This window comes from Pseudomonas sp. GV071, assembly GCF_003050835.1.
Taxonomy (GTDB): domain Bacteria; phylum Pseudomonadota; class Gammaproteobacteria; order Pseudomonadales; family Pseudomonadaceae; genus Aquipseudomonas.
Genome location: NZ_QAOJ01000005.1, coordinates 1 through 113,802, shown reverse-complemented (window position 1 = coordinate 113,802; position 113,802 = coordinate 1). Strand labels below are relative to the sequence as shown.

The 113,802-nt window shown below is 61.9% G+C and carries 104 protein-coding genes and 1 pseudogene (1 of these 105 only partly in view); 48 read left to right on the top strand and 57 right to left on the bottom strand.

The window, feature by feature from the left end; translation table 11 throughout:
- Positions 1-399 carry the 5' portion of a methyl-accepting chemotaxis protein gene (locus C8K61_RS27215; RefSeq protein WP_371919989.1) on the bottom strand. Its footprint begins 300 nt before the window's first position, so 399 of the gene's 699 nt are visible here — the first part of the coding sequence; it begins with the start codon at positions 397-399; its stop codon lies beyond the left edge, outside the window.
- 1,788 nt (positions 400-2,187) lie between these two features.
- Here C8K61_RS27215 and hemN point away from each other — a divergent pair.
- On the top strand, positions 2,188-3,570 hold the full coding sequence (gene hemN / locus C8K61_RS11045; protein ID WP_108096312.1) for an oxygen-independent coproporphyrinogen III oxidase: 1,383 nt from the start codon (positions 2,188-2,190) through the stop codon (positions 3,568-3,570).
- A gap of 48 nt (positions 3,571-3,618) precedes the next feature.
- Here hemN and dxs read toward each other — a convergent pair whose 3' ends face one another.
- The 5 genes from dxs to C8K61_RS11020 form a co-directional block, all read right to left on the bottom strand.
- On the bottom strand, positions 3,619-5,541 hold the full coding sequence (dxs, locus tag C8K61_RS11040; protein WP_108096311.1) for a 1-deoxy-D-xylulose-5-phosphate synthase: 1,923 nt from the start codon (positions 5,539-5,541) through the stop codon (positions 3,619-3,621).
- Positions 5,542-5,952: 411 nt separating this feature from the next.
- Positions 5,953-6,909: an alpha/beta fold hydrolase gene (locus tag C8K61_RS11035; protein WP_108096310.1), complete on the bottom strand. Its 957-nt coding sequence runs from the start codon at positions 6,907-6,909 to the stop codon at positions 5,953-5,955.
- A gap of 5 nt (positions 6,910-6,914) precedes the next feature.
- Positions 6,915-10,202, bottom strand: a complete 3,288-nt coding sequence (locus C8K61_RS11030) for a carboxyl transferase domain-containing protein (RefSeq protein ID WP_108096309.1) — start codon at positions 10,200-10,202, stop codon at positions 6,915-6,917.
- A gap of 198 nt (positions 10,203-10,400) precedes the next feature.
- Entirely contained in the window at positions 10,401-11,288 is an 888-nt protein-coding gene (gene ispA / locus C8K61_RS11025) for a (2E,6E)-farnesyl diphosphate synthase (RefSeq protein ID WP_108096308.1), read from the bottom strand.
- Positions 11,285-11,527 carry an exodeoxyribonuclease VII small subunit gene (locus tag C8K61_RS11020; protein WP_108096552.1) on the bottom strand — a complete coding sequence of 81 codons (243 nt, stop codon included), beginning with the start codon at positions 11,525-11,527 and terminating at the stop codon, positions 11,285-11,287. The genes ispA and C8K61_RS11020 overlap by 4 nt, the downstream gene beginning before the upstream one ends.
- 140 nt (positions 11,528-11,667) lie before the next feature.
- Between C8K61_RS11020 and pcaQ the strand changes: the two genes are divergently transcribed.
- From pcaQ to C8K61_RS10990, 6 genes are all read left to right on the top strand, one after another.
- Positions 11,668-12,597, top strand: coding sequence for a pca operon transcription factor PcaQ (pcaQ, locus tag C8K61_RS11015; RefSeq protein WP_108096307.1), 930 nt, complete (start codon positions 11,668-11,670; stop codon positions 12,595-12,597).
- A 141-nt stretch (positions 12,598-12,738) separates the two neighbouring features.
- Positions 12,739-13,458, top strand: a complete 720-nt coding sequence (pcaH, locus tag C8K61_RS11010) for a protocatechuate 3,4-dioxygenase subunit beta (RefSeq protein WP_108096306.1) — start codon at positions 12,739-12,741, stop codon at positions 13,456-13,458.
- 13 nt (positions 13,459-13,471) lie between these two features.
- Positions 13,472-14,077 (top strand): protocatechuate 3,4-dioxygenase subunit alpha, encoded by a 606-nt coding sequence (pcaG, locus tag C8K61_RS11005; RefSeq protein ID WP_108096305.1) that lies wholly within the window; start codon positions 13,472-13,474, stop codon positions 14,075-14,077.
- Positions 14,067-15,158, top strand: coding sequence for a cell division protein ZapE (zapE, locus tag C8K61_RS11000; protein ID WP_108096304.1), 1,092 nt, complete (start codon positions 14,067-14,069; stop codon positions 15,156-15,158). The genes pcaG and zapE overlap by 11 nt, the downstream gene beginning before the upstream one ends.
- 253 nt (positions 15,159-15,411) lie before the next feature.
- Positions 15,412-16,254, top strand: coding sequence for an IclR family transcriptional regulator C-terminal domain-containing protein (locus C8K61_RS10995; RefSeq protein ID WP_108096303.1), 843 nt, complete (start codon positions 15,412-15,414; stop codon positions 16,252-16,254).
- A 348-nt stretch (positions 16,255-16,602) separates the two neighbouring features.
- On the top strand, positions 16,603-17,952 hold the full coding sequence (locus C8K61_RS10990; protein WP_108096302.1) for an MFS transporter: 1,350 nt from the start codon (positions 16,603-16,605) through the stop codon (positions 17,950-17,952).
- A 71-nt stretch (positions 17,953-18,023) separates the two neighbouring features.
- Here C8K61_RS10990 and C8K61_RS10985 read toward each other — a convergent pair whose 3' ends face one another.
- Both C8K61_RS10985 and C8K61_RS10980 read right to left on the bottom strand, forming a co-directional pair.
- Positions 18,024-18,386, bottom strand: coding sequence for a hypothetical protein (locus tag C8K61_RS10985; RefSeq protein ID WP_146174276.1), 363 nt, complete (start codon positions 18,384-18,386; stop codon positions 18,024-18,026).
- A 117-nt stretch (positions 18,387-18,503) separates the two neighbouring features.
- A complete protein-coding gene (locus C8K61_RS10980) occupies positions 18,504-19,415 on the bottom strand; it encodes a LysR substrate-binding domain-containing protein (protein WP_108096300.1) in 912 nt (303 codons plus the stop codon).
- A gap of 102 nt (positions 19,416-19,517) precedes the next feature.
- On the opposite strand from C8K61_RS10980, the gene C8K61_RS10975 reads away from it, so the two are divergent.
- From C8K61_RS10975 to hutG, 4 genes are all read left to right on the top strand, one after another.
- Complete coding sequence (locus tag C8K61_RS10975; RefSeq protein ID WP_108096299.1) at positions 19,518-20,129, top strand: glutathione S-transferase family protein; 612 nt, start codon at positions 19,518-19,520, stop codon at positions 20,127-20,129.
- Positions 20,130-20,313: 184 nt separating this feature from the next.
- Positions 20,314-21,990, top strand: coding sequence for a urocanate hydratase (gene hutU, locus C8K61_RS10970; protein ID WP_108096298.1), 1,677 nt, complete (start codon positions 20,314-20,316; stop codon positions 21,988-21,990).
- 250 nt (positions 21,991-22,240) lie between these two features.
- On the top strand, positions 22,241-23,449 hold the full coding sequence (gene hutI / locus C8K61_RS10965; RefSeq protein WP_108096297.1) for an imidazolonepropionase: 1,209 nt from the start codon (positions 22,241-22,243) through the stop codon (positions 23,447-23,449).
- A complete protein-coding gene (gene hutG, locus C8K61_RS10960; RefSeq protein ID WP_371919987.1) occupies positions 23,442-24,257 on the top strand; it encodes an N-formylglutamate deformylase in 816 nt (271 codons plus the stop codon). The genes hutI and hutG overlap by 8 nt, the downstream gene beginning before the upstream one ends.
- A 25-nt stretch (positions 24,258-24,282) precedes the next feature.
- On the opposite strand, the gene C8K61_RS10955 is transcribed toward hutG, so the two are convergent.
- Positions 24,283-24,726 (bottom strand): hypothetical protein, encoded by a 444-nt coding sequence (locus tag C8K61_RS10955; RefSeq protein ID WP_108096296.1) that lies wholly within the window; start codon positions 24,724-24,726, stop codon positions 24,283-24,285.
- A 117-nt stretch (positions 24,727-24,843) separates the two neighbouring features.
- Here C8K61_RS10955 and pip point away from each other — a divergent pair, with 117 nt between their 5' ends.
- Complete coding sequence (gene pip, locus C8K61_RS10950; protein WP_108096295.1) at positions 24,844-25,815, top strand: prolyl aminopeptidase; 972 nt, start codon at positions 24,844-24,846, stop codon at positions 25,813-25,815.
- Positions 25,812-26,249, top strand: coding sequence for a D-aminoacyl-tRNA deacylase (gene dtd / locus C8K61_RS10945; RefSeq protein ID WP_108096294.1), 438 nt, complete (start codon positions 25,812-25,814; stop codon positions 26,247-26,249). The genes pip and dtd overlap by 4 nt, the downstream gene beginning before the upstream one ends.
- 7 nt (positions 26,250-26,256) lie before the next feature.
- Here the strand turns inward: dtd and C8K61_RS10940 are convergent, their stop codons facing one another.
- The 3 genes from C8K61_RS10940 to C8K61_RS10930 all read right to left on the bottom strand — a co-directional run bounded on the left by C8K61_RS10940 (position 26,257) and on the right by C8K61_RS10930 (position 28,744).
- On the bottom strand, positions 26,257-27,387 hold the full coding sequence (locus tag C8K61_RS10940) for a diguanylate cyclase domain-containing protein (RefSeq protein ID WP_108096293.1): 1,131 nt from the start codon (positions 27,385-27,387) through the stop codon (positions 26,257-26,259).
- 121 nt (positions 27,388-27,508) lie between these two features.
- Complete coding sequence (locus tag C8K61_RS10935; RefSeq protein ID WP_108096292.1) at positions 27,509-27,988, bottom strand: GNAT family N-acetyltransferase; 480 nt, start codon at positions 27,986-27,988, stop codon at positions 27,509-27,511.
- Positions 27,989-28,078: 90 nt separating this feature from the next.
- Entirely contained in the window at positions 28,079-28,744 is a 666-nt protein-coding gene (locus C8K61_RS10930; RefSeq protein ID WP_108096291.1) for a hypothetical protein, read from the bottom strand.
- Between the two features lie 229 nt (positions 28,745-28,973).
- On the opposite strand from C8K61_RS10930, the gene C8K61_RS10925 reads away from it, so the two are divergent.
- Positions 28,974-29,411, top strand: a complete 438-nt coding sequence (locus C8K61_RS10925) for a hypothetical protein (protein ID WP_108096290.1) — start codon at positions 28,974-28,976, stop codon at positions 29,409-29,411.
- Positions 29,412-29,564: 153 nt separating this feature from the next.
- On the opposite strand, the gene C8K61_RS10920 is transcribed toward C8K61_RS10925, so the two are convergent.
- Genes C8K61_RS10920 through C8K61_RS10900 form a run of 5 tightly spaced genes read right to left on the bottom strand, consistent with a single transcriptional unit; the run spans position 29,565 to position 32,768 of the window.
- Positions 29,565-30,125 (bottom strand): DUF4136 domain-containing protein, encoded by a 561-nt coding sequence (locus tag C8K61_RS10920; RefSeq protein ID WP_108096289.1) that lies wholly within the window; start codon positions 30,123-30,125, stop codon positions 29,565-29,567.
- Between the two features lie 59 nt (positions 30,126-30,184).
- Positions 30,185-30,790, bottom strand: a complete 606-nt coding sequence (locus C8K61_RS10915; RefSeq protein WP_108096288.1) for a DUF4136 domain-containing protein — start codon at positions 30,788-30,790, stop codon at positions 30,185-30,187.
- A gap of 35 nt (positions 30,791-30,825) precedes the next feature.
- Positions 30,826-31,575, bottom strand: a complete 750-nt coding sequence (locus C8K61_RS10910) for a methyltransferase (protein ID WP_108096287.1) — start codon at positions 31,573-31,575, stop codon at positions 30,826-30,828.
- Positions 31,572-31,877 carry a MazG-like family protein gene (locus C8K61_RS10905; RefSeq protein WP_108096286.1) on the bottom strand — a complete coding sequence of 102 codons (306 nt, stop codon included), beginning with the start codon at positions 31,875-31,877 and terminating at the stop codon, positions 31,572-31,574. Before C8K61_RS10905 ends, C8K61_RS10910 begins: the two co-directional genes overlap by 4 nt.
- Positions 31,878-31,916: 39 nt before the next feature.
- Positions 31,917-32,768 (bottom strand): MaoC/PaaZ C-terminal domain-containing protein, encoded by an 852-nt coding sequence (locus C8K61_RS10900; protein WP_108096285.1) that lies wholly within the window; start codon positions 32,766-32,768, stop codon positions 31,917-31,919.
- 194 nt (positions 32,769-32,962) lie between these two features.
- On the opposite strand from C8K61_RS10900, the gene C8K61_RS10895 reads away from it, so the two are divergent.
- Positions 32,963-33,970 (top strand): AraC family transcriptional regulator, encoded by a 1,008-nt coding sequence (locus C8K61_RS10895; RefSeq protein ID WP_108096284.1) that lies wholly within the window; start codon positions 32,963-32,965, stop codon positions 33,968-33,970.
- Positions 33,971-33,990: 20 nt separating this feature from the next.
- On the opposite strand, the gene C8K61_RS10890 is transcribed toward C8K61_RS10895, so the two are convergent.
- Positions 33,991-34,578 carry a 2-hydroxychromene-2-carboxylate isomerase gene (locus tag C8K61_RS10890; protein WP_108096283.1) on the bottom strand — a complete coding sequence of 196 codons (588 nt, stop codon included), beginning with the start codon at positions 34,576-34,578 and terminating at the stop codon, positions 33,991-33,993.
- Positions 34,579-34,700: 122 nt separating this feature from the next.
- On the bottom strand, positions 34,701-35,429 hold the full coding sequence (locus C8K61_RS10885) for an SDR family oxidoreductase (protein WP_108096282.1): 729 nt from the start codon (positions 35,427-35,429) through the stop codon (positions 34,701-34,703).
- Positions 35,430-35,565: 136 nt separating this feature from the next.
- Between C8K61_RS10885 and C8K61_RS10880 the strand changes: the two genes are divergently transcribed.
- Positions 35,566-36,060 carry a helix-turn-helix domain-containing protein gene (locus tag C8K61_RS10880; protein ID WP_108096281.1) on the top strand — a complete coding sequence of 165 codons (495 nt, stop codon included), beginning with the start codon at positions 35,566-35,568 and terminating at the stop codon, positions 36,058-36,060.
- A 95-nt stretch (positions 36,061-36,155) separates the two neighbouring features.
- On the opposite strand, the gene C8K61_RS10875 is transcribed toward C8K61_RS10880, so the two are convergent.
- The 9 genes from C8K61_RS10875 to ubiE form a co-directional block, all read right to left on the bottom strand.
- Positions 36,156-36,863, bottom strand: coding sequence for a 16S rRNA (uracil(1498)-N(3))-methyltransferase (locus C8K61_RS10875; protein WP_108096280.1), 708 nt, complete (start codon positions 36,861-36,863; stop codon positions 36,156-36,158).
- On the bottom strand, positions 36,860-37,642 hold the full coding sequence (tatC, locus tag C8K61_RS10870) for a twin-arginine translocase subunit TatC (RefSeq protein WP_108096279.1): 783 nt from the start codon (positions 37,640-37,642) through the stop codon (positions 36,860-36,862). Before tatC ends, C8K61_RS10875 begins: the two co-directional genes overlap by 4 nt.
- The gene (gene tatB / locus C8K61_RS10865) at positions 37,639-38,076 is read right to left on the bottom strand and encodes a Sec-independent protein translocase protein TatB (RefSeq protein WP_108096278.1); all 438 of its coding nucleotides are present in this window, start codon (positions 38,074-38,076) and stop codon (positions 37,639-37,641) included. The genes tatC and tatB overlap by 4 nt, the downstream gene beginning before the upstream one ends.
- Positions 38,077-38,079: 3 nt before the next feature.
- Positions 38,080-38,352 (bottom strand): twin-arginine translocase TatA/TatE family subunit, encoded by a 273-nt coding sequence (locus C8K61_RS10860; RefSeq protein ID WP_108096277.1) that lies wholly within the window; start codon positions 38,350-38,352, stop codon positions 38,080-38,082.
- 25 nt (positions 38,353-38,377) lie between these two features.
- Positions 38,378-38,710 (bottom strand): phosphoribosyl-ATP diphosphatase, encoded by a 333-nt coding sequence (locus C8K61_RS10855; protein WP_108096276.1) that lies wholly within the window; start codon positions 38,708-38,710, stop codon positions 38,378-38,380.
- A complete protein-coding gene (gene hisI, locus C8K61_RS10850; protein WP_108096275.1) occupies positions 38,703-39,104 on the bottom strand; it encodes a phosphoribosyl-AMP cyclohydrolase in 402 nt (133 codons plus the stop codon). The genes C8K61_RS10855 and hisI overlap by 8 nt, the downstream gene beginning before the upstream one ends.
- A gap of 71 nt (positions 39,105-39,175) precedes the next feature.
- The gene (gene ubiB / locus C8K61_RS10845) at positions 39,176-40,783 is read right to left on the bottom strand and encodes a ubiquinone biosynthesis regulatory protein kinase UbiB (RefSeq protein WP_108096274.1); all 1,608 of its coding nucleotides are present in this window, start codon (positions 40,781-40,783) and stop codon (positions 39,176-39,178) included.
- The gene (locus C8K61_RS10840) at positions 40,780-41,409 is read right to left on the bottom strand and encodes an SCP2 domain-containing protein (protein ID WP_108096273.1); all 630 of its coding nucleotides are present in this window, start codon (positions 41,407-41,409) and stop codon (positions 40,780-40,782) included. Before C8K61_RS10840 ends, ubiB begins: the two co-directional genes overlap by 4 nt.
- Positions 41,409-42,179, bottom strand: coding sequence for a bifunctional demethylmenaquinone methyltransferase/2-methoxy-6-polyprenyl-1,4-benzoquinol methylase UbiE (gene ubiE, locus C8K61_RS10835; protein ID WP_108096272.1), 771 nt, complete (start codon positions 42,177-42,179; stop codon positions 41,409-41,411). The genes C8K61_RS10840 and ubiE overlap by 1 nt, the downstream gene beginning before the upstream one ends.
- Positions 42,180-42,329: 150 nt before the next feature.
- Between ubiE and C8K61_RS10830 the strand changes: the two genes are divergently transcribed.
- The 3 genes from C8K61_RS10830 (at position 42,330) to C8K61_RS10820 (ending at position 44,254) form a co-directional block, all read left to right on the top strand.
- Positions 42,330-42,605 carry a polyhydroxyalkanoic acid system family protein gene (locus tag C8K61_RS10830; protein ID WP_108096271.1) on the top strand — a complete coding sequence of 92 codons (276 nt, stop codon included), beginning with the start codon at positions 42,330-42,332 and terminating at the stop codon, positions 42,603-42,605.
- A gap of 133 nt (positions 42,606-42,738) precedes the next feature.
- On the top strand, positions 42,739-43,185 hold the full coding sequence (locus C8K61_RS10825) for a phasin family protein (RefSeq protein WP_108096270.1): 447 nt from the start codon (positions 42,739-42,741) through the stop codon (positions 43,183-43,185).
- A gap of 10 nt (positions 43,186-43,195) precedes the next feature.
- Positions 43,196-44,254, top strand: coding sequence for a phasin family protein (locus C8K61_RS10820; RefSeq protein WP_108096269.1), 1,059 nt, complete (start codon positions 43,196-43,198; stop codon positions 44,252-44,254).
- A 60-nt stretch (positions 44,255-44,314) separates the two neighbouring features.
- On the opposite strand, the gene C8K61_RS10815 is transcribed toward C8K61_RS10820, so the two are convergent.
- The 11 genes from C8K61_RS10815 to C8K61_RS10765 all read right to left on the bottom strand — a co-directional run bounded on the left by C8K61_RS10815 (position 44,315) and on the right by C8K61_RS10765 (position 58,966).
- Positions 44,315-44,929, bottom strand: a complete 615-nt coding sequence (locus tag C8K61_RS10815; RefSeq protein ID WP_108096268.1) for a TetR/AcrR family transcriptional regulator — start codon at positions 44,927-44,929, stop codon at positions 44,315-44,317.
- Positions 44,930-45,006: 77 nt separating this feature from the next.
- The gene (phaC, locus tag C8K61_RS10810; protein ID WP_108096267.1) at positions 45,007-46,692 is read right to left on the bottom strand and encodes a class II poly(R)-hydroxyalkanoic acid synthase; all 1,686 of its coding nucleotides are present in this window, start codon (positions 46,690-46,692) and stop codon (positions 45,007-45,009) included.
- 195 nt (positions 46,693-46,887) lie between these two features.
- A complete protein-coding gene (gene phaZ, locus C8K61_RS10805) occupies positions 46,888-47,751 on the bottom strand; it encodes a poly(3-hydroxyalkanoate) depolymerase (RefSeq protein WP_108096266.1) in 864 nt (287 codons plus the stop codon).
- A gap of 261 nt (positions 47,752-48,012) precedes the next feature.
- Positions 48,013-49,695, bottom strand: a complete 1,683-nt coding sequence (gene phaC, locus C8K61_RS10800; RefSeq protein ID WP_108096265.1) for a class II poly(R)-hydroxyalkanoic acid synthase — start codon at positions 49,693-49,695, stop codon at positions 48,013-48,015.
- A 271-nt stretch (positions 49,696-49,966) separates the two neighbouring features.
- Positions 49,967-50,341: a gamma-butyrobetaine hydroxylase-like domain-containing protein gene (locus C8K61_RS10795; protein ID WP_108096264.1), complete on the bottom strand. Its 375-nt coding sequence runs from the start codon at positions 50,339-50,341 to the stop codon at positions 49,967-49,969.
- An 87-nt stretch (positions 50,342-50,428) separates the two neighbouring features.
- Positions 50,429-51,769: an HslU--HslV peptidase ATPase subunit gene (gene hslU / locus C8K61_RS10790; RefSeq protein ID WP_108096263.1), complete on the bottom strand. Its 1,341-nt coding sequence runs from the start codon at positions 51,767-51,769 to the stop codon at positions 50,429-50,431.
- Positions 51,770-51,783: 14 nt separating this feature from the next.
- Complete coding sequence (gene hslV, locus C8K61_RS10785; RefSeq protein ID WP_108096262.1) at positions 51,784-52,314, bottom strand: ATP-dependent protease subunit HslV; 531 nt, start codon at positions 52,312-52,314, stop codon at positions 51,784-51,786.
- A gap of 180 nt (positions 52,315-52,494) precedes the next feature.
- Positions 52,495-54,000 (bottom strand): N-acetylglucosamine-binding protein GbpA, encoded by a 1,506-nt coding sequence (gene gbpA, locus C8K61_RS10780; protein WP_108096261.1) that lies wholly within the window; start codon positions 53,998-54,000, stop codon positions 52,495-52,497.
- 200 nt (positions 54,001-54,200) lie between these two features.
- Entirely contained in the window at positions 54,201-54,887 is a 687-nt protein-coding gene (locus C8K61_RS10775) for an SPOR domain-containing protein (RefSeq protein WP_108096260.1), read from the bottom strand.
- 1 nt (position 54,888) lies between these two features.
- Positions 54,889-56,628: an arginine--tRNA ligase gene (gene argS / locus C8K61_RS10770; RefSeq protein WP_108096259.1), complete on the bottom strand. Its 1,740-nt coding sequence runs from the start codon at positions 56,626-56,628 to the stop codon at positions 54,889-54,891.
- A 118-nt stretch (positions 56,629-56,746) separates the two neighbouring features.
- Entirely contained in the window at positions 56,747-58,966 is a 2,220-nt protein-coding gene (locus C8K61_RS10765; RefSeq protein WP_108096258.1) for a primosomal protein N', read from the bottom strand.
- A gap of 159 nt (positions 58,967-59,125) precedes the next feature.
- Here C8K61_RS10765 and rpmE point away from each other — a divergent pair, with 159 nt between their 5' ends.
- The 4 genes from rpmE (at position 59,126) to C8K61_RS10745 (ending at position 62,971) form a co-directional block, all read left to right on the top strand.
- Positions 59,126-59,341 carry a 50S ribosomal protein L31 gene (gene rpmE / locus C8K61_RS10760; protein WP_108096257.1) on the top strand — a complete coding sequence of 72 codons (216 nt, stop codon included), beginning with the start codon at positions 59,126-59,128 and terminating at the stop codon, positions 59,339-59,341.
- A 26-nt stretch (positions 59,342-59,367) separates the two neighbouring features.
- Positions 59,368-60,168, top strand: coding sequence for a thermonuclease family protein (locus C8K61_RS10755; RefSeq protein WP_108096256.1), 801 nt, complete (start codon positions 59,368-59,370; stop codon positions 60,166-60,168).
- Positions 60,165-61,601, top strand: a complete 1,437-nt coding sequence (locus C8K61_RS10750; RefSeq protein WP_108096255.1) for a M48 family metalloprotease — start codon at positions 60,165-60,167, stop codon at positions 61,599-61,601. Before C8K61_RS10755 ends, C8K61_RS10750 begins: the two co-directional genes overlap by 4 nt.
- A 101-nt stretch (positions 61,602-61,702) precedes the next feature.
- A complete protein-coding gene (locus tag C8K61_RS10745) occupies positions 61,703-62,971 on the top strand; it encodes a malic enzyme-like NAD(P)-binding protein (RefSeq protein WP_108096254.1) in 1,269 nt (422 codons plus the stop codon).
- A gap of 95 nt (positions 62,972-63,066) precedes the next feature.
- On the opposite strand, the gene C8K61_RS10740 is transcribed toward C8K61_RS10745, so the two are convergent.
- Positions 63,067-65,496 (bottom strand): penicillin-binding protein 1A, encoded by a 2,430-nt coding sequence (locus C8K61_RS10740; protein ID WP_371919986.1) that lies wholly within the window; start codon positions 65,494-65,496, stop codon positions 63,067-63,069.
- A 184-nt stretch (positions 65,497-65,680) separates the two neighbouring features.
- Between C8K61_RS10740 and C8K61_RS10735 the strand changes: the two genes are divergently transcribed.
- The 11 genes from C8K61_RS10735 to hemE all read left to right on the top strand — a co-directional run bounded on the left by C8K61_RS10735 (position 65,681) and on the right by hemE (position 81,441).
- The gene (locus C8K61_RS10735) at positions 65,681-66,745 is read left to right on the top strand and encodes a pilus assembly protein PilM (RefSeq protein WP_108096252.1); all 1,065 of its coding nucleotides are present in this window, start codon (positions 65,681-65,683) and stop codon (positions 66,743-66,745) included.
- On the top strand, positions 66,745-67,317 hold the full coding sequence (locus C8K61_RS10730) for a PilN domain-containing protein (protein WP_108096251.1): 573 nt from the start codon (positions 66,745-66,747) through the stop codon (positions 67,315-67,317). Before C8K61_RS10735 ends, C8K61_RS10730 begins: the two co-directional genes overlap by 1 nt.
- Positions 67,314-67,967 (top strand): type 4a pilus biogenesis protein PilO, encoded by a 654-nt coding sequence (gene pilO, locus C8K61_RS10725; RefSeq protein ID WP_108096250.1) that lies wholly within the window; start codon positions 67,314-67,316, stop codon positions 67,965-67,967. Before C8K61_RS10730 ends, pilO begins: the two co-directional genes overlap by 4 nt.
- Positions 67,964-68,491: a type 4a pilus biogenesis lipoprotein PilP gene (gene pilP, locus C8K61_RS10720; RefSeq protein ID WP_108096249.1), complete on the top strand. Its 528-nt coding sequence runs from the start codon at positions 67,964-67,966 to the stop codon at positions 68,489-68,491. The genes pilO and pilP overlap by 4 nt, the downstream gene beginning before the upstream one ends.
- Positions 68,492-68,545: 54 nt before the next feature.
- Positions 68,546-70,633, top strand: a complete 2,088-nt coding sequence (gene pilQ, locus C8K61_RS10715) for a type IV pilus secretin PilQ (protein ID WP_108096550.1) — start codon at positions 68,546-68,548, stop codon at positions 70,631-70,633.
- 4 nt (positions 70,634-70,637) lie between these two features.
- Positions 70,638-71,156: a shikimate kinase AroK gene (gene aroK / locus C8K61_RS10710; protein ID WP_108096248.1), complete on the top strand. Its 519-nt coding sequence runs from the start codon at positions 70,638-70,640 to the stop codon at positions 71,154-71,156.
- Positions 71,157-71,206: 50 nt separating this feature from the next.
- A complete protein-coding gene (gene aroB / locus C8K61_RS10705; RefSeq protein ID WP_108096247.1) occupies positions 71,207-72,310 on the top strand; it encodes a 3-dehydroquinate synthase in 1,104 nt (367 codons plus the stop codon).
- Between the two features lie 26 nt (positions 72,311-72,336).
- Positions 72,337-73,995: an SPOR domain-containing protein gene (locus C8K61_RS10700; protein WP_108096246.1), complete on the top strand. Its 1,659-nt coding sequence runs from the start codon at positions 72,337-72,339 to the stop codon at positions 73,993-73,995.
- A 226-nt stretch (positions 73,996-74,221) separates the two neighbouring features.
- Positions 74,222-78,667, top strand: a complete 4,446-nt coding sequence (gene gltB, locus C8K61_RS10695) for a glutamate synthase large subunit (RefSeq protein ID WP_108096245.1) — start codon at positions 74,222-74,224, stop codon at positions 78,665-78,667.
- A 34-nt stretch (positions 78,668-78,701) separates the two neighbouring features.
- Positions 78,702-80,120 carry an FAD-dependent oxidoreductase gene (locus C8K61_RS10690; protein ID WP_108096244.1) on the top strand — a complete coding sequence of 473 codons (1,419 nt, stop codon included), beginning with the start codon at positions 78,702-78,704 and terminating at the stop codon, positions 80,118-80,120.
- A gap of 253 nt (positions 80,121-80,373) precedes the next feature.
- A complete protein-coding gene (gene hemE, locus C8K61_RS10685; RefSeq protein WP_108096243.1) occupies positions 80,374-81,441 on the top strand; it encodes a uroporphyrinogen decarboxylase in 1,068 nt (355 codons plus the stop codon).
- A gap of 79 nt (positions 81,442-81,520) precedes the next feature.
- On the opposite strand, the gene C8K61_RS10680 is transcribed toward hemE, so the two are convergent.
- From C8K61_RS10680 to C8K61_RS10660, 5 genes are all read right to left on the bottom strand, one after another.
- Positions 81,521-82,069, bottom strand: coding sequence for a tetratricopeptide repeat protein (locus C8K61_RS10680; RefSeq protein ID WP_108096242.1), 549 nt, complete (start codon positions 82,067-82,069; stop codon positions 81,521-81,523).
- A gap of 90 nt (positions 82,070-82,159) precedes the next feature.
- A complete protein-coding gene (locus C8K61_RS10675; protein WP_108096241.1) occupies positions 82,160-82,810 on the bottom strand; it encodes a hypothetical protein in 651 nt (216 codons plus the stop codon).
- Positions 82,810-84,099, bottom strand: coding sequence for a glutamate-1-semialdehyde 2,1-aminomutase (gene hemL, locus C8K61_RS10670; RefSeq protein ID WP_108096240.1), 1,290 nt, complete (start codon positions 84,097-84,099; stop codon positions 82,810-82,812). Before hemL ends, C8K61_RS10675 begins: the two co-directional genes overlap by 1 nt.
- A gap of 64 nt (positions 84,100-84,163) precedes the next feature.
- Positions 84,164-84,781 carry a thiamine phosphate synthase gene (gene thiE / locus C8K61_RS10665; protein WP_108096549.1) on the bottom strand — a complete coding sequence of 206 codons (618 nt, stop codon included), beginning with the start codon at positions 84,779-84,781 and terminating at the stop codon, positions 84,164-84,166.
- A gap of 5 nt (positions 84,782-84,786) precedes the next feature.
- Positions 84,787-85,584, bottom strand: coding sequence for a hydroxymethylpyrimidine/phosphomethylpyrimidine kinase (locus C8K61_RS10660; protein WP_178086446.1), 798 nt, complete (start codon positions 85,582-85,584; stop codon positions 84,787-84,789).
- A gap of 280 nt (positions 85,585-85,864) precedes the next feature.
- On the opposite strand from C8K61_RS10660, the gene C8K61_RS10655 reads away from it, so the two are divergent.
- From C8K61_RS10655 to amn, 4 genes are all read left to right on the top strand, one after another.
- Positions 85,865-88,282 carry a hybrid sensor histidine kinase/response regulator gene (locus C8K61_RS10655; RefSeq protein ID WP_108096238.1) on the top strand — a complete coding sequence of 806 codons (2,418 nt, stop codon included), beginning with the start codon at positions 85,865-85,867 and terminating at the stop codon, positions 88,280-88,282.
- 200 nt (positions 88,283-88,482) lie between these two features.
- Positions 88,483-89,124, top strand: a complete 642-nt coding sequence (locus C8K61_RS10650; RefSeq protein WP_108096237.1) for a TetR/AcrR family transcriptional regulator — start codon at positions 88,483-88,485, stop codon at positions 89,122-89,124.
- Complete coding sequence (locus C8K61_RS10645) at positions 89,121-90,773, top strand: acyl-CoA dehydrogenase family protein (RefSeq protein WP_108096236.1); 1,653 nt, start codon at positions 89,121-89,123, stop codon at positions 90,771-90,773. Before C8K61_RS10650 ends, C8K61_RS10645 begins: the two co-directional genes overlap by 4 nt.
- 148 nt (positions 90,774-90,921) lie before the next feature.
- Positions 90,922-92,394, top strand: coding sequence for an AMP nucleosidase (gene amn, locus C8K61_RS10640; RefSeq protein ID WP_371919985.1), 1,473 nt, complete (start codon positions 90,922-90,924; stop codon positions 92,392-92,394).
- A gap of 105 nt (positions 92,395-92,499) precedes the next feature.
- On the opposite strand, the gene C8K61_RS10635 is transcribed toward amn, so the two are convergent.
- Together C8K61_RS10635 and C8K61_RS10630 are read right to left on the bottom strand one after the other, a co-directional pair.
- The gene (locus tag C8K61_RS10635) at positions 92,500-93,534 is read right to left on the bottom strand and encodes an MBL fold metallo-hydrolase (RefSeq protein ID WP_108096234.1); all 1,035 of its coding nucleotides are present in this window, start codon (positions 93,532-93,534) and stop codon (positions 92,500-92,502) included.
- 82 nt (positions 93,535-93,616) lie between these two features.
- The gene (locus C8K61_RS10630; RefSeq protein ID WP_108096233.1) at positions 93,617-94,645 is read right to left on the bottom strand and encodes an NAD(P)-dependent alcohol dehydrogenase; all 1,029 of its coding nucleotides are present in this window, start codon (positions 94,643-94,645) and stop codon (positions 93,617-93,619) included.
- A gap of 140 nt (positions 94,646-94,785) precedes the next feature.
- Between C8K61_RS10630 and C8K61_RS10625 the strand changes: the two genes are divergently transcribed.
- Positions 94,786-95,409 carry a pseudouridine synthase gene (locus C8K61_RS10625; protein ID WP_108096232.1) on the top strand — a complete coding sequence of 208 codons (624 nt, stop codon included), beginning with the start codon at positions 94,786-94,788 and terminating at the stop codon, positions 95,407-95,409.
- A gap of 131 nt (positions 95,410-95,540) precedes the next feature.
- On the opposite strand, the gene C8K61_RS10620 is transcribed toward C8K61_RS10625, so the two are convergent.
- Together C8K61_RS10620 and C8K61_RS10615 are read right to left on the bottom strand one after the other, a co-directional pair.
- Positions 95,541-95,744 (bottom strand): DUF2788 domain-containing protein, encoded by a 204-nt coding sequence (locus C8K61_RS10620; RefSeq protein WP_108096231.1) that lies wholly within the window; start codon positions 95,742-95,744, stop codon positions 95,541-95,543.
- 130 nt (positions 95,745-95,874) lie between these two features.
- Positions 95,875-96,354, bottom strand: coding sequence for an Lrp/AsnC family transcriptional regulator (locus tag C8K61_RS10615; RefSeq protein ID WP_108096230.1), 480 nt, complete (start codon positions 96,352-96,354; stop codon positions 95,875-95,877).
- A gap of 448 nt (positions 96,355-96,802) precedes the next feature.
- On the opposite strand from C8K61_RS10615, the gene C8K61_RS10610 reads away from it, so the two are divergent.
- Positions 96,803-97,936 carry a DUF6515 family protein gene (locus tag C8K61_RS10610; protein ID WP_108096229.1) on the top strand — a complete coding sequence of 378 codons (1,134 nt, stop codon included), beginning with the start codon at positions 96,803-96,805 and terminating at the stop codon, positions 97,934-97,936.
- A 98-nt stretch (positions 97,937-98,034) separates the two neighbouring features.
- On the opposite strand, the gene C8K61_RS10605 is transcribed toward C8K61_RS10610, so the two are convergent.
- Positions 98,035-98,922, bottom strand: coding sequence for a cation diffusion facilitator family transporter (locus C8K61_RS10605; protein WP_108096228.1), 888 nt, complete (start codon positions 98,920-98,922; stop codon positions 98,035-98,037).
- Positions 98,919-99,338, bottom strand: a complete 420-nt coding sequence (locus C8K61_RS10600) for a polyribonucleotide nucleotidyltransferase (RefSeq protein WP_108096227.1) — start codon at positions 99,336-99,338, stop codon at positions 98,919-98,921. The genes C8K61_RS10605 and C8K61_RS10600 overlap by 4 nt, the downstream gene beginning before the upstream one ends.
- 151 nt (positions 99,339-99,489) lie before the next feature.
- Between C8K61_RS10600 and hrpB the strand changes: the two genes are divergently transcribed.
- From hrpB to C8K61_RS27205, 3 genes and pseudogenes are all read left to right on the top strand, one after another.
- Positions 99,490-102,024, top strand: a complete 2,535-nt coding sequence (gene hrpB / locus C8K61_RS10595; RefSeq protein ID WP_108096548.1) for an ATP-dependent helicase HrpB — start codon at positions 99,490-99,492, stop codon at positions 102,022-102,024.
- A 162-nt stretch (positions 102,025-102,186) separates the two neighbouring features.
- Positions 102,187-103,224 (top strand): annotated as a pseudogene (locus C8K61_RS27210) (cache domain-containing protein); the annotation flags it as partial.
- Positions 103,225-103,248: 24 nt separating this feature from the next.
- Positions 103,249-104,079 (top strand): methyl-accepting chemotaxis protein, encoded by an 831-nt coding sequence (locus C8K61_RS27205; RefSeq protein ID WP_371919988.1) that lies wholly within the window; start codon positions 103,249-103,251, stop codon positions 104,077-104,079.
- Positions 104,080-104,130: 51 nt separating this feature from the next.
- On the opposite strand, the gene C8K61_RS10585 is transcribed toward C8K61_RS27205, so the two are convergent.
- A complete protein-coding gene (locus tag C8K61_RS10585; protein WP_108096225.1) occupies positions 104,131-105,234 on the bottom strand; it encodes an endonuclease/exonuclease/phosphatase family protein in 1,104 nt (367 codons plus the stop codon).
- Positions 105,235-105,419: 185 nt separating this feature from the next.
- Between C8K61_RS10585 and C8K61_RS10580 the strand changes: the two genes are divergently transcribed.
- A complete protein-coding gene (locus tag C8K61_RS10580; protein ID WP_108096224.1) occupies positions 105,420-106,160 on the top strand; it encodes an ABC transporter substrate-binding protein in 741 nt (246 codons plus the stop codon).
- A gap of 5 nt (positions 106,161-106,165) precedes the next feature.
- Here the strand turns inward: C8K61_RS10580 and C8K61_RS10575 are convergent, their stop codons facing one another.
- Both C8K61_RS10575 and C8K61_RS10570 read right to left on the bottom strand, forming a co-directional pair.
- Positions 106,166-106,612: a VOC family protein gene (locus C8K61_RS10575; protein WP_108096223.1), complete on the bottom strand. Its 447-nt coding sequence runs from the start codon at positions 106,610-106,612 to the stop codon at positions 106,166-106,168.
- Between the two features lie 44 nt (positions 106,613-106,656).
- Positions 106,657-107,331, bottom strand: coding sequence for a hypothetical protein (locus C8K61_RS10570; RefSeq protein WP_108096222.1), 675 nt, complete (start codon positions 107,329-107,331; stop codon positions 106,657-106,659).
- A 115-nt stretch (positions 107,332-107,446) separates the two neighbouring features.
- Here C8K61_RS10570 and C8K61_RS10565 point away from each other — a divergent pair, with 115 nt between their 5' ends.
- From C8K61_RS10565 to C8K61_RS10555, 3 genes are all read left to right on the top strand, one after another.
- Positions 107,447-107,962 (top strand): NYN domain-containing protein, encoded by a 516-nt coding sequence (locus tag C8K61_RS10565; RefSeq protein WP_178086445.1) that lies wholly within the window; start codon positions 107,447-107,449, stop codon positions 107,960-107,962.
- Positions 107,963-108,080: 118 nt separating this feature from the next.
- Complete coding sequence (locus C8K61_RS10560; RefSeq protein WP_108096220.1) at positions 108,081-108,692, top strand: PolC-type DNA polymerase III; 612 nt, start codon at positions 108,081-108,083, stop codon at positions 108,690-108,692.
- Between the two features lie 67 nt (positions 108,693-108,759).
- Positions 108,760-110,091 (top strand): DEAD/DEAH box helicase, encoded by a 1,332-nt coding sequence (locus C8K61_RS10555; RefSeq protein WP_108096219.1) that lies wholly within the window; start codon positions 108,760-108,762, stop codon positions 110,089-110,091.
- A 129-nt stretch (positions 110,092-110,220) separates the two neighbouring features.
- Here C8K61_RS10555 and C8K61_RS10550 read toward each other — a convergent pair whose 3' ends face one another.
- Both C8K61_RS10550 and C8K61_RS10545 read right to left on the bottom strand, forming a co-directional pair.
- The gene (locus C8K61_RS10550) at positions 110,221-110,655 is read right to left on the bottom strand and encodes a PAS domain-containing protein (protein WP_108096218.1); all 435 of its coding nucleotides are present in this window, start codon (positions 110,653-110,655) and stop codon (positions 110,221-110,223) included.
- Positions 110,656-110,666: 11 nt separating this feature from the next.
- Positions 110,667-111,665 carry a response regulator gene (locus C8K61_RS10545; protein ID WP_108096217.1) on the bottom strand — a complete coding sequence of 333 codons (999 nt, stop codon included), beginning with the start codon at positions 111,663-111,665 and terminating at the stop codon, positions 110,667-110,669.
- A 298-nt stretch (positions 111,666-111,963) separates the two neighbouring features.
- On the opposite strand from C8K61_RS10545, the gene C8K61_RS10540 reads away from it, so the two are divergent.
- Positions 111,964-112,788 carry a LuxR C-terminal-related transcriptional regulator gene (locus C8K61_RS10540; protein WP_108096216.1) on the top strand — a complete coding sequence of 275 codons (825 nt, stop codon included), beginning with the start codon at positions 111,964-111,966 and terminating at the stop codon, positions 112,786-112,788.
- Positions 112,789-112,975: 187 nt separating this feature from the next.
- Here C8K61_RS10540 and C8K61_RS10535 read toward each other — a convergent pair.
- Positions 112,976-113,802, bottom strand: an 827-nt coding sequence (locus C8K61_RS10535; protein WP_108096215.1) for an IS110 family transposase, incomplete at its 5' end; no start/stop codon positions are given.

The following is a 113,802-nucleotide window of genomic DNA, read 5'->3' as shown; positions in this document are numbered from 1 at the left end:
GTGCTGCATCGAGCCCACGGCCTGCAACGCTTGCTGGCGCATGCTGTCCAGGCTCTGGGCGATGGCCTGGGTAGCCTCGGCGGTGCGTTGCGCGAGGTTGCGCACTTCATCGGCGACCACGGCAAAACCGCGCCCGGACTCGCCGGCCCGCGCCGCCTCAATGGCTGCATTGAGGGCCAGCAGGTTGGTCTGTTCGGCAATACCGCGGATGGTTTCGCTGATGGTCTGCACCGCCAGGGTATGTTGGCTCAGGCCTTCGATGGTGGCCGTGGCCTCAATCACTTGCTGGGCCAGGCGATTGATTTCGGCGGTGGTCCGTTGCACCACCTGGGTGCCTTCTTCGGCCAGTTGCAGTGCCTGTTGCGAGGCGTGTTCGCTGCCGAGAATGTGCTCGGCCATGGCGCTGATGCTGTGGCTGACACCCTGGGTGGCTTCGGCCGTGGCCTGGGCCGCACTGTTTTGCTGGTTGGCACACAGGCTGACGGTGCCGGAGGTCTGGTTGAGGGCCACGCTGGTGTGATTGAGGGCGCTGCCGGCAGAGACGATGCTCTGCATGGTGTCGTCCATCTTGTCGACAAAGCTGTTGACCCAGCCGGCCAGCGAGCCGGTTTCATCCGCCTGCAGGCGGTTGGCGGTAAAGCGCTTGCTCAGCGGCGCGCCGCACTCGGCGGTGTCCAGAAAGAAGTCGCACAGCGCCTGCAACCGCTGGCTGCGCGGGCGCAGGCTGAAGAACCAGAAGTTCAGCAACACCACCAGGGTGCTGACGCCCAGCGCCCAGGGCAGGTGTTCGCCCTGCCAGCCCAGGCCCAGGTGGGCACCGGCGAGCACCGCTGCGGCGCCGCCGACATTCAGCAGCAGCGCCTTGAGCAGGGTGTAACTGAGGCTGCGCGGGCGGTATACCTCTTCCAGGTCGCCCTCGCACATCATTCCCCAGGTGTCCGGCGAGCCGGGCAGGTTGAGGGTCAGGCCGGCGCCGACCACAGGCACGCGCCGGTAGTCCGGGTAGCCGGGGTAGAGCACAAACAGATTGCTGCCACGGCGAATGGTTTCGCGCACGCCGGGGTGCAGCTCTTTGGTTGCCGGGTCGGTGAAGCGCAGTTCGAATTCGGTGTGCTGGCGCACCCGCACGGTGCCGAACGGGGTGTGCACACCGTCCTTGAGGTTTTCGCCGGCGGTGAAGGTGTTGTCTTCAAAGCGCGAGCGCGACAGCGCGGTGCCGGCGGCGATGCTTGGGTCGTACTGCGCCCTGATCATGAACAGGTAGTTGTCACCCGAGTCGCGGAACACGTGGCCGGCCTCGCGCTGGATCAAGTCGCTCATTACGTCATTGGGAATGCGTGCGCATAGGCAGCCGACAGTTTTGCCGCCGACCTGCAGCGGCTGATGGAACATCAGCGTCACCGCGTCGTGAAAACGCGAGGTGGTGGCGCCCAGTGCCTGGGTCACCTCGTCGCGATACGGGCCCTGCAGAAACGGCGCCTGCAGCCCGGCGGTGAGCGCCTTGGCGTCATGCTGCTGGCCCACTCGCTGAGCGTGAGTGGAGGCGATGACCTTGCCCTTGGCATCCAGCACAAACAGTTCGGAGACCTCGCGCATGTGCGCGGCGATGTTTTGCAGCTGCGTCGACTCAACGCGCGGCCACGGTTCGCTGAGGCTGCCGGCCACTTGCTGCAACTGTTGCCAGTGCTGCTGGGTCCAGCTCAACAACAGCTGGGCTCGGGTATGGGCCATGCCGCTGAAAGTTTTCTCCAGGCGCGCGGCCTGGCTGCGGTTGATCAGGCTGGCCCAGCGCAGGGCCCATTTATTGTGGGTGCCAAACCAGGGCAACCACCGGTGTTCGCGGCCGCTAAGGGCCATCTGGTAACTTTTCAGCTGCATGTCCGTGCTCGCAAATGGCAGTGCTTTGCCTAGCGTGAGCGGCTGATATTGCAAAAAAGGGACCGACCATCGACGTTAATGGCAGATTAGTGGCGCGATGGCGCATTTTGCCAGGTGGATGTCGCTTTCTACTTGGTGCGAGCGTTCGGCGCTGACCCTGGCTCCGCGATGGCGCGTCGACCGTGCCCGCTTGTGGTGCGCCGCCAGTCCATGTGAGGCGCCGGACCGCGCGTTGCCTTGCGTCAAGTCAAGATCGCCTTTGTCGCAGCTCCATAGACTGGCCGCCCACGCTCTTCTCGGACCGCCGCCATGCACGAAGCCATTCATTGGGATGCCGACCTGATTCGCCGCTACGACCGCCCCGGTCCTCGCTACACCTCATACCCCACCGCCTTGCAGTTCAATGATCAGGTCGCCGGTAACGCCCTGGTCCAGGCCCTGGCGGAAAGCCGCAAAGCGCTGCGGCCCTTGTCGGTGTATGTGCACGTGCCGTTCTGCGCCAACATTTGCTACTACTGCGGCTGCAACAAAGTGATCACCAAAGACCGTGGCCGCGCGGTGCCTTACCTGCAACGCCTGCATGAAGAAATCAGCCGCATCGCCAGCCAGCTCGACCGCCGCCAGGTGGTCGAACAACTGCATTTTGGCGGCGGCACGCCAACCTTTCTCGGCCACACCGAACTGCGCGAACTGATGCGCCACCTGCGTGAGAACTTCACCCTGCTGGACGGCGACAGCGGCGACTACGGTATCGAGATCGACCCGCGCGAAGCGGACTGGTCGACCATGGGCCTGCTCCGCGAACTCGGCTTCAACCGTGTCAGCCTCGGCGTGCAGGACCTCGACCCGCAGGTGCAACAAGCGGTCAACCGCCTGCAGAGTTTCGAACAGACCCGCGCCATCGTCGAAGCCGCCTGGACCCTGCAATTTCGCTCAGTGAACATAGACCTGATCTACGGCCTGCCCAAGCAGACCCCCGAGCGGTTTGCCCGCACCGTGGACAAGGTTATCGAGCTGCAACCCGACCGCCTTTCGCTGTTCAACTACGCGCACCTGCCGGAGCGTTTCCTGCCGCAGCGGCGGATCAACGCCGAGGACTTGCCCAGCCCGTCGGCCAAGCTGGAGATGCTCCAGCGCAGCATCGAACAACTGACCCAGGCCGGCTACGTGTACATCGGCATGGACCACTTCGCCCTGCCCGATGACGAACTGGCCGTGGCCCAGGAAGACGGCATGCTGCGGCGCAACTTCCAGGGCTACACCACCCATGGCCATTGCGACCTGGTCGGGCTCGGGGTGTCGGCCATCAGCCAGTTGGGCGATCTGTACTGCCAGAACAGCAGCGATCTGCCGCGCTACATAGCCGCCATCGACGCAGGCCATTCAGCCGTGGAGCGCGGCTTGCTGTGCAACGACGATGACCGCATTCGCCGTGCAGTGATCCAGCACCTGATCTGCTCCTTCAAACTGGATTTCAGCCTGATCGAGAGCAGCTTCAACATCGAATTTCGCGGCTACTTCGCCGAGGTTTGGCCACAGCTGCAGCAGTTTGCCCGCGACGGCTTGATCAGCCTCAGCAATCAGGGCATCGAAGTGCTGCCGGCCGGGCGCCTGCTGGTGCGTTCGCTGTGCATGCTGTTCGACCACTACCTGAGCGAACAGAACAGCCAGCGCTTTTCGCGGGTGATCTGAAAACAAAAAAGGCCGGTCAATGACCGGCCTTTTTTTATCGCTACGGGCTTACGCGCTGATGGTCGGGGCCAACCCGACCGGCGTGAGCAACGCCAAACGTTCAGTGATCGCCGCTTCGATGCCCGCTGCATCCAGCCCGCATTCGGCGAGCATGGTCGCCGGCTTGGCGTGCTCGACGTAGACGTCCGGCAGGCCCAAATGCAGAACTGGCTTGAGCAGGTTCTCGCGGGCGAGGAACTCACTGACCGCCGCACCGGCGCCGCCCATGATGGCGTTTTCCTCGATGGTCACCAGCAACCCGTGCTCGGCGGCCAGCTGGCGCACCAGGGCCTCGTCCAGGGGTTTGACGAAGCGCATGTCCACCACCGTGGCATCCAGCTTGTCCGCCACCTGCAGGGCATCGGCCAGTTGCACGCCGAACACCAGCATGGCCACGCCCTGACCTTGACGACGCACCACGCCCTTGCCGATTTCCAGCGGCACCAGGGCCGGTTCGATCTCGGCGTTCGGCCCGGAACCGCGCGGGTAACGCACGGCAGCCGGGCCATTGAACAGGTAGCCGGTGGTTAGCATGCGGCGCAGCTCGTTCTCGTCGCTGGGGGTCATCACCAGAATGCCGGGGATGCAACGCAGGTAAGAGAGATCGAAGCTGCCGGCGTGGGTCGGGCCGTCTTCGCCCACCAGGCCGGCCCGGTCGATGGCAAATAGTACGTCGAGGTGCTGCACCGCCACGTCGTGAATCAGCTGGTCATAGCCGCGCTGCAGGAAGGTCGAATAGATGGCCACCACTGGCTTGGCACCTTCGCAGGCCATACCGGCGGCGAGGGTGACCGCGTGTTGCTCGGCAATCGCCACATCGAAATAGCGCTGCGGGAAACGTTCGCTGAAGGCCACCAGGTCGGAGCCTTCTTTCATCGCCGGGGTGATACCGGTCAGGCGTGCGTCGGCCTCGGCCATGTCGCACAGCCACTGGCCAAACACTGCCGAATACTTCGGCCCACTGGGCTTCTTCGGTGCGACTGGGGCGTTCACCGGTTCCAGCTTGGTGATCGCGTGATAGCCAATCGGGTCGAGCTCGGCCGGGGCGAAGCCTTTGCCTTTCTTGGTGATCACGTGGAGGAACTGCGGGCCTTCCAGCTCACGCATATTGCGCAGGGTGGTGATCAGGGTTGGCAGGTCGTGGCCATCGATAGGGCCGATGTAGTTCCAGCCCAGCTCCTCGAACAAGGTGCCGGAGACCAGCATGCCCTTGGCGTGTTCTTCGGTTTTACGGGCGATTTCCCAAGCACCCGGCAGGCGCGACAGCACCTTTTTACTGCCTTCGCGCATATTGGCGTAGGTGCGGCTGGAGAGAATCTTGGCCAGGTGATTGGACAGGCCGCCGACGTTTTTCGAGATCGACATGTCGTTGTCGTTGAGCACCACCAGCATGTTGGCTTTGACGTCGGAGGCGTGGTTCAACGCCTCGAAGGCCATGCCGGCGGTCAACGCGCCATCACCGATCACCGCCACCGACTTGCGCTTGCTGCCTTGCAACTGGGCGGCAATCGCCATGCCCAGCGCGGCGCTGATGGAGGTGCTGGAGTGGCCGACGCCAAAGGTGTCGTACTCACTCTCGCTGCGCCGCGGGAAGGCGGCGATGCCGTCTTGCTGGCGCAGGGTGTGCATACGCTCGCGACGGCCAGTGAGGATCTTGTGCGGGTAGGCCTGATGGCCGACATCCCACACCAGACGGTCATCGGGCGTGTCGAACACGTAGTGCAGGGCGATGGTCAGCTCGATGACACCCAGGCCAGCGCCAAAGTGCCCGCCGGTCTTGCCGACGGTGTAGAGCAGTTCCTGGCGCAGCTCATCGGCGAGGATTTCCAGCTCGGCCTCGCCCAGACGACGCAGACCAACAGGCGTCTCTGCACGGTCGAGCAGCGGCGTAGCGGGGCGTTCGCGGGGGATCTCGTGAAACGTCGTGGGCATCAGGCAAATCGTTATAGGTATAAAAGATGGCGCAGTTTACCTGATGCGGTAGGGCTTTTCGTAGGGTGCGCGTGACGCACCTGGGCAAATACCGATGTCCGGAGGGTTTGTGGGGGGATAAGGTGCGTGCCTTGCGGCCTGCGCACAAGGGGCGGGCGGATCAAGATCAACTGCCCCTCTCCCCCGGCCCCTCTCCCGCAAGCGGGCGAGGGGTGACGTATGGCGGCCACCTCACGCGGTCTGCCCCCTCTCCCGCTTGCGGGAGAGGGCTGGGGAGAGGGGCTTTGGTTTTTGATCTTGATTTGGTTTTTGATCTGCCCGCCCCTTTAGCGTAGGGCCCAGGTAGGGGCTAGATCTTTTGGTTGCTTTTGGGTGGTTCGGGAATCCGACAATGCCAAAAGGGACTCGCGCTTAAGAGCGCGGATAGTGCCGCCGCAAAAACTCAATCAACAATTCATTCACCCGCTCAGCCTGCTCGTTCTGAATCCAGTGCCCGCAATCACTCAGCACATGCGACTCCAACCGAGGCACCAGCTCTCCCATCTTTTTCACCGTGTAAGCCTCCAGCTTGCCCACCGGATCATCCTCACCGAGCAAGAACAACGTCGGCTGCAACACCTGCCGCCCCGCCAGGAATTCGGTGCTCTGCCAGTTCAGCTCAAAGTTGCGGTACCAATTCAGCGGCCCATGAAACCCATGCTTGCTCAGCGTATTCAGGTACACCGCAAAGTCCGCTTCGTTGCACCAGTCAGGAAACGAAGTGGGCACCGCCACGTCATCCAGAAAGCGCGCATCCGCGGGTTTCGGGTGGAGGAACACCTCACTGTTGCCGCCAATCAGAATGCGCATGCTGCGCTCAAGATCCGCGTTCAGTTCGGCTTCGGCGACCCCGGGCTCCTGGAAGTAAACGATGTAGTTGAACCGCCCGGCATTGGCCTCGCGCATGATGTCGATCGCCGGGCGCTTGGGTCTGCCGCCAAACGGCACCGACATGGCGCCGAGCACGCTGACCCGCTCGGGTTCCAGCAAGCCCAGGTGCCAGGCCACTGGCGCGCCCCAGTCGTGGCCGATCATGCACACGTCGGTATGGCCGAGGGCGTCCATGGCGCCTTGAATGTCGGCGCACAGGGTCAAGATCTGGTACGCCTCGACGGCCTCCGGCGCGCTGCTGTCGCCGTAGCCGCGCATCTCGGGGGCATACACGCGGTAGCCGGCTGCGGCCAGCGCAGTCATCTGGCTGCGCCAGGAGTACCAGCATTCGGGGAAGCCATGCAGCAGCCACACCGGGCGACCGTTTTCGGGGCCGGCGCTGTAGACGCTGAGGGTAATGCCGTTGACGTCGAGCAGGTGCTGTTGGAAGGCAGTCATAAGGGTCACCAGGTATCCACGAAGGCGCGTTTTTTGCCGTCACGCTTGGGCGCGCGCGGGGCGGCGTTGAAGCCGCGGGTCAGCCAGCTGCGGGTTTCCACTGGGTCGATGACGGCGTCGATCTCCAGGAAGCTGGCCATGTTGATGCCTTTGCCGCTCTGGTAGGCCTTGGCCACCAGTTTGTCGAACAGGGCCTGGCGTTCGACCGGGTCTTCCAGGGCTGCCAGTTCTTTGGAGAAGCCCAAGCGCACCGCGCCTTCCAGGCCCATGGCGCCAAACTCGGCACTGGGCCAGGCGATGGTGAACAGCGGTGAGTGGAAGCTGCCGGCGGCCATGGCCTGGGCGCCGAGGCCGTAGCCTTTGCGCAGGACCACGGTGAAGAACGGCACGCTGAGGCTGGCGGCGGTGACGAACATGCGTGACACATGGCGCACGGTGGCCTGTTTCTCGGCGTCCGGGCCGACCATAAAGCCGGGGGTGTCGCACAGTGAAACCAGCGGAATATCGAAGGCGTCGCACAGCTGCATGAACCGCGCGGCCTTGTCGCCGGCTACGGCGTCGATGGCGCCGCCCAGGTGCGCGGGGTTGTTGGCGATCAGGCCGAAGGGCTGGCCTTCGATGCGGATAAACGCGGTGAGCAAACCCGGCGCGAAGCTGCGGCGCAGTTCCAGCACCGAGTCCTGGTCGGCCAGGGTGGCGATTACCTGGCGGATGTCGTAAACCCGCAGGCGGTTTTCCGGGATCAGTTGGCGCAGTTCGCGTTGGTCGGCGCACTGCCAGTCGCTGAGCGGGCCCTGGAAGTAGGAGAGGTATTGCTTGGCGGCCCGCACCGCTTCGGCTTCGTCTGCCACTTCGACATCTATCACCCCGTTAGGACCTTGCACGCTCACCGGTCCCACTTGCTCCGGGGTAAACGTACCCAGTCCGCCACCTTCGATCATCGCCGGCCCGGCCATGCCGATGCTGGCGTTGGCGGTGGCGATGATCACGTCGCAGCAGCCCAGCAGCGCGGCGTTGCCGGCGAAGCAGCGGCCGGAGACCACGCCCACCAGCGGCACCAGGCCAGAGAGTTTGGCCATGCCGATAAAGGTGTGGCAGTCGAGGCCGGCCACGCCGACAAAATCGCTGTCGCCCGGCCGCCCGCCACCGCCTTCGGCAAACAGCACCAAGGGCAGTCGCCATTGTTCGGCCAACTGCAGCATGCGGTCGGTTTTCTTGTGGTTCATGGCCCCTTGGGTGCCGGCGAATACCGTGTAGTCGTAAGAAATCGCCATGCAGCGCGCGCGCTCGGCGCCGAACTGCGCGGCGTTGACCGTGCCGATGCCGCTCACCAGGCCATCGGCCGGGCTTTGCACGATCAGGTCTTCCACCGAATTACGCCGCCGCCGGGCGGCCAGGGCCAGGGCGCCGTATTCGATAAAGCTGTCGGCATCGAGCAAGTCGTCGAGGTTTTCGCGGGTCGTGCGCTGGCCCGTCTTGCGGCGTTTGGCCACGGCTTGGGGGCGGCGTTCGTCGCGGGTCAGGGCGTTGCGTTCGAGCACTTCGGCGAGGTCGGCGCGAATGTGGTCGAGGTCGATGCTTTCTTCGGTGTGCTGGTGCTGCTGCGTTACGTCGGCCGGATGAATAAATAGCAGCGCCTGGGCGGCGAACAGGTTATCGCCAGGGCTGACGGCCAGGCTGTGGACAATGCCGCTCTGCGCCGCCTTGACCACAAATTCCATCTTCATCGCCTCCAGCACGGCAATGCTCTGACCCACGGCCACGGCGTCGCCCACCTGTACATCCAGGCTTACCACCACCCCCGCGCTCGGGGCATCGAGTGCGATGCAGCCCAGCGGTGTGTCTGTGTGCTGTTGCTGTTGCTGTTGTGCAGCACCGGCTGCCTGGGGGAAAAACAAGTGGCGGTGCGCCTGTTCCTGCGGCGCAAGCAACTGGCTGATCTGTTCTTCGACAAACCGCGTGGTCACCTGGTTGTTCTGAACCTGCGGCTGGCGCAGCAGGTTCTGCAGGAAGTGGATATTGCTCGCCACCCCCTCCAGGCGGAATTCGCACAGGGCGCGGTAGGCGCGGCGCAGCACGCCTTGGTAGTCGTCGTTGGCTTGCACGATCAGTTTCGCCAGCAGCGAGTCGTAGCTGCTGCTGGTGGCATAACCGCTGTAACCACAACCATCGACGCGAATACCGGCGCCGCTCGGTGGTTCGTAGGCGCTGAGCAAACCAGCCGCCGGTTGCACGCTGCCGTCGGCGTTCATGCTTTCCAGGTTGACCCGCAGCTGCACGGCAAAACCGCGCGGGGCGGGAATCTGCGACTGCTGCAAACCCAGTTCGAGCAGGCTGGCGCCGCCGGCCACGCGCAATTGCGCCTGCACCAGGTCGATGCCGGTGACCGCTTCGGTGACGGTGTGCTCCACCTGCAGACGCGGGTTGGCTTCCATAAAGACGAAGTCGCCGTTATCTACATCCAGCAGGAATTCGAAGGTGCCCAGGGTGCGGTAACCCACCGCGCTGGCCAGCTTCAGCGCGGCGGCGAACATGGCCTCGCGCACTGTCGGGTCGAGGTTGGGGCTGGGTGCGATTTCCACCAGTTTCTGGTTACGCCGCTGCAGGGTGCAATCGCGTTCCCACAGGTGCACCACCTGCTGACCATCGCCGAGCACCTGCACTTCGATGTGCCGGGCATTGCGGATCAACCGCTCGACATACAGGTCACCGTTGCCAAACGCCGCCTTGGCTTCGGACTGGCAACGGGCATAGGCCTCAGCCACCTCCTCGGCGCTGAACACCGCACGCATGCCGCGCCCGCCACCGCCAGCCAGGGCCTTGATCATCATCGCGCCGCCATTCAGTTCAGCCATGAATGACTGCGCGCGGGCCAGGCTGGTGGGCTGGTTGGTGCCGGCGGCCAGCGGTACGCCGCAGCGCATGGCCAGGGTACGGGCCTGGGTTTTGTCGCCGAACTGCTCCAGCACATCGGCGCTGGGGCCGACGAAAATCAACCCGGCGCTTTTGCAGCGTCGGGCAAAATCGGCGTTCTCCGCCAGAAAACCATAACCGGGGTGCACCGCATCGCAGCCCTGGGCCTGGGCGATGGCGATGAGCTGCTCCATATCCAGATACGCGCTGACCCCTCGGCCCTTGAGGCCGACGGCCACATCGGCCTTGCGCGTGTGCAAGGCGGCCGCTTCGTCTTCGGCAAATACCGCCACGCTGCGGATATCCAGCTCGGCAGCAGCACGGGCGATACGAATGGCGATTTCGCCACGGTTGACGATCAGCAGATTGCGGATGGGCATTGGTGCTCCCTGGTTTTTATAAGTAAATCCGGGAGTAGAGCTTAGGCGCCGCTCAAGGCCGAGCGAAAGCTTGCTGGCTAGGGCGAATGGCAGGGCAGAGGTGAGGGTGATGATGGGGCAGAAAGAACATCGCGGCTAAAGCCGCTCCTACGGATTGTGCGGTCTGTAGGAGCGGCTTTAGCCGCGATGTTTTTGATCTTAGCTACGGCGTTCGACGATAAACCGCGCCAGGTCGCGCAACGGCTCTGCCGCTTCGCCAAACGGGCGCAGGGCATGCAAGGCCAGATCGCGCAGTTCCAAGGCATAGTGCTTGGCAGCATCCAATCCCAGCAAGGCGGGATAGGTGGGCTTGTGGTTGGCTTCGTCTTTGCCCTGGGTTTTACCCAGGGTAGCGGTGTCGCTTTCGACGTCGAGGATGTCGTCCTGCACCTGGAAGGCCAGGCCCACGGCTTGCGCGTATTCCTGCAGGGCGCGCAGTGCCAACTGGTCGGCTTCGCCACTGGCCAGGGCGCCGAGGCGCACGCTGGCTTCGATCAGGGCGCCGGTCTTGTGCCGGTGCATGATTTCCAGGGCGCTCTGGTCCAGCCATTGGCCGACCGAACCGAGGTCGATGGCCTGGCCGCCAACCATACCGGCCGGGCCGGCGGCTTTGCTCAGGCTGCTGATCATGTCCAGGCGCACGTCGGCGTCCAGCGGGTTGCGCTGGGCGTCGGCGAGCACTTCGAAGGCCAGGCTCTGCAGGCCGTCACCGGCGAGAATTGCGCTGGCTTCGTCGAAGGCCTTGTGGGTGGTCGGCTGGCCGCGGCGCAGATCGTCGTCGTCCATCGCCGGCAGGTCGTCGTGCACCAGGGAATAGGCGTGAATCAGCTCCACCGCGCAGGCCGCAGCGTCGGCGCGCTCGGCCGTGCCGCCCAAGGCTTCGCAGGCGGCATAGACCAGCAACGGGCGCACGCGCTTGCCGCCATTGATCACGCTGTAGCGCATGGCTTGGTAGATCAGATCGAGTTCAGGACGGGGGGCTTGGAACAGTTCGTCGAGCTTGGCGTCGACGCGGGCCTGACAGCTTTTCTGGTACGCCGCGATCATGCTGGTTCGTCCGCGTCGAAGGGGGCTTCCTCCAGCTCGCCGTCGCGCTCCAGCAGAATCTGCACTTTCTGTTCGGCCTGGGCCAGGGCGCCTTGGCAGTCGCGCGTCAGGCGGATGCCTTGCTCGAAGGCGGTCAGCGAATCCTCAAGCGACAGCTCGCCGTTTTCCAGGCGCTCGACCAGGGTCTGCAGCTCGGCAAGGGATTGTTCGAAATCGACGGCGGCTTTTTTGCGGGCCATGGCAGGGGTCTCGGCAGGCTTGAACGGGCGCGAGGCTAGCAGAGCCAGGCAAGTGGGGCAAACCGCAGGCGGCATTGGCAGTTGTCCTGTGGCGCCGTTCCCTTGCAGACTAGCCGCCACTGTCTCTGGCCTGTCTGCCGATGAATATCGATACCCGGATCAAATTTCGCCACCTCGTGTGTTTTCTCGAAGTCGCCCGCCAGGGCACCTTGGCGCGCGCGGCTGACAAACTGGCGGTCAGCCAGCCGGCCATTTCGAAAACCCTCAAAGAGCTGGAAGAGCTGCTCGGTGCGGTGCTGTTCGAACGCAGCAAAGCCGGAGTGGCGCTGACCGAAGCGGGCGTGGCCTTTATGCGTTATGCCGGGCCCTGCGTGCAGGCGCTGCGTGATGGGGTGAACAGCCTGCGCAGTGGCGAGCATGAATCCGGCACCGTGCGCCTGGGCGTGCTCTCCACGGTGGAAAGCCTGCTGATTCCCGAGGTGGTGCGCCGCCTGCACGAGCGCCACCCGGCGCTGGTGGCCAGTGTAGTGACCGGACCCAGTGCGTATTTATTGTCGCAACTGCATGTTGGCGAGCTGGATCTGGTGGTCGGCCGCATGACCGACAGCCCGCAGATTCAGGGCCTGACCTTCGAGCACCTGTACAGCGAATCGATGACCCTGGTGGTGCGTGCCGGCCATCCGTTGCTCGGCGCAGCCCAGGCTCAGCAGCTGTTGCAGGACTATCCGCTGGTACTGCCCCTGGCCGGCACCACCATCCGCAAATATGCCGACGCCTTGTTCGTGCAATGCGGCATCGCCCAGCCGCGCCAGCGCCTGGAAACCCTGTCGCTGACCCTCAGCCGTCGTTATGTGCAAAGCAGCGACGCGGTGTGGATTGCCCCGCTCGATGCGGTGCAACTGGACTTGGCCAAAGGCGATTTGGCCGAATTGCAGCTGGGCATCAAGGAGCCCGGTGGTTCGGTGGGTATTTGCAGCAACGCGGCGCTGCCGTTGTCGCTGGCGGCGCATTGGAGTGTCGAGGTGTTGCGCGAAGTGGGGCAGGCGTATCGGGAAGGCAGTTTTCCGTAGGGCGAATACCGCACCGCGATATCCGCCCTACGCATAACCATTAGGTTATGGATGCCCGGCTAATATTCAGTTTCGCCCGCCGGCATCGGTCAGCAGACTGCGCTTCTGTTCGCCCGATAAATCCAAAAAAAGGAGAACGACATGTCTGATGCAGACAGCAGTCGCTTCGTCATCCGTGACCGTAACTGGCACCCCAAAGCCCTGACGCCTGATTACAAAACCTCCATTCCCCGCTCACCGCGCCAAGCGCTGGTGAGCATTCCGCAATCCGTTTCGGAAACCACCGGCCCGGATTTCTCGCACCTCAAGCTCGGCCAGCACGACAACGACCTGCTGCTCAATTTCAATAACGGCGGCTTGCCGGTGGGCGAGCGCATCATCGTTGCCGGCCGCGTCTGCGACCAATACGGCAAGCCGATTCCGCACACCCTGGTGGAAATGTGGCAAGCCAACGCCGGTGGCCGTTATCGCCACAAGAACGACCGCTACCTGGCGCCGCTGGACCCCAACTTCGGTGGCGTCGGCCGTGCCCTCACCGACCGTGATGGCTACTACAGCTTCCGCACCATCAAGCCCGGTCCGTACCCATGGCGTAACGGCCCGAACGACTGGCGCCCGGCGCATATCCACGTCTCCATCAGTGGCCCGTCGATCTCCACGCGGCTGATCACCCAGCTGTATTTCGAAGGCGACCCGCTGATTCCGATGTGCCCCATCGTCAAATCCATCGCCAACCCGGAAGCGGTGCAAAGCCTGATTGCCAAGCTCGACATGAGCGCGGCCAATCCTATGGATTGCCTGGCTTATCGCTTTGACATTGTTTTGCGCGGCCAGCGCAAGACCCATTTTGAAAACCGTTGAGAGGGGGTGACCTATGCCAATCGAATTGCTTAAAGAAACCCCCTCGCAAACCGCCGGCCCCTATGTGCACATCGGCCTGGCCCTGAGCGCCGCCGGCAACCCGCCGCGCGACCAGGAAATCTGGAATGAAATGGCCAAGCCCGGCGCCCCCGGCGAGCACATTCTGCTGCTGGGTAACGTCTACGATGGCAATGGCCACCTGGTACGCGACTCGTTTCTGGAGTTCTGGCAGGCCGACCACCAAGGCCGCTACGACACCGATTTCAACCTGGAAAAACCGTTCAACAGCTTCGGTCGCACCGCCACCACCTTCGATGCCGGCGAGTGGACACTGCACACCATCAAGCCGGGCGTGGTGAGCAACGCCGCCGGCGTGCCGATGGCGCCGCACATCAACGTGTCGCTGTTCGCCCGCGGGATCAACATCCACCTGCACACCCGCCTGTACTTCGATGACGAAGCGGAGGCCAACAAAGCCTGCCCGGTGCTCAACCTGATCGAGCAGCCGCAACGCCGCGAAACCCTGGTGGCCACGCGCTGCGAGGTTGACGGCAAGCTGGCTTACCGCTTCGATATCCGTATCCAGGGTGAGGGCGAGACCGTTTTCTTTGACTTCTAAGCAAGACGCAGAAGGCCTGGTTGAACCCGTCGACCAGCGCATTCACCGGCGTTTCAACGATGCCCTGGAGGCCCGCGGTTACCGGGCCGACGGCGCGCAGCAGGCGGCTATAGACACCCTCGCCAGTTGGCTTGATGCCTGGCTGGCGGGGCGTCGTAGCTGGCTGCGCAAGCCCGTGGCCGGGATTTACCTGTGGGGCGGCGTGGGCCGTGGCAAGAGTTTTGTCATGGACACCTTCTTCGCCGCCGCGCCGGTGCAGGCCAAACGCCGAGTGCATTTCCACGCCTTTTTGCAGGAAGTGCAGCAGCGCATGGGCGCGTTTACCGGGCAGAACGAACCGCTGGTGCGGGTCGCCCGCGAGGTGGCGCAAGAAGCCCGGCTGCTGTGTTTCGATGAATTCCACGTGCATGACATCGCCGACGCCATGCTGCTTGGGCGCCTGCTCAAGGTGCTGGTGGACGAGGGTGTGGGGTTGGTGTGCACCTCCAACTACGCGCCGATCAACCTGTGCCCCAACCCGCTGTATCGCGACCGTTTCAAACCGGCCATCGAGCTGTTGGAGTCACGCTTCACGGTGCTCAACCTGGATGCTGGCGAAGACTACCGCGAGCGTGCCGGGGCTCAGGAAGCCTGGGGTTATTACGCCTGGCCACTGTGCCCGGCGCTGGGCGAATGGCTGGAGCAGCAGCTGCAATTCACCGACGCGGTGGAGCGCGACGTGGTGCTGGAGGTCAATCATCACCCGCTGAAGGTGCTGGCGCGCGAAGGTAACCGGGCGTTGCTGGACTTCGATGAGTTGTGCCGTCACCCGCATTCCAGTGCCGACTTTCTCTGGCTCTGCCAGCGTTACCGGCATATCGGCATCTATGGCGTGCCGACCCTGGATAACGAGGGCATCGATGTGCAGCAACGCATCCTCAACTTCGTCGACATTGCCTACGACAGTGGCGTGCACCTGCTGCTGGGCTGTGCGGCGGAACTGGATGAAGTCTGTCGGCCGGGCTCGCACTTGGACTTCGTGCGCACCCGCAGTCGTCTGCGCCAGCTTGCTCGCCAGGAGTTTTCTGCGAGCCGATCGTAACGATTCGGTTGAGCCGGCCTGCCGACGCGCGGATAGCACGACGGTGGCAGGGCTCCGATGGGAAGTGGAAACACCGAGTATTTCCTAGAGAGCGCCTCGTGAGCGCGCCCTTTGTATCGCCGTTTATGGCGACAGGGCGGCAAGGTAGGCGCCATGCCCGAGAGGGTCAATTGCGATTATCGAACTTCGGTTCGATAATCGGCCACAGATCCACAGACTGCTTACCGGCCAGACTGCACGAGACAATAACAATATGACTGACGAAGCCCGCGTATCCCTGCCCCCTCTGGCGCCGCCGATTATTGCCTCGCCGGCCAAGCGCATCGAAGCCTTCACCGGCGACCCGAATTTCATGACCTCCCTGGCTCGCGGCCTGGCGGTGATCCACGCTTTTCAGGAGCGCAAACGCCACCTGACCATCGCCCAGATCAGCCACCGCACCGAGATTCCCCGTGCCGCTGTGCGCCGCTGCCTGCACACGCTGATGAACCTGGGCTATGTCACCACCGACGGGCGCACCTACTCGCTGCTGCCAAAAGTGCTGACCCTGGGTCACGCCTACCTGTCGTCGACACCTTTAGCGGTTACCGCGCAACCGATCCTCGACCGCCTCAGCGAACAACTGCACGAAGCCTGCTCGATGGCCACCCTGGAAGGCGACGAGATTCTCTACATCGCCCGCTCGGCCACCCCGCAGCGCCTGATCTCGGTAGACCTCAGTGTCGGCAGCCGCCTGCCGGCCTACTGCACCTCGATGGGCCGCATTCTGCTCGCGGCACTGGATGACGCTGCGTTGAACGACTACATCGATCACGCCGAGATGCAGATCAAAACCAGCCGCACCGTGCACACCCCCGAGGCACTGCGCGCCAGCATCGACGAGATCCGCCAGCAGGGCTGGGTGATCATCGACCAGGAATTGGAAGTGGGCCTGCGCTCGATTGCCGTACCCTTGAAAGACTCGGCGGGGCAGGTGCTGGCGGCGCTGAACGTCGGCACCCATGCCGGGCGGATTTCCCGTCAGGAATTGGAAACACGGTTTTTGCCGGTGTTGTTGGAAGCGAGCAAAGAGCTGAGTACGCGGTTGTTTCATTAACCTGTATTTCTCCCCGGCCCTAACCCCCCGCCCGCTTGCGGGAGAGGGGTTAGGGGAGAGGGCGCTACGAGTTCATTCCCAGCCACTAGTGTTCGATAAACGCCCGCTTAGTCGATTATCGGATTGAAGCGCCCCCCTGCCGCTGCGTACTGTTCTCCCGTCGCCCTCGCGACCCCAAAGCTACGACTCCAATAAAAACAAATGAGAGCCAGCCATGGACATCCGTTCGCCGCAGCGTGCCCGCGCTTCGCTGACATCCGCTGTGCAGCGTCTGCCTAGCCCGTCCCTCATTCCTGTTCCATTCGCCTGCATGTGCCTGGCGAAGAAAAACTCACAGGAATTTTCCGCATGACCAGCCCCGCTCACGTGCCCGTTGCCGGTACGCTCGACGTACAAGGTTTTATCAACGCCCAGCCACTTTCCCGCTACCAGTGGAAGATTGTGCTGCTGTGCTTTCTGATCGTTTTCCTCGATGGCCTGGACACCGCCGCCATGGGCTTCATTGCCCCGGCGCTGACCGTGGACTGGGGCGTCGACCGCGCCAGCCTCGGCCCGGTGATGAGTGCCGCGCTGATCGGCATGGTCTTCGGCGCCCTCGGCTCCGGGCCGATTGCCGACCGTTTCGGGCGCAAGGTGGTGCTGGTGGTCGCCGTCGCGTTGTTCGGTTTCTTCAGCCTGCTGTCTGCCTTCAGTACCAGCCTCGACCAACTGCTGGTGCTGCGCCTGCTCACCGGCCTGGGCCTGGGCGCGGCGATGCCGAACGCCACCACCTTGCTCTCTGAATACACCCCTGAGCGCCTCAAGTCGTTGCTGGTCACCAGCATGTTCTGCGGCTTCAACCTGGGCATGGCTGGCGGTGGTTTTATCTCGGCCAAGATGATCCCGGCGTTCGGCTGGCACAGCCTGTTGCTGCTCGGCGGCATTCTGCCGTTGCTGCTGGCGGTGGTGCTGTTGGTGTGGCTGCCGGAGTCCGCGCGTTTCCTTGTGGTGCGTAATCGTGGTGCTGAAAAAGTGCGCAAAGTGCTGGCGCCCATCGCCCCGGCCGAAGTGGCCGTGGCCACCGACTTCAGCGTGCCGGAACAGAAAACCGTGCAAAGCCGCAACGTGCTGAAAGTGGTGTTCTCCGGCACCTACAGCGCCGGCACCCTGCTGCTGTGGCTGACCTACTTCATGGGCCTGGTGATCGTGTACCTGCTCACCAGCTGGCTGCCGACTCTGATGCGCGACAGCGGCGCGAGCATGGAGCAAGCCGCCTTCATCGGCGCGTTGTTCCAGTTCGGTGGTGTGTTGAGTGCCGTGGGCGTGGGCTGGGCGATGGACAAATTCAACCCGCACAAAGTCATCGGCACCTTCTACCTGCTGGCCGGGGTGTTCGCTTACTTCGTCGGCCAGAGCCTCGGCAAGGTCACTGTCCTCGCCACCCTGGTGCTGCTCGCCGGCATGTGCATCAACGGCGCGCAATCTGCCATGCCGTCGCTGGCCGCACGTTTCTATCCGACCCAGGGGCGCGCCACTGGTGTGTCCTGGATGCTCGGCATCGGCCGCTTCGGCGCCATCCTTGGCGCGTGGATTGGTGCGACCCTGCTGGGCCTGGGCTGGAACTTCGAACAGGTACTCACCGCCCTGGTGGTGCCGGCGGCAGTGGCCAGCGTAGCGGTGGTGATCAAAGGCTTGGTGAGCCACGCCGACGCGACGTAAGTCGGAAAAACCAATCGAGGCTGATCGGATCGCCGCCCGGCCTCGATGCTTTTAAATCTGCGGCGCCGCGGTCAGCCCTGCCCAGGTTCAGTAAGCATCACCAACGGGTCGGTGTAGTCAGGCCCGATGGGTGACGTAAGCGCCCCGGTTTGCTTGTTGATAACAAAACCGACGATGGGCTCTGCGCTGTAGCCAAAGCCACCTTGCACCACCCAGTTTTCTCCCCCATCAGTAATCTCGTTGAACGCTCCACAGCCGACGTTATGGATGAAATAGGCTTTGGCGATGTTCTGCGCTTCGAGCTGGCTGACACCGTCTGCCAGCGTTACGTCGGCCAGCAGGGCATGAACGGTTGCTTCGTTATCAGCCGCTGCCTGAACTGCACTCATCAGTGCGATCAAACCGGCTGCCATCAGGGAAATAGGTCGTTGCATGGGGTGCCTGTCGTCCGAGTTGAGGGGCGTGGGCATCATAGAGTGAGTACGTGTTTATAGGCAGCTGTCCGGGCGTTCAAAACTCACTCTCGTGTATCAACTCCGTCGAAAAGCCTTTCAGGTCGGCATTTCACGGGCGAAACCTTCGCTGTAGACGCTCGCTTGCTCCTGCATCCACTCAATAAAGTGCAGCTGTTTCTGGCTCAGGCTTTCCCGCGGCTGCCATACCAGCCAGTAGGGGTACGGGTAGGGCAACGTCAGCGGTGATAGCTGCACCAGCTCGCCGCGCTGCAGCGCACCGGCCACCAGGCTGCGGCGCTCCAGGGCGATGCCCTGACCCAGCACGGCGGCGCCGAGAATGATATTGGAGTCGTTGGCGCTGAGGCTGGGCGGCGGCAGTTGCTGCGCATCGAGCTTGGCCAACTGACACCAGTCGCTCCAGGGCGCGTCGGTGCTGTGCAGCAGCGGCCCGGCAAGAATCTGCGCCGGACTTTCGGGTAACTGGCCGCCGGCAAAATGCGGGGCGGCCACCACCAGTAATTCATCGTGGAAAAGTTTTTTCTGGGTCAGCTCCGGCCAGTGCCCCTGGCCCATGCGAATGCCGATATCGGCCAGGCCCTGACGCAGGTCCTGCAGCTCCAGGCTGGTGTGTAGGCGCAGGCGGTAGTGCGGGTAACGCTGCTGGAAGTCCGCCAGCCGTGGGGTCAGCCAATGCAGGGCGAAGGAGGCGAGGGTGGTGATCACCAGTTCGGCATCGTCCGGCCGGCCTTGCACTTGGTGGGTGGCGCTGCTTAGCGCCTGCAATGCCACGCGTACTTCCAGGGCATACAACCGGCCCGCTTCGGTCAGGCGCAGGCCACGGGCTTCGCGAACAAACAGGGCAATGCCCATGTTCTGCTCAAGGCTGCCGAGTTGCTGGCTGACCGCCGAGTGGGTGACGTGCAGCTCGTGTGCGGCCTGGGTAACGCTGCCCAGACGAGCGGCGGCTTCGAAGCATTTAAGGGTGGTGAGGGGCGGGATGTTTTTCATGTAAGTAAATCTAACGCAGAGCGTTTAATTTTGTCGCTACTCGCGGCTAGGCAAAGCTTTTATCGTGCGCTGGCCTGGTTAAGCACGAATAACGGAGTTGTCATGAAACTGATTGGAATGCTCGATTCACCTTACGTTCGCCGCGTGGCGATCTGCCTGAAACTGCTCAAGCTGGAGTTCCAGCACCTGCCCTTGTCGGTGTTCAGCACCTTCGATGAATTCCAGCGCATCAACCCGGTGGTCAAGGCACCCACCCTGGTGCTCGACGATGGCCAGGTGTTGATGGACTCCAGCCTGATTCTCGAATACCTCAGCAGCCTCAGTGCCGAGCGGCGTCTGTGGCCCGTCGATGCCAGCGCACGGGCCCGCGCGGTGCGCCTCACCGGGCTGGCCCTGGCAGGCTGTGAGAAAGCTGTGCAGGTGGTGTACGAGCACAACCTGCGGCCGGCGGAAAAACTCCATCAACCGTGGTTGGACCGGGTCTATTCGCAACTGGCTGCCGCCTTCAGCCAGCTTGAACAGGCGCTGCGTGAACAGCCGTTGAGCACGGACCCAGCGCAACTGGGCCTGGCCGAAGTGAGCATTGCGGTGGCCTGGTCATTCCGCCAGTTGATGACGCCGCACCTGGTGGATGCGGCGGATTACCCCGAAGTGGCGGCCTATACCGCCGCACTCGAACGTTTGCCGGTGTTCGCGCAGACGCCTGCGGTGTAGCTGAATAACCGGGAATGCTGACCGGGCTCTAAGGGGGCCTTTGTCGATGGGTGCCAATGTGGCCCGGCGCTATGCCTTTTGACGGGCAGGAAATGTTCAGGCTTTCCACCTCGTCATCTGCTGTGCTTTACTTGTACATACAAGTTCAGACAATGCGCTGACGCTGGCGCCCGGGAGCCGTTCAATGAGCACATCCAATCGTTACCGTGACACCGTGGTCCGCGCCGCTCGCGGCACGCAGCTGACCGCCAAGAGCTGGCTGACCGAAGCCCCCTTGCGCATGTTGATGAACAACCTCGACCCGGAAGTGGCGGAAAATCCCAATGAATTGGTGGTGTACGGCGGCATCGGTCGCGCCGCTCGCAATTGGGACTGCTATGACGCCATCGTCAAAGCCCTCACCGCGCTGGAAGACGACGAAACCCTGCTGGTGCAATCGGGCAAACCGGTTGGCGTGTTCAAAACCCACAGCAACGCCCCGCGCGTGCTGATCGCCAACTCCAACCTGGTGCCGCACTGGGCGACCTGGGAACACTTCAACGAACTGGATGCCAAGGGCCTGGCCATGTACGGGCAGATGACCGCCGGCAGCTGGATCTACATCGGCAGCCAGGGCATCGTCCAAGGCACCTACGAAACCTTCGTCGAGGCCGGCCGCCAACACTACAACGGCAGCCTCAAAGGCAAGTGGGTGCTCACTGCGGGCCTGGGTGGCATGGGCGGCGCGCAGCCATTGGCTGCCGGCATGGCCGGCGCCTGCTCGCTGAACATTGAGTGTCAGCAGAGCCGCATCGATTTCCGCCTGAAGACCCGCTATGTCGATGAGCAAGCGACCGACCTCGACGACGCCTTGGCGCGCATCGCCAAATACACTGGCGAAGGCAAAGCCGTTTCCATCGCCCTGTGTGGCAATGCCGCTGACATCCTCCCGGAACTGGTACGCCGCGGTGTGCGCCCGGACATGGTCACCGACCAGACCAGCGCCCACGACCCGCTCAACGGCTACCTACCCAGCGGCTGGAGCTGGGACGACTACCGCGCCAAAGCGCAAACCCAGCCCGCCGAAGTGGTGAAAGCCGCCAAACGTTCGATGGCCGTGCATGTCGAGGCGATGCTGGCGTTTCAGAAAATGGGCGTGCCGACCTTCGACTACGGCAACAACATCCGCCAGATGGCCAAAGACGAAGGCGTGACCAATGCCTTCGATTTCCCGGGCTTCGTGCCGGCTTACATCCGCCCGCTGTTCTGTCGCGGGGTAGGGCCATTCCGCTGGGCGGCGTTGTCAGGCAATGCCGAAGACATCTACAAGACCGACGCCAAGGTCAAAGAGCTGATTCCCGACGATGCCCACCTGCACCGCTGGCTAGACATGGCCCGCGAGCGAATCGCCTTCCAGGGCCTGCCGGCACGTATCTGCTGGGTCGGGTTGGGCCAACGCGCCAAGCTCGGTCTGGCCTTCAACGAAATGGTGCGCAGTGGCGAGTTGTCGGCGCCGATCGTGATCGGTCGGGACCATTTGGATTCCGGTTCCGTGGCCAGCCCCAACCGCGAGACCGAAGCTATGCAGGACGGCTCGGATGCCGTGTCCGACTGGCCGCTGCTGAACGCCCTGCTGAACACCGCCAGCGGCGCCACCTGGGTGTCGCTGCACCATGGCGGCGGCGTGGGTATGGGCTTTTCCCAGCATTCGGGGATGGTGATTGTCTGCGACGGCACCGACGAGGCCGCCGCGCGCATTGCCCGCGTGCTGCACAACGACCCGGCCACCGGGGTGATGCGTCATGCTGATGCCGGCTATCAGATTGCTATCGACTGTGCTGAAGAACAGGGTCTGAATCTGCCGATGGTAAACGGCAAATAAATGTAACGGCCAAACAAACTCACAGTGCTCTGCTCCCCTCTCCCGCTTGCGGGAGAGGGGCTGGGGGAGAGGGCAGGCCAAAACAAACTCAACGGCTTTTCACCCCTCTCCCACTTGTGGGAGAGGGGCTGGGGGGAGAGGGCAGGCCGTTACGCAAATCTGCTTTTTGCCCTGACACCGCTCCCTCTCCCTAACCCTCTCCCACAGGTGGGAGAGGGAACTGGATCGCCGTACTGCACAGGAGGCGCATATGCAGCACCTATGGTTCAACTGCCACGCCGCCACCATGGCTGCGGGGCAGTATTCGAACATCGAAAACGCCGCGATCGTCACTGCCGATGGTTTGATCCAATGGATCGGCGCCTACGCCGACCTGCCGGCTGGCGACTACGTGCAGCGCCACGACCTGGGCGGTGCCTGGGTCACTCCCGGGCTGATCGACTGCCACACCCACGCCGTGTTCGGCGGCAACCGCAGCGCCGAGTTCGAACAGCGTTTGTTGGGTGTCAGCTACGCCGAGATTGCAGCTGCGGGTGGCGGTATCGCCAGCACTGTGCGCGCCACTCGGGCGGCATCCGAAGAAGAACTGCTGGCCAGCGCCAGCCAGCGTGTCCGCGCCTTGTTGCGCGATGGCGTGACCACCATCGAGATCAAATCCGGCTACGGCCTGGACCTGGCCAACGAACGCAAAATGCTGCGGGTAATCCGCCAGCTCGGCGCCAGCCTGCCGGTGACGGTGCGCAGCACCTGCCTGGCGGCCCATGCCTTGCCGGCGGAATACGCCGGGCGCAGCGACGCCTATATCGACCTGGTGTGCGACGAGATGCTGCCCGCCCTGGCCGCTGAAAAGTTAGTGGATGCGGTGGACGCGTTCTGCGAGCACCTGGCGTTTTCTCCGGCGCAGGTCGAGCGGGTGTTTATCGCTGCGCAGCAGTTGGGTTTGCCGGTGAAGCTGCATGCCGAGCAACTCTCGGCACTGGCCGGCTCCAGCCTGGCGGCGCGCTACCAGGCGCTGTCGGCTGACCATCTGGAATTCATGACCCTGGCTGATGCTCAGGCGATGGCCGCCGCGGGCACCGTCGCGGTGCTGCTGCCGGGGGCGTTCTACTTTCTACGGGAAACCCAGCTGCCACCGATTCAGACCCTGCGCGAGCAAGGTGTGGCCATGGCCATTGCCAGCGACCTCAACCCGGGCACCTCGCCGGGGTTGTCGTTGCGCCTGATGTTGAACATGGCCTGCACCTTGTTCCGCCTGACGCCAGAGGAGGCGTTGGGCGGCGTCACCCTGAATGCCGCCAAAGCCTTGGGAATGGGTGCCAGCCATGGCAGTTTGGAGGTGGGCAAGGTGGCCGACTTTGTCGCCTGGCAGATCGCTCAGCCGGCCGAGCTTTCCTATTGGCTGGGCGGTGAATTGGGCAAGCGGGTAATCCGCCATGGCCGCGAGGTGCTGGATGTCTGACTTGATCGAAAACCCCTTGGTGTTTACCCGAGGCCAGGTGCCGCTGCTGATCAGCATGCCCCACGCTGGTTTGCAATTGACCCCGGCAGTTCAAGCTGGTCTGGTTCCCCAGGCGCAGGGACTGCCAGACACCGATTGGCACATCCCCCAGCTTTACGCCTTCGCCAACGAGCTGGGCGCCAGCACCCTGGCGGCCAACTACTCGCGGTATGTGATCGACCTCAATCGCCCAGCCGACGACCAGCCGCTGTACAGCACTGCCACCACCGGCCTGTTTCCTGACGTGTTGTTCGATGGCGCGCCGCTGTTTATCGAAGGTGGGCAGCCATCGGCCTTCGAGCGCGAGCGTTATCTGCAGGAAATCTGGACACCGTATCACCGCGCGCTGAGCGAAGAGCTGGCGCGGCTCAAAGCCGAGTTTGGCTATGCGCTGCTGTTCGACGCGCATTCCATCTGCTCGCACGTGCCGCGCCTGTTCGACGGCAAGCTGCCGGACTTCAACCTCGGTACCAACGACGGCGCCAGCTGCGATCCAGAAGTGGCGCAACGGCTGGTGCAGGTATGCGCGGCGGCGCCGCATTACAGCCATGTGTTGAACGGGCGTTTCAAGGGCGGGCATATCACTCGCCACTACGGGCAGCCGGCCGATAACGTTCATGCGGTGCAGCTGGAGATCGGTCAGTGCATTTACATGGATGAGCAGGCACCGTTTACCTACCGGCCGGAGTTGGCGGAAAAGGCGCAGGGGGTGTTGAAGGGGTTACTGGAAAGTTATCTGGCGTGGGGCCAAACCCGTTACGGCGGATAGACGCGGCTCCCAAAAGAGCTGGGTGTTATTTCCAATCGATTCTTGCCAGCTTCCAGTCATCCCCCTCAAACCACCATTCCAGTTTCACGCTGTAGTGGTTGGCGTTGTCGGGGATCAAACCCTGGGCGCCGGTCACGGCCACTTGCGCCTCGGTGTATCCCTTGGTGGATACGTTGGGGTCGATGCGGCTGGTTTTGCTCAGGGCGATCACCCGCACATTCTGGTAACGCAGAAACAGGCCCAGCAGGGTGCGCTTGGCCCACTCGCGGTCATCTTGCTGCTGGGCGCGGAACTCGGGGTGCAACTGTTCCATCACATCGGCGCTGTGCTTGCCCTCGAGGTTGTCCTGTAACTGCTGCACGGCGGCTTCCAACGCGGCCTGCGGGTCGCTGCGTGAGCAGCCGGTGATCAGCGTCAATGCCAAGGCGACAATCCACAGTCTGGCGAGGGGAATTATCCGGTCTGACATGCTCAACTCCGTTTTCATGGTTATGATGCCCGGCAGAGCTCAGGCGCGTTGCCCGGAAATGTACCCGACCAGCAGGGATTCCGTGTGGCACCGTCTTCATTAACAAGGGAGTGCAGCATGCAGACTTTGTATCCGGAGATTAAGCCTTACGCGCGCCATGAATTGGCCGTGCAGGCGCCGCACGTTCTGTATGTCGACGAAAGCGGTACGCCGGAAGGTCTGCCCGTGGTGTTTATCCATGGCGGCCCGGGCGCCGGCTGCGATGGCGCCAGCCGCCGTTATTTCGACCCCAACCAATACCGCATCATCACCTTCGACCAGCGTGGTTGCGGGCGCTCCACTCCCCACGCCAGCCTGGAAAACAACACCACCTGGGATCTGGTCGCCGACCTGGAAGTGATTCGTCAGCACCTGGGCATCGACAAGTGGGTGCTGTTCGGCGGCTCCTGGGGGTCGACCCTGTCGCTGGCCTATGCCCAGACTCACCCCGAGCGTGTGCATGCGCTGATTTTGCGCGGCATCTTTCTGTGCCGGCCGCAGGAGATCAAGTGGTTCTACCAGGAAGGCGCCAGCCGGATGTTTCCTGACTACTGGCAGGACTACATCGCGCCGATTCCGCCGGAAGAACGCGATGACCTGGTGTCGGCGTTCTACAAACGCCTGAGCGGCAGCGACCAGATCGCCCAGATGCACGCGGCCAAAGCCTGGTCGACCTGGGAAGGACGCACCGCCACCCTGCGGCCCAACACACAAGTGGTCGAGCGCTTCAGTGAGCCGCAACGGGCACTGTCGATTGCCCGGGTGGAATGCCACTACTTTATGAACAACGCGTTCCTCGAACCCAACCAGCTGGTGCGCGACATGCACAAGATCGCCCACCTGCCGGGCATCATCGTGCATGGCCGTTACGACGTGATCTGCCCGTTGGACAACGCCTGGGAACTGCACCAGGCCTGGCCCAACAGCGAGCTGCAGATTATCCGTGACGCCGGCCATGCCGCCGCCGAACCGGGCATTACCGATGCACTGGTGCGGGCTGCCGATCAGATCGCCCGTCGCTTGCTCAACCTGGCTCCCGAAGAGGCATGAAGGGGCTGATTCAACGGGTGAGCGCAGCACGGGTGGATGTAGCGGGAGAGACCGTCGGCGCCATCGACCGGGGCCTGTTGGTACTGGTCGGCGTCGAACCGCAGGACACCCTCGCCAGCGCCGACAAGCTGCTGCATAAACTGCTCAACTACCGCGTCTTCAGCGATGCCGACGGCAAAATGAACCTGTCGTTGAGTGATGTCGGCGGCGGCTTGCTGCTGGTGTCGCAATTCACCCTGGCAGCCGATACCAAAAGCGGCCTGCGCCCGAGCTTCTCCAGTGCCGCGCCGCCGGCCCTGGGGGCGCAACTGTTCGACTACCTGGTGAGCCAGGCTCAGGGCAAACACCCACAGGTGGCCACCGGGCGTTTTGGCGCCGACATGCAGGTGTCGTTGGTTAATGACGGCCCGGTGACCTTTCTGCTGGAAAGCTGATTAGCCTTCAGTCCAGGGTGGCCAGCTCCAGACGGTCGCGGCCGTTGCGTTTGGCCTGATAGAGGGCGCGGTCGACGCGTTTGAAAAAGCTTTCGGCATCGTCGTCCAGCCGCGGATCGAAGCGGCCCACGCCCAGGCTGGTGGTCAATGGCAGGTGCTCGCCTTGCAGGTCGATGCCGTTGTGCGCCAGGTCCTGGCGGAACTGCTCGGCCAGCAACTGCGCCTGCTCCAGCGTGGTGTTGGGCATCAACACACCAAACTCTTCACCGCCCAGACGCAACAGCGCGTCGCTGTCGCGGCGGAACACCAGGCGCATGCGTTGGGCGAACTCGCTCAGGCAGGCATCGCCGCCAGCGTGGCCGCGTTGGTCGTTGACCTTTTTGAAAAAATCGATATCCAGCAGCACCAGAGCCAGTGGCTCGCCGCTGCGTTTGGCGGCCGCCACCATGCTCTGGAACAGGCTGTTGAACTGGTAGCGGTTGCCCAGTTGGGTGAGGCTGTCGGTGCGGCTCAACTGATCCAGCGTGGCTTGCTGATGCAGCAGGCGCAGTTCCAGATCGAGGGTGGCCACGTATTCACGGTGGCTGCGGTTCAGCGCCAGCAGCAGGTAGCTGAGGTAGAACAGCAGAGTGATCAGCAGGTTGTGGCCGTTGCGCCAATCCAGCGCCATTACCGCCAGGCCCGGCACATACAGCAGCAGAATGGCGATGAACGCGCGCTTCTTGCGCATGGCGAAGTTGAAGGTCATCGCCGTGCTGAAGGCCACGGTGCTCAGCGTGGCGATCATCGCCGAGTCGTGCAGCGTCTCGCTGTACAACGCCCAGGCGTGGGCTTGGCCCCAGCACAGGGAGGTCAACAGCACCAGGCCCCAATGGCGATCCAGCCAAGACTGCAGTTGTTCCTGGCTTTGTGCTTCGGGTGGCGTGTGCAGCAGGCGGGCTGCCATCAGCGCGGCAAACAGCAGGCTGCCGGCGGTGCCACTGAGCCACATGGCCGAGGGCTCGGCACTGAAGATCCAGGTGAGCAACCAGGCCAATAAGTAGTAGATGCCGCCCAGGCGTGTGCGAACACGGGTGTCTTGGACTTCACGCCAAAGGGCAAAGGTATGGGGCGAACGCGGTAATTCGGCGTCGGTCATGATTTGTGATCACAGGAGCTGCGTTGCCGGAGCATAGTGCTTTCGCGGTGAAAAAAATATCAAAACGCTATCACTGGTAGTGGCACTCAGCGCGGATTCTCTGGGCTGGCGACAAGCGGTATCACAGCGCTTTGCGAAATTGCAGCAAGGCCACTCGTTGGCCGAGATGATCGCGGCGTTCTTCCACGCCATACACCTGATAGCCGAGGGCAGGGTAGAGCAGCAGCCCGGCACTGTTGGCGTTGAAGCAGCTCAGTTGCATTTCACGTGCGGCAAAACGTTCGCGAGCGATCTGCTCCATTTGCTCGATCAGATAGTGGGCCACGCCCTGACCCCGTGCCCAGCTCGCCACCATCACATTGCCCAGGGCGCAGTATTCGCCGCGCTTGCTGGTGTAGAAGTTGGCGAAGGCCGCAAGGCGCCCGTCCAGCTCAACCACCGTGCTGGCTTCGCGTGCGGCAACGGCTTCAGCCAACTGGGCCAGCGTGAACGGCCAGGTGCCTTTGGGGTAGCAGAAGAACAACTCTTCGGCGTTTTGCGGAATGGCCACGACCTGGGGCAGGTCGTCAGCCGTGGCGGGGCGATGGCTGAGTAGGGGCATGCGGGGCTCGCGGTGACTGGCACGGATGGGGCAGCTTAACTCGAGTGGGGCGGCGAACAACCTTGAGCAGGTGTTCGCCTGGCCACTGCCTCAGTCTTTCAGTGCGGTCTGCACGGCAGGGTCTTCGATCAGCTGTTTGAGCTGCTCGCGATAGGCGCCGAGGATGTTGTTCTGCGGCGAAGAGCTGGAGGTGACGGTGATCACGTCGCGCTCTTTGACCTGATGCTCCACCACCCGCCCGCGGTCGCTGCGGAACACCGAGACATCGGTGTCGGTATCGAAGTTGAAGTCTGATACCCAGTTGAGGTTGATGCTGAAGTACCACTCTTTAAGGTCCAGGACGATCAAGCTGTCGGCTTTGTTCTGCAGTAGCAGCGCCTTGGCTTCTTCTTCGCTGGGTACGCTGGTCAGGTTCAGGGGTTGGGCGGTCCAGCCTTGCTTCTGCAGGCCATTGGTCAGGCGGTGTTGCAGAAAGGCCGAGAGGTCACGGTTTTTGTCGCCGTCTTCCACGTCCAGCACTTGCGGCACGCTCCAGTCGAAGGGAATGCCGAAGCTGCCATGGGCCACACCAATGAAGTTGCGCGGCTTGCCGGCTTTAACTCGGTCACGGTTGTCGACCACGCTGATCAGCACGGTGCCGCTCTTGGCGTATTGCGGCTTGGGCAGTTGGTCGTCGAAGGGGATGTGGGTAACGCAACCCGTGAGTAGTGCGGCGCCGAGCAGCGCGGCGAGGGTGCGCAAAAAGCCGTATTTCATCGGGGCAAGTCCTTATGCAGTCAACTGCGTGCAAATGGCCGCACAAGCGGCGAGAGGCAGGAAGCACGGCAGTCGTGGTTCGGCTTCCTTGCCGGAGCAGGCACGTTACTTGGCTGATGGCCCTTTGCCAAGTGGCGACGACCATTCGTCCAACACCTCGCACTCTTGCCTGGCGCAGCGGCCCAACGCTGTACATCAGACAATGAGCCTGTGGCTCAGGGAGTGACAGATGAACCGACTTATCCACAAGCCGGCCCTGCTGGGCGCGGCGTTGCTGTTGGCGCTGGGTGCCAGTGCTTCGAGTTACGCGGTTGATGCCAATGCACCCGCGCGCGCCGTGCAAGGCAGCAATCCTTCGGCGCCCTCGACCCAGACCGCGCCATCCGGTACAGGCGCCACTGGCGGCAATAACACCTCCAACACCAATGGCATGAACAGCAACGGCTATAACACCAACACCAACAGCAGCGGGTCGATCAACAACGGTGCTGATACCAATACGGGTACTGGTTCAGGCTCGGGTACCGGAACCAGTAATCCGCAGCTGAACAATCAGAACGGCTCGCAGACCGGCTCGGGCAGCATCGGTAGCGAACCGTCGGGCAGTCTTGAAGACCAGCGCCGTGCCAGTGGTGAGGCGATGGAGCGGGAAAGAACTGGCGAGTAGGGAGTATGCTTTCGCTCGTCTGCATCAGAGGCCTTCCGGGCTAGAGCCAGGCAAGGCGCCCCGGAGCTTTTAAGCGCAGCGTACTGCAGTACGTGAGCATTAAAAGTGAGGACGCAACGCCGCCTGGCCGACGCCCAGAAGGCCGTTCCGATTTCATCTAGGTGGGTACTGGGTCAAGATCTTGCCGACGGTCTCTCTGATCGCCGCTTCGCGTTCCACCGGGCTGGTCTGGTTGTTGCGCACGATCTGCTCGGCGCTGCCACGCCACACCAGCTTGCCGTCTTTACCATCAAACAGGTCGACCTGCACGGTGCCGACTTTGTAGTCGACGTTGCGCGTTTCGGTGTACGCCGGCCCGCCCCAGTAGCCATTCCAGTAACCGCCCCAGGCGCCGCCATAGCTGGTGCTGACCTGGTCGGTGCGGTTTTCCACGATCAGCCAGGCTTGCACGCTGACGTCGCCCTTGGCGCCGGCCGGGGCCAGGCGCAGGCCGCGCTGATCGAGTTGTTCAGACACCGCGTCGCGGATCCGTTGTTCGGTCAGATCACTTTTGATCCGGGGGTCATCGGGGCTGTACTGCAGCGCAGGCTCCTTCCAGACGAAGCTGCGGTAGGCGGCAAAGTCGCGGTGTTTGTCGAAGTCCTGATTCAGCTGGGTGGTCTGGCACGCGGCCAGCAACAGCAGGGCGGGCACTAACAACAGACGGGCAGTCATGATGGATCTCCCTTGCAGGCACGGGGTATGCGCCTGAGTCTAGACGTGGTTGAGACCCTCTAGCGCGGCGGATACGCACTAAGGGCTTTATTCACTGCCGAGCGCAATGCATCGACGCGCTCGCTCTGGCTACCACGGTTACTGGTCTCGGCACTGCCATTCCAGATGCTTTGTTGGTTATGCGCATCGAGCAACTCGACCCGCACCACTTGCACCTCTTCTTCATAGGTTCGTACCAGCGGCACGCTGCCGTACATGCCGCCGTAATTGTTGCCGTAGGGATCGCGACCGTAATAGGTGCCGTAGTCGTCCTGTACTTGGCGCAAGCGGCGCTCCACGCGCACATCGGCGCGTACCTGGACGTCGGCGGTCATGCCCTGGCGCGCCGGGCGCAGGCCGCGTTGGTCGAGGCTGTTGCTGAGGATGTCGGCCATCTGTTCCGGCGTGGCGCCAGCCGTGCCACCGGGCAAGCGGCCATTTTCCCAGGCCCAGGTCTGGTAGCGACCGTAGTCGCGCGGGGCGGCCGGGTAGGCACTGAGGTCGAGGGTTTGCGCGGCCTGCGGGGGCGCGGGTGGCAGCGGGTTGGCGCTGGGCGTGTACGGGTTCTGGCTCTGGCAGGCAGCCAGGCAGAGGCAGCAGATCAGCAGCGGCAAACGGCAGTTCATCATGCACTCCTCATCCGGTACAGCAGGGTAGCCCGTTACTGCGGGCGGCAGATCCAGTGCAGGTAGCGGCCCAAGCCCATGAAGCTGGGGTGGCGACGGTGGGCCAACTCCATTTCCAACAGGTCGAGCAGTTCGGCTTTGAGTTGGAACTCGCGGGGCATGTAGTCATGGAACACGCGCACGCCGCTCTGGCTTTCGACTCGCCAAAGCGTGGCGAGTTGCGTGGCCAGCTCGCGCGGGTCCAACGGCATTTGCGGAGTCAGGCTTTGCTTCTCGCCAGCGAATTCCTGTTTGCGCAGCTTACGGAAATGGCCCTTGAGCAGGTTGCGGTAAATCAGCGCGTCCTTGTTGTAGAAGGCCAGCGATAACCAGCCGCCCGGCGCGGTGAGCTGGTGCAGCACCGGCAGAATCGCATGGGGTTCGGCCAGCCATTCCAGCACGGCGTGGCAGACCACCACGTCATAGGGTTCGGTGAGTTGGCCGAGCAGGTCCTGCCAAGGCGCCTGAAGGAAGGTGGCGGCTTGCCCTGCTGCGGCGAAGCGTTCGCGTGCGCCCTGCAGCATCGGTTCGGCAGGTTCGGTGACTGTTACCTGATGGCCGCGCTCGGCCAGCCACAGTGACATATGGCCGAGCCCGGCGCCGATATCGAGAATGCGCAACGGCCGCTCGGGCAACGCTTCGGCGAGGTCGGCCTGGAGTACGGCAAGGCGGATGGCCCCCTTGGCGCCGCCATAGATCTTCTCGGCAAAGCGCGTAGCCAGCTCGTCGAAGTGGCGGTCAGTCATTGGCCGAACCGCCGTTCGCTGTCGGCCAGCTTGGCACGCACCACTTCGTTCATGTCCAGGCCCAGTTCGCTGCACAGCAGCAACAGGTAGAGCACGATATCGCCGACTTCCTGGCCGGCGTGGGCCAGCTCGTCAGCCGGCAATTGGCGCGACTGGTCTTCGCTCAGCCATTGGAAAATCTCCACCAGCTCGGCCATCTCCACGCTGGCGGCCATCGCCAGGTTTTTCGGGCTGTGGAAACCACGCCAGTCGTTGTGGTCACGAATGGCGTGCAGGCGGGCGGTGAGTTCGTCGAGGTTCATGCGGCTGTCCTGGGTGAAGATCCGCATTGTTTCACGCGGCTAGATCACGCGCCAACTGCCGGTCATGTGCGGCACGTCGTGGTTGCCGACCAGCTTGAACTGGCCGCTGGCCGCCGGGTTGCTGGCTTGCAAGGTAACCGCGCTGGGCAGCAGCACCGGTTTCTGGAACCGCACCTCGACCACATAACCCGACGCCGGTACGCGTTCGCCGAGGGCGGCCAGGGTACGCGCCTTGTTCCACAGGCCATGGGCGATGGCGCTGGGAAAGCCGAACAGCTTGGCGCTGAGGGCGGACAGGTGAATGGGGTTGTAGTCGCCGGCCACGGCGGCGTAGCGGCGGCCGATATCGGCGGGCGCCTGCCAGTGGGCCATATCTTCCAGTGGTAGGGTGATTTCCTCGCTGCGTTCCGCCGGTTGCCCGGCCAGTTTCAGCGCGCGGCAGAGAATCCGGCTGTCACCTTCCCAGAGCAGGCCGAGTTGGTCTTCCAGGCGGGTGATCAGGCTGAACACCGCGCCCTTTTCATGGGGCTGCAGGTTCTCGACATGCACGCTGACAATGAACGGTCCCATGCCGCCCAGCGGGCGCACGCCACGGATGCGGTTTTCCAAGTGCACCAGGCCCAGCAGCGGAAAGGGAAAACTGGGGTCGGTGAGCAGCTGCATCTGCAGGGGAAAGGCGAGGATATGCGGGTAAGTGGCTGGCAGGTGACCGTCTTCACTGAAGCCGCAGATCTGCCGGTAACGCTCAAGCTTCTTTGGTTCGACGCTGATCGCGCAACGCAAACCGAGGTCGGGCAGGGTCTGGCCTTTTACCCCGCGGCGTAACGCAGCACGGGCGAAGAGGCCTGGCAGGGCGGGTGGGGCGGGCAAGTCGAGCCAGGTAGTGGCCATGGGGGCTCCTTGGTTTTTTGAAAACGCGAATGCCAGCAGCTTAGACTGCCAGCGCCGCGCCACATTGGCCGCCCGGCCCGCTTGCGCGGCAGGCCAGCCAATTGCCCGGCGCAGAGCGCATGTGCGGCCTTGAGCCGGCGGGGTAAAACTGCCTAAGATGGCCGCGCCTCACGGACAAACAAGAATCCTAAAAAATGACGCGTGATCTGACCGACGATGTGGCGCTGATGCGCCCGGTGATCGACGCCCTGCGGGCCAGCGGAACCGACCCTGATCGAGTGCTGGCGCGGGTCGGTTTGCCGCCTGGTGGCTTGCCTGCCGGGCGCTTCCCCCACTCGGCGCAGGCGTTGTTCTGGAAAGCTGCCAGCGAGGAATGCGGCGAAGAGGATGTCGGCCTGTACCTGGCACAGCACCTGCCAGCGTTCCACGGCCTCCTGCTCGAATACCTGTTTCTTTCCAGCGAAACCTTCGGCGACGGCCTGCGCCACGCCTTGCGCTACGTGCGCCTGCTGTCCGACACCCTGAATGCCCGGCTGGAAGTGGAGGGCGAACTCGCCACCCTGATGCTCGGCATGCCCGCCGGTGTGCCGCGGCATTTCCCGGAAATGCTCGCCGGTGCGGTGATCCGCCTGTTCGACGCGCTCACCGAGGGCCAGTTCAAGCCTCGCCTGGTGCAACTTATCCACAGCGACGGTGCTGACCTCGAGCGTTATCTGTCGGTGTATGGCTGCCCGGCCGAACTGGGTGCCGAGCGTTATGCCCTGCAATTTGATGCCGAGGTGCTCAATCGCGCGTCTCGCCATGCAGCGCCGGAACTGCTGCGCATGCACGAATCGCTGGCCCGCCGGCAACTGGCCGAAGTGGAGCGTCTGGACCTGGTGCGCCAGGTACGCGAATTGATTGGTGAACTGCTGGTCGACAGCGGCGCCACCCTGGAACAGGTTGCCGGCCGCCTGAACATGCCGCCCCGACGTCTGCGCGAGCGACTGGCGATGGCCGGCGTGCGCTTCAATGACCTGGTTACCGACTACCGCTGCCGGTTGGCCAAAGAGCTGCTGCTGAAAACCGATGAGCGCATTGAAGTGATCGTCGAGCGCACCGGCTTCTCCGAACCCAGCACCTTCTACCGCGCGTTCAAGCGCTGGGTGGGAGAGACGCCGGTGGAGTTTCGCAAACGGGGCAAACCGCAGGGCGAACAGTAACTCCTGTTCGCCCCGCAGGCTTAGCGCTGCAACGCCTCGGCCACGAAATCCAGGCGGTCCTGGCCGAAGTGCATTTCGCCATCGACAAAGAAGATCGGCGCGCCAAAGGCGCCGCGTTTGATCGCGTCTTCGGTGATGTTCTTCAGGCGCTGCTTCACCTCTTCATCGTTCACCAACCGCTCAAACTCTTGTGGGTCCAGGCCGGCTGCGCTCAACACCTGCGCCACCACAGTCGGGTCGCCCATGTTCTTTTGCTCTACCCACAGCGCGGTGAACACTGCCTGTAGGTACGGCTGGAAATTGGCCGTGCCCAGGTAGCCCGCAGCGCCGCGCATCAGCAACAGGGTGTTGATCGGGAAGAATGGGTTAAACGCCATGGGTACGCCATAGCGCGTGGCGAAGCGCTGCATGTCGGCGAGGGTGTACTTGGCCTTGGCCGGAATGGCGATGGGCGACTGGTTGCTGGTGGCCTTGAACACACCACCCAGCAGCATGGGCTTCCAGGTGATCTCCACGCCGGCATCTGCGGCGATTTTCGGCAGTTGGGTCCAGGCCAGGTAGGTGGTGGGGCTACCGACATCAAAGAAAAATTCCAGGGTTTTGCTCATTTTTTGATCCTTGTTTTTATTGTGCTCTTCGTAGGAGCGGCCGGGCGGCGATCCGATTAGCCGCGATGCTTTTGATCCTAAGAGCAATCGCGGCTGAAGCCGCTCCTACGGGGTATGCAAATTCAGAATGTCTCTAGCCATGGCCGCAAATCCAGTTCGTGCGTCCACGAGTCTTTCGGCTGCATGTGAATCTGCCAGTAGCTGTCGGCAATATGCTCCGGGTTGAGAATCCCGTCCTGCTCTTTGAGGGCATAGCGCTCGGGAAAGTTGTCGCGGATAAACGCGGTGTCGATGGCGCCATCGATGATCGGGTGGGCGACATGAATGCCCAGTGGCCCCAGTTCACGGGCCATGCTCTGGGCTGTGGCACGCAAGGCGAACTTGGCGCTGGCGAAGGCGCTGAAACCTTTGCCGCCGCGCAGAGAGGCGGTTGCGCCGGTGAAAATGATGGTCCCGCGTTGACGGGGCAACATCACTTTGGCCGCTTCACGGCCCGTGAGAAAGCCGGCCAGCGCGGCCATTTCCCAGACTTTGCGGTAGACGCGCTCGGTGGTCTCGGTAATGGAAAACCACACGTTGGCGCCGATGTTGAACACCACCACTTCCAGCGGGCCGATCTCGCGTTCGATGGTGCCAAACATCGCCTGCACCTGCTCCTCGATACGGGCATCGCAGCCAAAGGCGCGGGCTTCACCACCGGCAGCGGTGATCTCGGCCACCAGCGGTTCGAGCTTGTCGGCGTTGCGGCGCGCCACACAGGCCACGTAGCCCTCACGGGCAAACCGCTTGGCTATCGCACCGCCGGTGGCATCGCCGGCACCCACTACTAACACTGCTTTGCGTTCGCTCATTGTTGTTCTCTCATCGGTTGCGTGAGTGGGTTCCTTTTTGGAACTTGGGTGAGATAGTCAGTTCCTTTTTGGAACCTGTCAAGCTAGAGTAGCCAGCAGAAACTTGCGGCCAACAGAACTGAGTAGAGAACCCCTCATGCGCTGGGAAGACCTTGGTGAGCAGCCGTGCTCGCTGTCACGCACCTTGTCGGTGGTCGGCGACCGCTGGACCCTGTTGGTGCTGCGCGAATGTTTTATGGGCGTGCGCCGCTTCGACGACTTCGAAAAGCGCATGGGCATTACCCGCCATGTGTTGGCTGAGCGCCTCAAACGCCTGACCGAGCACGGCGTGCTGGTGAAGAGCGCCTACCAGCAGCGGCCCCTGCGCGAAGAGTATAGGTTGACCGAAAAAGGCCACGACCTTTACCCGGCGGTGCTGGCGCTGGTGAACTGGGGCGACCGGCACATGAGCGACGACATCGGCCAGCCGATTCGCCACGTGCACAAAAGCTGCGGCCATGAGGTGCACGGGGTGATGGTGTGTTCGGACTGTGGCGAGCCCCTGCAGGCGCGGGATATGAGCTTGCGCGAGGCGCCGGAGCTGGAAGGGAAGCTATTGCCGGCGCATTGGCATAAGGCGTCGGGCGGGTAGTCGGGGGACGAGTCTGTTGGGCTTCGCTGCGCTCAACCCAACCTACGGCGTTCAATGTAGGTTGGGCTGAGCGCAGCGAAGCCCAACATCGCGATTTAGAACAGACGCGCGAGCAGCGCCGTCACCGCTGTTTCTACCCGCAGAATCCGCTCACCCAGCTGCACCGGCTGCAAGCCAGCCTCTGCCAGCTTCTCCACTTCATACGGAATCCAACCACCTTCCGGCCCGATGGCCAAGGTCACTGGGCCCTCCACCGCGCGCGGGCAGCTCGGGTATTGGCCTGGGTGGCCAACCAACCCTTGGGTTCCCGCACAAATTTGCCCCAGATGGTCTTCCACAAACGGCTTGAAGCGCTTTTCGATGCGCACGTCGGGCAGCACGGTATCGCGTGACTGCTCCAGGCCCAGAATCAGTTGCTCACGGATTGCTTCCGGTTGAAGGAACGGCGTCTGCCAGAAGCTTTTTTCCACCCGGTAGCTGTTGAGCAGAATCAGCCGTGGCACGCCCATGCTGGCGACGGTCTGCAGCACCCGACGAAGCATTTTTGGCCGGGGCAGGGCGAGCAGCAGGGTCAGCGGCAGCTTTGCTGGTGGTGGCTGATCAAGGCTGATCTGCAGTTCGGCTTCGCCGGCTTCCAGGCGCAAGATCTGCGCTTTACCCATCAAACCGCCAACGCGGCCGACACGCAGGCTGTCACCGGATTCGGCGCGGTGCACCTCCTGCAAATGGGTAAGGCGGCGATCGCGCAGAATCACGCGGTCGGCGCCGACAAAATCGGCGTCTTCCAGAAGCAGCAGGTTCACGGCTGGGTGGCTGGTGGTTGGGCGTCGTCGGCGCTTTCTTCAGGCTTGCGCTTGCGCACCATGCCGCCGAAGAACACGCCGACTTCGAACAGCATCCACATCGGCACGGCCAGCAGGGTCTGCGACAGCGGGTCCGGCGGGGTGAGGATCATGCCGACCACAAAGCAGCCAATGATCACGTACGGACGGATCTTTTTCAGGTAGGCCACGTCGACCACGCCGATGATCACCAGCAACACCACGGCCACCGGAATCTCAAAGGCCACGCCAAAGGCGAACAGCAGCGTCAGCACCGAATCCAGGTAGGTGTTGATGTCGGTCATCGGCGTCACGCCCACCGGCGCCGAACCGAGCAGGAAGTGGTAGATCAGCGGCAACACCAGGAAGTAGGCGAAGGCCATGCCGGCGTAGAACAGCAGCACGCTGGAGGTCAGCAGCGGCACAGCAATGCGTTTTTCGTGCTTGTAGAGGCCCGGCGCAATAAAGCCCCAGGCCTGGTACAGAATCACCGGCATGCTGGCGAACAAGGCGATGACCATGGTCAGTTTCAGCGGCGCGAGGAACGCCGAGGCTGGGTCGATGGCAATCATCGTCGCGCCTTCAGGCAGGAAGCGGCGCAGCGGCTCGGAGGCGATGGTGTAGATGTCCCGCGCGAAATAGAACAGTCCGGCGAAGATCAGAGCGGTCGCGGCTACGCAGCGCAGCAGGCGCGTGCGCAACTCGGTGAGGTGCGAAACCAGCGGCATCTGCTGGTCGTTTTCCGGGGTATCTACGCTCATGGGGCTCGCGGCGGTTGGGGAGGGACGGGCAGTTCCAGTTGGCCTTGCAGCTCGTTCACTGGCTCTGCGACGGGCGCTTCGCTGGACGCGGCGGCAGGCGCAGGTGGTGCTACGGGGGCGGCTACGGGCGCAACTGCCGGTGCGGCATTCACGTCAGCCTGGGCCAGCGGTGGTGCTGCAGGCACCTGCGGCGGAGCGATGGCATTTCGGGCTTCCTGTTCCAGGGCCAGAATGTGCTCGTTGTGCAACTGCCGACGAATTTCGTCGGCGCCGATTTCGCGTTCCACTTCCTGTTTGATCGCATTGAAGCTGCGTTTCAGGCGGCCGATCCACAGGCCTGCGGTGCGCGCAGCACCCGGCAGACGCTCGGGGCCGAGCACCAGCAGGGCCACCAGGCCCACCAGCAGCAGTTCGCCGAAGCTGATGCCAAACATGGGTCAGTCCTTGCGCGCAGGCTCTTCGACTTTCTGGGCTTGCACGTCAATGGTGTGCGGTTGGTTCAGCGGCGCGCTCTGGCCAGGCGCCGGTTGTGCCTGGGTGGGTTGTGCCGGAGCCGGCTCGGCCGGTTTTTCGTCATCGTTCATGGCTTTGCGAAAGCCCTTGATGGCTTCGCCGACGTCGCTGCCCAGACCTTTGAGCTTCTTGGTACCGAAGACCAACACGACGACGATCAGAATCACGACCCAGTGTTTCCAGTCAAAAATACCCATGGAGCGGTTCCTCTAGAGAGATAGGTTAAGAAGGGTCGCGAGCGGCTTTTTCCGCATGCCCGGACAACCCGAAGCGCCGGTCCAGTTCATCCAGCACGGCCTGGGGGTGCTGACCGAGGGCGGCGAGCATGACCAGGCTGTGGAACCACAGGTCGGCGGTTTCGTAGATCAGGTCGCTGCAGTCACCGCTGACCGCAGCATCCTTGGCGGCAAGAATGGTTTCCACCGATTCCTCACCGACCTTTTCCAGAATCTTGTTCAAGCCCTTGTGGTACAGGCTGGCCACGTAGGAACTGTCGGGGGCGGCGCCTTTGCGCTCCTCGAGTACCTGGGCAACTCGGCTGAGCGTGTCACTCATGGCTGTGGCCTCCGGCATAAATAGCGTGGGGGTCTTTGAGCACCGGGTCGACGGCTTTCCAGGCGCCATTTTCATAGACGCGGTAGAAGCAGCTTTCACGGCCGGTGTGGCAGGCGATGCCGCCCAGTTGTTCGACCATCAGAATGATCACGTCTTCATCGCAGTCCAGGCGCATCTCGTGCAGCTTCTGCACATGGCCGGACTCTTCGCCCTTGCGCCAGAGTTTGCCACGCGAGCGCGACCAGTAGATGGCGCGTTGCTCGGAGGCAGTGAGGCTCAGGGCCTCGCGGTTCATCCAGGCCATCATCAGTACGCGCCCGGTTTTATAGTCCTGGGCAATTGCCGGCACCAGGCCGTCGCTGTTCCAGTTGATCTCGTCTAGCCAATCGTTCATTGCAATTCCGTAGTGCGGGTCGTTGCCCGGTCGAAGCATCTGGCGAGTTTGCCAGTTGAGGCCGCCACTGGCTATCGGCGCAGAATCAGGTACAGACCGCTGGCAGCCATCAGCCACGCCGGCCAGGTGGTCGCAGCGGTGATGCTGGCGGCGGCCAGGGCCAGGGTAATTCCGCCGCCCAACAGTGCCGTGCCGAGCAGGCGCAGCGCCCATTTATCGCCACCAGGCTGCTGTTGCAGCGGCGGGTTGTGCAGGTGCGGCTGGGCCATGCGTTCGAGCAGCTCGCGGGTCATATGGGCCAGGTGCGGCACCTGTTCGACTTGCGATTGCAGGTTGTTGAACAGGCTTTTCGGGCTGATGCGCTCACGCATCCAGCGCTCGAGGAACGGCTGGGCGGTGCTCCACAGGTCGAGGTCCGGGTAAAGCTGGCGGCCCAGGCCTTCGATGTTGAGCAGGGTTTTCTGCAGCAGTACCAGTTGTGGCTGGATCTCCATATTGAAGCGCCGCGCGGTCTGGAACAGGCGCATCAGCAGCAGGCCGAAGGAGATGTCTTTCAACGGGCGCTCGAAAATCGGCTCGCAGACGGTGCGAATCGCCGCTTCGAAATCATTCACCTTGGTTTCCGCCGGCACCCAACCGGAGTCGATGTGCAGTTGAGCTACCTTGCGGTAGTCACGCTTGAAGAAGGCGATCAGGTTGCGCGCCAGGTAGTCCTGATCTTCTGGCGTCAGGCTGCCGATGATGCCGCAGTCGATGGCAATGTACTGCGGGCTCCACGGCGTGCGGGTGCTGACGAAGATATTGCCGGGGTGCATGTCGGCGTGGAAAAAGCTGTCGCGAAACACCTGGGTGAAGAAGATTTCCACGCCGCGCTCGGCGAGCATTTTCAGGTCGGTGCGCTGGTCGGCGAGGGTTGCCATGTCGGTCACCTGCACGCCGTAGATGCGCTCCATTACCAGCACCTGCGGGCGGCACCAGTCCCAATACACCTGTGGCACATACAGCAGTGGCGAGCCTTCGAAATTGCGGCGCAGCTGGCTGGCGTTGGCCGCTTCGCGCAGCAGGTCGAGTTCGTCGTAGATGGTTTTTTCGTAGTCGCTGACCACTTCCACAGGGTGCAGGCGACGCGCCTCGGTGGACACCCGTTCGGCCAGTTTGGCGAGCAGGAACAGCCAGGCGATGTCGGCGCGGATCACCGGTTTCAGGCCGGGGCGAATCACCTTCACCACCACTTCTTCGCCACTGCGCAGTTGCGCGGCGTGCACCTGCGCTACCGAAGCCGAGGCCAATGGCTGGCTGTCGAAACGGGCAAATACGTCGCCGACTTTCGCCCCCAGTTGCGCTTCGATCAGCGCCAGGGAATGGGCGGAATCAAACGGCGGCACCTGGTCTTGCAGAAACGCCAGCTCATCGGCCATGTCCACCGGCAGCAGGTCGCGGCGAGTCGAGAGCAGTTGGCCGAACTTGATGAAGATCGGCCCCAGGTCCTGCAGCGCCAGGCGCACGCGTTCGCCGCGAGTGAGTTCCAGCTTGCGCCGCGGCAGCCAGCGCCAGGGCAGGAAGTAGCCCACTGCACGCAGCCACCAGGGCAGTGGCAGGTCGAGAATCAGATCATCGAGGCGGTAGCGAATAACCACGCGCTGGATGCGCAACAAACGGCGGACGGCAAGCAGGCTCATGCGGGTTCGCTAGGTTTTGGGGTGAGTGTCAGGGCCAGGCGTTCAACCCGCGCATCGAGGCGATCGAGGGCCATTTTCAGTTCGTCCAGTTCGGCGAAGCGAGCTTGTGCTTCGTTTTCGCCGACCAGCGTGCGCGACTCTTCGGCGAGGTAGTCGGCGAGGTTCTGGCGCAGGCTGTCGAGGTTCTGCGTCGTCCAGCGCGCGCGGCTTTTCAGATGGCCGCTGAGCAACTGGCTGCCGATTGGGCCGAGCCAGCGGGCCAGCTCGTATTCCCAGTCGAGTTCGAGGTCTTGCAGCACACCAGCGAGGTCCAGCAGGACAGCGCTGTCGCCGTCCAACTCGACTTCCGGGCTGTGCAGCACCGCCGTTTTGTCTTTGCTGGTGGCCAGGCGCAACAGGCTACTGGCCGGGGCGCGCAGGCGGCAGGCGATGTCGCCGCTCCAGTGCGCGGCCAGGCGCAGACCGGCATCGTCGGCGAGGACAAACAGCTGCAACGCCGGGGCGCTGCAGTCCACTTCAATGACCTTGCCGGCCAGGTGCGCCAGGCGTGGCAGGGCCGTCGCGTCCAGACGCAGGACGCGGTTGATGCCAGTTTCGGCAGTGGCCAGCAGCGCCTGGGTGAGCATCAGGGCTTGATGCCGCGGTGCAGGGCGACGATGCCGCCGGTCATGTTGTGGTACGTGGCGCGTTCGAAACCAGCCTCGACCATCATCGCCTTGAGGGTTTCCTGATCCGGGTGCATGCGGATCGACTCGGCCAGGTAGCGGTAGCTTTCCGAGTCATTGGTGATCAGCTTGCCCATCAACGGCAGCAGGCTGAACGAGTAGGCGTCATACGCCTTGGACAGCAGGTTGCTGGTGGGCTTGGAGAACTCCAGGATCAGCAAGCGGCCACCGGGTTTCAGCACCCGCAGCATGGAGCGGATCGCTTCATCTTTATGGGTGACGTTGCGCAGACCGAAGGCGATGGTTACGCAGTCGAAGTGGTTGTCCGGGAACGGCAGCTTTTCCGCGTCCGCCTGGACGAACTGGACGTTGTTGGCCACACCGCTGTCGAGCAGCTTGTCACGCCCGACCTTGAGCATCGAGGCGTTGATGTCGGCCAGTACCACTTCACCGGTGGGGCCTACCAAACGCGAGAACTGGCGAGTGAGGTCGCCCGTGCCGCCGGCGATGTCCAGCACCCGGTTGCCGGTGCGAACGCCGGACAGCTCAATGGTGAAGCGCTTCCATAGGCGGTGTACGCCAGCGGACATCAGGTCGTTCATCAAGTCGTATTTGGCGGCTACGGAATGGAAAACCTCGGCGACTTTGTCGGCCTTCTGGCTTTCCGGCACGCTCTGGTAGCCGAAGTGGGTAGTCGGTTCGGCATCACTGCCTTTGCGCGGATCGTTCATGTGCGGTCACCGGAAGAAAGTGCCGGCCATTCTAATCGCCGTTGTGGGCTTTGTCTTGGCAACGCGTGTGCCTGGGGTCGCCGCTGCGCTGCCCATGGCGCTGTGCTCGCGTTATAGTCGCGCGACTTATGGTCGCAGGAGTCGCCAACTATGGCTCGCATTACCGTCGAACGTTCCCACACCCTTGGTCTGGATGGCGCCCGCGCCAAAGCTGAGGAGCTGGCCGAACGCCTGGCTGCCGAATATGCCGTGCGGTATCAGTGGAAGGGCGATGTGCTGGAGTTCAAGCGCAGTGGTGCCGACGGCACGATCAACGTCGCAAAAGACACGGTGCGTGTGGAATTGAGTTTGGGCCTGTTGTTGTCGGCCATGAGCGGCACGATCAAGCGCGAAATTGAAAAGGGCCTGGACGAGTCGTTGAGTTAACGCGGTCCCTTGCACAAAAAAACAGTTCGGCGCGGCCGCATACCTAGTATGTGAATTCTAATTTTCCCGGCTAGTTTGGCTGCAGGCCTGTAAGTAGCAGGCGTTTTTTCCTTCCTTTCTTGTGAGGTGCACCATGGCCAAAGTTGCCGCTAAAAAAGTCGTCGCCAAAACCGTAGAAGTCGAAGCCTCTCTGCTGACCGATGTTAAACACTACAGCCGGCAAATCTGGCTGGCCGGGTTGGGCGCGTATGCCAAAGCCGGTAAAGAAGGTCTGGGCTATGTAAAAGGCCTGGTCAGCGCTGGCGAAGGTATCGAACAGAAAGGTAAAAAGCTGGTCACAGTGCAAGTCGATGCGGCAAACAGCCAGCTCGACTCGGTTAAAAAAACTGTCAGCAGCAATGTCTCCAGCGTCAAAAGCAAAGTTGAAGTGCAGTTCGACAAAATCGAGAAACTCTTCGATCGTCGGGTGGCCAAAGCACTAAATCGTTTTGGTATCCCTTCGCGCCAGGATGTTGATGCGCTCTCTGCTAAGCTGGACGTGCTGAATGCGTTGGTTGCACGTGTCGCTAAGACTCAATAAGGAGAGCGGGATGGTTGCTAAAAAGAAAGTCGAAAAACAAAGCAGCTCGTGGATTGGCGAAGTTGAAAAATACTCTCGCCAAATCTGGCTGGCTGGGTTGGGCGCCTATTCGAAAATCAGCAAGGACGGCACCAAGCTGTTCGATACGCTGGTAACCGATGGCGAGAAAGCCGAGAAGCTGGCCAAGACCGAAGTCGAGAAACAAGTTGGCGCAGTTAAATCGACAGCTAAAACATCTGCACGGTCGGCGAAAGACAAAGTCGACGAAGTAAAAGGTCTGGCGCTCGGTAAGTGGGGCGAGCTCGAAGAGGCCTTTGATAAACGTCTGAACAGTGCCATTTCGCGTCTCGGTGTTCCGAGCCGCAATGAAGTGAAAGCGCTGAACAGCAAAGTGGATACCTTGACCAAACAGCTGGAAAAACTGACTGGCGTAAGTGCCAAGACAGTTGCCGCCAAACCAGCTCCCAAAGCGGCTGTTAAACCTGCTGCGAAAGCTGCAGCCAAACCAGCTGCAAAACCGGCCGCCAAGCCAGCCGCGAAAGCCGCTGCCAAACCGGCTGCAAAACCTGCGGCCAAAGCTGCTGTTAAAGCCGCTGCCAAACCAGCCAAAGCTGCAGCCAAGTCGGTGGCTAAACCACTGGCCAAAGCCGCGGCTAAACCCGCTGCCAAGCCTGCTGCTAAACCGGCTGCCAAAGCCGCTGCAAAACCTGCAGCCAAGCCCGCCGCCAAACCAGCCGCTAAACCTGCTGCTAAAGCCGCCGCCAAACCTGCTGCGAAACCTGCGGTGAAAGCTGCAGCCAAACCGGCGGCAAAACCTGCTGCCAAGCCAGCCGCCAAGCCAGCAGCGAAACCCGCTGCCGCTAAACCGGCTGCCAAACCTGCGGTGAAACCAGCCGCTAAACCCGCACCCAAGCCGGCCGCTGCCAAGCCTGCTGCACCGAAGCCGGCGGCCGCTGTTGCCAAACCGGCTGCACCAGCACCAGCACCGACCCCAGCGCCAACTGCTGCAGCGACCAATACACCGGTTGCTTCGCCCGTTCCGCCGGTGACGCCAAGCACGTCTTCCTGAGTGCGTGTGCGGTAAATGAAAAACCCGGTCGGATGACCGGGTTTTTTTATGTTTTCAGACTCAGGCCTCGAGGTATTTCTGCGCCAACAGTTCCGCCGCACCGCGTGAGTCTTCCTGCATGTGCGGGCTGACCAGCATCATCACTTGGAATACCACCAGGCGAATCTCGCCGAGGTTGCCTAGGATACGTTGGTAGTCGAGGGAGAACAGCAGGGTCAGGGTAATCTGTTCCACCAGCAGGCCCAGGGCCTGGGTGTTGCTGGTCACGTGACCTTCGGCTTTCAAGCCGGCGAGCAGGGCGGCGAGGGTGCGCTTCAGTGAGTTGAGCCACAGGCGAATGCCGCGCGCCAGCTTCGGCAGGCGGCCGGCAAGGTTGGAGAGGTCCTGGAACAGGAAGCGGTAGTGGGCCAGGCGCTCGACGATCAGGTGCAGGAACAGCCAGTAGTCTTCGACGTTCAGGCGCGCATCGGCCGGTGGGTCGAGCAGCGGAGCCATGTCGATTTCGAAGCGCTCGAACAGCTCCATCACCAGCGGCTCTTTGCCGTGGAAGTGGTAGTAGAGATTGCCCGGACTGATTTCCAGCTCGTTGGCGATTTCCAGGGTGGAGACGTTGGGTTCGCCCTGCTGATTGAATAACTGCAGGGCGCATTCAAGGATGCGGTCGCGGGTTTTCATCCATTCTTCTTATTGGTGTGACGGTCCATTGGCCGACGTTAACTGGCCAGGCGCCGCCTGGCCAGTGTTGTTGTGCATCACACCTCGTGAACGTACGTTCCCGGCGCCGCCTGCATCGGTGGATAGTTCTGGTTGCCGATGGCCAGCAGGGTTTCCTGCTGCTCACCGGAACGCGCCTGAATCCACTCCATCCACACCGGCCACCAACTGCCTGCGTGCTGTTTGGCGTCGTAGTACCAGGCGCGTGGGTCGGAGGTGAGCTTGCCGTTTTCGAAGAAGTTGGCTTTGGGGTTGCTCGGCGGGTTGAGGATGCTCTGGATGTGACCGCTGTTGGACAGCACGAAACGCCGCTCGCCGCCCAGCAGCAGGGTCGAGCGATAGACCACGTCCCAAGGCGTGATGTGGTCGTTGATGCCGGCCACGCTGAAACTGTCGACGTTGACCTTCTGCAAATCGATGGGCGTGCCACAGACTTCCAGCGCGCCGGGGCGGGTCAGCGGATTGTGTTTGAAGAAGTCCAGCAGGTCGCCATGGAAGGCAGCCGGCAGGCGGGTGTTGTCGTTGTTCCAGTAAAGGATGTCGAACGCCGGCGGTTGTTTGCCCAGTAGGTAGTTGTTGACCCAGTAATTCCAGATCAGGTCGTTTGGGCGCATCCAGGCGAATACGCGGGCCATGTCGCGGCCATCGAGTACGCCGTTCTGGTAGGAGCGGCGCTTGGCCGCTTCCAGGGTTTTTTCGTCGGCAAACAGCATGGCCGGGCTTTCGATCTGGCTGTCGAGCAGGCTCACCAGATAGCTGGCGCTGGAGACTTTGCGCAGTTGCCGTTTGGCTTGCAAATGCCCTTGCAGGGCGGCGATGGTCAGGCCGCCGGCGCAGGCGCCGATCAGGTTGACGTCCTTGCTGCCGGTGATCGCCCGCGCCACATCGGTGGCTGCTTCCAGCGCCTGCACGTAGCTCGACAGGCCCCATTCACGGTGCCGCGCATCGGGGTTGCGCCAGCTGACCATAAACACCTGCAGGCCGTTCTTCAGGCAGTACTGGACGAAGCTCTTGTCCGGACTGAGGTCAAAAATATAGAACTTGTTGATTTGCGGCGGCACGATCACCAAGGGTTTGGCGTACTGCTTTTCGCTCATCGGTTTGTACTGGATGAGCTCCAGCATCTCGTTGCGAAACACCACCGAACCCGGCGTGGTGGCCAGGTTGCGGCCGACTTCGAACGCGGTCTTGTTCACTTGCCGCGGCATGCCACTGTTGTGCAGCAGGTCATCGTAGAGGTGGCGCATGCCTTTGAAGATGCTGGTGCCGCCGCTGTTGAGCAGCTCTTTGATCGCCAGCGGGTTGAGCAGGCTGTTGGAGGGCGCTAGCGCATCACCGAGCAAGGTGGCTATAAACCGCGCGCGGGTGCGGTCATCGGCCGGCAGGTCGCTTTCTTCAATCCAGCGGTTGAGCTGCTGCTGCCAGGCGAGGTAGGCCTGCAGGCTGCGGCGGTAGAACGGGTTGAGTTGCCAGGTGGGGTCGGCAAAACGGGCGTCATTGGGGTTGGTCTTGTGCAACGTGTCGCCGATCAACACCCGGCCCAATTGGCCACCCAGGGCTAGCGCGTGCTTGGCGCTGTACACCGGGCGACGCAGGCCCTGTATCGCCAGGGTCCGCACGGTGCTGAGCACGTCGCGGCCGCGCAAACCCATCACCGCATTTTGTGCATTCATTTTACTGGCCGGTGAGGTGGTCACCGGGGTGGGCACAGATTTGTCTCGCATGGGGCAACACTCCGTCGTCAAACCAGCAAGGGACTCAACGTCAAATTGGTACAGAGCAAGGCTTGTACCAAGGCGCGCCGGAGGTGCATTCCAGACAACCGCGCAAAGAACAGCAGGTGGTTCGCCCGGCGCCCTATTGGGTCGGGTGGGCACTGTCCGAACTGAATCAGTGCGCACCGCCGGGTTGTAGTTGTTTCAGTGATCGCGAGCCGGCGAAGGTGTCGGCTGTGGGTGCATCACTGCACGTTGGCGTTCCTCTTGTAAAAATTTCATGATGATTGGCGCGACCGCTTCGGCCCGCGTAATCAGGAACAGGTGACCGTCGTCGATCACGTGCAGTTCCGAGTTGGGAATTCTCCAGGCTAGCAGACGCATGTTCACCAGGGGGATCAATGGGTCGTCATCACCGGCCAGCACCAAGGTCGGCTGGGTGATTTTGTGCAGCCAGAAAATGCTCGTCCAACCCATGCCGGCAAACAACTGCCAGTAGTAACCCAGTTTGCCCGAGGAACGTACTTTGCTCGCATGGGCCATGGCCAGGTTGGGATCGCGACGGAAGGCACCGCCATAAATATCCGGGGCGATTTTCACGCCGTAGGAAGGCTGCACATAACGCCGCGGGCTGGCCATACGCCAGAGTACTTTCGGTTTGCCCGGCACCATCACCGCACCGGCCGAAGTAGCGGCTAGTACCAGCTTCTTACAGCGCTCGGGGTAGTCATGGGCGAACTGCTGCGCCAGGGCACCGCCCCAGGACACGCCAATGGCGTTGACCTGGCCATAGTCGAGGTAATCGAGCATGCGCGCGGCGAGCTTGGCCAAGCCTGGAAAACGGTAGGGCTGGTTGGGCGTCGACGAGCCGCCGACTCCTGGCACATCGAAGGCGATCACTTCGAGGTCGGGGTCGAGGGCGGCAACAAAGGGGAAGACCAACTCCAGGTTGGCCCCGATGCCGTTGAAAATCAGCAACGGCGTCAGGTGCGGTTTGCCTGGACGGACCGCCGTGCGGATGGTTTGCCCATCAAGATCGATGGTGCGGAAAACAAATGGTAACGGCATGCGCTAGCCCTATGGGTGACCCTATGAAGCTCTGGCGGCGCCGTCCAGCGCACCTGTCCAGAATAACGAAGCGGGCGGTCCATGCTGGCTTCGTGACCACTGTCAGGGCCTTGTGGGCGCTGACAGCTGGCGGCACGTCCGGGTGCCGCGGGCAGTCTATGCAGTGAATCCTGTTGCCTGATGGTGGTGAACTATCGTCGGTCCAGGTTGCAGTTTGCGGCGCGCGCCCCAGGGTTCATGCGCCACAGCCTAATGCCCTACTCAGCGCTCATGCACATAGGTGCCTGGCGATGCTTCGCCTGCGGGGTAGTTTTTGTTGCCCAGAATTACCGGGGCCTTTTTCAGTTTCCCGGAACGCTCGGCGAGCCACTTCTGCCAGTGCAGCCACCAGGAGTCGGTGTGCTTGGTGGAGTCTTCCTGCCAGGATTTCGGGCAGTCCGGCAGTTCACCTTCGCTGGTCATGTAGCGTGCCTTGGGGTTGCCCGGCGGGTTGAGAATGCTCTGGATATGGCCGCTGCTGGACAGCACGAATTCGATTTTGCCGCCGAACAGACGCGCCGAGCGGTAGCAGGCTTCCCACGGGGTGATGTGGTCGTTGGTGCCGGCCAGGCTGAAGATATCGGCCGTCACCTTCTTCAGATCGATCGGTGTGCCACAGACTTCCAAGGCATCGGCGCGGGTCAGTGGGTTGGTCTTGAACAGCTCGATCAGGTCGCCGTGGAAGGCGGCCGGCAGGCGGGTGGTGTCGTTGTTCCAGTAGAGGATGTCGAACACCGGCGGCTCGTTGCCGAGCAGGTAGTTGTTGACCCAGTAGTTCCAGATCAGATCGTTGGGGCGCATCCAGGCAAACACCTTGGCCATGTCACTGCCCTCCAGCACACCGGCCTGGTAGGAGCGGCGCTTGGCGGCTTCCAGGGTCTGTTCGTTGACGAACAGCGCCACCTGGGTATCGAGCTTGGTGTCGAGGACGCTGACCAGTAGGGTCAGGGCGTTGACCTTCTTCTCGCCAATCGCTTGGTAGTGGCCGAGCAAGGCGGCGGTGGTAATGCCACCGGAGCAGGCGCCGAGCATGTTGACGTCTTTGCTGCCGGTGATGGCCAGGATCACGTCGATGGCTTCTTTCAGCGCGTCGATATAGGTCGACAGGCCCCACTCGCGTTGGGCCTTGGTTGGGTTGCGCCAACTGACGATAAAGGTCTGAATGCCGTTGCGCAGGCAGAAGCGCGCCAGGCTTTTTTCCTGCGACAGGTCGAACACGTAGAACTTGTTGATCTGCGGCGGCACCACCAGTAGCGGGCGTTCATGCACCTGTTCGGTGGTCGGCTTGTACTGGATCAGCTCCAGCAGGTTGTTGCGAAACACCACCGAGCCTTCACTCATGGCCAGGTTCTTGCCGACCTCGAAGGCGTCCATGTTCACCTGGCTGGGCATGCCGCCGTTGTTCACCAGGTCTTTGGCCAGATGGCCAAGGCCGTCGAGCAGGCTCTTGCCGCCGGTTTCGAAGAAGCGTTTGAGCGCAGCCGGGTTGGCCATGCTGTTGCTCGGCGCCATGGCTTCGGTGAGCAAGTTGATGACGAAGTGACCGCGGCTGATATCGGTCTCCGACAGGTTGCTGTGCTCGACCCAGCTGTGCAGTTCTTTGCGCCAGGCCAGGTAGCTTTGCAGGTAGCGCTTGTACAGAGGGTTCTGGCTCCAGGCCGGGTCGGCAAAACGTTTGTCGCCTACCTCGGACTCCAGGTCGGAGCTGCCGAGGACGACGTTCTTCAATTCGATGCCCAGGTGGGCTAAGTGCTTGGCACTGTGCAGCGGTTGTTTATAGGCCTGCGCGAGAATCATGCGGGCAGAAGCGAGAATGTCTTTCCCCCGAAGGCCAATAACGGGATTGAGCCCAAGGGTGTTATCCGAGGCCTGGCGTTGCAGGTCTTCATTATTTTTGTTGCTCATCAACGACGCTCCATTGTCCTGAGGCTGATACCGGCATGCTGCTGTGCGCGGACACAGGGCGTTAGCGCCTAGTACTGCTCGGGTTACCGGGGGCGGAGCTAGCTCCGCTTCATTCATTGCATCTGACACAGTCAAATGCACGGAACCTGCCAGGTAATTGGTTACCCGAGTTTCAGCGTTTGCGCAAGCAGGCCAGTCACTTGGCCAAGCGCAGCGGGGAGTATGCCGAGGGAGTTTAGAAAGTTCGCCCTAACCTGTCGGAAGGTTCGAGCTAGAGCATCAGCTTGACGACGGACTCGGCTGGATCGCGCGACTTTCCAGCGCGTGCGAGCTCCTGAAGATAATCCGCCCAGAGTTCTGCCTGACGTTGCGCCAGTTGCTCCAGGTAGTCCCAAGTGAACAATCCACTGTCATGCCCGTCGTCGAAGCACAACTTTAGTGCGTACTGACCGGCGGGTTCGATCTTGCTCAAGCCGACGCCCAGTTTGCCGAATTGCAGAATCGGTTTGCCGTGGCCCTGCACCTCGGCCGAAGGCGAATGCACGCGCAGGAACTCGGCGGGCAGCGTATAGCTTTCATCTGCGCCGTATTTCAGGGTGAGGGTTTTCGAGGCTTTGTGCAGCTCGATGGCCGATGGGATACGCATGGTGCTGCTCGCTCTGAAAATAGCTAAGCCCGATCGCTTTGCAGCGACCGGGCTCAGGGTGTCGGCTGGGCCTAAAGAATAAAACCTTTACAGAATATAGCGCGACAGGTCTTCGTCTTGCGCCAGCTCGCCGAGGTGGCTGTTCACGTAGTCGGCGTCGATGCGGATGGCTTGGCCATTCTGGCTGCCAGCCAGGTCACCGGCGCTGAACGACACTTCTTCGAGCAGGCGTTCGAGCAGGGTGTGCAAACGGCGCGCACCGATGTTCTCGGTCTTCTCGTTAACCTGCCAGGCGATCTCGGCCAGGCGCTTGATGCCGTCGGCGGCGAACTCGATGCTCAGCCCTTCGGTCAGCAGCAGCTCGCGGTATTGCTCGGTAAGCGAGGCGTGCGGCTCGGTGAGGATGCGTTCGAAATCGTTCGGGGTGAGCGCCTTGAGCTCGACGCGGATCGGCAGCCGGCCTTGCAGCTCGGGCACCAGGTCGCTGGGCTTGCTCAGGTGGAAGGCGCCGGAGGCAATGAACAGGATGTGGTCGGTTTTGACCATGCCCAACTTGGTGTTCACCGTGCAACCTTCGATCAGTGGCAGCAGGTCACGCTGAACGCCTTCACGGGACACATCGGCGCCGCCGACGTTGCCGCGCTTGGCCACTTTGTCGATCTCGTCGATAAACACGATGCCGTGCTGCTCGACCGCTTCCAGGGCCTGGGCCTTGAGTTCTTCTTCATTGACCAGGCGCGCGGCTTCTTCGTCGCGCACCAGTTTCAGCGCTTCCTTGACCTTGAGCTTGCGGGCTTTCTTCTTGCCCTTGCCCATGGTCGAGAACAGGTTCTGCAGCTGGTTGGTCATTTCCTCCATGCCGGGCGGGGCCATGATTTCCACGCCGCCGGGCGTGTCGGCCACCTCAATCTCGATGTCTTTGTCGTCCAGCTGGCCTTCACGCAGACGCTTGCGGAACAGCTGACGGGTGTTGGAATCGTTGCTCGGCGTCTGGTCTTCATTGAAGCCGACACGGGCCGGTGGCAGCAGGGCGTCGAGGATGCGCTCTTCGGCGGCGTCTTCGGCGCGGTGACGGACTTTCACCATCTCCTGCTCGCGGAGCATCTTGATCGCCGCATCGGCGAGGTCGCGGATGATCGATTCGACATCGCGGCCGACATAGCCGACCTCGGTGAATTTGGTCGCTTCCACTTTCAGGAAGGGGGCGTTGGCCAGCTTGGCCAGGCGCCGGGCGATTTCGGTTTTACCGACGCCGGTGGGGCCGATCATCAGGATGTTCTTCGGCGTCACTTCGGCACGCAGCTCGGCAGGCAGCTGCATGCGCCGCCAGCGGTTGCGCAGGGCGATGGCGACGGCACGTTTAGCTTCGTCCTGACCGATGATGTGGCGGCTCAGTTCGTGAACGATTTCGCGGGGAGTCATGGGCATGGAATGGTCGGGCCTCAGACAGCGAGGTCCAGCTCCTCGATAGTCAGGTTGTGATTGGTGAACACGCAGATATCGCCGGCGATACCCAGCGCAGTTTCGGCCACTTCGCGGGCGCCGAGTTCGGTATGCATCAGCAGGGCGCGGGCAGCGGCTTGGGCATAGGGGCCGCCAGAACCCATGGCGATCAGGCCGTCTTCGGGCTCAACCACGTCACCGTTGCCGGTGATGATCAGGGAGGCGTCCTTGTTGGCCACCGCCAACATGGCTTCCAGGCGGCTGAGGGAGCGGTCGGTACGCCATTCTTTGGCCAGCTCGACGGCGGCGCGCACCAGATGGCCCTGGTGTTTTTCCAACTGCCCTTCGAAGCGCTCGAAAAGGGTGAACGCATCGGCAGTGGCCCCGGCGAAACCGGCAATCACTTGGCCGTGGTACAGGCGGCGGACTTTTTTCGCGTTGCCTTTCATCACGGTATTGCCGAGGGAAACCTGGCCGTCGCCGCCCATGACGACTTTGCCGTGGCGACGAACTGAAACGATGGTGGTCAAGGGTGAGTCTCCACGCAGGGGGCGAAAGTGCCCTAGTGAAAACTCATATGGGGGAGGGGCTTGGGCATTTCAACCGGGGGCGACAAACGTACCGGGCCGATGTTTGCGTCAGTTTGTTTCCCAGGCCCGCAATGAAACGGCGAGGCACAGGCCTCGCCGTTTCCAGGTTGCCGCGAAGTATTACTGACGTGTCCAGGCCATCTGCCAGTGCGAGCCGGTGCCCGGTTCGTACTGAGTAGCGCTGCTGCTCCACTGCACACAGTAGCCGCTGTAGGGGAACGGCTTGCAGGCATAGGTGTTGCCATCGCGGGCCAATACCTTGGTGCCGGCTTTGTAGCTCTTCAGGCCATTGGGGAACACGAAGTCGTATTTACCGGCCTGGGCTTCGATCTCGAAACGATGGGTTTTCTGCAGGGGTTCGCCGGTTTCCGGTTTGGCCACTACCACCAGGTCGTAGGTGCCGCCAGCCGGTTTTTTCAGGGTGAGCATCATGTGTGGCGAACTGCTGCCTGGCTCGCTCTGCTGGTGAGCGATGCTTTCCCCTTTGGCATTGAATACGGTGGCGTTGACGGTGTACGGCCCGCCTTGGGTGAGGGCATTGAAGTGCAACTGGGTCATGCCGCCTTCGACCTTGTAGCTGGCTTGCAGACCATTGAGCTCCAGGCTGCCGACATTGCTCGGAGCTGTCTGCACTTTCTGGATTTCCACCCGCACCACGTCGCTACCGGTCTTGGTATACAGGCTGTTTTTACCGTAGTTGGGTACCACTTCATTGCTGCTGTTGAGCTCACCCATCGAGTAGCCGACGTTGGCCTTGGCCACCTTCTGCGCCAACAGGAATGGCCAGGTGTTGGCTTGTGCCTGCTCGTCCGTTTCGATAGTCAGCGAGGTTTGTCGGTTGCTTTGCTCGCCCTGGGCGGTAAATACCCGGGTCAGCACTTTGTCGCCGATTTTCAGCGGCTCCGGCACTACTGTCCCGATGCTCTTCCAGGTGCTGACCGGCGCGCCAGGCACTGTCGGATTGGCGGCGCCGCTGATGTTGACGTCGATCACCTGATAGAAGGTGGCGGCAGTATCGGCGATTTTCCAGGTGGCCAGGACCACGTGATAACCCGAGTGACCGGCTGGGATGTTGACGGTGTGGCTAGTGCTGCCGCCACTAGGCGGGCGGACGCCTTGGGCGTCTTGGTGCAGCAAGGGGACCAACTCGAAGGAGTCGCGGGTTAGTGGCTGGTTGGGGTTCCAGTCTTTCTTGGTGATATAGAACTGGTGGTAGGAAGTGGCGTGGCCGGCGGTGTAGCGCCAGGTGAAGGTATTGGCGCCGGGCTTGATCGGGTGTTTTGTCCAGCGAGTTGCAGATTGTTCGTTGAGCTGGCCGAAGCCCGACATGCCGCCTGCGGCGATAGTTTCATTGGCCGGGCCACATTGGGTGAAGTCTCCGGAGCAGTAGGCACCTTGGTAGTGGTGGTTGACCGAGGGGCCGTATTCGATGCTTTGCGGCTCATAGGCAACGATGCCGCAGTTGCTGTTGAGGTTGCCGGCTGTGGCGGTGCAGAGCACGGCGCGGGATTTTGGCTGTTCCACGTAACCGTGGGCGTAAGCCTGTTGGGTAGCAATGCTGACCAAGCCCATGGCGACCAGCAGGGGCAGGCGACGCAAGGGTAGGCGGGGGGAGGCGTGATGCATGGTAAACGACCTTTTCGTAGAGAGAGGGCGCTCGGGTTTGACTGGCTATCGACCGGCAGGCAGGCGTCTAGAAGGCTACGCCCGAGCAGCGGTCACTATCTCGTTGGGCAACGGGCTATTTATGTAGGAAGCGGCCTGGCGTCGATCGGTCGATTTTGATGGCGGTTGGCAAGGGCTCCCATTGCAGGAGCCCTGCCAGCTCAACGCCCTTGGCGTTGCTGCAGCAGCAGGTTGCTGAAGCCGCTGCCGGCCAGTTTTTTCTGCGCCGCAGTCAGTTGCTCGCGGTTACTGAACGGGCCGACCAGCACGCGGTACCAGGTTTCATCGCGGACCATGCCGGACTCCACTTGCACGTCCTGGCCGAGCAGGATGATCTGCGCGCGTACCTTGTCGGCGTCCTCTTGCTTGCGGAACGAACCGGCCTGCAAGAAGTATTGGGTAACCGCAGCTTTCACGGCAGTCGGCAGGGGCGGAGGCGTCTCACCTTTGAGCGCTGCTTCGGCACGCGCTGCATCCGCTTTGGCCAGCTCTGCCGGGGAGGCTGGCGGTGGCGTCTGCTCCGGCACGGCTTCGGGCGGCACGATCACTTCCGACTCGGGCAGCAAGGTGTAGAAGTCGTACTTGGGTTTTACCGGGCCGTTTGGCGTCGGCGCGGTGGTCGTGGTGGTGTTAACCGGGGCCTTGGGGGCGATGGCGGTCTTGGTTTTGTCGTCCGGCTTGTCGCGCTGGATTTCCTTGCGGCCAGGCTCAAGCTTCATCAGCAGCACGATAAACGCCCCAATCGCCAGGCCGCAGGCCAGCCAGATCCAGCCCGGTACCGGGCGTTTAGCGGGAGCTTGATAGCGGCTGGCGCCGCGCTTGGGTGCAGGTTTTTTCTTGGCCGCCAACTTACATGCGCTCCAGAGTTTCCAGACCCAGTAACTCCAGACCTTGCTTGAGGGTGCGCCCGGTCAGGGCAGCCAGGCGCAGGCGGCTTTGCTGGGTAGCCGGGTCCTCGGCGGCGAGGATCGGGCAGTGTTCGTAGAAGCTGGAGAACAGACCGGCCAGTTCATAGAGGTAGGTGCACAGCGTATGCGGCGTACCTTTTTCGGCAACGTTGGTCAGCACTTCGCCGAACTGCGCCAGCTTGGCCGCCAGGTCTTGTTCCTGTGCGGCGTCCAGGGCGATCTGGCCGTCGCGCTGGTCGTAACCCTCGCCCAGCTTGCGGAATACGCTGGCGACGCGGGTGTAGGCGTACAGCAGATAGGGCGCGGTGTTGCCTTCAAAGCTGAGCATTTGCTCGAAGTTGAAGCTGTAGTCGCTGGTGCGGTGCTTGCTCAGGTCGGCGTATTTCACCGAACCAATGCCGACTACGCGGGCGATAGTGCGCAGCTCGTCTTCAGCCAGCTCCGGGTTCTTGTCCTTGACCAGGGCATAGGCACGCTCTTGCGCCTCGTCCAGTAGGTCGATCAGCTTCACGGTGCCGCCGTCGCGGGTTTTGAATGGTTTGCCGTCGGCGCCGTTCATGGTGCCAAAACCCATGTGTTCGAGCTGCATGCCGGGGTGGACGAAACCGGCGCGGCGCGCCACTTCGAACACCTGCTGGAAATGCAGGGCCTGGCGCTGGTCAACGAAGTACAGCACGCGGTCGGCCTTCAACACCTGGCTGCGGTAGCGCATGGCGGCGAGATCGGTGGTGGCGTACAGATAACCGCCCCCCGCCTTTTGCACGATTACCGGCAGCGGGTTGCCTTCGGCATTCTTGAATTCGTCGAGGAACACGCACTGGGCGCCGTTGCTTTCCACCAGCAGGCCGGCACTTTTCAGGTCGGCGACCACATTGGCCAGGTCGTCGTTGTAGGCGCTTTCGCCTTTGACGTCGGCGGGGGTCAGCTTCACGTTCAGGCGGTCGTAGGCCTTCTGGCAGTGAGCCAGGGAAATCGCATTGAAGCGGTGCCACAGACGCATGCACTCAGGCTCGCCGGCTTGCAGCTGGACTACCAGCTCGCGGGCGCGGTCAGCGAACTCCGGTGACTCGTCGAAGCGCTGCTTGGCGGCGCGGTAAAAACCTTCAAGGTCGGAAAGTTGGGTTTCGCTGGTTTCCGGGTTTTCCTGTAGGTAGGCCAGCAACATGCCGAACTGGGTGCCCCAGTCGCCAACGTGGTTCTGACGGATCACCGTGTCGCCGAGAAACTCCAGCACCCGCGCTACGCCGTCACCAATGATGGTGGAACGCAGGTGGCCGACGTGCATCTCTTTGGCCAGGTTCGGCGAGGACAGGTCGACTACTACGCGCTGTGCCGGGCCGCTCTTTTTTACCGCGAGCTTGCTGTCGGCCAGGGCCAGCTCCAGGCGCTGGGCCAGGGCTTGGGTGTCTTGGTAGAAATTGAGGAAGCCGGGGCCGGCGATTTCCACTTTGCGGATCTGCGCATCGGCGGGCAGGGCAGCGATGAGTTTTTCCGCCAGGTCGCGCGGCTTCATGGCCGCCGGTTTGGCCAGCATCATGGCGATGTTGCTGGCGAAGTCACCGTGGGTTTTGTCCTTGGTGTTTTCGACCTGGATCACTGGCGTGAGCCCTTCAGGCAGTACACCGTCGCTGACGAGACGGGTGAGGGCTTGCTGGATCAGCTGGCGAATGGTGTCTTTCATGGTCTGCTCGTACGGCCATCGAGGCGCCGGGGCGCCAGGAAGCGGGTGAAAAGGGGGCCATTATCCGTGGCGATTGCGATGTTGCCAACCGCACGGTCCGGCCGTGGCGTGCTGACGGTCAGAACAGGTCTATCGGATCGACATCCAGCGACCAGCGTACTGCACGACCAGCGGGCATTTTTTCCAACGCCGCGGTCCAGTAGTTGAGCAGCTTGTGCAGGGGCGCGCGGGCATTGGCTTGCACCAGCAACTGCGCGCGATAACGGCCGGCACGGCGCTCCATCGGAGCGGGGACTGGGCCCAGTAGTTCAATGCCGCTGAGGTTCAGCTCGGTCAACAGGTGTTCGGCTTCGGTGCAGGCGTCGTCGAGAAAACCTTCGGCCTGGCCGGGCTTATGCGCTTCGGCACGCAGCAGGGCCAGGTGGCAGAACGGCGGCAGGCCTGCGGCACGGCGCTCGCTCAAGGCTTGCTCGGCGAAGGCGAAGTAGCCTTGTTCGGTGAGTTGCACCAGCAGTGGATGGTCGGCCAGGTGCGATTGGATGATCACTCGCCCCGGTTCTTCGGCCCGCCCGGCACGGCCGGCTACCTGCACGATCAATTGCGCCATGCGTTCGCTGGCGCGGAAGTCAGCGGAGAACAGGCCGCCGTCGGCATCCAGAATCGACACCAGGGTTACCCGCGGAAAGTGGTGCCCCTTGGCCAGCATCTGGGTGCCGATGAGGATGCATGGTTCGCCTTTATTAATGGTGGCGAACAGATTCTGCATGGCGTCCTTGCGCGAGGTGCTCTCGCGGTCGACCCGCAGTACCGGCACATCGGGGAACAGAATGGCCAGGCGGTCCTCGGCGCGCTCGGTGCCGGCGCCGACCGGGCGCAGGTCGACCTGGGCGCATTTCGGGCAGTTGCTCGGCTGGCGTTCGGCGTGGCCGCAGTGGTGACAACGCAGTTCTCGCGAGCGCTGGTGCACAGTCATGCGTGCATCACAACGTGGGCATTCGGACAGCCAGCCGCAGTCATGGCACAGCAGCGTCGGGGCAAAGCCGCGGCGGTTTAGGAACACCAGTACCTGCTGGCCGGCCGCCAGTGTTTGACCGATGGCTTGCTGCATGGGGCCGGAGATGCCGCTGTCCAGCGGCCGGCTTTTGATGTCCAGGCGCAGGAAACGTGGTTGCTGGGCGCCACCCGCGCGCTGGTTCAGGCGCAGCAAGCCATAACGACCGGAATAGGCGTTCTGCAGGCTTTCCAGCGACGGTGTGGCCGAGCCGAGAACGATCGGGATGTTTTCCTGGCGAGCGCGCACCAGCGCCAGATCGCGGGCGTGGTAACGCAGGCCTTCCTGCTGTTTATAGGAGGCGTCGTGCTCTTCGTCGATGATGATCAGGCCGGGGTTCTTCATCGGCGTGAACAGCGCGGAGCGGGTGCCGATGATGATGTCGGCCTCGCCGTCACGGGCGGCAAGCCAGGCGTCCAGGCGCTCGCGATCGTTGACTGCCGAATGCAGCAGGGCGATGCGCGCATTAAAGCGGCGCTCGAAGCGCGCCAGGGTTTGTGGGCCCAGGTTGATCTCGGGAATCAGCACCAGTGCCTGCTTGCCGGCTTCCAGGGTTTCGCGGATCAGTTGCAAATACACTTCGGTCTTGCCGCTGCCGGTCACCCCGGCCAGGAGGAAAGCGTTGAAGCTGTCGAGGCCGCTGCGAATAGCTTCGGTGGCGGTGCGTTGTTCCGGGTTGAGTGGCAGTTCCGGCTGTGCCAGCCAGTTGCCGTGGCGTTCGATGGTGGCGTGGCGACGGGCCTCGACGGTGACCAGGCCTTTTTCTCGCAGCAAATCCAGGCTGTCTTTATTCAGCTGCAGCTGGCTGAGCAAACGGTGGGCAACACCGTGCGGGTGTTGGCCGATGATCTTCAGGGCGTCGCGCTGGCGCGGGGCGCGGGCCAGCCGTGGATCGTCGAGGGAGGCGCCGTTCGCTACATGCCAGAAGCGCTCCTGTCGCGCTTCGGCCGGCTCGCCCTGGCGCAGCAGATTTGGCAGCGCCCAGCTGAAGGTGTCGCCGAGGCTGTGCTGGTAATACTGCGCGGTCCACAGACATAGCTTGAAGAACGCCGGCGGCACCGGTGATTGTGCGTCGAGCAGGGCGATGGCTGGCTTCAGTTTGTCGGCTGGCACGTCGCTGGTGTCGCTGACTTCCACCAGAATGCCGATGATCTCGCGTTTGCCGAACGGCACGCGCAGACGCATACCGGGCTGCAAGTCGCTGGCCGGCACTCCTTTGGGGGCCAGGTAGTCGAACAGGCGGCGCAGCGGGGAAGGCAGGGCGAGACGCAAAATTACCGGGGGCACGCGGGAAACGTCCTAGAGAGCGAGGCGCGATCTTAGCATGCGAGTGCCTGACGATCGGTCTTGCGTGCTTGCCCCACTCTGGTAAGATGCGCGGCCTAATTCCGTGCGGTACTCGACAATAGTGTCGGGTGGCGGCGCGATAGCCCTGAGGAATACACCATGAAAGCTGATATCCATCCAGTATACGAAGCCGTAACCGCTACCTGCAGCTGCGGTAACGTGATCCAGACTCGCTCCACCCTGGCCAAGCCTCTGAGCCTGGACGTGTGCAACGAGTGCCACCCGTTCTACACCGGCAAGCAGAAAGTGCTGGACGTTGGCGGCCGTGTTGATCGCTTCAAGCAGCGTTTCGGTGTGTTCGGCTCCAAGGCCTAATTGGCTTTGTGGCTGCGGAGGGCCTGATGGGCTTTTCGCTGCTGTTGAAAAAGGCGTCCCTTGTGGGCGCCTTTTTTGTGTCTGCGATTTGTGTCAGTCCGGTCTGGGCGTTCTGTCCGACGCCGGTCAGATTGCCCGTGGTTGGTGTGAAGCAGGTGGTGGATGGCGACACCTTGCGGTTGGATGATGGCCGCAGCGTGCGGCTGATCGGTATCAATGCGCCGGAAGTGGCGCATAAGGGGCGGCCGGCACAGCCGTTCGCCGAGCAAGCCAAGCGGCGTTTGCAGGCGTTGGTGGCGGCAAGCTCCGGGCAGGTGGCCGTGCAAGTCGGCCGGCAGAGCAAGGATCATTACGGCCGCACGCTGGCGCATGTCTATGCTGTTCAGGGGCAGAATCTTGAAGCGCAATTGCTCGCCGAAGGCTTGGGCTTTCAGGTGGCGATTGCGCCCAATGTCGCTTTGCTGACATGCCAGCAGGCGGCAGAACGGGATGCGCGTGCATCGCGATTGGGCGTATGGCGCGAGTCGCCGCTGCGCACGGCGGCACAACTCAACGACAGTGGCTTCGCATTGGTGCAGGGACGGGTCATGAAGGTCGAGCAGAATCGTGGTGGGCTCTGGTTGCAACTGGACGGCCCGCTGGTGTTGCGAGTGGCGAGCAAGGCCTTGCCGGCGTTTGATCAACAGGCGTTGCGTGCCTTGCGTGGGCGCACTGTCGAAGCCCGCGGTTGGGTGATTGATCGCGCCCGCCGTGGCCAGCAGCAGAGCGGCCAGGCGCGCTGGATGTTGCCGCTCAGCCATCCCGCCATGCTCGAGGTGCAGCCATGAGTTCGCGGCTGTTGTGTCTGCTGGCGATACTGATGGCGCTGCAAGGTTGCGCGCAAAACCCGGCCACCGGCGAAAGCAATTTCGTGATGATGAGCGAGCGCCAGGAGCTGGAGCTCGGCCGCAACTACAGCCAGGAAATCGCCAAGCAATATCCCCGTTACCCTGACGAAAAACTTCAGGCCTATGTGCAGCAAGTCGGTGAGCGCGTGGCCAAGCACAGCCATCGCAGCAACCTGACCTATCACTTCACCGTGATCGACAGCCCGGACATCAATGCCTTTGCCTTGCCAGGCGGCTACATCTATATCCATCGCGGCCTGCTCGTCTATCTAAGCTCGGAGGCGGAACTGGCGGCGGTGCTTGGCCATGAGGTCGGGCACGTCACTGCGCGCCATAGCGTGCAGCAACAGAGCCAGTCGCAGGCGTGGGGCATTCTGGGGCAGGCCGTGGCCATCGGCACGGGTGTCGGTGCGGCAGGCGATGTCACCAGCGCGCTGGGCTCTGCCTTTGTGCGCGGTTATGGTCGTGACATGGAATTGCAGGCCGACGGTTTGGGTGCCGAGTACCTGGCGCGTGCCGGTTACGACCCGCAAGCCATGATCGAAGTGGTCGAGGTGCTGAAAAGTCAGGACGACTTTGCCCGCGACGAAGCCAGCAAAGCTGGCAAGCCCGAGCCGACCTCCAGCTACCACGGTGTGTTTGATACCCACCCTGGCAATGACCAGCGCCTGCAGCAGGTGGTCGGCCCGGCCCGGGCGTTGGCGACCGGCCAGCAAGAGGTCGGTCGTGATGTGTTTATGCAGCACCTCGATGGCCTGCCCTATGGTGACTCGGAGTCCACCGGTATTCGCCGCGGCCAGCAGTTCTATCACGCCGAGCTGGACTTCACGTTCAGCGCGCCCTCTGGATGGGAGCTGCTTAACCGCCCGGATGCGGTGATCGCTCACACGCCGGGTCAGGGCGCGCTGGTCGCCGTGGTGTTGGAGAAGGTAAAGCCTGGACAAACGCCACAGCAGTTCATTCGCGCCAAAGTGTCCGGGCGGCTTGCCGACGAGCGTGAGCTTCAGCAGGCCGGGTTGTCGGGTTACACCGCTGTTGTTCCTGGGCGCCCGGCCAAGCGCGTGGCGGTGATCTATAAAGGCGACGCGGCGTATGTCTTTATCGCGATGGTCAAACCCCCGGCGTCGCTGGAAAGTGAAGACGAAAATTTCCTCAAAGTGATCAATAGTTTTCGACCTCTGAGGGCCGAGGAGCGTAAGCTAGCGCAACCTCTCCGGCTGCAACTGGTGCGTGCCACAAGCGCGCAAACCATGACCAAGCTAGCTCAGGGCAGTACGCTGCCCGGTGACGCCGAGTCCCGTCTGCGCCTACTCAATCATCTATATCCAAGCGGCGAGCCCCGTCCCGGGGATTGGCTTAAAGTCGTACGCTAGAGCCCTTGACAGACCTGACTGATCAGTCTTGTTCGAGTCCGGCACTTTGCGTATCCTCGCTGCCTGTCTGTTTAACAGCATAAAAAAGCGGAAATGCCACCATGTCTGATTTGAAAACTGCCGCTCTCGAATACCACGCTCATCCTCGTCCGGGGAAGCTGAGTGTCGAGCTGACCAAACCAACTTCCACCGCGCGTGACCTGTCCCTGGCCTATAGCCCGGGCGTGGCCGAGCCGGTACGCGAAATCGCCCGCGACCCCGAGCTGGCGTACAAATACACCGGCAAAGGCAACCTGGTTGCAGTGATTTCCGACGGTACCGCCATCCTTGGTCTGGGCGACCTCGGCCCACTGGCTTCGAAGCCGGTCATGGAAGGCAAGGGTGTGCTGTTCAAGCGCTTCGCCGGTATTGACGTGTTCGACATCGAAGTCGATTCGGAAAGCCCGCAAGCCTTCATCGACACCGTAAAACGTATCTCCATCACCTTTGGTGGGATCAACCTGGAAGACATCAAGGCGCCTGAGTGCTTTGAGATCGAGCGCGCGCTGATCGAGCAATGCGACATTCCGGTGTTCCACGATGACCAGCACGGCACGGCCATCGTGACTGCTGCCGGCATGCTCAATGCCCTGGAAATCGTTGGCAAAACCTTGGCTGACGCCAAGATCGTCTGCCTGGGTGCCGGCGCTGCCGCCATCTCCTGCATGAAGTTGCTGGTGAGCATGGGCGCGAAGATCGAAAACATCTTCATGGTTGACCGCAAAGGCGTGATCCACGCTGGTCGCGATGACCTCAACCAGTACAAAGCCGTGTTCGCCCACGAAACCGACAAGCGTTCGCTGGCGGATGCTCTGGACGGTGCTGATGTGTTTGTCGGCCTGTCGGGTGCCAACCTGCTGACCGCGGAAAACCTGCAGCGTATGGCGGCTGATCCAATCGTATTCGCCTGCTCTAACCCAGACCCGGAAATCTCTCCGGAGCTGGCGCACGCTACCCGTAGCGACGTGATCATGGCCACCGGTCGCTCGGACTATCCGAACCAGGTCAACAACGTGCTCGGCTTCCCCTTCATCTTCCGCGGTGCGCTGGACGTTCGCGCAACTCGCATCAATGAAGAGATGAAGATCGCCGCTGCTGTCGCCCTGCGCGAACTGGCCAAGCTGCCGGTGCCCAAAGAAGTCTGTGATGCCTACGGTGGTGTCGAGCTGTCGTTCGGCCGCCAGTACATCATTCCGAAGCCAATGGATGCGCGTCTGATCACTGTGGTGGCGGATGCTGTGGCCAAGGCTGCGATTGAAAGCGGTGTGGCGACCCTGCCGTATCCGAAGCATTACCCGCTGACTTCCGTGGAAGATGTGTTTAACGGTTAAGTTGGACGGTTAATAAAAAAGCCCCGCTACTGCGGGGCTTTTTATTGGGTTCGATTTGGCTTGGTTGGATAAATATCCGCCCTGCGCAAAGTTGGTCAGAACAGATCGATAGGTGCCGCGTCGTCAGCCGGCAGCGGGCTGCCTGGGGCGCTGGAGCCGGGGTCGAGTTCGTTCATCGGCGGTGGAGAGTCTTCGTTCTTGAACACTTCGAAGTAGGCGTTTGGCGTGCCTGGGGTGGCTGCGCGGCCACTTACCGGGTCGATGCGCAAGGTCAGGAGGCCGGGCGGCTCGGGCAGCATGTGCGCCGGTTTGTCCTTCAGTGCCGCACTCATGTAGCTCATCCAGATTGGGAGTGCGACGGTACCGCCGAACTCGTGGCTGCCAAGGCTTTCCGGCTGGTCGAAGCCGGTCCAGACAGTGGTCATGTAGTCAGCGTTGAAGCCGGAGAACCAGCTGTCTTTTGACTCGTTAGTGGTACCGGTCTTGCCGGCAAGATCACTGCGACCCATGGCCAGCGCACGGCGGCCGGTGCCGCGCTTGATCACGTCCTGCAGCATGCTGGTGAGGATGTAGGTGGTACGGGCGTCGACGATGCGCTCGGCAACTGCTGGGGCCGGTGCGCTGCTGGTCGGTGCCGGAATGTTTTCGGCAATGGCAGCGGGGTCGACGACGGTGCTGGGTTGGTCTTCATTCTCGCCGGGTGCGCTTGGCGGGTTGGCGACGTACAGAGCTTCACCATTGCGACTGTGGATGCTCTGGATCAGGTACGGCTGCACCTTGTAGCCTCCGTTGGCAAAGGTGCTCCAGCCGCCGGCGATCTCCACAGGCGTCAGGTTGGCGGTACCGAGGGCCATGGACAGATTGCGCGGCAAGTCCTGTTTGTTGAAACCGAAACGGCTGACGTAGTCGAGGGCATATTCAATGCCTATGGCTTGCAGCAGGCGGATCGAAACCAGGTTGCGCGACTTGTACAGCGCCTCACGCAAGCGGATCGGGCCGAGGAAAGTATTGGTGTCGTTCTTCGGGCGCCAGACTTGGTCGAGGTACTCATCAACGAAAACAATCGGTGCATCGTTCACCAGCGTGGCAGCGGTATAGCCCTTATCCAGTGCAGCGCTATAGATGAAGGGTTTGAAGCTGGAGCCTGGTTGGCGTTTGGCTTGGGTGGCGCGGTTGTAATTGCTTTGTTCAAACGAGAAGCCGCCGACCAGGGCGCGGATGGCGCCGTTTTTCGGGTCGAGGGAAACCAGTGCGCCTTGGGCGGCTGGGATCTGGCTGAACGCGAGATTGCCATCTGCCTGACGCAGCACGCGAATCAGGTCGCCAACCTGTACGACGTCATCCGGCTTTTGTGGGCGCGGGCCGAGGCTGTTGGTGTTCAGGAAGGGGCGCGCCCACTTCATGCTGTCCCAGCTGACGGCTTCTTCCTGGCTGCCGCGGGTCAGCACCATGATGCCGCTCTTCAATACCTGGGTGACGATGGCCGGCTCGATGCCGTTCTGGGTCTTCTGCTTGCTTAGCTCGGTTTGCCACGCTTCACGGGTCATGCCGGGTAGGCGGGTTTCCGGGCCGCGGTAGCCGTGGCGCTGGTCATAGCTGATCAGGCCGCTTCGCACAGCTTCGTTGGCCGCTTCCTGAAGATTGCTCGGAACGGTGGTGGTGACATGGAAGCCCTCGGTGTACGCCTCGCTGCCGTAACGGCCGACCATTTCGGCGCGAGCCATCTCGGCAATATAAGGTGCCTGCACTTCGGGGGTGGGAACGTGGTAGCTGGCGTCGATAGGCTCGGCCAGCGCAGTCTGGTATTGGCCTTGATCAATTTTGCCGAGCTTGAACATGCGGCCCAGGATCCAGTCGCGACGCTCTTTGCTGCGTTGCGGATTGACCAACGGATTGAAGCGCGATGGGGCTTTTGGCAAGCCGGCGATCATCGCCATCTGGCCCAGGCTCAAATCGTGCATAGGTTTGCCGTAGTAAACCTGCGCCGCCGCTTCGATACCGTAAGCACGGTTACCGAGGTAAATCTTGTTGACGTACAACTCAAGAATTTCGTCTTTGCTCAGCTCACGCTCAATTTGTAATGCCAACAGGATTTCATTGATCTTGCGGGAGAAGCTGCGCTCGTTAGTGAGGAAGAAGTTCTTCGCCACCTGCATAGTGATGGTGCTACCGCCGGATTGGATTTGCCCGCCGCTTTTTAATAATTGCGTGGCAGCGCGCATCAGGCTGCTGAGGTCGACGCCATAATGATTGGCAAAATTATCGTCTTCGGCGGAAAGCAGCGCTTTGATGAAGTTCGGCGGGATGTCGGCAAAGCGGATAGGCGTACGGCGCATTTCACCGAATTCGGCAATCAGCTTGGCATCGCTGCTGTAGACGCGCAGTGGGATCTGCAACTGGATGCGGCGCAGCGAGTCCACGGAGGGCAAAGCCGGGCTAAGGTACAGATAAGCGCCGGATAGACTGAGCAACAGTCCACAAAAAACGGCTACGCAGGACCACCAGAAGAACTTCAGCAGGCGCATCAAAATGTTTGGATTTCCAGATAAAAGAAAGAGTTAAGCGTAGGGCAATGTCGAAAGGGAAAAACTGTTCACATTATAAGCGCTTTTTTTGCTGGGTAGCCATTTGCGCTTATGTCAAGACTGTTATTTAATGTGAAAAAACATAAATAGTCCGTAAGTCGCGGATGCCAATAGGAAATCGGTCGTGCTAGGGCTCTTCAATAAGAAAGCGAATACGCTGCTGGGGATCGATATCAGTTCGACCTCGGTCAAGCTCCTCGAATTGAGTCGCTCAGGAAGCCGCTACAAAGTAGAGGCTTATGCTGTAGAGCCGCTCCCACCGAATGCAGTGGTCGAGAAAAACATTGCTGAACTGGAAGGCGTAGGCCAGGCATTGTCGCGCGTATTGGCCAAGGCCAAGACGGGCGTCAAGACGGTCGCTGTCGCGGTAGCCGGTTCCGCGGTCATCACCAAGACAATCGAAATGGAAGCCGGGCTTTCGGACGACGATCTGGAAAACCAGCTGAAGATCGAAGCTGACCAATACATCCCTTATCCACTCGAAGAAGTCGCCATCGACTTTGAGGTGCAAGGGCCTTCGGCGCGCAACGCGGATCGTGTTGATGTGCTGCTGGCAGCTTGCCGCAAAGAGAACGTCGAAGTTCGCGAAGCTGCACTGGCACTGTCTGGCATGACCGCCAAAGTTGTGGACGTCGAGGCCTACGCGCTGGAGCGTGCTTACGGCTTGCTGGCTGCTCAGTTGGGCAGCGGGCACGATGAGCTGACGGTGGCCATCGTCGACATCGGCGCGACCATGACCACCCTGAGCGTGTTGCACAACGGCCGCACCATTTACACCCGCGAACAACTGTTTGGCGGCCGCCAACTGACCGAAGAAATTCAGCGTCGGTATGGTCTGTCGGTAGAAGAGGCCGGGCTGGCGAAGAAACAAGGCGGCCTTCCGGACGACTACGACAGTGAAGTGTTGCAGCCGTTCAAAGAGGCGGTGGTGCAGCAGGTGTCGCGTTCGCTGCAGTTCTTCTTCGCTGCCGGCCAATACAACGATGTCGATTACATCCTTCTTGCCGGCGGTACCGCGTCGATTCCGGACCTGGATCGCCTGATTCAGCAAAAGATCGGCACGCAAACTTTGGTCGCCAATCCGTTTGCCGACATGGCGCTCAGTGGCAAGGTCAACGCAGGGGCTCTGGCTAGTGATGCGCCCGCGCTGATGATTGCCTGTGGTCTGGCGATGAGGAGTTTCGACTAATGGCACGGATTAACTTACTGCCGTGGCGGGAACAGCTGCGCGAGGAGCGCAAGCAGCGTTTCCTGGTGACCTTGGCTGGCGTGCTGATTGTGGCAGGCGGCGCAGTATTTCTCGGCGACCAATACCTGAGCGGCGCGATCGAGCAGCAAAACGCGCGCAACGAATTTGTGAAAAAAGAGATCGCGGTGCTGGATGCTCGAATCAAAGAAATCAGCGAGCTGAAAACCCGTCGCCAGCAATTGCTGGAACGGATGAAGATCATTCAGGACTTGCAAGGCAACCGGCCGATTATTGGGCGGGTGTTTGACCAGTTGGCTAGGACGTTGCCGGATGGCGTGTATTTCACTGCGCTGAGCATGAAGGGCAACAGAATCGCGATTAACGGTGCTGCCGAGTCCAACAACCGTGTCTCTAACCTGATGCGTAACTTGGATGCGTCCGATTGGCTCACTGCCCCAAACTTGACTGCGGTTAAAGCTGTAACGGCTGGCGAGCTGGATCAAGCCAACGTCTTTCAGTTGACTGTGCAGCAAACTCAGCCTGATGTTGAAGCACAAGGAGTCAAGAAATGAGCTTGGCTGACTCTCTGGAAGGTCTGCGCAAGGTAGATCTGGCGGATCTGGATTTTAATAACGTTGGTTCATGGCCCGCGGCGGTTAAAGCAATCGCCTGTCTGATCCTGCTGGTTGCAGTATTGGCGCTTGGTTATAACTTCCACTTGAAAGATCTAGAAACTGAGCTGGATGCACAGCGTGCGCAAGAACAGACCTTAAAAGAGCAATACTCGAATAAGGCCTTTCAAGCGGCAAACTTAGAGGCCTATAAAGACCAAATGAAAGAGATGGAAGTTTCTTTCGGGGCTCTTTTGCGCCAGTTGCCGAGCGACACAGAAGTGCCTGGTTTGCTCGAAGATATAACTCGCACCGGTCTGGGTAGTGGTCTTGAATTTGAAGAGATCAAACTGCTGCCGGAATCCACTCAGCAGTTCTATATCGAGTTGCCTATCCAGATCTCGGTTGTGGGCGCTTATCACGACTTGGCGACCTTCGTCAGTGGCGTGGCCAGCTTGCCGCGAATCGTGACCCTGCATGACTTCGACATCAAGCCGGTGGGCGCCGATAGCACCTCGAAGCTGCGGATGACCATTTTGGCCAAAACCTACCGCTACAACGATAAAGGCGCTGCCGTTACACCTGCTGCCAAGGCGGGGGTGAAGAAATGAGAACTTCCAAACTTATTCTCGGCACCCTGTTGTTGGCTTCCTTGGCCGGTTGCGATTCGAGCGGCGATTTCGCCGATCTTCAAACCTTTATGGATGAAGTTCGTGCGCGGCCTAAAGGCTCTATCGAACCGCTGCCCAAGTTTCAGCCTTACGAGGCGTTTACTTATAGCGCGGCAGCGTTGCGTAGCCCGTTCCAGCCGCCAATCAAGATCGATCTGGTTAATCGCCAGAAAGGTTCGGCAGATATCAAGCCGGACGAAACCCGCATCAAGCAATTTCTGGAAGGCTTCAATATCGAAGTTTTCCAAATGGTGGGCACACTTTCCAATGAGGCCGGCATGTTTGCGCTGGTCAATGGTGCCGGTGGCGTACACCGGGTGAGAGTGGGCGACTACTTGGGGCGTAACAATGGACGCATCATTGCTATCAGTGAAGCGAAAATCGATGTGGTTGAGATTGTTCCTGATGGTGAAGGTGGCTGGCTAGAACGGCCACGAAGCCTCTCTCTCAAAGAGCGCTCTTAAGGAGTGGGGTGGAAGATGAAAAACAATTACCGGTCGGTACAACGGAACCTGAGTATGAAAAGCTCCCTGTCGCGCATCTGCATATCTGTTTTGGTCGCGGTTATGTCGCCAACTCTGTTGGCCGCAAACCTGAAAACCCTCGATGTCGCGGCGTTGCCGGGCGACCGAGTTGAACTCAAGCTGGCGTTCGATGAGCCGGTCGCTGCACCCCGTGGTTACACCATCGAGCAACCAGCGCGAATCGCCCTGGACCTGCCCGGTGTAAGTAATCAGACCGGTTCCAAGAATCGCGAACTGGGCGTGGGTAATGCCCGTAGTGTGACCGTGGTCGAGGCCAAGGACCGCACTCGTCTGATCATCAACCTGGCCAGCCTGGTGCCTTACAGCACCCGGGCCGAAGGTAACAACCTTTACGTGGTAGTTGGTGAGGGCGCGGTTAGCACTGCATCTACTGCTCCTGTTGCTGCGCCAGTCGCTACTGTTGCGACTGCACCGGTGAAGAAAAATTTCGCACCGGTTAACAAGAGCATCTCGAACATCGACTTCCAGCGTGGCGAGCAGGGCGAGGGTAACGTGGTTATCCAGCTTTCCGACGCGTCGGTTAACCCCGACATTCAAGAGCAAGGCGGCAAGATTCGTCTGGCATTCAACAAGACTGATCTGCCTGAGTCGTTGCGCGTTCGTCTTGATGTAAAAGACTTTGCCACGCCGGTGCAGTTCGTCAGCGCGGTCGAGCAGGATGACAAAGCGATCATCACTGTTGAGCCAACCGGTATGTACGACTACCTGGCTTATCAGGCTGACAACAAGCTGACCATCAGCGTCAAGCCGCTGACCCAGGAAGATGCCGAGAAGCGCAAGCAAGATCGCTTCGCTTACAGCGGCGAGAAGCTGTCCCTCAACTTCCAGGATATCGATGTGCGTTCGGTGCTGCAGCTGATTGCGGACTTTACCGATCTCAACTTGGTAGCCAGCGACACCGTACAGGGCAACATCACTCTGCGTCTGCAGAACGTGCCGTGGGACCAGGCGTTGGACCTGGTGCTCAAGACCAAGGGCCTGGACAAACGCAAAGTGGGTAACGTGCTGATGGTTGCGCCGGCAGATGAAATTGCCGCGCGTGAACGTCAGGAAATGGAGTCGCAAAAGCAAGTCGCCGAACTGGCTCCTCTGCGTAAAGACATCATTCAGCTGAACTACGCCAAAGCAACCGATATCGCCAAAATCTACGAAGATGAAGGCAAGAAAGGCTCTCTGAAGGACGATATGCGCGGTTCGGTGATTGCTGACGATCGTACCAACAGTTTGATCTTGTCGCTCACTCAAGAACGCATCGACGAACTGCGCCGCATCATCACCCAGCTGGACATTCCGGTGCGTCAGGTAATGATCGAAGCCCGTATCGTTGAAGCCAACGTCGACTACGACAAGAGCTTGGGCGTTCGCTGGGGTGGGACTCAGCTGTTCGCAAACGGTCGTGGTGCCGTTTATGGCAGCGATGACAGTGGCGACGAAAACGGTGATAGTGGTGACGACAGCAACGGCAACTATCCATTCGTAGATATGGGCGTCGCCAACCGCACTGCGGGCCTGGGCATCGGCTTCGTCAGCGACAACCTGATCCTCGACCTTGAACTGTCGGCCATGGAAAAAACCGGTAACGGTGAAGTGGTTTCCCAGCCCAAGGTTGTAACCTCGGACAAAGAAACTGCGAAAATCCTCAAGGGTTCCGAGATTCCATACCAGGAAGCCAGCTCCAGCGGTGCAACCAGCACGTCCTTCAAAGAGGCTTCGCTGTCTCTGGAAGTGACGCCGCAGATCACTCCGGACAACCGCATCATCATCGAAGTGAAAGTCACCAAAGACGAACCTGACTTCGCCAACGCCCTGAACGGTGTACCGCCGATCAAGAAAAACGAAGTCAACGCCAAGGTTCTGGTCAGTGATGGCGAAACCATCGTGATCGGTGGTGTGTTCTCCAACACCCAGACCAAGTCGGTCGACAAGGTGCCGTTCCTCGGTGACCTGCCGTACCTCGGTCGTCTGTTCCGTCGTGACGTTGTTGCTGACAGCAAAAACGAACTTCTGGTTTTCCTGACTCCGCGTATCATGAACAACTCGGCAATCGCTGTGAGTCGCTAAATCTGTGCGAAATTTGATCCTCGTAGGCCCGATGGGGGCAGGTAAAAGCACCATCGGGAGGTTACTGGCAAAAGAGTTAAGGCTGTCATTCAAAGACTCGGATAAGGAAATCGAGCAGCGGACTGGAGCCAACATTCCCTGGATCTTCGATGTTGAAGGGGAAACTGGTTTCCGTGAGCGTGAGCAGGCCGTGATCGGCGAGCTGTGTGAGCTCGACGGTGTGGTCCTCGCTACCGGAGGCGGCGCAGTGCTGCGTCCGGAAAATCGCTCCGCGCTGCGTGCCGGTGGTCGGGTGGTCTATCTGCATACCTCGGTTGATCAGCAGTTGGACCGCACCTCGCGGGATCGTAATCGTCCTCTGTTGCGCACGGCCAACCCCGGTAAGGTGTTGGCCGATCTGATGCACATCCGTGATCCGCTGTACCGGGAAATCGCGGATGTCATTATCGAAACCGATGAGCGTCCACCGCGCATGGTGGTGCAGGAAATTCTGGAGCGCCTCGAGGCGCTTCATCCGCGTTAAAGCGCACGCCGATATGCGTTATCCTATGGCCCTTTTATCGTGGGGGCTTCATGCAGACTCTTCAGGTTGAGCTGGGCGAACGTAGTTATCCCATCTATATCGGGGCGAACCTGTTGGTTCAGTCCGCGCTTTTTTCTCGGCACATTGCGGGTAAGCAAGTTGCCATCGTCAGCAACGACACTGTTGCGCCCCTCTATCTCGAATCGGTCAAGCAGGCCTTGGCTGGCTTTGATGTGGCTACCGTCATTCTTCCCGATGGCGAATCCTTCAAAGGCTGGGAGACCCTGCAGCTGATTTTTGATGGCCTGCTGACCGCTCGGCACGAGCGCAGCACGACGGTGATTGCTCTGGGTGGTGGCGTCATTGGCGATATGGCGGGTTTTGCCGCCGCTTGTTATCAGCGCGGCGTGGATTTCATCCAGGTGCCCACCACCTTGCTGTCGCAAGTCGACTCCTCGGTAGGCGGCAAGACCGGTATCAACCACCCGTTGGGCAAGAATATGGTCGGTGCTTTTTATCAGCCCAACGCGGTGCTGATTGACACCACAACCTTGAACACCTTGCCGGCGCGCGAGTTGTCGGCGGGGCTGGCTGAGGTGATCAAGTACGGTCTGATCTGCGATGAGCCGTTCCTCAGCTGGCTGGAGGCTAATGTCGATGCCCTGCGCAATCTGGACCAGGTCGCGCTCACCGAAGCCATTGCCCGCTCCTGTGCGGCCAAAGCGAAAGTGGTCGGGGCGGACGAGCGCGAGTCCGGCGTGCGCGCCACGCTCAACCTCGGCCATTCCTTTGGCCATGCCATCGAAACCCATATGGGCTACGGCGTCTGGTTGCACGGCGAGGCAGTTGCCGCCGGCACGGTGATGGCGCTGGAAATGTCCTGCCGCCTTGGCTGGATTACGGCGGCCGAGCGCGATCGTGGAATTCGTCTGTTCCTGCGTGCCGGTTTGCCGGTAATTCCACCGGAAGAAATGACCGCTGAGGATTTTCTCACCCATATGGCGGTCGATAAGAAAGTTCTTGGCGGACGGCTGCGTCTTGTCCTGCTTCGCCAGATGGGTGAAGCGGTGGTGACCGGCGATTTCGCCCGCGAGATTTTGGATGCCACCCTGGTTGCGGACTACCGCGCCCTGGTGGAACACCTTGAAGCCTAATTGCTTGACGTCTATATGAGAGCCACATGACCAGTCTGCACGCCGACGAGGCCTTTCTCGGCCATTACCAGTTCAGTCACGACCCCTTTGCTGCACGCGTCCCAGGCTTCAAGTTTTTCCCTGCGCAGCGCAAGCCAGTGCTGGGGCAGTTGCATCACCTGGCGCGCTACAGTCAGCTGTTGCTGGTAGTCAGTGGTCCGCAGGGTAGTGGCAAAACCCTACTGCGTCAGGCGCTGGTTGCCAGTACTAACAAACAGGCCGTGCACAGCGTGGTGTTCTCTGCGCGTGGCGCCTCTGATGCCGGTGGCGTGATGCGCCAGATCGCTCAAGGCCTGAACGTGCAGCAGTCGGATGCGCGCTCGTTGCTGTCGCAAGTCGCTCAGTTGTCGCTGACCGGCCAGGAAGTGTATTTGCTGATCGACGATGCCGAAGCGCTGGATACTGACGCTCTGGACGCGCTGCTGGCCCTGGCTGCGGGTAACGCCGAAGGCCGCCCGCACGTGTTCTTGTTCGGTGAGTCGGCTTTGCTGCCGCGCTTGGAGCTGTTGGCCGATGGCGAAGAGCGTTTCCACGCCATCGAGCTGGACCCGTACAGCGAGGAAGAAACCCGCGACTACCTGGCTCAGCGCCTGGATGGTGCGGGCCAGGGCATCGAATTGCTCAACGACGAGCAGATCGCCGATATCCACATGCAGTCGGCCGGTTGGCCGGGTGCGATCAACCAGGTAGCGCGAGAAACCTTGATCGAGGCGATGCTGGCCAATCGGGGTGGTGCGCAGAAGGCAGGGGTGGGATTCAAATTGCCGAAAAAACACTTATTGGCCTTGGTCGTGGTGGCTATCGCTGTGGGCGCTGCCTGGATGATGCAGGGGCGTAGCAAGTCGGAGCCGGAAGCGCCGGTTGCCGCGCAACTGCCGCTCGGCACTGCGCCGGCTCCCGCGGTAGATGCAACCAATCCCCAGGCGTCGGCTGACGGTAAAGGGCCAGCGGTAGAGTTTGCTGGTTCGACTCAGCCGCTGCCGTTGCCGCTGGTGGGGCAGGCGCAACCGGTTATTCGTGAGCCGTTGGCGCAGGCTTCTGGCCTGGGTGACAGCGATGACGATGGCGCCATTGAGCCACCAGCCAGCGCCACGCCACCAACCGTCACCAGCATGGCGCCACCGCAGGGTGCGACTGCTAGCACCGCGCCTGTTGCGCCGGTGGTTGCACCAGCAACCAAGCCAGCACCTATCACGACTGCTCCAGCAGCCCCGACCGTTGCCAGTGCAGCGAAACCTCAGTCAGTGACACCTGCAGCCAAGCCGGCGGCTCCTGCAGCCACGGCAGCGAAGCCTGCAACTGCGCCGGTGATACCGGTGGCCAAGGTCGAGAAACCTGCGGCACCTGCTGCCAGTGGTTCGGCCAGCGGTTGGTACGCCAGCCAGGCGGGCGGTAACTACGCGCTGCAGGTATTGGGTACGGGTTCGGAGAGCGCGGCGCAGGCCTTCATTCGCGCCCAAGGTGCCGACTACCACTACTTCAAGAAAACCCTGAACGGCAAACCGCTTTACGTGGTGACCTACGGTAATTTCCCCAATCGCGCCGCTGCTCAGGCCGCGATCAAGACCCTGCCTGCCAAGGTGCAAGCCGCCAAGCCGTGGCCCAAGACCTTCTCCAGCATCCAGCAGGAGGCTCAAGCCCGCTGATTTAATCAGCGCTTGAGGGTGATGACCGGGTGGTCTTTAGCACGACCGCCTGGTACTTTCTTATAAAAAGGCGACATAAGGTTTCGCGCTTTCGCCGCGCGACATTTGTTCGCTGATATTCGTCTGTGTACAATGACCCCCCTTTTGCCTGCGCAAAGCTGGCGTTATGACCTGCGCGCACGGTAAGTGTTTGAAATAGATCAAAGTTTGCCTGGTGAGAGTCCCTATGAAAGCAGGTCTATACCATCCTGATGAGTTCAAGGATAACTGCGGCTTCGGCCTGATCGCCCATATGCAGGGCGAGGCGAGTCATCACTTGCTGCAGACGGCTATTGAAGCCCTGACCTGTATGACGCACCGCGGTGGCATCAATGCCGACGGTAAGACAGGTGACGGCTGCGGCCTGTTGATCCAGAAGCCTGACGCCTTCCTGCGCGCTGTTGCCAAAGAGCAATTTGCCGCCGACCTGCCGGCCCAATACGCCGTCGGCATGGTGTTCCTCAACCAGGACTCGGCCAAAGCTGACGTCGCGCGCGAGAACATGAATCGCGAAATCCTCGCGGCCGGCCTGCAACTGATCGGCTGGCGCAAAGTGCCGCTGGACACCAGCGTGCTCGGCCGCCTGGCCCTCGAGCGCCTGCCGCAAATTGAACAAGTGTTCATTGGCGGTGAAGGTCTGAGCGATCAGGAATTCGCCATAAAGCTGTTCAGCGCTCGCCGTCGTTCCTCGGTAGCCAACGCCGCCGACAGCGATCACTACATCTGCAGCTTCTCGGCCAAGACCATCATCTATAAAGGCTTGATGATGCCGGTCGACCTGCAGCAGTTCTATCCGGACCTCGGTGACGAGCGCCTGATGACCGCGATCTGCGTGTTCCACCAGCGCTTCTCCACCAACACCCTGCCGAAATGGCCGTTGGCGCAACCGTTCCGCCTGCTGGCGCACAACGGCGAAATCAACACCATCACCGGCAACCGCAACTGGGCCGTGGCCCGTCGCACCAAATTCGCCAACGATCAACTGCCCGACCTCGATGAGTTGGGTCCGCTGGTCAACCGTGTCGGCTCCGACTCCTCGAGCATGGACAACATGCTTGAGCTGATGGTCACCGGTGGCATGGATCTGTTCCGTGGCATCCGCATGATCATTCCGCCCGCGTGGCAGAACGTCGAAACCATGGACGCCGATCTGCGTGCGTTCTACGAATACAACTCCATGCACATGGAACCGTGGGATGGCCCGGCCGGTGTGGTACTCACCGACGGCCGCTACGCCGTGTGCCTGCTCGACCGTAACGGTCTGCGCCCGGCGCGTTGGGTCACCACCAGCAATGGCTATATCACCATCGCCTCGGAAATCGGCGTGTGGGATTACAAGCCTGAAGATGTGATCGCCAAAGGCCGCGTGGGCCCGGGCCAAGTGCTGGCCGTTGACACCGAGACCGGTCAGGTTTTGCACACCGACGACATCGACAGCCGTCTGAAGTCGCGCCACCCCTACAAGCAGTGGCTGCGCAAGAGTGCCGTGCGCATTCAGGCGACCATGGACGACGACCATGGCGCCGCCAGCTATGGCAGCGACCAGCTCAAGCAATACATGAAGATGTTCCAGGTCACCTTCGAGGAGCGTGACCAGGTGCTGCGGCCGCTCGCCGAGCAGGGCCAGGAAGCTGTGGGTTCGATGGGGGACGATACGCCGATGGCTGTGTTGTCGCAGCGTGTGCGTCCGACCTACGACTACTTCCGTCAGCAGTTCGCGCAGGTCACCAACCCGCCGATCGACCCGCTGCGCGAAGCCATCGTGATGTCCCTGGAAATCTGCCTGGGCGCCGAGCGCAACATTTTCGAAGAGTCGCCGGCTCACGCCTCCCGCGTGATCCTCAGCTCGCCCGTGATTTCGCCGGCCAAGTGGCGTTCGCTGATGAACCTCGATACCCCCGGGTTCGAGCGTCACGTCATCGACCTCAACTACGACGAAAGCGTCGGCCTCGAAGCTGCCGTGCGTAACGTGGCCGACCAGGCCGAAGAAGCCGTGCGCAGTGGCAAATGCCTGCTGGTACTGACCGACCGCAACATCGCTCCAGGCAAGTTGCCGATCCACGCCTCGCTGGCTGTGGGCGCCGCTCACCACCGCCTGATCGAAAAAGGCCTGCGTTGCGACTGCAACATTCTGGTCGAAACCGCCACTGCCCGCGACCCGCATCACTTTGCCGTGCTGGTGGGTTTTGGTGCTTCGGCCGTGTACCCGTACCTGGCCTACGAAGTGTTGGCCGACCTGATCCGCACCGGCGAAGTGCTGGGCGATCTGTACGAAGTGTTCAAGCACTACCGCAAAGGCATCTCCAAAGGCCTGCTGAAAATCCTCTCGAAGATGGGCATTTCCACCGTGGCGTCGTACCGCGGTGCCCAGCTGTTCGAAGCCGTCGGCCTGTCGGAAGAAGTGGTCAATCTGAGCTTCCGTGGTGTCGCCAGCCGCATCAAAGGTGCGCGTTTTGTCGACATCGAAGCCGAGCAGAAACTGCTCGCTGCCGAAGCCTGGAACAACCGTAAAACCATCCAGCAGGGCGGTTTGCTCAAGTTCGTGTACGGCGGTGAATACCACGCCTACAACCCGGACGTGGTCAACACGCTACAGGCCGCCGTGCAAATCGGCAGCTACGAGAAATTCAAGGAATACACCACGCTGGTCGACACCCGCCCGGTGTCGATGATCCGTGACCTGCTGAAAGTCAAAGAAGCAGAGACGCCACTGGCCCTCGATCAGGTCGAGCCGCTGGAAGCGATCCTCAAGCGTTTCGACTCGGCTGGTATTTCCCTTGGCGCGCTGTCGCCGGAAGCTCACGAAGCCATCGCCGAAGCCATGAACCGCCTGGGTGCGCGTTCCAACTCCGGTGAAGGTGGTGAAGATCCGGCGCGTTACGGCACCGTGCGCAGCTCGAAAATCAAGCAAGTGGCCACCGGCCGTTTCGGTGTTACGCCGGAATACCTGGTGAACGCCGAAGTACTGCAAATCAAGGTTGCCCAGGGCGCCAAGCCGGGCGAGGGCGGCCAGCTGCCAGGCGGCAAGGTCAACGGCCTGATCGCCAAGCTGCGCTATGCCGTACCGGGCGTGACTCTGATTTCGCCGCCGCCGCACCACGACATCTATTCCATCGAAGACTTGTCGCAACTGATCTTTGACCTCAAGCAGGTCAATCCATCGGCGCTGGTCTCGGTGAAACTGGTGGCAGAAGCAGGCGTCGGCACCATCGCCGCCGGTGTGGCCAAGGCCTATGCCGACCTGATCACCATCTCCGGTTACGACGGTGGTACCGGCGCATCCCCGCTGACCTCGATCAAATATGCCGGCGCACCCTGGGAGCTCGGCCTGGCCGAAACCCACCAGACCCTGCGCGGCAACGACCTGCGTGGCAAGGTGCGGGTACAGACCGACGGCGGCCTGAAAACCGGCCTCGACGTGATCAAGGCGGCCATCCTCGGCGCCGAAAGCTTCGGCTTCGGCACCGCGCCGATGATCGCCCTGGGCTGCAAATACCTGCGTATCTGCCACCTGAACAACTGCGCCACCGGTGTTGCCACGCAGAACGAAAAGCTGCGCAAGGACCACTTCATCGGCACCGTCGAGATGGTGATGAACTTCTTCACCTTCGTCGCCGAAGAAACCCGCGAGTGGCTGGCCAAGGTCGGCGTACCGAGCCTGGAACAGTTGATCGGCCGTACCGATCTGCTGGAAATGCTGCCGGGTGAAACCGACAAGCAGAAATTCCTCGACCTCAGCCCGCTGCTGGGTAGCGACCATATTCCGGCTGACAAACCGCAGTTCTGCCAGGTCGACCGCAACCCGCCGTTCGACGAAGGCAAGCTGGCCGAGCACATGGTTGGTTTGGCCAAGTCGGCCATCGACGGTTTGACCGGTGCTGAATTCGAGCTGGATATCTGCAACTGCGACCGTTCCATCGGTGCCCGTGTATCCGGCGAAATCGCCCGTGTGCACGGTAACCAGGGCATGGCCAAGGCGCCGATCACCTTCCGCTTCAAGGGCACTGCCGGGCAGAGCTTTGGGGTGTGGAACGCCGGTGGTCTGAACCTGTATTTGCAAGGCGATGCCAACGACTACGTCGGCAAGGGCATGACCGGCGGCAAGCTGGTGATCGTGCCGCCGGCCAACAGCGCGTTCAAAACCCAGGACGGCGCCATTGTCGGCAACACCTGCCTGTACGGCGCCACTGGCGGCAAGCTGTTCGCCGCCGGTACTGCCGGTGAGCGTTTCGCCGTGCGTAACTCCGGTGCCCACGCAGTCGTGGAAGGCACTGGTGACCACTGCTGCGAATACATGACCGGCGGTTTCGTCTGCGTGCTGGGCAAGACCGGCTACAACTTCGGCTCGGGCATGACCGGCGGTTTCGCCTACGTGCTCGATCTGGACAACACCTTCGTTGACCGCGTGAACCATGAGCTGGTGGAAATCCAGCGCATCAGCGGCGAGTCGATGGAGTCGTACCGTAGCCACCTGCAACGTGTGCTTGAAGAGTACGTCGAGGAAACTTCCAGCGAGTGGGGCCGCAACCTCCTGGAAAACCTTGACGACTACCTGCGCAAGTTCTGGCTGGTCAAGCCGAAAGCCGCCAGCCTTGGGTCGCTGCTCTCCAGCACCCGTGCTAACCCACAATAATTTGCGCCTGCCGTAGTGTGATGAGGTTTTTAACATGACTGAACGTCTGAACAACGACTTCCAGTTCATCGAGGTCGGGCGCAAAGATCCGAAGAAGAAGCTCTTGCGTCAGCGCAAGAAGGAATTCGTCGAGATCTACGAGCCCTTCAAACCGGCCCATGCCGCTGATCAGGCACACCGTTGCCTGGGCTGCGGTAACCCGTATTGCGAGTGGAAGTGCCCGGTGCACAACTTCATTCCGAACTGGCTCAAGCTGGTATCGGAAGGCAATATCCTGGCCGCCGCTGAACTGTCCCACCAGACCAACACCCTGCCGGAAGTCTGCGGCCGCGTGTGCCCGCAAGACCGTCTGTGCGAGGGTGCCTGCACCCTTAACGATGGCTTCGGTGCAGTGACCATCGGCTCGGTGGAGAAGTACATCACTGATACCGCCTTCGCCATGGGTTGGCGTCCGGATATGTCCAAGGTCGTACCAACCGGCAAGCGCGTCGCCATCATCGGCGCCGGCCCGGCTGGCCTGGGCTGTGCCGACGTCCTCGTGCGCAACGGTGTATCGCCGGTGGTGTTCGACAAGAACCCGGAAATCGGTGGCCTGCTGACCTTCGGTATTCCTGAGTTCAAGCTGGAAAAAAGCGTACTCAGCCGCCGTCGTGAAGTATTCACCGGCATGGGTATCGAATTCCGTCTGAATACCGAAGTGGGCAAAGACGTCACCGTCGACCAACTGCTCGAAGAGTACGATGCCGTGTTCATGGGCATGGGCACCTACACCTACATGAAGGGCGGCTTCCCCGGTGAAGACCTGCCGGGCGTGCACGATGCGCTCGACTTCCTGATCGCCAACGTCAACCGCAACCTGGGTTTCGAAAAGGCGCCAGAAGACTTCATCAACATGAAGGGCAAGCGCATCGTCGTGCTCGGTGGTGGTGACACCGCCATGGACTGCAACCGCACCTCGATCCGCCAGGGCGCCAAGTCGGTGACCTGTGCTTATCGTCGCGACGAAGAAAACATGCCGGGTTCGCGCAAAGAGGTGAAGAACGCCAAGGAAGAAGGGGTGAAATTCCTCTACAACCGCCAGCCAATCGCCATCGTCGGCGAAGACAAGGTTGAAGGCGTGAAGGTGGTCGAGACCCGTCTCGGCGAGCCGGACGCCCGTGGCCGTCGCAGCCCCGAGCCGATTCCGGGTTCCGAGGAAATCATTCCGGCCGAAGCCGTGCTGATTGCCTTCGGTTTCCGTCCAAGCCCGGCGCCGTGGTTCGAGCAGTTCAGCATCCAGACCGACAGCCAGGGTCGTGTTATCGCGCCCGAGCAGTCCAAGTTCAAGCACCAGACCAGCAACCCGAAGATCTTCGCCGGTGGCGATATGGTGCGTGGTTCGGACTTGGTGGTGACGGCGATCTTCGAAGGTCGTCAGGCGGCTGAAGGCATTCTGGATTACCTGGAAGTCTAAGCTGCTGCGCTCGGTGATGCGGCGTTGTCGGGGTCGAAAAAAATGCTCATTGGCTACAGCCAACTCCGCTTTTTTTCGACCCATCCGCCTTGCCTGACATTCGCTCGCGACGCTTAGATAGCTTTCCAAAGCGGATACCGCCGCGACAAATTGACTCCATAGACAAAAGGCACGGCACTCGCCGTGCCTTTTGCTGTGCGCTCTGCGAAAATGCCGGCACTTTTTTGCTGCCTACTTTTTCTCAGGAAATGCCATGACCGCCCTGAAGAACGATCGCTTCCTCCGTGCCTTGTTGAAACAGCCTGTCGATGTCACCCCGGTGTGGATGATGCGCCAGGCCGGTCGCTACCTGCCGGAGTACCGTGCCAGCCGCGCCAAGGCCGGCGACTTCATGGGGTTGATGCAGAACCCGCAATTCGCCTGCGAGGTCACCCTGCAACCGCTGGACCGCTACCCGCAGCTGGACGCGGCGATTCTGTTCTCCGACATCCTCACCATCCCCGACGCCATGGGCCAGGGCCTGTACTTTGAAACCGGCGAAGGCCCGCGTTTCAAGAAAGTCATCAGCAGCCTGGCTGATGTCGAAGCCTTGCCGATCCCGGATCCGGAAAAAGACCTCGGCTATGTGATGGACGCCGTGCGCACCATCCGCAGCGCCCTCAACGGTCGTGTGCCGTTGATTGGTTTTTCCGGCAGCCCCTGGACCCTGGCCACTTACATGGTCGAAGGCGGCTCGTCGAAAGACTTCCGCAAGTCCAAGGCCATGCTCTACGACAACCCGCAGGCCATGCACCTGCTGCTCGACAAGCTCGCCCAGTCGGTCACCAGCTACCTCAATGGCCAGATCCTGGCCGGTGCGCAAGCGGTGCAGATCTTCGATACCTGGGGCGGCAACCTGTCGTCGGCGGCGTACCTGGAATTCTCCCTGGCCTATATGAAGAAGATCGTCAGCGGTCTGATTCGCGAGCACGACGGTCGCAAGATCCCGGTGATCCTGTTCACCAAGAACGGTGGGCTGTGGCTGGAGTCGCTGGCTGATGCTGGCGCCGATGCATTGGGCCTGGACTGGACTTGCGACATCGGCGAAGCCCGCCGTCGCGTCGGTGGCCAGGTTTCCCTGCAAGGCAACATGGACCCGACTGTGCTGTACGCGCAGCCGGCCGCCATCCGCAACGAAGTGGCGCGGATTCTGGCCAGCTATGGCAAGGGCAGTGGCCACGTGTTCAACCTCGGCCATGGCATTACCCCGGAAGTCGACCCGGCGCACGCTGGGGCGTTCCTGGAGGCGGTGCACGAGTTGTCGGCGCAGTATCACCAGTGAGGTGATTGGGTAAACAAGAAGGGCGCCATCAGGCGCCCTTTTGTGTGTGCAGGAATCGCGGCTTCAGCCGCGATGCTTTTCAGGGCAACGGCGCAAACGGCGAACCACCGTCCGCGGTCTGCAATTCGATCAGGTAGTTGCGGAAAATCTGCCCCAGCACCTGGGTAGCGATTTCTAATTGTTCGCGGGGCATCTGCGCGGCTACCTGGTCGGCGGTATCCAGCGCGTCTTCGGCGCCGTTGACGGCGGCCATCTTCAGCACGATGTAGGCTTGAACGTTATTGGCCTGCACGCCCTCGCCACGGAAAAACATCATGCCCAGGCGGTATTGGCTTTGGGCGTGGCCTTGCAAGGAGGCTTGTTCGAACAGGTTGAGCGCCTGCGGCAGGTCACGCGGCGCGCGTTGGCCGTCGTAGTAGTACTCGCCGAGTTCGTATTGCGCTTCGGGGTCGCCGCTTTGGGCGGCTTGCTGGCAGGAGGAGAGGGCTTCTGCCTGGTCCTCAGGAAGGGTGTTGAGCGAACAGCGGCCGGTGGCCGGGATCAGCAAGGAGTTGCCGCCAGCCGATGCAACCAGTGGCAGCAGGAGCAACAGGCAGCCCAGGGACAGGGTGCGGCCGATGCAGTTCATAACAATCAACACGCCTCATAAGCAATGCGGGCAAATGCCCGGCCATCGGAACGCGACGGCCTGCGCATTATGGAATAAGCCGGGCGCTTGTTACAAAGTCTTTACCGACTTTTCTGCCCCGTCCGTCACGCCTTGGCGCAGCCGCAGACTCAGCAACAGCCAGGTCAGCAGCCCGTAGGCCAAGCTTAGCAGGGCGTGAAATACGTCAACCCGCAGCAGCGGGCCGAGGTTTCCCTGGGTGCCGACCACCAGGCCTGCGACGATAAACAGCACTACCACGCCGATTGCTGCTGGTAACGCTTTACGCCCTTGAGTAACGCCGGCGTAGAGAATTAGCAGCAGGGTCGCCAGGTTCAGCACCAGCTTGTAACTGTCCAGCACGCCCAACCGCTTGGCGCCTTCGAACAGCAGGCTCAGGCTGATGATCACCCAGCACCAGCCCAGACGCTGCCAGTGCCAGCCGCGGATCAGTGTCAACGCCGCCACACCCAGCACCGGCAAGGCGAGCAAACTGCTGGCCTGGCTGAGCTTGGCGTGCAGCGCTTGCCAGCTCTCATCCACGCCAAAATGCAGCACGCCAACCACCGCCGTAGCGCCAGTCAGCAGCAAGGCGGCGATCACCAGCAGCCAAGTGGCGCGCAGCGACTTTTCGGTCCAGCGCGGGCTGCGCAGAATGCCGACCACGCAGGCCAGGCAAGCCAGCGCCAGCACCCCATCGGAAACGGCGGTGCTGTACTGCATCAGCGCAGGGCCGCGAAGGCGCGTTCGGCGGCGTCGAGGGTGATCTGCAGCTCCTTGTCGCCGTGGGCGATCGAGGTGAAACCGGCCTCGAACGCGCTCGGCGCCAGGTACACGCCGCCGTCCAGCATCAGGTGGAAGAACTTCTTGAAGCGCTCGGCATCGCTGCTCATCACGTCGTCGAAGGTAACGATGTCGTCAGCGCCGCTGAAGTACAGGCCGAACATGCCGCCTGCCTGGGTGGTTACGAACGGAATACCCGCCGCGTCGGCACGCTGTTGCAGGCCGTCGAGCATGCGCGTGGTGTAAGCAGTCAGCTCGTCGTGGAAACCGGGGCGACGGATCAGGTTCAGTGTGGTCAGGCCGGCGGCCATGGCCAGCGGGTTACCCGACAGGGTGCCGGCCTGGTACACCGGGCCGAGCGGGGCGATCTGCTGCATGATCTCGCGCTTGCCGCCGAAGCAGCCTACCGGCATGCCGCCGCCGATGATCTTGCCGAAGGTCGACAGGTCCGGGGTCACGCCGTAGTAAGCCTGGGCGCCGCCGAGGGCAACGCGGAACCCGGTCATCACTTCGTCGAAAATCAGCACCACGCCGTGCTTGTCGCACTGCTCGCGCAGGCCTTCGAGGAAGCCTGGCGCCGGCGGCACGCAGTTCATATTGCCGGCCACCGGCTCAACGATGATGCACGCCACTTCCTTGCCCACGTCGCTGAGCATTTTTTCGACCGCAGCGATGTCGTTGAACGGCAGGGTCAGGGTGTGTTTGGCGAAAGCCGCGGGTACGCCCGCGGAGCTCGGTACGCCTTGGGTCAGGGCACCGGAGCCAGCTTTAACCAACAGGCTGTCGGAGTGACCGTGGTAGCAGCCTTCGAACTTGATGATGCTGTCGCGGCCGGTGTAACCACGGGCCAGGCGGATGGCGCTCATGGTCGCTTCGGTGCCGGAGCTGACCATACGCACCATTTCCATCGACGGCACGATCGAACAGACCAGCTCGGCCATTTCGGTTTCCATGGCGGTCGGTGCGCCGTAGGAGAGGCCGTGTTCCAGCTGCTTGCGCACCGCGTCCAGCACGTCCGGGTGGCTGTGGCCGAGAATCATCGGGCCCCACGAGCCGACGTAGTCGACGTACTGCTTGTTGTCTTCATCGGTGACGTAAGCGCCGACCGCATGCTTGAAGAACAACGGTGTGCCACCGACGCTGCGGAACGCGCGCACCGGCGAGTTGACGCCGCCGGGGATGTGCTTCTGGGCGCTGGCAAACAGGGTTTCGGAACGGGACTGGGTCATGGGCAGACTCCTCAAACAGAACAGGTGGTGGCCGGCAGGGCGAGCCTGCCGGCGCACTCGGGATTTATGCAAACAGGGCGCTGAACGCGCGGGCGCGGCGGTTTACTTCCTGGGCCGTGTCGGCGCTGAACAGGGCGTGGATCACCGCCAGCAGGCTGACGCCACCGGCCACCAGGGGCGCGGCATTTTCCAGGGTAATGCCACCAATGGCGCAGATCGGCAGCTGCACCCGGGCGCGGGCTTGCTGCACCAGTTCAAGTGTGGCGGCCGGGGCGCCCGGCTTGGTGTGCGAATTGAAGAAACGGCCAAAGGCGACGTAACTCGCACCTTCGCGGGCGGCCTGTTCGGCCAGCTCAAGCTGGGCCAGGCAGGTACCTCCGATAATGGCTTTGCGGCCGAGCAGGGCGCGGGCTGCGGACAACGAGCCGTCACCCTGGCCGAGGTGCACGCCGACACCGAGGCGGGCGGCGAGCTCGGCGTCATCGTTGATCAGCAGGCTGGCGCCGTAGCGCTCGCACAGGCTTTTCAGCGCTTCGGCTTCACGCAGGCGGCGGGCTTCGTCGCTGCTCTTGTCGCGGTACTGCAGCAGCGTGGCGCCGCCGTCGAGGGCCGCTTCCACGTAGGGCAGCAGTTTGCCGCCAGCCAGCAACTGGCTGTCGGTGATGGCGTAGAGACCGCGCAGCGCACTCACGAACAGAAGTCCAAGGGCAGACGGCGTGGCACGTATTGGCCACGGCCCAGTTGCTCGGCATCACGCAGCGTGCGCCAGGTATAGGCCAGGGACGACTCCACCGCGCTGGCCAGGTTTTCACCCAGGGCCAAACGGCCGGCCAGGGTGCTGGCCAAGGTGCAGCCCGAGCCGTGATAGCTGCCGGGCAACCGTTCGCAGGTAAAGGTGTGCTGACTGCCGTCGCGGCTGTACAGGCGGTTGTGCACCTGAGATTCGTCGCCGTGACCGCCGGTGATCAGCAGGTGTTGGATAAAGGGAAGCAGTTTGGCCGCGCATTGGTCGGCCGTGCCCTCAGGCAGCTCAGCCAGAATGCGCGCTTCAGGCAGGTTCGGGGTGGCGATGGTGGCCACCGGCAGCAGGCGTTCGCGCATGGCGTAGCCGACTTCGTCCTTGCCCAGAGCGCCGCCACCGCCGGCACGCAGCACCGGGTCGCAGACCAGCGGCACACCCGGCAGTTTCTGCATGATTTCCAGCACGGTTTCGACCATCTGCACCGAGCCGAGCATGCCCAGTTTGACGGCAGCCACGGGCATGTCGGCGATCACGGCATGGGCCTGGGCCAGCACCCACTCGCGGTCGAGCACGCGAAAATCATTGACATTGACGGTGTCTTGCACGGTCAACGCGGTTACCGCTGGAGCGGCGTGGCAACCTTGCGCGAGCAAGGCTTCGATATCGGCCTGAAGACCGGCACCACCACTAGGGTCGTGGCCGGAAAGGCAGAGGACAACGGGGCGGGAGCTGTAGGTATTCATGGTGCGCGAGCTTATCACTTTTCACCTTTTTTGCCCCTGGCTGGGCGGCGTATTCAATGGGCGAGTAGTGAGATGCTGGCAGCGCGCTGGACGGCACCGTGGTTTTCCGACGGCAGGTGGCCACTATGCCTGCTGGCACCGGCCGTGCCTTGCTGGCGGCGGCTTTCAGCGTAGGGCGGCTATGCTAGAGTGGCCCCCATTTGAATAATCAGGCCGGCACGGCGACGTCATTACGGAGATGGGGCTCCGACGTCACTTCAGCCGGTCTTTGCGGGGCAGCATGCGCTACGGTCTTCTATTGCTTCTGTGTCTACTGACGAACCTGGCCCAGGCGGTGCAGTTCGATGAGTACACCACCCAGCTTGTGCTCGGGCAGGAGATGGACGTGTTCGAAGATGTGCGCGGCGACGCCACCATCAACGACATCACCTCGCCGGCGCTGCAAGCCAGCTTCCGCCGCCATGACAAACCGGTGCTCAACGCCGGCTATTCGCACTCGGTGTTCTGGCTGCGGGTCGATCTGGCTTACCGCCCGCAGGCGCTGATCGGCCAGCAACCCTGGCTACTGGAACTGGCCTACCCACCGCTGGATCATCTCGACCTGTACCTGCCCGATGGCCGTGGCGGTTTCACCCTGGCCCAGCGCACCGGTGACGCCCTGCCGTTCGCCAGCCGGCAGATCAAGCAGAACAACTACCTGTTCGAAATCAACCTGCAGCCCTACCAGCCGCAGCGGGTGTACCTGCGCCTGCAAAGCCAGGGTTCGATCCAGGCGCCGCTGAACCTGTGGTCGCCCAAGACCTTTATGGAACAGATGCCCGGGCGCATCTACCTGCTAGGCATCATCTATGGCGTGTTGCTGGGCATGCTGATCTACAACCTGTTCATCTTCCTCAGCGTGCGCGACCCCAGCTACCTCTATTACATCCTCTATATCGCCTCGTTCGGCCTGTATCAGGTGTCGGTGAACGGCGCCGGTATCGAGTATTTCTGGCCGGACAACCCCTGGTGGGCCAACGCCTCGACGCCGTTCCTGGTGGGCTCGGCAGCATTGTTTGGTTGTCAGTTTGCGCGCAGTTTCCTGCACACCGCCGAGCACAGCCCGTGGGTCGACCGCACCCTGCTGGCGATCATGGCGGTCGGCGCCCTGGTGATGGTGCTGGCACTCACCGTCAGCTACAGCGTGTCGCTGCGCCTGGCCACCTACCTGGCACTGCTGTTCACCATCGTGGTGTTCTCTGCAGGGCTTATCGCTTGGCGGCGCGGCATGCGGGTGGCGCGTTATTTCATCTTCGCCTGGACCGCCTTCCTGATCGGCGGGGTGATCAACACCCTGATGGTGCTTGGCTACCTGCCCAACGTGTTCCTCACCATGTACGCCAGCCAGATCGGCTCGGCCCTCGAGGTGGGGTTGCTCTCCCTGGCCCTGGCTGACCGCATCAACTCGATGAAGGAGGAGCGCGCGCGGATTCTCTATGACTCGGGGCGCAAGCTGGAAACCCTCAACCTCGAGCTGGCCAACAGCAACCGCCTGAAAGACGAATTCCTCGCCACCGTCACCCACGAACTGCGCACCCCTATGAACGGCGTGATCGGGTCGTTGGAGCTGATGCAGACCGTGCCCATGGACGTCGAGCTGGAGCAGTACCAGAAGACCGCCAGCGCCTCGGCGCGCGACATGATGCGCATGGTCAGCGACATCCTCACCCTCACCGAACTGCAGGCCGGCAAGCTCTACCCCTGGCGAGAGCCGTTCAGCTTGCGCGGCCTGTTTTCCGGCTTGCGCACCCAGTTCGCGCCGCGTGCCGAAGAGAAGGGCCTGGGCTTCACCCTGGAAATGGACGAGAGCCTGCCCGACACCCTCGAAGGCGACGCCGGCAAGCTCAGCCAGTGCATCGGTTACCTGTTGGATAACGCCATCAAGTTCACCCCCGGCGGCGCCGTGACGCTGCGGGTGGCGGCTGTCGAGCGTGGCCGTGAAGGGCTGGTGCTGAAGGTCGGGGTGCTCGACAGCGGCATCGGTTTCAGCACCCCGCAGGACGGCTCGCTGTACCAGCGCTTCCACCAACTGGACGGCTCGCTGACCCGCGAATACGGCGGCCTGGGTGTCGGCCTGGCGATCTGCCGCAAGCTGGTGGGGCTGATGGGCGGTGGTCTGAGCCACCAATCGGAAGTGGGCGAGGGCAGTCATTTCGAACTGACGGTGCCGCTGTTCCTCACCGGCAACGGTACTGCCGCCGCCAGTGCTTCACCGCGCGAACAGCTGCGCCGGGGTTCCGGTCCGGCCTTGCGTCGCCCCGAGGAATGCACCGTTCTGGTGGTGGAAGACAACGGCATCAACCAGTTGGTGATGCGCGGCATGTTGCTCAAGCTCGGTTACCGCGTGCGCTGCGCTGACAACGGCGCCGATGCCCTGGAGCTGCTGCGCCGCGAAAGCGTCGATGCGGTGTTGCTCGACTGCCAGATGCCGATCATGGATGGCTTCGCCACCTGCCGCGCGCTGCGCTCGATGCCCAGCTGCGCCGAATTGCCAGTGCTGGCGATCACCGCCCACAGCCATAGCGGCGACCGCGAACGCTGCCTGGCCGCCGGCATGAGCGACTACCTGGCCAAACCCGTCAAGTTCGAAGCGCTGCAGGCGCTGCTGCATGACTGGTTGTTGTGTCTGGAGCCTCCTGTTCCGGTGCGTACCCCGTAGCACTTACCCCGTCGTCCCAGCGCAAGCTGGGACCCAGAATCCCCCGCCGTACTCACTTCCTCGCTCCATCCACCATTCTGGATCCCAGCCTTCGCTGGGATGACGGAGTTCTTTCTGAGTCCCCTTGTTTGGCCGGAATGCCCCTTCATCCAAACTCTGAACCATGATTCACTGCGATCAAATGAATCAGGATTCAGACTATGGCCTATCGTCACAGCGCCGCCCGTATCGACCGCGACTCTGAGCTGCGCGAGCGCATTCTCGACTGTGCCTTGCTGCTGGTGGTGGAGGGCGGTTTTGCTGCGTTGACCATGACCAGCCTGGCCGAGCGCGTCGGCATCGCCACGGGCAGCCTGTACCGGCATTTTCGCGGCAAGGGTGAACTGGCCGCCGAGGTCTTTGCCCGTGCCAGCCAGCGTGAAGTGGACGCCATGGCCGCTGCCCTGGCCTTGCCCGGCAACGAGCCGGCGCGTTTGGCCGGGGCTCTCCAGCAATTTGCCGCGCGCGCCTGGCAGAGCCGGCGTCTGGCCTTTGCCTTGATCGCCGAGCCGGTCGACCCGGAAGTCGACGAACGTCGCCTGGAATTTCGCGAAGCCTATGCCGCGCACCTCAGCCAAGTGATTGAGCAGGGCGTGTTGTCCGGCGCCTTTCGCACCTCGTCGGTGGCCGTCAGCGCCGCTTGCCTGGTGGGCGCCATCAGCGAATCGCTGGTTGGCCCGCTGTCGCCGCAAGCCCGCGCCGCCCGTGAGGCCGGTGAACCCACACAACAATTGGCGGACGTCAGCGCCGCTTTGGTTTCCTTCTGTTTACGCGCCCTAGGTGCAGAGGAGTTACTGCCATGAACCACGCCGTACTCGCCGAAACCCACGAAGTCAGCAACCAGCCGCCCGCGTTGGATGGCATCAACCTGTACCGCGCCGACCTGCCGTTGCAGGAATGGACCCGCCACTTCGGCGGCGCCTGGGCCAACGACCGCATTGATGCCTATGGTGCCCTGGCTGGCGGCCCGCTGATGGCCGCCGGTTTTCTCGCTAACGAAAACAAACCGGTGTTCAAAAGCCATGACCGTTACGGCCACCGCATCGACGTGGTCGAATTCCACCCGGCTTACCACCAGCTTATGGCAGCAGCTATCGAACATGGCCTGACCTCACTGCCGTGGACCGACCCGCGCGCTGGCGCCAACGTCGCCCGCGCCGCCATGAGTTACATGCACAGCCAGGCCGAAGCCGGCAGCGGTTGCCCGCTGACCATGACCTACGCCAGCGTGCCGGCCTTGCGCGTTCAGCCAAACATCGCCGAAGCCTGGCTGCCGAAAATCCTTGCCACGGAATACGACCCGCGTAACGTGCCGATGAGCCAGAAGGCCGGGGTCACCATCGGCATGGCGATGACCGAGAAACAAGGCGGCACCGACGTGCGCGCCAACACCACCCGCGCGTATCCGGTCGGCATTCCTGGCCCCGGCCAGGCCTATGAACTGGTCGGCCACAAGTGGTTCTGCTCGGCGCCGATGTGCGATGCGTTCCTGACCCTGGCGCAAACCGACAAGGGCCTGAGCTGTTTCCTGCTGCCGCGCCACCGCCCGGACGGCACGCGCAACGAGTTCTATATCCAGCGCCTGAAAAACAAACTGGGTAACTGGTCCAACGCCTCCAGCGAAGTGGAGTACCGCGGCGCCCTGGCCTGGATGCTCGGCGAAGAAGGCCGCGGCGTGCCGACCATTATCGAAATGGTCTCGCTGACCCGCTTCGACTGCATGGTCGGTTCAAGCGCCTTGATGCGTCAGGCCCTTAGCCAAGCCGCCCACCATTGCGCGCACCGCAGCGTCGGTGGCCGGGTGTTGAGCGAGCAGGCGTTGATGCAAAACGTGCTGGCTGACCTGGCCCTCGAAAGCGAAGCGGCCATCGCCCTGAGCATGCGCATGGCCAAGGCCCTGGATAACGCCCACGACGAACAAGAGGACAAGTTCGCCCGCCTGGTTACCGCCGTCGGCAAGTATTGGATCTGCAAACGCGCCCCGGCGATGATCAACGAGGCCGCTGAATGCATGGGCGGCGCGGGGTATGTGGAAGACAGCATTTTGCCGCGCCTGTACCGCGAAGCCCCGGTGAACTCCACCTGGGAAGGCTCCGGCAACGTGCAATGCCTGGACGTATTGCGTGCCCTGTCGAAAGAACCCGGCGTGCTCGATGTGCTGTTCGCCGAACTCGGTGACGGCCACGGCGATGCTCGTTTGAAGGCGCACATCGAAAGCCTGAAGGCGGGCTTCCGCGATACCGCCGACATCCAGTACCGCGCCCGCCAACTCACCGAAGACGTCGCCGTCGGCCTGCAGGCCAAGCTGCTGCTCGAAGGTGGCAATGCCGTGGTCGCCGACGCCTTTATCGCCAGCCGCCTCGGTCAGGGTGGACGCGTCTACGGCACCTTGCCGCGCGGTGTGGATGTGGAAGCCTTGGTAGCGCGCAGCACCCCGCATCTAATGGGTTAAAAGGGCCTCTGTAGGAGCGGCTTCAGCCGTGATGCCATTGATCGATAAAGAGCATCGCGGCTGAAGCCGCTCCTACGAGAGCTCACATGCCTTTTCCTGACAATGCAGGCAAGATAGAGCCATGCGAGTCCAGACAGGAAGGCCGATCGTGACCAGTGATACCGAGAATTTTATCGTCGCCTACACGCCGGAAGAGGCGGTAGATCGTTTGGCGGTGCTGCACCAGCAGGCCGTCGATGGGCTGAGCCAGGCGCTCAAAGCCTACCTCAAGGACCGGGTCAAACCCGCCGCCGGCGAGCACAACCTGTTCCGCTACCCGGAACTGCGCCTGACCTACCAGACTCAGGGCGAAGTGCCCACCACCGTGCGTGCCTACGCCAAAGTGCAGGTGCCCGGCACTTACAGCGTCACCGTCACCCACCCGGCAGCCTTTCGCAAATACCTGCTGGAGCAACTGCGCCCGTTGATGAACGACTTCACCGTCAAGGTGGAAGTGGGCGTCAGCGAGCAGAACATCCCGTACCCCTATGTGGTGGAAGCTGGCGATGAACTGGCCGGTTCCGGGGTCACCGCTGCGGAGTTGTCGCGGGTGTTCCCGAGCACCGATCTGTCGGCGGCCACCGATGGCATCGCCGATGGCCTGTATGACTGGCAGAACATCGACCCATTGCCGCTGGCGCTGTTCGACGCCGCCCGCGTGGATTTCTCCCTGCGCCGCCTGGTGCACTACACCGGCAGCGACTGGCGCCATGTGCAGCCGTGGATTCTGCTGACCAACTACCACCGCTACGTCGACCAATTCATCCGTCACGGCCTGGCGCAATTGCGTGATGACCCCCGCTATGTGCGCATGGTGTTGCCGGGCAACGTGATCATCGAGCGCGGCACATCGGAAGAAGACGCCCAGGCCGTGGCGGATGCCGTGGTCTGGCACCGTTACCAGATGCCGGCCTACCACCTGATCGCCGCCGATGGCCATGGCGTGACCCTGGTGAATATCGGTGTCGGCCCGTCCAACGCGAAGAACATCACCGACCACCTGGCCGTGCTGCGCCCGCATTGCTGGCTGATGATCGGCCACTGCGGCGGCCTGCGCCAATCGCAGACCATCGGCGACTACGTGCTGGCCCACGCCTACATGCGCCGCGACGGCATTCTCGACCGCGTAGTGCCGCCGAACATTCCGATTCCTGCCCTGGCTGAGGTCCAGCTGGCTCTGCAAGAAGCCGCAGCGGCGGTGACCGGTGAGAAGGGCGAAGCGCTGAAACGGCGCCTGCGCACCGGCACCGTACTGACCTACGACGACCGCAACTGGGAACTGCGCTGGGCTCAGGAGCGGCCGCTGATCAACCTGGCGCGGGCGATTGCCGTGGACATGGAAAGCGGCACCATCGCAGCGCAAGGTTATCGCTTGCGGGTACCGTACGGCACCTTGCTGTGTGTCTCGGACAAACCGCTGCACAGCGAAATCAAACTGCCGGGCGCGGCCGGGGCGTTTTACGAGCGGGCGGTGAGCCAGCATTTGAACATCGGCATCGCCGCCCTGGACCTGATGCGCACCCAGCTCGACTCCCTGCACTCACGCAAACTGCGCAGCTTCGACGAGCCGCCGTTCAGGTAAGCGATTGTCGGTACCTGGAATCACCGTTTCCAGGAATCGCGGCTGAAGCCCCTCCCACAGGTATCGCGCCTCTGTGGGAGGGGCTTTAGCCGCGATGCTTTGATCTTAAGGCACCAGCCAGGTATCCCCAGGCTGCGGCACGCGGAAGGTTTGCGGGTCCACCTGTTGTTCCTGCAACGCCGCCGCCAGGTCGGCCGGCGGGGCGAACTGGCCTTCGTCGGTGAGGCGGAAGGTGCCGAAGTGAATCGCCAGGCTGCTCTTGGCTTGCAACTGGCGGTGCGCCTGCACGGCATCATCCGGGTTCATGTGGTGATCGCGCATAAACCAGCGCGGTGCGTAGGCGCCAATCGGCAGCAGGGCAAAACGCATCGGCCCGAAACGTTCGTTGATCAGTTTGAATTCTGGCCCCAGTCCGGTATCGCCGGGGAACAGCAGCGGGCCACTCGGTGTTTGCAGAACAAAGCCCAGCCACAGGGTGTGGTTGGTGTCGCTGCGGGTGCGTGATGACCAATGCTGCACCGGCACGCCATGCACGTTGAGGGTCGGGCTGATGGTCAATGCCTGCCACCAATCGATTTCCGCGACATCGTCAAAGCCGGTTTCCTTGATCAGCGCGCCATTGCCCAGGCCGGTCACCACCTTGGCCTTGGGAAAGCGCAGGGCCAGCTGGCGCAGGCTTTTCAGGTCGAGGTGATCGTAGTGGTTGTGGCTGACCAGAATCAGGTCAATCGGCGGCAGCTGCTCGATGCTCAGCCCCGGCTGCTGGTACCGCTTGGGGCCGATAAAACTGAGCGGGCTGACGCGCTCGGACCACACCGGGTCGGTGAGAATGTTCAGGCCCTGATGCTGCAACAGCACGGTGGCGTGGTTGATGTAGGTGGCTTGCAGCTCATCGCCCGGCACCCGTTCACGGACCACGGGCGGGGTTTTGCTCAGCGGTTGCACGATCCAGGCGTCGGTCTTCTCACGGTTCATTTGCCACTTGAGCAAATCGGCCAGGCTTTTTTCCGCAGTGGGTTGGATGTTGTGAAAACGTTCGCCATCGAAGTGGTCGCTGGCGGGGCCTTGGTAGGCAGAGTTGTTACAACCGACCAGGGTCAGCAGGCTCAGCAACCAGGTGGGGCGCAGGCTACGGGGCATTGAGAAAACTCATGCGGGGGGAGGTGCAGGCAAACCTAGCACGGCGGCTATGGTTTGCCTGCGCCCCTACACGTTTTGCAATCTACTTGCTGGCGTCCAGCACCACGCGGTAACGCGCTTTGCCGGCACGCAGGTGGTCGATGGCGTCATTGACCTTGCTCATAGGGAACATCTCCACCTGCGGCACGATCTGGTGGCGGGCGCAGAACTCGAGCATCTTCGCCATATTGGCCGGTGAACCCACCGGGGATCCGGAAATGGCTTTCTGCGCGGGGATCAGGCTGAACACATTTACCGGAATATCGCTGGGCACAATGCCGACAAAGTGCAGACGGCCGCGGCCACGCAAGGTGGTGAGCAGAGCATTCCAGTTGAGGTCGGCGCTGGCGGTAACCAGAAGGAAATCCAAGGTGCCGGCAATGGCTTTCATCGCCGCGGCATCGGTAGAGGCCACGGCTTTGTGCGCGCCCAGACGCTGGGCCTCTTCCTGCTTGCTTGGCGAGGAAGTAAACGCGGTGACTTCGCAGCCCCAGGCGTTGAGAAATTTCAACGCCAGGTGACCGAGGCCGCCAATGCCAACCACACCCACGCGGTCGGTGGGCTTGATGTTCAGCTCCACCAGCGGGCTGAATACGGTGGAGCCGGCGCAGAACAGCGGGCCGGCCAGGCTCGGGTCAATCGCCTCAGGAATCGGGATGGCCCAGGCCCAGTGCGCGCGCAGGCGATCCGCAAAGCCGCCGTTGCCGCCGATGATGGTCGGCTGCACGGTACGGCACAGTTGGTGAGAGCCTTCCATGCAGGAGGCGCAGTGCATGCAGCTGCCTTTGTTCCAACCGATTCCCACCCGCTGGCCGAGCTTCAGACCACGCACTTGCTCGCCAACGCGGACCACGGTGCCGACCACTTCATGGCCGGGAATAAACGGATAGCGGGTACGGCCCCATTCGTTGTCGATCATCGACTGGTCGGAATGGCAGATACCGCAGAACTCCACGGCCACTTCAACGTCTTCGGCGGCCAACGGGCCTGGATCATATTCGTAGGCTTGCAGCGGAGCGTTAGGCGCGGTGGCGGCCCAGCCGGTGAATTTCTGAAGCTCGGAGGTGCTCATGCGAGGGGTCCTTTTTGTTGTGTGGGGCAGCCAAGCAGGATTAACCATAGACGGCAAATGATGAAGCGAGATAAGCCAGGCTGATGGCGTGGCATGGCGTCGGGTTACACTGTGCCGCCCGTTTGCTACCCGGATTACCCATGTCGCGCCCACCTCGCCCTGCCGCCCGAACTGCTCGCCCGGCGCCTCGCCGTGCCGCCAAGGCACCGCCGGCTGAGCCGAAGTTGCTGCTGTTCAACAAGCCCTTCGACGTACTCACCCAGTTCAACGACGAGCAGGGCCGCAGCACCCTCAAGGATTTTATCCCGGTGCCAGGCGTTTACCCGGCTGGACGCCTGGACCGCGACAGCGAAGGTCTGCTGCTGCTGACCAACGACGGCCAGCTGCAAGCGCGCATCGCCGACCCCAAACACAAACTGGCGAAAACCTATTGGGTGCAGGTGGAAGGCGAGCCGAGCGACGAGCAACTGCAGCGCCTGCGTGACGGCGTCGAATTGAACGACGGGCCGACACTGCCAGCCGAAGCGCGGCAGTTGCCCGAGCCTGATTTGTGGGAACGCAACCCGCCGGTGCGCTTTCGCAAAAGCATTCCGACGTCTTGGCTGGAGCTGGTGATCAAAGAAGGGCGCAATCGCCAGGTGCGGCGGATGACGGCGGCAGTGGGGTTACCGACCTTGCGCTTGGTGCGGGTACGGATCGGGCCGTGGAGCATTGACGGGTTGGGACTGGGGGAGTGGAAAGAGGTGGAAGCGAAACTGCGCTAAATCGTAGGTTGGGTTGAGCGGAGCGAAGCCCAACGGGAGGCGGATTTTAAGCGGCGCTTTTTTCAAACGGAGACCGAGATGTTGGGCTTCGCTTCGCTCAACCCAACCTACTCGGCTAGCGTTGCTCGGCTCTAGAAACCTTCCAGGCTTCCAATCACTACGGTCTTGATGATGAAGCCCAGCACGCCCAGGCCCAGTGCCAGAAATAGCACCATGGTGCCGTACTTGCCGGCTTTGGATTTCTTCGCCAGGTCCCAGACGATGAAGCCCATAAAGGCCACCAGGCCGCCGACCAGGATGATCATCATCCACTCTTCAAACTTTTCCGGTTCCATCACAACCTCGGGTATTCACCAGACTTGAACGTGTTGCCGCGGCCAGGGCCGGGTCAAGGCCGGCGATTATACGTCAGCGCCAACGCCTCTGGCCTGAGCTTCGTCGCCGCAGGTGGCTACTTTGACGGGCTCAGCTGCGCAGGTGTTGCAACGGCAACTGAGTGCTGGAAATCACCTGATTGAGCACGAAGCTCGACTTCACGCTGGTCACCCCTTCGATACGGGTGAGTTGGCCGAGGAGGAATTTCTGGTAGTGGTCCATGTCCGGCACCACCACCTTCAGTTGGTAGTCGGCGTCCATGCCGGTCACCAGGCTGCACTCCAGCACTTCCGGGCACTGGTTGATCACCGATTCGAAATGCTCGAAGCGCTCGGGCGTGTGGCGGTCCATGCCGATATGCACGTAGGCGGTCAGGCTCAGGCCGAGCTTCTTGCGGTCCAGCAAGGCCACCTGACGCAGGATATAGCCGTCGTCTTCCAGCTGTTTGACCCGCCGCGAGCAGGGCGACGGCGACAGGCCGATGCGTTCGGCCAGCTCCTGATTGGAGATGCGCGCGTCGCGCTGCAATTCGGCAAGAATATTCAGGTCGTAGCGGTCCAGGTTGTTCAAGATGGCGCTCCTTTCATTTCCGATTGCGTAACATGGTGCGTTAGAGATGAAAGATTGCGCAACTCCTATCTCTATCAGCAATCTTCGCAATCCTCTGTCGCGCGCGGCGGCCTACACTTTCTCCCAAGTTAAATGACCCGGACGCAAGTCCAACTGGCCCGCCCAATCAGGCGCACCAGAGCCGCCGACCCCACCGGGTCGCCCACGGCACCCGGGTCCGTCCTGCCCAACCAGGTGGACGAGACAGGCGGCGACACAATCGCCAGCAGCGGACGAGAAAATCCAAGGGGCCCACAAGGGCCCCTTTTTATTGCGCGCAAAACCTTCAGGTGTGCAACTTGGTAAGCGGCCGTTGTCGAAGCTGTTACCAATCGGCTACAACTGCCCGCCGCTCAGCGATACTGACGGCAGGTCATTTTGCGGTAACTGCCCCCTGGAGTAGAAAGTCATGAAGTCGCAGATCTGGCGCCTGGCAGGTGTAAGCGTCCTTTCCCTGGCGATGTTTGCCAATGCGTTGGCTGATGATGACAAGCCCGATGTGCGCTCGGTGATGGGCGGCGGGGGCGGTTCGCAGCGTGATCAGGGGCGTGGCAATTCAGGGGGTGGCGGCAATCAGGGTGGTGGGCAGGGCGGTCACCAGGGTGGCGGCAATCAAGGTGGCAATCAGGGCGGTGGCCAGTCGCGGCCGCCGCAACAGCAGCAACAACAGCCAGGCCCCCAAGGCGCTGCCCGCACCCTGGGTGGCAGCAGCCCTTCGCAGCGGGATGACCGCGGTAACTACAACAATGGTGGTTACAACAACGGCGGCTACAACGGCGGTGGTTACAACCAGGGTGGCTACAACCAGGGCCATAACAATGGCTACAACGGCGGTGGTTATAACGGTGGCTATAACGGCGGTGGCAATGGCCACAACGGAGGTCGCGACGATGACGACCGTGACCGCCCGAGCAATAACCCGCCCCGTGGCCCGCAAGGCCCGGCCAAACAATTGGGCGCCAAGTCGCCACCGCCTCCGGGCAACCAGTGGAACGGCGGTCGCCCGGGTGGCGGCTGGGGTCCTGGCCCGCGCTGGGAGCCGGGCTACCGGGTGAACACTATCCCGCAAGGTCGCTGGCGCGTACCCCACGGCGGCATCGACTATTACTACGCCGACGGCTACTGGTACCGCCCCTATGGCCCGAGCTACATCGTGGTCACCCCGCCCTATGGCGTGCGGGTGCGCACGTTGCCGTCCTATGCCGAGCAGCTGTGGATCGGCAGCGCGCTGTACTTTATCGCCGCCGGTACCTATTACCTGTACGAAGCTGACCGCCAGGAATACGTGGTGACCAACGCGCCGGCGCAGGTCACCAGCAATAACGGTTGGCAGGGCAATGGCTACGATGTGGTGGCCTATCCGGCTCGTGGGCAGAGCGAAGCGCAAGTCGCGCAGGACCGCTATGACTGCCACCGCTGGGCCGTCAACCAGAGCGGCTTCGACCCTTCGCAAGCGGCCTATGCACCGACTCAGAATGTGGCAGATATCTACCGCCGCTCGCTCGGCGCCTGTATGGCTGGGCGTGGGTATAGCGTGAACTGACGCAGCGCAAAAGCATCGCGGCTGAAGCCGCTCCTACGACATCGCACAATCCGCAGGAGCGGCTTTAGCCGCGATTGATGGGCCTGGAAAGGAAGCTATCAGCGGGGTTTTACCACTTCCTGCGGGTCGGCATGCACCAGCACTTCGGCCCTGGGGTACGCGGCAATAATCGCTCGCTCAACCTGCTCGCACAGGTCATGGGCGACGGTCAGGCTCAGCTCCCCCGGCAATTCCAGATGCAACTGCACAAACCAGTGCGTGCCGGAAATCCGGGTGCGCAGATCGTGTGCGCCGAGCACGCCGGGCACCTGGCAGGCCAGTTCCAGCATCTGTGCGCTGACGTCGGCTGGCAGTTCTTCATCCATCAATACCGCCACCGCCTCGCGGGCGATCTGCACCGCGCTCCAGAGGATGTACACGGCAATCCCCAGACCAAACAACGCATCCAACTGCTGCCAGCCGTACCAAGCCAGCACCAGGGCGATGAGGATGCTGCTGTTGAGCAGCAGGTCGGAGCGGTAGTGCAGGGAGTCGGCGCGAATCGCGGTGGAACCGGTGATGCGAATGACCCGGTACTGGAACGCCAGCAGGGCTACGGTCAACGCCAGTGACAACAGCATCACGGCAATGCCCAGGCCCGGCGAACCCAACGGCTCCGGATGGCGCAAATGCTCAACTGCCTGAACCGCCACCAGCACCGCACTCACGGCAATGAACAACGCCTGGGCAATCGCCGACAGGGCTTCGGCTTTGCCGTGGCCGTAACGGTGATCGTCGTCGGCCGGGCGCAGCGAGTAGTGCACGGCCAACAGGTTGAGCAAGGAGGCGGCACCGTCCAGCAGCGAATCGGTGAGGCCGGCGAGCAGGCTGACCGAACCACTCAACCACCAGGCCACGCCTTTGGCGACGATCAGAATGATCGCCACCGTCAGCGAAGCGAAGGTGGCCTGGCGCAGCAGGCGTTCGTGCGCCTGGCTCAGTTTCATGCGGCGGGTTGCAGACCGAAGGCGGCCAGTTGTTGCAGGCTGCCTTTGTGCTGGAGCAGACGCGGGTCATCCAGCGGCAGGCTGCGGCCGGTTTCCTGCTCGATCAGGGCTTTCAGGCGAACCGGGTCGACCTTGCCGTCGCTGCCGATGGTGTCTTGCAGTTTCTGTGGGTCGATCTGCGCGCTCTGGCCTTCGGGGAAGTAGATGGCGCCGGTGGCAAAGTCGATGCCGAAGGCGATCAGGCCGGGGATGATATAGAACAGCAAACCGATGGCATCGAGGCCGGCTACCACCGGGTCGATCTTGCCTTCGATCTGGCCACGACGGTCAGGGAAAAAAATGCTGCCGCACGCGCTCAACTGAGTGAGCAAGGCAACGATCAAAGCACCGCCAACAACACGAGACCGCATGTGCATAAGCACCTCCATGGGAAAAGTGGGGCAACTATACAAGCCAGGCGCGCTCACCGCAGCAAGCGCGCAAGGCTAAGACCACGAGTAGCCAGTGGCCGTTCGCCGGTATACTCGCCGCCCTACTGTGCCTGCTGCCAATGACCTTTCCATGTCCATGACGCCACTGCCTATCGACGATGTTCTGCTTGCCCTGCGCCTTGCCCTCAGCGAGCGCCACGAGGCGGTGCTGGAAGCGCCGCCCGGTGCCGGTAAAACCACCCGCGTGCCGCTGGCGTTGCTGAACGAAAGCTGGCTGGCCGGGCAGTCGATCATCATGCTCGAACCCCGGCGCCTGGCCGCGCGTGCCGCCGCAGAGCGGCTGGCCAGTGAGCTGGGGGAAACGGTCGGCCACACCGTGGGCTACCGCATTCGCCTGGACAGCAAAGTCAGCGCAGCTACCCGTATCGAGGTGGTCACCGAGGGCATTCTTGCCCGCCGTCTGCAGGACGACCCTGCGCTGGAAGGCGTCGGCCTGGTGATTTTCGACGAATTTCACGAGCGCAGCCTGGACGCCGACCTGGCCCTGGCGCTGACCCTCAATGGTCGCGCCCTGCTGCGCGACGAGCCACCGCTGAAAGTGCTGCTGATGTCCGCCACGCTGGAGGGCGAGCGCTTGTCCGCGCTGCTCGACAACGCCCCGGTGGTGCGCAGCGAAGGACGCATGTTCCCGGTGGAAACTCACTGGGGGCGCCCGTTCCAGCCGGCGGGTCCGTATGCCAAAGAGGGCATTGAACCGCGCGCGGTGCAGACGGTGCTACAGGCCCTCAACGACGAGCCCGGCAGTGTGTTGGTGTTTTTGCCGGGGCAGGGCGAGATCCGTCGGGTCAACGAGCAACTCGCCGAAGCCCTGCAAGGCCGCAGCGATATTCTGCTTTGCCCGCTGCACGGCGAACTCGACCTCAGCGCCCAGCGCGCCGCCATCGAACCGGCGCCCGCCGGCAAACGCAAAGTGGTGCTGGCCACCAACATCGCCGAGACCAGCCTGACCATCGACGGCGTGCGTGTGGTGGTGGACGCCGGTTTTGCCCGCGTGCCGCGCTTCGACCCCGGCAGCGGCATGACCCGCCTGGACACACAGCGCATCTCCCGAGCCAGCGCCACTCAACGCGCCGGCCGTGCCGGCCGTTTGCAGCCAGGTGCCTGTTATCGCCTGTGGTCGCAGGCGCAACACGAACAGATGGCGGCCTACGGCAGCGCCGAAATCCTCCAAGCCGACCTCGCCGGTTTGGCCCTGCAACTGGCGCGCTGGGGCGTGACGCCACAGGAACTGGCCTGGCTCGACGCACCGCCAGCGGCTTCCTATGCCCAAGCGCAAGATCTGCTGGTGCGCCTTGGCGCTCTGCAGGGCAACGGCCAACTGACGCCCCACGGCCACGCCATGGCCGAACTGCCGGCGCACCCGCGCATTGCGCATTTATTGCTGCGCGGCCAAGCCCTCGGCCTGGGCAGCTTGGCCTGCGATGTCGCCGCCTTGCTCGGCGAGCGTGATATCCAGCGCGGCGGCGGTGCCGATCTGCACACTCGCCTGGCATTGCTCAGCGGTGAAGAGCGCGGTCACAGAGGCGGGCAGGTTGGGGTGCAGCGCGCACGGCAACTGGCCAAACAGTTCCGCAGCTACCTACGTGGCAAGCCTGCCGAAACGGTCAGCGACCCCGATCACCCGCGTTGGCTGGGTGCCTTGCTGGCATTTGCCTACCCTGATCGTGTAGCCCAGCAACGGCGTGCCGGCGGTGGCGAATACCGCCTTGCCAACGGCCGTGCTGCGCAGTTCGGCGAGCCGGATGCGTTGATGAAACAACCCTGGTTGGTGGTAGCGGAACTGGGCAGCCGTCAGGGCCAACGCGAAGAGCGCATCTACCTCGCCGCCGAGTTGGAACCGGCGCTGTTCGACAGCGTGTTGCGCGAGCAAGTCAGCGTGCGTGAAGAGTTGGAGTGGGACGAACGCGAAGGCGCGCTCAAGGCCGAACGCCAATGGCGCGTCGGCGAACTGGTGCTAAACCGCGAACCGCTGAAAGACCTCGACGAGGCCACCCGCAGTCGCGCCTTGCTCGGCCTGGTACGACGCAAAGGCCTGGAGCTGTTGCCGTGGAAACCCGAGCAGCGCCAGTGGCAGGCGCGCATTGGTTTGCTACGGCGCCTCGACCTGGCCAATGGCAACAGCAGTGAGTGGCCAGATGTCAGCGATGCGGCGTTGCTGGCCAGCCTGGAAAAATGGCTGCAGCCCTACCTTGGCAAAGTCACCCGGCTGAGCCATTTCGGCAACCTGGAGCTGCACAACATGCTGCAGAACCTGTTGCCCTGGCCGCTGCCGCAGCGCCTGGAAGAGTTGGCGCCTAAAGCCATCGAGGTGCCCTCCGGTTCACGTATCGGCATCGACTACAACGAAGAGCCGCCGGTGCTCGCGGTGCGCATGCAGGAATTGTTCGGCCTGGCCGATACCCCGCGCATTGCCGGCGGCCGCCAGGTGGTGAAACTGCATCTACTCTCACCAGGGCGCAAGCCGGTGCAAGTGACGCAGGACCTGGCCAACTTCTGGCGCAGCACCTACGCCGAAGTGAAGAAAGAGTTGAAGGGCCGTTACCCGAAACACTACTGGCCCGACGACCCTTTGGTCGCCGAACCGACCGCCAGGGCAAAACCGCGTCGCTAACCTGAACGATTTTTTGCGGCGCTTGGCGCACCCTGCGCGGCCGCGTTTCGTGGGGAAACGTGGCGCGCACCGCTACGCTGGTCGGAACGGTTAACGGATCCTCCGTTACCGCCGATAGCAGCCAGACAACACCTATTTGCCGAACACCTGGAGAACGATGGTATGGCGCTCAATCTGAAGTTTCGCCACAAGATTCTGTTGGCGGCGGGCTTGACCGTGGTCTTTGCCTTTACCGTCTTTGTGCTGTTCAACGACTACCGACAACGGCAAACCCTGCGCGTCGACGCCGAGCGCTCGATGGGCGAGTTGGGCACGTTGACCACCTCGAATATCCAGACCTGGCTGCGCGGCAATATGGCCCTGGTCGACTCCATGGCCCAACAGATAGGCACCCAGGGTGCTGGCCCGGATGCGCTGAAGCAGATCGTCGGTTTGCCGGTGTATGGCGCGGCTTTTCAGCTCAGCTATTTCGGCGGCGCCGATGGCCTGATGTTCTCGGTGCCGGCCGGCTCCCGTGCCGCGGACTACGACCCGCGCGCCCGAGGTTGGTACAAGGCGGCCATGGCTGCCGGCCAGACGGTGGTCACCGAACCCTACATCGCCGCTTCCTCCGGCAAGCTGGTGATCACCGTCGCCACCCCGGTCAAACAGGGCGGCCAGATCATCGGTGTGGCCGGTGCCGACATTGACCTGGCTAGCGTTAGCGCCACCATCAACTCGCTGGATTTCGACGGCCACGGCCACGCGTTTATCGTCAGCAGCGAAGGCAAGATTCTGATCCACCCGAACAAGGACCTGATCCTCAAAACCCTCGCCGAAGCCTTCCCTGGCAGCGGCCTGGTGGCCAGGAACGGTTTGAGCGATGTCGAGGCCAACGGTGAAGATCTGCTGGTGCAGTTCACCCCGATGCAAGGCATCGCTTCGGCGAACTGGCAGTTGGGCCTGGCGCTGGAGCAGTCGTTTGCTTTCTCCATGCTCAAGGAGTTTCGCCTTACCGCCGCGCTGGCCACGGTGATTGCGGTGATCGCCATCATCACCCTGCTGGGCATTCTGATTAACGTGCTGATGCAGCCGCTGTTCGTCATGGGCAAAGCGATGCAGGACATCGCCGAGGGCGAGGGCGACCTGACCCGCCGCCTGGTGGTGCAACGCCAGGATGAGTTCGGCCAGATGGGCACCTCGTTCAACCGCTTTGTTGAGCGTATCCACCAGTCGATCAAGGAAGTGGCCTCGGCCACTCACCACGTCAACGAAGTGGCTTCGCGGGTGCTGACCGCCTCCAACGCCTCCTTGCTCAACTCCGACCAGCAAGCCACCCGCACCACCAGCGTGGCTGCGGCGATCAACGAGCTGGGCGCTGCGGCCCATGAAATCGCCCGTAACGCGGCGGTGGCGTCCGAGAGTTCTGCCGATGCCAGCGCCCTGTCGGCGGAAGGTCAGCAGGTGCTGGGGCAGTCGATTACCTCGATGCGCGAGCTGTCGCAAAAGATCAGCGAATCTTGCGGCACCATCGAAACCCTCAACGCGAAAACGGTGAACATCGGCCAGATTCTGGAAGTGATCACCGGCATTTCCCAGCAGACCAACCTGCTGGCCTTGAACGCTGCGATTGAAGCCGCGCGTGCCGGTGAAGCCGGCCGCGGTTTTGCCGTGGTCGCCGATGAAGTACGCAATCTCGCGCATCGCACCCAGGAGTCGGCGCAGCAGGTGCAGCAGATGATCGACGAGCTGCAAACCGGCGCACGCAGTGCGGTGACCACCATGGAAGAAAGTCAGAAACAGAGCGACAAGACCGTGCAGGTGGCGAACCTGGCGGGTGAGCGTCTGGGCAGCGTGACCAGCCGCATCGACGAGATCGATGGCATGAACCAGTCGGTCGCCACCGCCACCGAAGAACAGACCGCGGTGGTCGAGACCATCAACATGGACATCACCGAAATCAACACCCTCAACCAGGACGGCGTGGAAAACCTGCGCACCACCTTGCAGGCCTGCAAAGAGCTGGAGCAGCAGGCTGCGCAGTTGAGCCAGTTGGTGCGTAGCTTCCGGATTTAAGCGATACACCCAAGATCAAAAACTCGAGGCTTCAGCCTCGATGCTTTTGATCTATTCGTCGTTCTTCTCGGGCAACAAAAACCGCGCTATCAGCGGCAGGTGATCGGAGATCCGCAAGGTGTCCACCTGCCGCACAGTGGCCGCGACACGTTCCAGTGACGGGCTGTGGAACAGGTAGTCGAGCGTCCGGTCCGGGCCGCTGACTTGCGGGTCGTTGGGGTAGTGGGTGTACCACGCGGCCTGCCCGGCGCCGCCGGCTTCGTCCAGGCTGGGGATCATCGGGTATTTGCCGGCCAGCACCTGCAGCTCACTGTCGGCCGCGTACCAACTGCGCTGACGTTCGCTCAGGCGCTGGTATTGCCCCGGCGGCAACAGATTGAAGTCGCCACCAATCACCCACGGCGTCTTCGCCGCATTCAAGGCCTGTAACTGTTGATCGATCATCGCCACTTGCCGCTGCATGGTGTCATCGCCCTGGGCGAAGGCATCCAGGTGGGTGTTGATCACCGCTAGCTGACCGCCGCCACGAATCGGCAGGTAACTCACCAGCAAGGCCCGCTTCAAGTTGAATTGACGGGTCAGCGGGTCGGCCGGCGGCGTCGGCAATTGCAGGCGTTCGGCCTGGCTGATGCGAAAGCGGCTGAGGGTGCCCAGCTTCATGCCGACGCTGCCGCGAATTTTCGGGTGCGGCACGAACGAGGCCTTCCAGTAAAACGCCTGGCTGCTGCACGGGTAGAGGTCGGCGAGGCGCTCTTGCAACAGCGCCAATTGGTTCTGGTAGTCGGTGGCTTTGGTGTTTTCGTGCAGCTCTTGCATCAGCACGATATCGGGTTGTTCATCGCGCAGAATACGCACCACTTCGTCTAGGCTGTAAGCCAGGTCTGCTGCGGTTGGGCGGGTGTCCGGCCCACTGCCATCGGCCAGGTCATACCAGAACACGTAACGCTTGCCGGCCAGGTATTGCACGTTCCAGGTCATTACCTTGAGTGCCTGCCCTGGTTGCAGCGTGGCCGTCTCCGTCGCGCAGGAAAGCGGCGCCGGCTCACGGTCGGCGGGGTGCCAGCTGATGCTGTAAAGCAGCACCGACAGGACCACGCCAAGGAGCACAACGAGCAACAGGAGTTTTCGAAACGGATGTCTGCGAAACAAAGGCATGAGCAAGGCCAAGTGGCAAAAAGGGTGCGAGCCGGAGCATAACCGAGCGTAGCGTTTTAGCCCAAATAACGCAGGTGGCTGGCGAATGTCATGGGCGGCAATGTAGATTACGCCGCGGTTGTACGATCTCCTGGCTGCGCCCAGACAGATTGCCGGCCTTGATGGCCACTGATTAAGGACGATACATGCGTTGGTGCCTGCTGTTGATCACCCTGTTGTGCCAGCTCGTCTTCGCTGACGAGCGCACGCCATTGCGGGTGATGACAGACCTCTGGCCACCGTTCCGGATGGAAGATGCCCACGGCAACCTGGTCGGCCTGGACATTGATGTGCTCAACGAAATCGGCCGCCGCAGTGGACTGCAGTTCGACGTGCAGCGCGCCCCGTGGGCGCGTGGCCTGGCCGACCTGCAACAGGGCCGCGCCGACCTGATGATCGGCCTGGCGAAAACTCTCGACCGCGAGCAATACATCCACTACCTGGGCACGCCGTATTACGCCTGTGCTCCGCGTTTCTACACCGCCGCCAACGCCGCCGATGGCCTGCAAAGTTATGCCGACCTGCAGGGCAAGTTGGTCGGCTTCGTCCACGAGTCAGTGTATTTTCAGCCCTTCGATTCTGATACGAACCTGCTCAAACGCGGCGTCAACAATGAGCAGCAGCTGCTGCAGATGCTTTTACGCGGACGCCTGGCGGCAGTCATCGGCACCGACTGCCAGGTCGACTTCGAACTGCTGCAACCGCAATACGCGGCCGCCATTGCCAAGGCCCGTTACCGGCCCGAGGCACGCACCGAATTGTTTATCGGGTTCTCCCGCGTGCGTGGTCTCGTGGCTGAACAGCAACTGATGGGGCAGGCATTGCAGAAGATGCTCGACGAGGGCTGGATCAACCAGCGCGCCAAGCGTTATCAGGCCCAGCGTTGACTCCGCTAGTGCGCTTCTGAGGGAGCTTCGGGTTCGACGTAAATGTCGTACAGCGAGGTGGCATCCCAGTAGGTAGCCTCGATCTTGTGGCCGTCCAGATCGCGCACGAAACAGCCGTAATACTGCTCGCCGTAATGCGGGCGCGGGCCGGGTGGGCCATCGCCGCTGGCACCGGCTGCCAATGCCGCCGCATAGAAGGCGTCTACCGAGGTCTTGTCCTGGGCGACGAAGCCGATATGGCTGCCATTGCCAACGCTGGCTGGTTGTCCATCGAGGGGGTGCTGCACCCAGAACTCCGGGTACATGCGGCCATAGGCAACCGCACCGGGGTGCTCCATCACACGCTTGCACCCGAGGGTGGCAAGCACGCGGTCGTAAAACACCAGCGCGCGATCGAAGTGATTGGTGCCGATGGAGAGGTGCGAAAGGATGCTGGGATTGGCATCAGCCATGGAACGGGCTCCGAGAAAAGGCTTCCCTAGAGCCTAGCTGCAAATCAGCTGTGCGCCGTTTCGGCGCTGATGACCATAAACAGACGAAAGCCCACTACGCTGGCGAACAGCGAAATAAAACTGGTGGCCGTCTGCACGGCAAACACCAGCAAGGCCTCGTCGATCCCTACCTCACCTTCGTCGGCCAGGCCGAAGTTGATGCTTTGCAGCACCCACAGCGGCACCACCACCAACATCACGCAAAACAGCACGCGCAGAAACTGGCCATTGGTCATGCTGAAGCTGTCGCGCATCGCCAACAGGGGCGAGGTACCCCGCAGCACCAGCAGGTATTCGGCAAAGGCCAGTTTGACCAGCACATAGATGCCAGGTAGCAGCATCAGCCGGGCGCCAAGCAGAAACAGCAGGTTGGTCAGCGCCGTCAGCACGGCAAAACGTGGCCACATCCGCAGGGTTAGTGCCAGGACATTGGCCAACAGCGGGTTTTCGCCACTGCTGCGCGCGGCCATGAAGATGATCAATGCCCCGGTGTACAGCGGGTACACCGCCAGGGTGATCAGCATGGAGTAGATCGGTGAATAGGTGCTGGCGCTGTTAATCGTCAGCACGGTTTGCGCCAGGCTCTCGAGCATTACCAGTGGCAGGCACAGACGGATGATGTCGCCCAGGTTGCGGGTAAAAAAATAAAAGGCGTCACGAATAATCGGTAATGGGTTCATCAAAGAGACCGCGGTAGCAAAGCAAGGGCGCCACTTTAGCCCAAGCCCGGCGGGCCTCCAACGATGTGATGTGGTGCCCGGTTGGCAGAAAGCCTCGGCTATTAACGGCTGGCTGATGGCATACTGCCAACACTTTGGCCGCCCAGGAGTCAGGCTGGTGAAAAGAATTGCCGTGTTCGCCGATGTGCAGAACCTCTACTACACCGTGCGTCAGGCCCATGGTTGCCACTTCAACTATGCCGCGCTGTGGGCCGACATCACCCAACATGGTGAGATCGTCGAGGCCTACGCCTATGCCATCGACCGCGGCGACCCCAAGCAGCAACAGTTCCAGCAGATCCTGCGCAACCTGGGTTTTACCGTGAAGCTCAAACCCTACATCCAACGCAGCGATGGCTCGGCCAAGGGCGACTGGGATGTGGGCATCACCATCGACATCATGGACGCCGCCCAGCGCGTGGACAGCGTGGTGCTGGCTTCCGGCGATGGCGATTTCGACATGTTGCTCGACAAGGTGCGCAGCTATGGCACCGAGGCAGTGGCCTATGGGGTGCCAGGGCTGACGGCGCAATCGCTGGTGCGCGCGGCTTCGCGTTATGTGCCGATTGAGGGTGCGCTCCTGCTGCGCTGACCGCACTGTGTAGGAGCGGCTTTAGCCGCGATGCTCTTGACCTTTTTTTCCAGGGATCGCGGCTGAAGCCGCTCCTACGGTTTACCCTATAGCCCTTATTGCCCTCGCGAGATTTACCGTGGAACCCATTGCTGTCATCGACTTCGAAACCACCGGCATATCCCCTGGGCAGAATTGCCGCGCCACTGAGATTGCGGCGGTGATCGTCGAAGACGGGCGGATTGTCGGCCGTTATCAAAGCCTGATGAAAACCGGTGTATGGGTGCCGCCCTTTATCGAAAGCCTGACCGGTATCAGCAACGCCATGCTGCGCGACGCGCCACCCGCTGCCGAGGTGATGGAAGCGGTGGCCGAGTTTGTGGGCGACATTCCCTTGGTGGCGCACAACGCCTCCTTCGACCAGAAATTCTGGGACGCTGAGCTGGCCTTGATTCGCCGCCAGCGCCGGCAGACCTTCGCCTGTTCCATGCTGTTGGCCCGCCGCCTGCTGCCGCAGGCGCCCAACCACAAGCTCGGCACCCTCAACACCTGGGCGCGCCTACCGGTCACCGGCAAGGCCCACCGGGCGATGGCCGACGCGGAAATGGCGGCCAACCTGACCCTGTTTATGGCTGGCCAATTGCGCGACCAGCACGGCATCCAGGCGATCTCCCACAACCTGTTGTGCCGCCTGCAGAAAGTCCCCGCGGCGAAGATCGGCGAAGCCTTGCGGCTGGCCCGTAACGCCTGAGCCATAACGCCCAGCGCTGCGGACAGGGTAAACTGCCGGCTTCTTTGAAACACCCGGGCTACCCGCTATGACTTTCGCCACCCTTGGCCTGATCGAACCTTTGCTGCGCGCTCTGCAAGAGCTCGATTACAAAACCCCGTCGCCGATCCAGGCCCAGGCCATTCCGGCCGTGCTGGCCGGTCGCGACCTGATGGCCGCCGCCCAGACCGGCACCGGCAAGACCGCCGGGTTTGCCTTGCCGCTGCTGCAGCGCCTGACCCTGGAAGGCCCGCAAGTGGCCAGCAACTCGGTACGTGCGCTGGTGCTGTGCCCGACTCGCGAGTTGGCCGAGCAGGTGCACGAAAGCATTCGTGTGTATGGCCAGCACCTGCCGCTGACTACCTACGCGGTGTACGGCGGTGTGAGCATCAACCCGCAGATGATGAAACTGCGCAAAGGCGTCGACATTCTGGTCGCCACCCCGGGGCGCTTGCTCGACCTGTTCCGCCAGAACGCGGTGAAGTTCGGCCAACTGCAAACCCTGATTCTCGATGAAGCCGACCGCATGCTCGACCTCGGCTTCTCCGAAGAGCTGCGCGACATCTACGCCGCGCTGCCGAAAAAGCGCCAGACCCTGTTGTTCTCCGCGACCTTCTCCGAGGCCATCCGCACCCTGGCCGGCAACACCCTGAACGACCCGCTGAGCATTGAAGTCAGCCCGCGCAACGTGGCGGCCAGCAGCGTCAAACAATGGATTATTCCGGTCGATAAAAAGCGTAAGTCCGAGCTATTTATTCACCTGCTGAAAAAGCAGCGCTGGGGCCAGGTGCTGGTGTTCGCCAAGACCCGTAATGGCGTCGATGAACTGTGCGAGAAGCTGCAAGCCCTGGGCATCAACGCCGACGGCATTCACGGCGACAAGCCGCAAGCCACCCGCCAGCGCGCGCTCGACCGTTTCAAAACCCGCGAGATCCAGATTCTGGTGGCCACCGATGTCGCCGCCCGCGGCCTGGACATCGACGACCTGCCACTGGTGGTCAACTTCGACCTGCCCATCGTCGCCGAAGATTACGTGCACCGCATCGGCCGCACCGGCCGTGCCGGCAACAGCGGCCAGGCAATCTCGCTGGTCTGCGCGGACGAAGTGCAACTGCTGTCGGCGATTGAAGTGCTCACCCGTCAGACCCTGCAGCGCAGCGAAGAGCAAGACTTCGAACCCGAGCACCGGGTGCCGATGACCGACCCGAGTGGCCAGGTACTGAAAAAACCGAAGAAGCCGAAAAAACCGAAAACCGGCGGCGGTGGCGGCAAAAGTAAAACCCTGGGCAAATGGACCGAAAGCGCCGAGCCGTTGGACGCGCCGGTGAAGGCGATTCGCAAGGTGCCGAGTTTTAATACCGGGCCGCGGAAGAAAAAGTAACGTCGTTACGGGGGGCTTCGCTCGGCGGGATATTCTGGATTCCTGCCTGCGCAGGAATGACGGAGTACTTCCAACCACCTCCGTCATTCCTGCGCAGGCAGGAATCCAGAATCGTGCAGGTCTACACGGTCACGAAGCGTTCTTATGCACCGCAGCCTCGGTCGCGTCGTAAATCACCACGCAAATATGCTCAACCTGCCCGCTGCTGGTCGCCAGCGGCAGCAGGGTGACGTTCTGGTACATGAAGTCGGCGCGGCCGGTGATCGGTTGGTAGTTCTTGAAGTGCACCAGGTACGGCCGCTGCTCCCACAGGCTGAACGCGCGGGTGCCGAGGGTGACCACGGTGTCGACTTTGCGCCGGAACCAGTCCTCATCGATCTCCTTGAACAGCGCGAACAACGACTTGCCGTGCACCTCATCCGGCCCCAGGCCTGAGTGGTTTTCCATAAAACTGTTGAACACTTCCACGCGGTACTCGCGGTCGAGCACGATCACGCCCACATCAATGCACTGCACGATATCCAGCAGCCAATGAACCTCTTTGATGTCGATCTGCGCGGGCATAGGGCGGGGTCTCAGTTCATCAGGTAATTGATTTTGTAGGTCAGGCGCTGAATCGAATCTTCAGTGAACAGCAGCAACAGGTCGAAGTGCACGTCGTGGCCTTCCAGGCTGTAGCTGATCTCCACCGCCAGGGTCTTGCGCCAGCGCTGTTTGTTCACTGTGATCAGGCTTTCAATCGAACTGTGCAGGCCCAGCAGTTGCGGGTGGCCCTGGGAAAAACGCACATCGATCTGCTCGGAAATGCCGCTCAGGCAGGCGCCGATCAGGATGCTCGCCAGATCCAGCAGCATCTCCGAGACATCCCGTTCGTCCTTGGGCTGCCACTTGAACAGGCGGCCGATGTCGGCGATCTCCGAGTCGTGGAACAGCAGCAACGCCTCGCCGGCAATACCGTCACCGATAAAACCCTGGCACAGCGCGCTGTAGCGCTCACCGCGCTGGGCATCGGCGAGGGTCATGTGCAGCTCGCTGACCTCGAAGATATTCACGCTCGGCACCGGCAGCTCGACAAACACCCCCAGCACCTTGGCCAGCAAGGCGGCGGCGCGGCCCATGGCGACGTTGGTGATTTCGCGCAGGGCATCGCGGAAATTCACCTTCAGCTCGAACTCCGGGCGCAGCGGTACATCGGCGGGCTTGGCTGGCTGGCCCAGCAGGTTCAGGCGCTCCAGGGTCTGGCGCAGAATCTCCGGCTCGGCCGGCTTCTTGATAAACGCCAAGGCACCGAGCTCCAGCACCCGGCGCATGGCTTCTTCCTGCACGTCGCCGGAAACCACCACCACCTTGGCCGCCAGGCCCTCGGCGCGCAGGGCGGCGAGCACCTCGTAGCCATCCATCACCGGCATGGTCAGATCCAGCAGCACCACCTGGCCGAGGCCCTGGCGGATCGCCTGCATGGCTTCCTGGCCATGGGCGGCCTGGGTGATGGACACCGGCCAGTCGGCCGGTAGCGAGCGGATCAACTGCTTGCGCGCCATCATGGAGTCGTCGCAGACCAACAGAGGAATCACTATCGAATTACCACCATGACCAAGGGAGGGAGCGGCCGGCGTGTGCGCCGGTTGAAAGAAAGCATAGTCGTCAGCTCCCGTTGACGCTCAGTGCGGCCAAGACGTTACCGCGAGTGACGTTTACTGGTGCCGGGCGAGCCAGCCTGGTGCGTTGGCGAGGGGCGGGTGCAGAGCCCGGCGCCTGGGCTGGGGGTTGCCGGGGTGTGGCGCAAATCCTGCATTCTCGTGCAGTATTTTGAACGTCCAGCTGACCCTCTATAGTTCGGATTCCCAACCTTCCTGCCCACAGACGCCTGCCATGCGCCACAAGGACCTGAAACACTGGACCACCGGATTCGCCCATTTGCTCAGCCTGCCAAACGGCCGCCCACGTTTGTTGGGACTTAGCCAATGGCTGAAACAGATCTGCGCGGTCGACCATTTCGTCCTGTTTGTCTACGAAGGCAACCACCGACCGCTGGCGCTGTTCGACACCTTTGCGGCGGATAAACGCAAGATTTACGTCGACGACTACCAGGTCGGCCCCTACCTGCTCGACCCCTTCTACCTGGCCTGCACCCGCAACCAGCCAGCGGGCCTGTGGCGTCTGCGCCAGTTCGCGCCAGACCATTTCTACCTGGGCGAGTACTACCTCAATTACTACCAACTCACCGGTTTGGCGGAAGAGGTGGCGTTTTTCGTCGACCTGGCCGATGGCGCCAAAGCGGTGTTGTCGCTAATGCGCAGCACCACCAGCCCGGCGTTCAGCCGCGATGAATTGCAGATGCTCGAATGCGCCGAGGCGGTGGTGGCCGAGGTGGTGCGCGAAGCGTGGCAGCAATGCCGGGTGCAACCGCGCTCGGCGCAGGACCTGGACCATAAGATTCGCGCGGCCTTCGATGAGTTTGGTGCCCATAGCCTGACGGCGCGCGAGCAGGAGATTGTGCAACTGCTGTTGCGCGGGCACTCCAGTGCGTCGGTGGCGGAGCAACTGGAAATCAGCCCGGGGACAGTGAAGATTCATCGCAAGAATATTTACGCGAAGCTGGGCATAGGTAGCCAGGCGGAATTGCTTGGCTTGTTTATTCGCGAACTGGCCGGCTCCGAAGGCAGCGAAGAGCTGATGCTGCGTACCGCATCCTAGAGAACATCAGCCTCGAGTTTTTGATCTTGATCTTGCTGTTGATCTGCCCGCCCCGTTAGCGAAGGCCGAGTGCAGGCGCTGCGTAAGGGGTTGAGCGGCCGGGAGCCGCGAAAGGCAAAGACAGGCCATGGATGGCCTGTTTTGCCGGCCCCTGGAGCGGCGCCGGAAGGAGCAACCGTGTTTCAAATCAAGCTTTATTCGCATCGAAATGGGTCTGGTCACGGAGCATGGCGTTCAGGATCACTAGCAGCTTGCGCATGCAGGCTACGATCGCGACTTTGCTCTTCTTCCCGGCCAACTTCAGGCGGGTATAAAGCTCGTATATCGGTGGGTTCTTAGCGCGGATTCCGCTCAGCACAGACATGTAAAGCACGCTGCGTACTTCGCTTCGACCACCCCAAATACGTCGGCGCCCCTTCATTGTTCCGCTGTCGCAGTTATAAGGAGCAACGCCGACGAGGGCAGCTATTTGCTTGCGATCTAAATGACCTAGTTCAGGCAGGAGCGCTAAAAAGGTCAGACTCGTCACCGGTCCAATACCTTTTACTTCGCACAACAAATCGTATTTTGCCTGCCAGACATCTGACTGCTCGATGGCTTCGTGCAACCCACGATCACTCTCGCGTAACCTTTTTTCTAGCCAGGCAATGTGGGCTTTCAGCTCTTTACGTATCCCCTTGCCTGTCGCCTGTTTAAGCCTATTACCTTCCGTAACTATCATTTCAACTAACTGACGTCGACGGGCTAGCAGCTCTATCAGCTCTTGCCGCTCCGCTGATGGGACTTCTCGGATAGAAGGCTTAACGGCTAAGCCGAAAGCGGCCAAAACTCTCGCATCCAATACGTCAGTCTTTGCTAACTGGCCAGTCGCTTTAGCAAAGTCTCTAACTTGCCGCGGATTAACCACAACAACTGGCAGCTGCGCAGCTGCCAACTCCGCAACCAAGCGTCTTTCAAGCCCTCCAGTGGCTTCTAGCACCACCAGCGTGGGCTCAACTGCGAGCAACTCTTGGA

Bases quoted from the DNA above. Each gene is read 5' to 3' on its own strand.
- hemN (WP_108096312.1), top strand. From the start codon at position 2,188: ATGCACGAAGCCATTCATTGGGATGCCGACCTGATTCGCCGCTACGAC.
- dxs (WP_108096311.1), bottom strand. From the start codon at position 5,541: ATGCCCACGACGTTTCACGAGATCCCCCGCGAACGCCCCGCTACGCCG.
- C8K61_RS11035 (WP_108096310.1), bottom strand. From the start codon at position 6,909: ATGACTGCCTTCCAACAGCACCTGCTCGACGTCAACGGCATTACCCTC.
- C8K61_RS11030 (WP_108096309.1), bottom strand. From the start codon at position 10,202: ATGCCCATCCGCAATCTGCTGATCGTCAACCGTGGCGAAATCGCCATT.
- ispA (WP_108096308.1), bottom strand. From the start codon at position 11,288: ATGATCGCGGCGTACCAGAAAAGCTGTCAGGCCCGCGTCGACGCCAAG.
- C8K61_RS11020 (WP_108096552.1), bottom strand. From the start codon at position 11,527: ATGGCCCGCAAAAAAGCCGCCGTCGATTTCGAACAATCCCTTGCCGAG.
- pcaQ (WP_108096307.1), top strand. From the start codon at position 11,668: ATGAATATCGATACCCGGATCAAATTTCGCCACCTCGTGTGTTTTCTC.
- pcaH (WP_108096306.1), top strand. From the start codon at position 12,739: ATGTCTGATGCAGACAGCAGTCGCTTCGTCATCCGTGACCGTAACTGG.
- pcaG (WP_108096305.1), top strand. From the start codon at position 13,472: ATGCCAATCGAATTGCTTAAAGAAACCCCCTCGCAAACCGCCGGCCCC.
- C8K61_RS10995 (WP_108096303.1), top strand. From the start codon at position 15,412: ATGACTGACGAAGCCCGCGTATCCCTGCCCCCTCTGGCGCCGCCGATT.
- C8K61_RS10990 (WP_108096302.1), top strand. From the start codon at position 16,603: ATGACCAGCCCCGCTCACGTGCCCGTTGCCGGTACGCTCGACGTACAA.
- C8K61_RS10985 (WP_146174276.1), bottom strand. From the start codon at position 18,386: ATGCAACGACCTATTTCCCTGATGGCAGCCGGTTTGATCGCACTGATG.
- C8K61_RS10980 (WP_108096300.1), bottom strand. From the start codon at position 19,415: ATGAAAAACATCCCGCCCCTCACCACCCTTAAATGCTTCGAAGCCGCC.
- C8K61_RS10975 (WP_108096299.1), top strand. From the start codon at position 19,518: ATGAAACTGATTGGAATGCTCGATTCACCTTACGTTCGCCGCGTGGCG.
- hutU (WP_108096298.1), top strand. From the start codon at position 20,314: ATGAGCACATCCAATCGTTACCGTGACACCGTGGTCCGCGCCGCTCGC.
- hutI (WP_108096297.1), top strand. From the start codon at position 22,241: ATGCAGCACCTATGGTTCAACTGCCACGCCGCCACCATGGCTGCGGGG.
- hutG (WP_371919987.1), top strand. From the start codon at position 23,442: ATGTCTGACTTGATCGAAAACCCCTTGGTGTTTACCCGAGGCCAGGTG.
- C8K61_RS10955 (WP_108096296.1), bottom strand. From the start codon at position 24,726: ATGTCAGACCGGATAATTCCCCTCGCCAGACTGTGGATTGTCGCCTTG.
- pip (WP_108096295.1), top strand. From the start codon at position 24,844: ATGCAGACTTTGTATCCGGAGATTAAGCCTTACGCGCGCCATGAATTG.
- dtd (WP_108096294.1), top strand. From the start codon at position 25,812: ATGAAGGGGCTGATTCAACGGGTGAGCGCAGCACGGGTGGATGTAGCG.
- C8K61_RS10940 (WP_108096293.1), bottom strand. From the start codon at position 27,387: ATGACCGACGCCGAATTACCGCGTTCGCCCCATACCTTTGCCCTTTGG.
- C8K61_RS10935 (WP_108096292.1), bottom strand. From the start codon at position 27,988: ATGCCCCTACTCAGCCATCGCCCCGCCACGGCTGACGACCTGCCCCAG.
- C8K61_RS10930 (WP_108096291.1), bottom strand. From the start codon at position 28,744: ATGAAATACGGCTTTTTGCGCACCCTCGCCGCGCTGCTCGGCGCCGCA.
- C8K61_RS10925 (WP_108096290.1), top strand. From the start codon at position 28,974: ATGAACCGACTTATCCACAAGCCGGCCCTGCTGGGCGCGGCGTTGCTG.
- C8K61_RS10920 (WP_108096289.1), bottom strand. From the start codon at position 30,125: ATGACTGCCCGTCTGTTGTTAGTGCCCGCCCTGCTGTTGCTGGCCGCG.
- C8K61_RS10915 (WP_108096288.1), bottom strand. From the start codon at position 30,790: ATGAACTGCCGTTTGCCGCTGCTGATCTGCTGCCTCTGCCTGGCTGCC.
- C8K61_RS10910 (WP_108096287.1), bottom strand. From the start codon at position 31,575: ATGACTGACCGCCACTTCGACGAGCTGGCTACGCGCTTTGCCGAGAAG.
- C8K61_RS10905 (WP_108096286.1), bottom strand. From the start codon at position 31,877: ATGAACCTCGACGAACTCACCGCCCGCCTGCACGCCATTCGTGACCAC.
- C8K61_RS10900 (WP_108096285.1), bottom strand. From the start codon at position 32,768: ATGGCCACTACCTGGCTCGACTTGCCCGCCCCACCCGCCCTGCCAGGC.
- C8K61_RS10895 (WP_108096284.1), top strand. From the start codon at position 32,963: ATGACGCGTGATCTGACCGACGATGTGGCGCTGATGCGCCCGGTGATC.
- C8K61_RS10890 (WP_108096283.1), bottom strand. From the start codon at position 34,578: ATGAGCAAAACCCTGGAATTTTTCTTTGATGTCGGTAGCCCCACCACC.
- C8K61_RS10885 (WP_108096282.1), bottom strand. From the start codon at position 35,429: ATGAGCGAACGCAAAGCAGTGTTAGTAGTGGGTGCCGGCGATGCCACC.
- C8K61_RS10880 (WP_108096281.1), top strand. From the start codon at position 35,566: ATGCGCTGGGAAGACCTTGGTGAGCAGCCGTGCTCGCTGTCACGCACC.
- tatC (WP_108096279.1), bottom strand. From the start codon at position 37,642: ATGAGCGTAGATACCCCGGAAAACGACCAGCAGATGCCGCTGGTTTCG.
- tatB (WP_108096278.1), bottom strand. From the start codon at position 38,076: ATGTTTGGCATCAGCTTCGGCGAACTGCTGCTGGTGGGCCTGGTGGCC.
- C8K61_RS10860 (WP_108096277.1), bottom strand. From the start codon at position 38,352: ATGGGTATTTTTGACTGGAAACACTGGGTCGTGATTCTGATCGTCGTC.
- C8K61_RS10855 (WP_108096276.1), bottom strand. From the start codon at position 38,710: ATGAGTGACACGCTCAGCCGAGTTGCCCAGGTACTCGAGGAGCGCAAA.
- hisI (WP_108096275.1), bottom strand. From the start codon at position 39,104: ATGAACGATTGGCTAGACGAGATCAACTGGAACAGCGACGGCCTGGTG.
- ubiB (WP_108096274.1), bottom strand. From the start codon at position 40,783: ATGAGCCTGCTTGCCGTCCGCCGTTTGTTGCGCATCCAGCGCGTGGTT.
- C8K61_RS10840 (WP_108096273.1), bottom strand. From the start codon at position 41,409: ATGCTCACCCAGGCGCTGCTGGCCACTGCCGAAACTGGCATCAACCGC.
- ubiE (WP_108096272.1), bottom strand. From the start codon at position 42,179: ATGAACGATCCGCGCAAAGGCAGTGATGCCGAACCGACTACCCACTTC.
- C8K61_RS10830 (WP_108096271.1), top strand. From the start codon at position 42,330: ATGGCTCGCATTACCGTCGAACGTTCCCACACCCTTGGTCTGGATGGC.
- C8K61_RS10825 (WP_108096270.1), top strand. From the start codon at position 42,739: ATGGCCAAAGTTGCCGCTAAAAAAGTCGTCGCCAAAACCGTAGAAGTC.
- C8K61_RS10820 (WP_108096269.1), top strand. From the start codon at position 43,196: ATGGTTGCTAAAAAGAAAGTCGAAAAACAAAGCAGCTCGTGGATTGGC.
- C8K61_RS10815 (WP_108096268.1), bottom strand. From the start codon at position 44,929: ATGAAAACCCGCGACCGCATCCTTGAATGCGCCCTGCAGTTATTCAAT.
- phaC (WP_108096267.1), bottom strand. From the start codon at position 46,692: ATGCGAGACAAATCTGTGCCCACCCCGGTGACCACCTCACCGGCCAGT.
- phaZ (WP_108096266.1), bottom strand. From the start codon at position 47,751: ATGCCGTTACCATTTGTTTTCCGCACCATCGATCTTGATGGGCAAACC.
- phaC (WP_108096265.1), bottom strand. From the start codon at position 49,695: ATGAGCAACAAAAATAATGAAGACCTGCAACGCCAGGCCTCGGATAAC.
- C8K61_RS10795 (WP_108096264.1), bottom strand. From the start codon at position 50,341: ATGCGTATCCCATCGGCCATCGAGCTGCACAAAGCCTCGAAAACCCTC.
- hslU (WP_108096263.1), bottom strand. From the start codon at position 51,769: ATGCCCATGACTCCCCGCGAAATCGTTCACGAACTGAGCCGCCACATC.
- gbpA (WP_108096261.1), bottom strand. From the start codon at position 54,000: ATGCATCACGCCTCCCCCCGCCTACCCTTGCGTCGCCTGCCCCTGCTG.
- argS (WP_108096259.1), bottom strand. From the start codon at position 56,628: ATGAAAGACACCATTCGCCAGCTGATCCAGCAAGCCCTCACCCGTCTC.
- rpmE (WP_108096257.1), top strand. From the start codon at position 59,126: ATGAAAGCTGATATCCATCCAGTATACGAAGCCGTAACCGCTACCTGC.
- C8K61_RS10755 (WP_108096256.1), top strand. From the start codon at position 59,368: ATGGGCTTTTCGCTGCTGTTGAAAAAGGCGTCCCTTGTGGGCGCCTTT.
- C8K61_RS10750 (WP_108096255.1), top strand. From the start codon at position 60,165: ATGAGTTCGCGGCTGTTGTGTCTGCTGGCGATACTGATGGCGCTGCAA.
- C8K61_RS10745 (WP_108096254.1), top strand. From the start codon at position 61,703: ATGTCTGATTTGAAAACTGCCGCTCTCGAATACCACGCTCATCCTCGT.
- C8K61_RS10740 (WP_371919986.1), bottom strand. From the start codon at position 65,496: ATGCGCCTGCTGAAGTTCTTCTGGTGGTCCTGCGTAGCCGTTTTTTGT.
- C8K61_RS10730 (WP_108096251.1), top strand. From the start codon at position 66,745: ATGGCACGGATTAACTTACTGCCGTGGCGGGAACAGCTGCGCGAGGAG.
- pilO (WP_108096250.1), top strand. From the start codon at position 67,314: ATGAGCTTGGCTGACTCTCTGGAAGGTCTGCGCAAGGTAGATCTGGCG.
- pilP (WP_108096249.1), top strand. From the start codon at position 67,964: ATGAGAACTTCCAAACTTATTCTCGGCACCCTGTTGTTGGCTTCCTTG.
- pilQ (WP_108096550.1), top strand. From the start codon at position 68,546: ATGAAAAGCTCCCTGTCGCGCATCTGCATATCTGTTTTGGTCGCGGTT.
- aroB (WP_108096247.1), top strand. From the start codon at position 71,207: ATGCAGACTCTTCAGGTTGAGCTGGGCGAACGTAGTTATCCCATCTAT.
- C8K61_RS10700 (WP_108096246.1), top strand. From the start codon at position 72,337: ATGACCAGTCTGCACGCCGACGAGGCCTTTCTCGGCCATTACCAGTTC.
- gltB (WP_108096245.1), top strand. From the start codon at position 74,222: ATGAAAGCAGGTCTATACCATCCTGATGAGTTCAAGGATAACTGCGGC.
- C8K61_RS10690 (WP_108096244.1), top strand. From the start codon at position 78,702: ATGACTGAACGTCTGAACAACGACTTCCAGTTCATCGAGGTCGGGCGC.
- hemE (WP_108096243.1), top strand. From the start codon at position 80,374: ATGACCGCCCTGAAGAACGATCGCTTCCTCCGTGCCTTGTTGAAACAG.
- C8K61_RS10680 (WP_108096242.1), bottom strand. From the start codon at position 82,069: ATGAACTGCATCGGCCGCACCCTGTCCCTGGGCTGCCTGTTGCTCCTG.
- C8K61_RS10675 (WP_108096241.1), bottom strand. From the start codon at position 82,810: ATGCAGTACAGCACCGCCGTTTCCGATGGGGTGCTGGCGCTGGCTTGC.
- hemL (WP_108096240.1), bottom strand. From the start codon at position 84,099: ATGACCCAGTCCCGTTCCGAAACCCTGTTTGCCAGCGCCCAGAAGCAC.
- C8K61_RS10660 (WP_178086446.1), bottom strand. From the start codon at position 85,584: ATGAATACCTACAGCTCCCGCCCCGTTGTCCTCTGCCTTTCCGGCCAC.
- C8K61_RS10655 (WP_108096238.1), top strand. From the start codon at position 85,865: ATGCGCTACGGTCTTCTATTGCTTCTGTGTCTACTGACGAACCTGGCC.
- C8K61_RS10650 (WP_108096237.1), top strand. From the start codon at position 88,483: ATGGCCTATCGTCACAGCGCCGCCCGTATCGACCGCGACTCTGAGCTG.
- C8K61_RS10645 (WP_108096236.1), top strand. From the start codon at position 89,121: ATGAACCACGCCGTACTCGCCGAAACCCACGAAGTCAGCAACCAGCCG.
- C8K61_RS10635 (WP_108096234.1), bottom strand. From the start codon at position 93,534: ATGCCCCGTAGCCTGCGCCCCACCTGGTTGCTGAGCCTGCTGACCCTG.
- C8K61_RS10630 (WP_108096233.1), bottom strand. From the start codon at position 94,645: ATGAGCACCTCCGAGCTTCAGAAATTCACCGGCTGGGCCGCCACCGCG.
- C8K61_RS10625 (WP_108096232.1), top strand. From the start codon at position 94,786: ATGTCGCGCCCACCTCGCCCTGCCGCCCGAACTGCTCGCCCGGCGCCT.
- C8K61_RS10620 (WP_108096231.1), bottom strand. From the start codon at position 95,744: ATGGAACCGGAAAAGTTTGAAGAGTGGATGATGATCATCCTGGTCGGC.
- C8K61_RS10610 (WP_108096229.1), top strand. From the start codon at position 96,803: ATGAAGTCGCAGATCTGGCGCCTGGCAGGTGTAAGCGTCCTTTCCCTG.
- C8K61_RS10605 (WP_108096228.1), bottom strand. From the start codon at position 98,922: ATGAAACTGAGCCAGGCGCACGAACGCCTGCTGCGCCAGGCCACCTTC.
- C8K61_RS10600 (WP_108096227.1), bottom strand. From the start codon at position 99,338: ATGCACATGCGGTCTCGTGTTGTTGGCGGTGCTTTGATCGTTGCCTTG.
- hrpB (WP_108096548.1), top strand. From the start codon at position 99,490: ATGACGCCACTGCCTATCGACGATGTTCTGCTTGCCCTGCGCCTTGCC.
- C8K61_RS10585 (WP_108096225.1), bottom strand. From the start codon at position 105,234: ATGCCTTTGTTTCGCAGACATCCGTTTCGAAAACTCCTGTTGCTCGTT.
- C8K61_RS10580 (WP_108096224.1), top strand. From the start codon at position 105,420: ATGCGTTGGTGCCTGCTGTTGATCACCCTGTTGTGCCAGCTCGTCTTC.
- C8K61_RS10575 (WP_108096223.1), bottom strand. From the start codon at position 106,612: ATGGCTGATGCCAATCCCAGCATCCTTTCGCACCTCTCCATCGGCACC.
- C8K61_RS10570 (WP_108096222.1), bottom strand. From the start codon at position 107,331: ATGAACCCATTACCGATTATTCGTGACGCCTTTTATTTTTTTACCCGC.
- C8K61_RS10565 (WP_178086445.1), top strand. From the start codon at position 107,447: ATGGCATACTGCCAACACTTTGGCCGCCCAGGAGTCAGGCTGGTGAAA.
- C8K61_RS10555 (WP_108096219.1), top strand. From the start codon at position 108,760: ATGACTTTCGCCACCCTTGGCCTGATCGAACCTTTGCTGCGCGCTCTG.
- C8K61_RS10550 (WP_108096218.1), bottom strand. From the start codon at position 110,655: ATGCCCGCGCAGATCGACATCAAAGAGGTTCATTGGCTGCTGGATATC.
- C8K61_RS10540 (WP_108096216.1), top strand. From the start codon at position 111,964: ATGCGCCACAAGGACCTGAAACACTGGACCACCGGATTCGCCCATTTG.